The sequence below is a fragment of the Arthrobacter sp. ISL-69 genome, assembly GCF_018613775.1.
Classification (GTDB): Bacteria; Actinomycetota; Actinomycetes; order Actinomycetales; family Micrococcaceae; genus Arthrobacter.
On the sequence record NZ_JAGGPO010000009.1, the window covers coordinates 1 to 85,463 of the forward strand.

The 85,463-nt window shown below is 66.3% G+C and carries 80 protein-coding genes; 46 read left to right on the forward strand and 34 right to left on the reverse strand.

Translation table 11 applies throughout. The annotated features are described in order from the left end of the window. A partial coding sequence (locus J7I79_RS04975) for a transketolase-like TK C-terminal-containing protein (protein ID WP_396020167.1) occupies positions 1-1,658 on the forward strand: 1,658 nt, incomplete at its 5' end. Between the two features lie 84 nt (positions 1,659-1,742). Further along, a complete protein-coding gene (gene nboR / locus J7I79_RS04980) occupies positions 1,743-2,351 on the forward strand; it encodes a nicotine blue oxidoreductase (protein ID WP_214951012.1) in 609 nt (202 codons plus the stop codon). A 36-nt stretch (positions 2,352-2,387) separates the two neighbouring features. Here the strand turns inward: nboR and J7I79_RS04985 are convergent, their stop codons facing one another. From J7I79_RS04985 to J7I79_RS05015, 7 genes are all read right to left on the reverse strand, one after another. Next, positions 2,388-3,038, reverse strand: a complete 651-nt coding sequence (locus J7I79_RS04985) for a uracil-DNA glycosylase (RefSeq protein WP_214951014.1) — start codon at positions 3,036-3,038, stop codon at positions 2,388-2,390. A 93-nt stretch (positions 3,039-3,131) separates the two neighbouring features. Further along, entirely contained in the window at positions 3,132-4,115 is a 984-nt protein-coding gene (locus tag J7I79_RS04990) for an aldo/keto reductase (RefSeq protein WP_214951016.1), read from the reverse strand. 7 nt (positions 4,116-4,122) lie between these two features. Beyond that, on the reverse strand, positions 4,123-7,065 hold the full coding sequence (locus tag J7I79_RS04995; protein ID WP_214951018.1) for a molybdopterin cofactor-binding domain-containing protein: 2,943 nt from the start codon (positions 7,063-7,065) through the stop codon (positions 4,123-4,125). A gap of 2 nt (positions 7,066-7,067) precedes the next feature. Continuing rightward, positions 7,068-8,057 (reverse strand): xanthine dehydrogenase family protein subunit M, encoded by a 990-nt coding sequence (locus tag J7I79_RS05000; protein ID WP_214951020.1) that lies wholly within the window; start codon positions 8,055-8,057, stop codon positions 7,068-7,070. Continuing rightward, entirely contained in the window at positions 8,048-9,361 is a 1,314-nt protein-coding gene (locus J7I79_RS05005) for an XdhC family protein (protein WP_214951022.1), read from the reverse strand. The genes J7I79_RS05000 and J7I79_RS05005 overlap by 10 nt, the downstream gene beginning before the upstream one ends. A gap of 177 nt (positions 9,362-9,538) precedes the next feature. Further along, complete coding sequence (locus J7I79_RS05010; RefSeq protein WP_214951151.1) at positions 9,539-11,035, reverse strand: NCS2 family permease; 1,497 nt, start codon at positions 11,033-11,035, stop codon at positions 9,539-9,541. A gap of 14 nt (positions 11,036-11,049) precedes the next feature. Next, positions 11,050-11,544: a nucleoside deaminase gene (locus J7I79_RS05015; protein WP_214951024.1), complete on the reverse strand. Its 495-nt coding sequence runs from the start codon at positions 11,542-11,544 to the stop codon at positions 11,050-11,052. Positions 11,545-11,941: 397 nt separating this feature from the next. Here J7I79_RS05015 and J7I79_RS05020 point away from each other — a divergent pair, with 397 nt between their 5' ends. Together J7I79_RS05020 and ligD are read left to right on the forward strand one after the other, a co-directional pair. Further along, positions 11,942-13,315: an 8-oxoguanine deaminase gene (locus tag J7I79_RS05020; RefSeq protein ID WP_214951026.1), complete on the forward strand. Its 1,374-nt coding sequence runs from the start codon at positions 11,942-11,944 to the stop codon at positions 13,313-13,315. A gap of 94 nt (positions 13,316-13,409) precedes the next feature. Next, on the forward strand, positions 13,410-14,654 hold the full coding sequence (gene ligD, locus J7I79_RS05025; protein WP_214951027.1) for a non-homologous end-joining DNA ligase: 1,245 nt from the start codon (positions 13,410-13,412) through the stop codon (positions 14,652-14,654). Positions 14,655-14,707: 53 nt separating this feature from the next. On the opposite strand, the gene J7I79_RS05030 is transcribed toward ligD, so the two are convergent. Next, complete coding sequence (locus J7I79_RS05030; RefSeq protein ID WP_181038924.1) at positions 14,708-14,884, reverse strand: hypothetical protein; 177 nt, start codon at positions 14,882-14,884, stop codon at positions 14,708-14,710. A 379-nt stretch (positions 14,885-15,263) separates the two neighbouring features. Between J7I79_RS05030 and pucL the strand changes: the two genes are divergently transcribed. The 4 genes from pucL to J7I79_RS05050 all read left to right on the forward strand — a co-directional run bounded on the left by pucL (position 15,264) and on the right by J7I79_RS05050 (position 20,565). Then, complete coding sequence (pucL, locus tag J7I79_RS05035) at positions 15,264-16,172, forward strand: factor-independent urate hydroxylase (protein WP_214951028.1); 909 nt, start codon at positions 15,264-15,266, stop codon at positions 16,170-16,172. Positions 16,173-16,358: 186 nt separating this feature from the next. Beyond that, a complete protein-coding gene (locus tag J7I79_RS05040; RefSeq protein ID WP_214951030.1) occupies positions 16,359-17,861 on the forward strand; it encodes a nucleobase:cation symporter-2 family protein in 1,503 nt (500 codons plus the stop codon). A gap of 173 nt (positions 17,862-18,034) precedes the next feature. After that, positions 18,035-18,859: a MurR/RpiR family transcriptional regulator gene (locus J7I79_RS05045; protein ID WP_214951032.1), complete on the forward strand. Its 825-nt coding sequence runs from the start codon at positions 18,035-18,037 to the stop codon at positions 18,857-18,859. A 143-nt stretch (positions 18,860-19,002) separates the two neighbouring features. Further along, positions 19,003-20,565: an NCS1 family nucleobase:cation symporter-1 gene (locus tag J7I79_RS05050; protein ID WP_214951034.1), complete on the forward strand. Its 1,563-nt coding sequence runs from the start codon at positions 19,003-19,005 to the stop codon at positions 20,563-20,565. A gap of 168 nt (positions 20,566-20,733) precedes the next feature. On the opposite strand, the gene J7I79_RS05055 is transcribed toward J7I79_RS05050, so the two are convergent. Continuing rightward, positions 20,734-21,489, reverse strand: a complete 756-nt coding sequence (locus J7I79_RS05055; protein ID WP_214951036.1) for an IclR family transcriptional regulator — start codon at positions 21,487-21,489, stop codon at positions 20,734-20,736. A gap of 221 nt (positions 21,490-21,710) precedes the next feature. On the opposite strand from J7I79_RS05055, the gene J7I79_RS05060 reads away from it, so the two are divergent. From J7I79_RS05060 to J7I79_RS05085, 6 genes are all read left to right on the forward strand, one after another. Continuing rightward, a complete protein-coding gene (locus J7I79_RS05060) occupies positions 21,711-23,135 on the forward strand; it encodes an NAD-dependent malic enzyme (RefSeq protein WP_214951038.1) in 1,425 nt (474 codons plus the stop codon). A gap of 27 nt (positions 23,136-23,162) precedes the next feature. Further along, positions 23,163-24,761: a malate synthase A gene (aceB, locus tag J7I79_RS05065; RefSeq protein WP_214951040.1), complete on the forward strand. Its 1,599-nt coding sequence runs from the start codon at positions 23,163-23,165 to the stop codon at positions 24,759-24,761. 3 nt (positions 24,762-24,764) lie between these two features. Further along, the gene (locus J7I79_RS05070; protein WP_214951042.1) at positions 24,765-26,039 is read left to right on the forward strand and encodes a DUF6986 family protein; all 1,275 of its coding nucleotides are present in this window, start codon (positions 24,765-24,767) and stop codon (positions 26,037-26,039) included. 10 nt (positions 26,040-26,049) lie between these two features. Next, entirely contained in the window at positions 26,050-26,862 is an 813-nt protein-coding gene (locus J7I79_RS05075; protein WP_214951044.1) for a bifunctional allantoicase/(S)-ureidoglycine aminohydrolase, read from the forward strand. A gap of 153 nt (positions 26,863-27,015) precedes the next feature. Then, a complete protein-coding gene (locus tag J7I79_RS05080) occupies positions 27,016-28,176 on the forward strand; it encodes a serine hydrolase (protein ID WP_251042409.1) in 1,161 nt (386 codons plus the stop codon). A gap of 74 nt (positions 28,177-28,250) precedes the next feature. Then, a complete protein-coding gene (locus J7I79_RS05085; protein ID WP_214951048.1) occupies positions 28,251-29,150 on the forward strand; it encodes a CHAD domain-containing protein in 900 nt (299 codons plus the stop codon). A gap of 8 nt (positions 29,151-29,158) precedes the next feature. Here the strand turns inward: J7I79_RS05085 and J7I79_RS05090 are convergent, their stop codons facing one another. Then, positions 29,159-30,334 carry a zinc-dependent alcohol dehydrogenase gene (locus J7I79_RS05090; protein ID WP_214951050.1) on the reverse strand — a complete coding sequence of 392 codons (1,176 nt, stop codon included), beginning with the start codon at positions 30,332-30,334 and terminating at the stop codon, positions 29,159-29,161. A gap of 197 nt (positions 30,335-30,531) precedes the next feature. Here J7I79_RS05090 and J7I79_RS05095 point away from each other — a divergent pair, with 197 nt between their 5' ends. Continuing rightward, positions 30,532-30,750, forward strand: a complete 219-nt coding sequence (locus J7I79_RS05095) for a hypothetical protein (RefSeq protein WP_214951051.1) — start codon at positions 30,532-30,534, stop codon at positions 30,748-30,750. Here the strand turns inward: J7I79_RS05095 and J7I79_RS05100 are convergent. The 4 genes from J7I79_RS05100 to J7I79_RS05115 form a co-directional block, all read right to left on the reverse strand. Next, on the reverse strand, positions 30,747-31,448 hold the full coding sequence (locus J7I79_RS05100; protein ID WP_214951053.1) for an HAD family hydrolase: 702 nt from the start codon (positions 31,446-31,448) through the stop codon (positions 30,747-30,749). The two genes, J7I79_RS05095 and J7I79_RS05100, sit on opposite strands and share 4 nt — an antisense overlap. Positions 31,449-31,477: 29 nt before the next feature. Further along, positions 31,478-31,789 carry a DUF1508 domain-containing protein gene (locus tag J7I79_RS05105; RefSeq protein ID WP_214951054.1) on the reverse strand — a complete coding sequence of 104 codons (312 nt, stop codon included), beginning with the start codon at positions 31,787-31,789 and terminating at the stop codon, positions 31,478-31,480. A gap of 230 nt (positions 31,790-32,019) precedes the next feature. Next, positions 32,020-32,892, reverse strand: a complete 873-nt coding sequence (locus J7I79_RS05110) for a fumarylacetoacetate hydrolase family protein (RefSeq protein ID WP_214951056.1) — start codon at positions 32,890-32,892, stop codon at positions 32,020-32,022. Between the two features lie 113 nt (positions 32,893-33,005). Continuing rightward, complete coding sequence (locus tag J7I79_RS05115; protein WP_214951059.1) at positions 33,006-34,799, reverse strand: glycoside hydrolase family 15 protein; 1,794 nt, start codon at positions 34,797-34,799, stop codon at positions 33,006-33,008. Between the two features lie 47 nt (positions 34,800-34,846). Here J7I79_RS05115 and J7I79_RS05120 point away from each other — a divergent pair, with 47 nt between their 5' ends. Together J7I79_RS05120 and J7I79_RS05125 are read left to right on the forward strand one after the other, a co-directional pair. Further along, positions 34,847-35,578: a DUF72 domain-containing protein gene (locus tag J7I79_RS05120; RefSeq protein ID WP_214951061.1), complete on the forward strand. Its 732-nt coding sequence runs from the start codon at positions 34,847-34,849 to the stop codon at positions 35,576-35,578. A gap of 154 nt (positions 35,579-35,732) precedes the next feature. Then, positions 35,733-36,791, forward strand: coding sequence for an App1 family protein (locus J7I79_RS05125; RefSeq protein ID WP_214951063.1), 1,059 nt, complete (start codon positions 35,733-35,735; stop codon positions 36,789-36,791). Between the two features lie 36 nt (positions 36,792-36,827). Here the strand turns inward: J7I79_RS05125 and J7I79_RS05130 are convergent, their stop codons facing one another. Continuing rightward, complete coding sequence (locus tag J7I79_RS05130; protein WP_214951065.1) at positions 36,828-38,327, reverse strand: glycoside hydrolase family 1 protein; 1,500 nt, start codon at positions 38,325-38,327, stop codon at positions 36,828-36,830. A 166-nt stretch (positions 38,328-38,493) separates the two neighbouring features. On the opposite strand from J7I79_RS05130, the gene J7I79_RS05135 reads away from it, so the two are divergent. Next, positions 38,494-38,790, forward strand: a complete 297-nt coding sequence (locus J7I79_RS05135; protein WP_214951068.1) for a MerR family transcriptional regulator — start codon at positions 38,494-38,496, stop codon at positions 38,788-38,790. Between the two features lie 25 nt (positions 38,791-38,815). On the opposite strand, the gene J7I79_RS05140 is transcribed toward J7I79_RS05135, so the two are convergent. Both J7I79_RS05140 and J7I79_RS05145 read right to left on the reverse strand, forming a co-directional pair. Further along, positions 38,816-39,121 (reverse strand): MmcQ/YjbR family DNA-binding protein, encoded by a 306-nt coding sequence (locus J7I79_RS05140; protein ID WP_214951070.1) that lies wholly within the window; start codon positions 39,119-39,121, stop codon positions 38,816-38,818. 6 nt (positions 39,122-39,127) lie between these two features. Beyond that, positions 39,128-39,910: a phosphatase PAP2 family protein gene (locus J7I79_RS05145; protein ID WP_214951072.1), complete on the reverse strand. Its 783-nt coding sequence runs from the start codon at positions 39,908-39,910 to the stop codon at positions 39,128-39,130. 154 nt (positions 39,911-40,064) lie between these two features. On the opposite strand from J7I79_RS05145, the gene J7I79_RS05150 reads away from it, so the two are divergent. From J7I79_RS05150 to J7I79_RS05175, 6 genes are all read left to right on the forward strand, one after another. Then, on the forward strand, positions 40,065-41,171 hold the full coding sequence (locus J7I79_RS05150) for a DNA alkylation repair protein (protein ID WP_251042410.1): 1,107 nt from the start codon (positions 40,065-40,067) through the stop codon (positions 41,169-41,171). A gap of 315 nt (positions 41,172-41,486) precedes the next feature. After that, positions 41,487-42,611 (forward strand): multiple monosaccharide ABC transporter substrate-binding protein, encoded by a 1,125-nt coding sequence (gene chvE, locus J7I79_RS05155; protein WP_311380520.1) that lies wholly within the window; start codon positions 41,487-41,489, stop codon positions 42,609-42,611. Positions 42,612-42,711: 100 nt separating this feature from the next. Beyond that, complete coding sequence (mmsA, locus tag J7I79_RS05160) at positions 42,712-44,241, forward strand: multiple monosaccharide ABC transporter ATP-binding protein (RefSeq protein WP_214951076.1); 1,530 nt, start codon at positions 42,712-42,714, stop codon at positions 44,239-44,241. Positions 44,242-44,246: 5 nt separating this feature from the next. Next, a complete protein-coding gene (gene mmsB, locus J7I79_RS05165) occupies positions 44,247-45,560 on the forward strand; it encodes a multiple monosaccharide ABC transporter permease (RefSeq protein ID WP_214951078.1) in 1,314 nt (437 codons plus the stop codon). A 48-nt stretch (positions 45,561-45,608) separates the two neighbouring features. Next, positions 45,609-45,818 (forward strand): hypothetical protein, encoded by a 210-nt coding sequence (locus tag J7I79_RS05170; protein ID WP_214951080.1) that lies wholly within the window; start codon positions 45,609-45,611, stop codon positions 45,816-45,818. Positions 45,819-45,832: 14 nt separating this feature from the next. Then, entirely contained in the window at positions 45,833-46,030 is a 198-nt protein-coding gene (locus J7I79_RS05175; RefSeq protein WP_214951081.1) for a hypothetical protein, read from the forward strand. A gap of 125 nt (positions 46,031-46,155) precedes the next feature. Here the strand turns inward: J7I79_RS05175 and J7I79_RS05180 are convergent, their stop codons facing one another. From J7I79_RS05180 to J7I79_RS05190, 3 genes are all read right to left on the reverse strand, one after another. Further along, complete coding sequence (locus J7I79_RS05180; protein ID WP_214951083.1) at positions 46,156-47,187, reverse strand: aldo/keto reductase; 1,032 nt, start codon at positions 47,185-47,187, stop codon at positions 46,156-46,158. An 8-nt stretch (positions 47,188-47,195) separates the two neighbouring features. After that, a complete protein-coding gene (locus J7I79_RS05185) occupies positions 47,196-48,068 on the reverse strand; it encodes an NAD(P)-dependent oxidoreductase (RefSeq protein ID WP_214951085.1) in 873 nt (290 codons plus the stop codon). A 185-nt stretch (positions 48,069-48,253) separates the two neighbouring features. Next, the gene (locus tag J7I79_RS05190) at positions 48,254-48,571 is read right to left on the reverse strand and encodes a DUF3040 domain-containing protein (RefSeq protein WP_214951087.1); all 318 of its coding nucleotides are present in this window, start codon (positions 48,569-48,571) and stop codon (positions 48,254-48,256) included. Positions 48,572-48,772: 201 nt separating this feature from the next. On the opposite strand from J7I79_RS05190, the gene J7I79_RS05195 reads away from it, so the two are divergent. Both J7I79_RS05195 and J7I79_RS05200 read left to right on the forward strand, forming a co-directional pair. After that, complete coding sequence (locus J7I79_RS05195; protein WP_214951090.1) at positions 48,773-49,480, forward strand: hypothetical protein; 708 nt, start codon at positions 48,773-48,775, stop codon at positions 49,478-49,480. Beyond that, a complete protein-coding gene (locus tag J7I79_RS05200; protein ID WP_214951154.1) occupies positions 49,461-50,093 on the forward strand; it encodes a response regulator transcription factor in 633 nt (210 codons plus the stop codon). The genes J7I79_RS05195 and J7I79_RS05200 overlap by 20 nt, the downstream gene beginning before the upstream one ends. Before the next feature lie 52 nt (positions 50,094-50,145). Here J7I79_RS05200 and J7I79_RS05205 read toward each other — a convergent pair whose 3' ends face one another. Then, a complete protein-coding gene (locus tag J7I79_RS05205; RefSeq protein ID WP_214951092.1) occupies positions 50,146-51,816 on the reverse strand; it encodes a GAF domain-containing sensor histidine kinase in 1,671 nt (556 codons plus the stop codon). Between the two features lie 271 nt (positions 51,817-52,087). Between J7I79_RS05205 and J7I79_RS05210 the strand changes: the two genes are divergently transcribed. After that, positions 52,088-53,131, forward strand: coding sequence for a glycosyltransferase family 4 protein (locus tag J7I79_RS05210; RefSeq protein ID WP_214951095.1), 1,044 nt, complete (start codon positions 52,088-52,090; stop codon positions 53,129-53,131). 22 nt (positions 53,132-53,153) lie between these two features. On the opposite strand, the gene J7I79_RS05215 is transcribed toward J7I79_RS05210, so the two are convergent. Then, positions 53,154-54,479 (reverse strand): phosphoribosyltransferase, encoded by a 1,326-nt coding sequence (locus J7I79_RS05215; RefSeq protein WP_214951097.1) that lies wholly within the window; start codon positions 54,477-54,479, stop codon positions 53,154-53,156. A 383-nt stretch (positions 54,480-54,862) separates the two neighbouring features. Between J7I79_RS05215 and J7I79_RS05220 the strand changes: the two genes are divergently transcribed. The 8 genes from J7I79_RS05220 (at position 54,863) to J7I79_RS05250 (ending at position 62,039) form a co-directional block, all read left to right on the forward strand. Next, positions 54,863-55,606 (forward strand): GAF and ANTAR domain-containing protein, encoded by a 744-nt coding sequence (locus J7I79_RS05220; protein WP_214951099.1) that lies wholly within the window; start codon positions 54,863-54,865, stop codon positions 55,604-55,606. A gap of 182 nt (positions 55,607-55,788) precedes the next feature. Beyond that, the gene (locus J7I79_RS24735) at positions 55,789-55,878 is read left to right on the forward strand and encodes a LacI family DNA-binding transcriptional regulator (RefSeq protein WP_311380521.1); all 90 of its coding nucleotides are present in this window, start codon (positions 55,789-55,791) and stop codon (positions 55,876-55,878) included. A gap of 141 nt (positions 55,879-56,019) precedes the next feature. Further along, positions 56,020-56,811: a substrate-binding domain-containing protein gene (locus J7I79_RS05225; protein WP_251042413.1), complete on the forward strand. Its 792-nt coding sequence runs from the start codon at positions 56,020-56,022 to the stop codon at positions 56,809-56,811. A 104-nt stretch (positions 56,812-56,915) separates the two neighbouring features. Further along, entirely contained in the window at positions 56,916-58,151 is a 1,236-nt protein-coding gene (locus J7I79_RS05230; RefSeq protein ID WP_214951101.1) for an extracellular solute-binding protein, read from the forward strand. Between the two features lie 9 nt (positions 58,152-58,160). Then, a complete protein-coding gene (locus tag J7I79_RS05235; protein WP_214951103.1) occupies positions 58,161-59,192 on the forward strand; it encodes a carbohydrate ABC transporter permease in 1,032 nt (343 codons plus the stop codon). A gap of 7 nt (positions 59,193-59,199) precedes the next feature. After that, positions 59,200-60,060: a carbohydrate ABC transporter permease gene (locus tag J7I79_RS05240; RefSeq protein ID WP_214951105.1), complete on the forward strand. Its 861-nt coding sequence runs from the start codon at positions 59,200-59,202 to the stop codon at positions 60,058-60,060. A gap of 72 nt (positions 60,061-60,132) precedes the next feature. After that, the gene (locus J7I79_RS05245) at positions 60,133-60,921 is read left to right on the forward strand and encodes a ThuA domain-containing protein (protein WP_214951107.1); all 789 of its coding nucleotides are present in this window, start codon (positions 60,133-60,135) and stop codon (positions 60,919-60,921) included. Further along, positions 60,918-62,039: a Gfo/Idh/MocA family protein gene (locus tag J7I79_RS05250; RefSeq protein WP_214951109.1), complete on the forward strand. Its 1,122-nt coding sequence runs from the start codon at positions 60,918-60,920 to the stop codon at positions 62,037-62,039. The genes J7I79_RS05245 and J7I79_RS05250 overlap by 4 nt, the downstream gene beginning before the upstream one ends. Here J7I79_RS05250 and J7I79_RS05255 read toward each other — a convergent pair. Continuing rightward, positions 62,036-62,434 (reverse strand): hypothetical protein, encoded by a 399-nt coding sequence (locus J7I79_RS05255; protein ID WP_214951111.1) that lies wholly within the window; start codon positions 62,432-62,434, stop codon positions 62,036-62,038. The two genes, J7I79_RS05250 and J7I79_RS05255, sit on opposite strands and share 4 nt — an antisense overlap. A 238-nt stretch (positions 62,435-62,672) precedes the next feature. Here J7I79_RS05255 and J7I79_RS05260 point away from each other — a divergent pair, with 238 nt between their 5' ends. From J7I79_RS05260 to J7I79_RS05275, 4 genes are all read left to right on the forward strand, one after another. Then, the gene (locus tag J7I79_RS05260; RefSeq protein ID WP_104175021.1) at positions 62,673-62,849 is read left to right on the forward strand and encodes a CsbD family protein; all 177 of its coding nucleotides are present in this window, start codon (positions 62,673-62,675) and stop codon (positions 62,847-62,849) included. A 216-nt stretch (positions 62,850-63,065) separates the two neighbouring features. Then, positions 63,066-64,013: an ABC transporter ATP-binding protein gene (locus tag J7I79_RS05265; protein ID WP_214951113.1), complete on the forward strand. Its 948-nt coding sequence runs from the start codon at positions 63,066-63,068 to the stop codon at positions 64,011-64,013. A gap of 2 nt (positions 64,014-64,015) precedes the next feature. Next, positions 64,016-65,266, forward strand: coding sequence for an ABC transporter permease (locus J7I79_RS05270; RefSeq protein WP_214951115.1), 1,251 nt, complete (start codon positions 64,016-64,018; stop codon positions 65,264-65,266). Between the two features lie 27 nt (positions 65,267-65,293). Then, positions 65,294-66,277 (forward strand): CapA family protein, encoded by a 984-nt coding sequence (locus tag J7I79_RS05275; RefSeq protein ID WP_214951117.1) that lies wholly within the window; start codon positions 65,294-65,296, stop codon positions 66,275-66,277. Here the strand turns inward: J7I79_RS05275 and J7I79_RS05280 are convergent. From J7I79_RS05280 to J7I79_RS05325, 10 genes are all read right to left on the reverse strand, one after another. Then, positions 66,274-66,480: a hypothetical protein gene (locus J7I79_RS05280; RefSeq protein ID WP_214951118.1), complete on the reverse strand. Its 207-nt coding sequence runs from the start codon at positions 66,478-66,480 to the stop codon at positions 66,274-66,276. The two genes, J7I79_RS05275 and J7I79_RS05280, sit on opposite strands and share 4 nt — an antisense overlap. Before the next feature lie 138 nt (positions 66,481-66,618). Beyond that, a complete protein-coding gene (locus J7I79_RS05285) occupies positions 66,619-67,227 on the reverse strand; it encodes a hypothetical protein (protein ID WP_214951120.1) in 609 nt (202 codons plus the stop codon). Positions 67,228-67,257: 30 nt separating this feature from the next. After that, positions 67,258-69,351 carry a S8 family serine peptidase gene (locus tag J7I79_RS05290; RefSeq protein WP_214951122.1) on the reverse strand — a complete coding sequence of 698 codons (2,094 nt, stop codon included), beginning with the start codon at positions 69,349-69,351 and terminating at the stop codon, positions 67,258-67,260. A gap of 129 nt (positions 69,352-69,480) precedes the next feature. Continuing rightward, positions 69,481-71,316, reverse strand: a complete 1,836-nt coding sequence (locus tag J7I79_RS05295) for an FAD-dependent oxidoreductase (RefSeq protein WP_214951124.1) — start codon at positions 71,314-71,316, stop codon at positions 69,481-69,483. Between the two features lie 31 nt (positions 71,317-71,347). Then, positions 71,348-72,184, reverse strand: coding sequence for an aldo/keto reductase (locus tag J7I79_RS05300; RefSeq protein ID WP_311380522.1), 837 nt, complete (start codon positions 72,182-72,184; stop codon positions 71,348-71,350). Continuing rightward, complete coding sequence (locus J7I79_RS05305; RefSeq protein WP_214951126.1) at positions 72,181-73,017, reverse strand: sugar phosphate isomerase/epimerase; 837 nt, start codon at positions 73,015-73,017, stop codon at positions 72,181-72,183. Before J7I79_RS05305 ends, J7I79_RS05300 begins: the two co-directional genes overlap by 4 nt. Then, positions 73,014-75,125, reverse strand: a complete 2,112-nt coding sequence (locus tag J7I79_RS05310; protein ID WP_214951128.1) for an FAD-dependent oxidoreductase — start codon at positions 75,123-75,125, stop codon at positions 73,014-73,016. The genes J7I79_RS05305 and J7I79_RS05310 overlap by 4 nt, the downstream gene beginning before the upstream one ends. Positions 75,126-75,128: 3 nt before the next feature. Then, positions 75,129-76,253 (reverse strand): Gfo/Idh/MocA family oxidoreductase, encoded by a 1,125-nt coding sequence (locus tag J7I79_RS05315; protein ID WP_311380523.1) that lies wholly within the window; start codon positions 76,251-76,253, stop codon positions 75,129-75,131. A 78-nt stretch (positions 76,254-76,331) separates the two neighbouring features. Further along, positions 76,332-77,708, reverse strand: a complete 1,377-nt coding sequence (locus J7I79_RS05320) for an MFS transporter (RefSeq protein WP_214951134.1) — start codon at positions 77,706-77,708, stop codon at positions 76,332-76,334. Between the two features lie 156 nt (positions 77,709-77,864). Beyond that, complete coding sequence (locus tag J7I79_RS05325; protein ID WP_214951136.1) at positions 77,865-78,695, reverse strand: IclR family transcriptional regulator; 831 nt, start codon at positions 78,693-78,695, stop codon at positions 77,865-77,867. 88 nt (positions 78,696-78,783) lie between these two features. Between J7I79_RS05325 and J7I79_RS05330 the strand changes: the two genes are divergently transcribed. From J7I79_RS05330 to J7I79_RS05355, 6 genes are all read left to right on the forward strand, one after another. Beyond that, a complete protein-coding gene (locus J7I79_RS05330; protein WP_214951138.1) occupies positions 78,784-79,680 on the forward strand; it encodes a LysR family transcriptional regulator in 897 nt (298 codons plus the stop codon). Positions 79,681-79,845: 165 nt separating this feature from the next. Next, complete coding sequence (locus J7I79_RS05335; protein ID WP_214951140.1) at positions 79,846-80,166, forward strand: YciI family protein; 321 nt, start codon at positions 79,846-79,848, stop codon at positions 80,164-80,166. A gap of 12 nt (positions 80,167-80,178) precedes the next feature. Further along, the gene (locus J7I79_RS05340) at positions 80,179-81,285 is read left to right on the forward strand and encodes an alcohol dehydrogenase catalytic domain-containing protein (RefSeq protein ID WP_214951142.1); all 1,107 of its coding nucleotides are present in this window, start codon (positions 80,179-80,181) and stop codon (positions 81,283-81,285) included. After that, on the forward strand, positions 81,282-82,967 hold the full coding sequence (locus tag J7I79_RS05345; RefSeq protein ID WP_214951143.1) for an FAD-dependent oxidoreductase: 1,686 nt from the start codon (positions 81,282-81,284) through the stop codon (positions 82,965-82,967). The genes J7I79_RS05340 and J7I79_RS05345 overlap by 4 nt, the downstream gene beginning before the upstream one ends. Before the next feature lie 366 nt (positions 82,968-83,333). Next, positions 83,334-83,564, forward strand: coding sequence for a hypothetical protein (locus tag J7I79_RS05350; protein WP_104175039.1), 231 nt, complete (start codon positions 83,334-83,336; stop codon positions 83,562-83,564). Between the two features lie 131 nt (positions 83,565-83,695). Next, positions 83,696-83,935, forward strand: a complete 240-nt coding sequence (locus tag J7I79_RS05355) for a hypothetical protein (protein WP_214951145.1) — start codon at positions 83,696-83,698, stop codon at positions 83,933-83,935. 118 nt (positions 83,936-84,053) lie between these two features. On the opposite strand, the gene J7I79_RS05360 is transcribed toward J7I79_RS05355, so the two are convergent. After that, on the reverse strand, positions 84,054-84,620 hold the full coding sequence (locus tag J7I79_RS05360) for a type 1 glutamine amidotransferase domain-containing protein (RefSeq protein WP_214951147.1): 567 nt from the start codon (positions 84,618-84,620) through the stop codon (positions 84,054-84,056). A gap of 205 nt (positions 84,621-84,825) precedes the next feature. On the opposite strand from J7I79_RS05360, the gene J7I79_RS05365 reads away from it, so the two are divergent. Next, positions 84,826-85,314: a hypothetical protein gene (locus tag J7I79_RS05365; protein ID WP_251042414.1), complete on the forward strand. Its 489-nt coding sequence runs from the start codon at positions 84,826-84,828 to the stop codon at positions 85,312-85,314. Positions 85,315-85,463: the final 149 nt, after the last annotated feature.

The window sequence follows — 85,463 nt, forward strand, 5'->3', positions numbered from 1 at the left end:
ACCTCAAGCGCGGCGGCCACGACTACCGCAAGGTCTACGCCGCGTACAAGGCAGCAACCGAATTCAAGGGCAAACCCACCGTGATCCTGGCCAAAACGGTCAAGGGCTACGGACTCGGACCGCACTTCGAAGGCCGCAACGCCACCCACCAGATGAAAAAACTCACCCTCGACGACCTCAAGGAATTCCGGGATTACTTAAGGATTCCGATCTCCGACGCCCGGCTGGAGGAGGACCCTTACAGCCCTCCGTACTTCCACCCCGGCACGGACGCACCTGAGATCGCCTATCTCCTTGAGCGGCGCGCGGCGCTGGGAGGCTACGCGCCTGAGCGCCGTCCCAACCACGCGGCCATTGAACTGCCCGAAGCCAAGACGTTTGACGTCGCCAAGCGCGGCACCGGCAAGCAGCAGGCCGCCACCACCATGGCATTTGTCCGCCTGCTCAAGGACCTCCTCCGCGATAAGAAGTTCGGGCACCGGATCGTACCCATCGTGCCGGACGAATCCCGCACGTTCGGCATGGACGCGTTCTTCCCAACCGCGAAGATCTACAACCCGGGCGGACAGAACTACCTCTCCGTGGACCGGGACCTGGTCCTGGCCTACAAGGAATCCGCCCAGGGCCAGCTGATCCACCCCGGCATCAACGAAGCCGGCGCCGTCGCAGCCTTCACCGCCGCCGGCACCGCCTACGCCACCCACGGCGTACCGCTGATCCCGGTCTACGTGTTCTACTCCATGTTCGGCTTCCAGCGCACCGGCGACGCCTTCTGGGCCGCAGCGGACCAGATGACCCGCGGCTTCATCATCGGCGCCACCGCAGGCCGGACCACCCTCACCGGCGAAGGACTCCAGCACGCCGACGGCCACTCCCCCATCCTCGCCGCCACCAACCCGGCAGTGGTCACCTACGACCCCGCCTACGGCTACGAAATGGGCCACATCATGCGCGACGGCATCGAGCGCATGTACGGCCCGGAGGCCGCCGCAAGCGGCGAAGGAACCGGAGCTGCATCCGATAAAAACCTGATGTACTACATCACCGTCTACAACGAACCCATCACCCAGCCGAACGAGCCCGAGAACCTCGATGTCAACGGTGTGCTGAAAGGCATCTACCGGGTGTCGGCGTCGGGCGCAGAAGGTCCCAAGAGCCAGATTCTTGCATCGGGTGTTTCGGTGCCGTGGGCGCTCGAAGCCCAGCGGATCCTGGCCGAGGACTGGGGCGTCTCCGCGGACGTCTGGTCCGTCACGTCCTGGAACGAACTGCGCCGCGACGGTCTCGCCGCCGAGGAGGAAGCATTCCTGAACCCCGGCGAACCTGCCCGGATCCCGTTTGTGGCCCAGCAGATGGCCGATGCGCAGGGTCCCGTCGTGGCGGTCTCGGACTACATGAAGGCCGTCCCGGACCAGATCCGCCAGTTCCTCCCCCACCAGTTCGCCTCCCTCGGCGCGGACGGCTTCGGTTTCTCCGACACCCGGGCCGCGGCACGCCGCTTCTTCAAGAACGACACCCACTCCATCGTGGTGAAGACGTTGCAGCTGCTCGCGGCGAGGGGCGACGTGGAGGAGGGCGCGCCGTCGTACGCCATGGACCGCTACAAGCTTCTGGACGTCAACGCCGGCACCACCGGCGGAGCAGGCGGCGACGCCTGACAGGCCAATTTGTGCGACAGCTGACGGCGGTGTCCCCTTGGGGGCACCGCCGTCAGCCGTCCTTCGGGTGGATAGGCTGGGGCGATGGCTGACTCGACTGAACCGCGCACGACGGCGGTGCTGCTTGCCGCCGGGGCGGGCGCCCGGCTTGGGCGTGGACCCAAGGCGCTGTTGCCGTTCCGCGGCCGGACCCTGGTGGAAGTGCTGGCCGGCGCGCTGCTCGACGGCGGCTGCCGCGAGGTCGTCATCGTCCTCGGCTCCGGCGCGGCGAAGGTCCGCGATACCACGGACCTGGCCAAGTACACCGTCGTCGAAAACCCGGATTGGCAGTCGGGAATGGGCAGTTCGTTCCGGCGGGGAATTGCTGCGGCCGCAGGTGAGGACCATGTGCTGATGGCACTCGTGGACCAGCCTGGCCTGACACCGGAAACCGTGGCCCGCGTGCTGGCAGCGCACCGGCCCGGCCGGGTGACCGCCGCCGCGTACCGCGGGCCGGGAGGCACCCTCCGGCGCGGCCATCCGCTGCTGCTGGACGTCACCCTGCGTGCCGAAGCGGCAGAATCAGCAACGGGCGACGCCGGTGCCCGGCTCTTCCTGCGGGCCTGCCCGGAACTCATCGACTTGGTGGACTGCAGCGACCAGTCCGGCGGCGAAGACCTGGATACGCCGGACCAGCTGCGGCTGCTCGACTAGGCCACGGCCCGGGCCCGGACCCCCTGGGAGAACGCCCTACTGCCGCGTCCCCGTTGAGAGCAGCTCCTCCAGGCTCCGCTTGAACCAGGATCTGCCGCCATGGGCGGGGTGCCTGATTTTCGGCACGTCCAGCCCGCTCCGCTGCAGGCTGCGGTGGGCCACATTGCCCACGGCCACCACGGTTTCGATGGGAAACAGTTCCGTTAGCGCCTGCCAAAACTGCGTTCCCAGGGCTGTCTCGGCGGCCGTCGGCGTGCGGTTGGACAACGGCCGCCCGGGCACATGCGTGTGCCAGGGGCAGGCGCTCCACAGCAGGGGAAGGAAGTCCAGCTCGGCCAGCACCTGCCACATCACCGTTGCGGTCGGCTCGGACGCAACGCCCGCAGCTTCGGCCGGCAGCACGTAGCCCTTTCCCGGCCCGAACAGCCCGAAGCTGTTCGCGGGTCCTTCGAACATGGAGCGGTTGGTGAAGGGAACGCCGGTGATCCGCATTCCCCTGAAGCCGGGGGCCTCCCCCACGAGCAGCACCTTCGGGGCTCGGTCCAGCATCTCCTGCAGGTAGATTCCCAGGTTCCGGCGGCGCTGCGCATTGGCCGGCACGGCGTGATCGAAGAAGTTGGTGCACCCGGGCCCGGTTGCCACGGCCGCGAGCCGGTCCACAAAGCCGTCGATGGATGATGTGCTCAAGCAAGTCCCCTTCGAAGCGCGAACTTGCAGATAACGACGTCAAATGCCCGGTTTGAGGTCATTATCTGCAAGTTCGCGCGTAGGTGACGCCGCCTACCAGCGCGGGTGGATTGCTTCGCGGAAGTAGCTGTCGTAGATTTCGCGGACGCCGACGTCGAACGTTGCGTCGATGCCGGTGACATCCGCCGCGGCGGCGTTGGAGCGGGCCTGGTCCACGTTCCGCGCGCCCGGGATCACCGTGCTGACACCGTCCTGCGCCGCGATCCAGGCGATGGCCGCCTGGGCGGTGCTGACGCCGTCGGGCACCAATTCCTCGAACTCGGCCACCGCTTTGAGGCCCTGCCCGAAATCCACACCGGAGAAGGTCTCCCCGACGTCGAATGATGAGCCGTCGCGGTTGAAATTCCGGTGGTCGTCCTCCGCGAAGGACGTGTCCTCCGTGTACTTGCCGGACAGCAGCCCCGACGCGAGGGGAACCCGGGCGATGATGCCAACGCCGGCTGCCTCGGCCGCGGGCAGCACCACGTCCAGCGGTTTGAGCCGGAAGGCGTTGAGAATGATCTGCACCGTGGCCGTGCCCTCGTGCCGGATGGCTTCGAGGGCTTCGTCGGTCCGCTCCACGCTCACGCCGTAGTTCCGGATGGCACCCTCAGCTACGAGGGTATCCAGCGCGTCATAGACTTCGGCGCTGCTGTACACGGCGGTGGGCGGGCAGTGCAGCTGCACCAGGTCCAGCTGCTCCGTGCCCAGGTTGCGGCGGGACCGGTCCGTCCACTCGCGGAAATTGACGAGGCTGTAGTTCTCCGGCTGCTGCTCCATCCGGCGGCCCATCTTGGTGGCCACGGTGATGTCCAGGCCGGGGTTGTCCGCCAGGAATGCGCCGATGGCCTGCTCGCTGCGTCCGTCGCCATAGACGTCAGCGGTGTCGAAGAACGTGACACCGGCTTCCACGGACGCGGCGAGGATGTCCCGTGCCTGCGCGGGGTCCACGTTGCCCCAGTCCGCGCCAAGCTGCCAGGTCCCCAGGCCAACAATGGAGACGTTCCGTCCGGTCTTGCCCAACATGCGCTTTTCCATCATCCGACTATAGGCCGTTGGCCCCCTCCAACCGGGACGCCAGGCCTGCTTCCTTCAGTCCCAGGTAAATCTTGTCCCTCGCGATGGGCAGCTCGGCGAACCTCACGCCCGTGGCGTTCCGGATGGCATTCGCCAGCGCCGGAGCCACCGGATTGAACGGGCTCTCGCTCATTGACTTGGCCCCCAGCGGACCCATCTTGTCGCTGGTTTCGGCGAAGTACACCTCGCTGCGGGGCACGTCCGCGAAGGTGGGGATGTGGTACTGCCGCAGGATGTCCGTGGTGACCTTCCCGCCGTCGTCCACCCTGACTTCCTCATACAGCGCAGCGCCGAGAGCCTGGGCGATACCGCCTTCGATCTGGCCGCGGCACTGCCGCGGGTTGACCACCACGCCGGCGTCGGCGGCCTGGACGCTCTGCAGGATCTTCAGTTCCCCGGTTCCGGTGTGGACCGCCACCCGGAAGCCCTGGACGTTGAAGGCGACCGATCGGGGCGTCCCGCCCCAGTGCCCCTCGGTGGCAAGCTCGACGCCGGCCGCTTCGGCGGCGCCAAAGATTTCCGTCAGGGGCACCCGGGTTCCCTCGCAGACCACGGCGTCATCCTCCAGCACGCAGCCGGAGGACTGCACCTGCCGGATGCCGGCGGCAAACGCGCGGATACGGACCGCAAGCTCCTCGGCCGCGGCCAGCGTGGCCTTGCCGGCCACCACCGTTCCGGCCGAGCCGAAGGCGCCCGTATCGTGCTGCACCAGGTCCGTGTCCGACTGCCGCACGGTGACGCGCCCGGCCGTCGTGGACAGGGCAGTGGCCGCGAGCTGGGCGTGGACAGTGGTGGTGCCGTTGCCGAATTCGGCGGTCCCGACGTCGGCCGCGTACGTTCCGTCCGGAAGGAGCCGGACCTTGGAGTGGGCAAAGTGGCCGCGCGGCGGGACGGTGTCGATCATGGACAGCGCCGTCCCCTCCCCCGTGACCCAGTCCGGGCCCAGGTCATCCAGCCCGGCAGCCCGGTACCGTTCGAGCCCGCGGGCCAGTGCGTCCCGCACCAGCCGGGTGCACTGGTCCAGCCCGTAGCTGCCGTAGTGGACGTCCTCTTCCGGTTCGGAATGGGTGGAGAGCATGTCATCGCCCTCCAGGACCATGTTGTGGCGGCGGAACTCCAGCGGGTCCATCCCGATCCCGGTGGCGAGCTCGTCGATGCCGGACTCGATGGCGAAGATCATCTGGCTCAGGCCGTAGCCGCGGAACGCCCCGGAGGGAACCGTGTTCGTGTAGACGGCGTGGGCGTCCACCTTCTTGTTGGCGCACTTGTACACGCCCAGGGATTCGCCGCAGCCGTGGAACATCACGCCCGGGGCATGGTTGCCGTAGGCGCCGGTGTTGGTGAGCACGTCCAGCTGCAGCGCCGTGAGCCGGCCGTCCCTGCTGGCACCGGCTTTGAGGTGGATAGTGAACGGGTGCCGGGTGGTGGAGGCCGTGAACTGCTCCGTCCGGGTGAATTCGAGCTGCACCGGCCGCTTCAGCTTCAGCGCCGCCAGAGCGACGACGTCCTCGGTGAGCACTTCCTGTTTCCCGCCGAAGCCGCCGCCCACCCGGCCGGCCACCACACGGATCTGCTCTTCCGGCATGGCAAAGACCCGGGACAGGGTGCGGCGGACCAGGAACGGCACCTGGCTGGAGGTCCGGACCTGCAGCCTGCCGTCAGGGTCCACGGAGGCGATCGAGGCGTGCGTTTCCAACGCAGTGTGCTGCACGCGCTGGGTCCGGTACGTCTGTTCGTGGATGAAATCGGCCTCGGCAAACCCGGTGGCCACACTGCCGAGTTCCGAATGCAGCTCCGCTACGACGTTCTGTTCGGGCCGGCTGATGCGTGCGGTGCCCGCGTCCTTTTCGCCGTGGACGGCCGGTGCACCCGGCCGCATTGCCTCCTCGGGCGTGAAGACGGCGTCCAGCACTTGGTAGTCGGCCTTGAGGGCGCGCACGCCGGCTTCCGCCGCCGCCACAGAATCGGCGACGACGGCGGCAACCTTCTGCCCGATGAACCGGACCACGTCGTCCAGGACGCGCGTATCGTCCGGATCGTCGGTGTACAGCTCGTGCTGTGCCGTGGAGAACAGCTGTTCCGGGGCGTCCTCGTGGGTGAAGACGGCCACCACGCCGGGGATTTCCAGGGCCGCGGTTGAGTCGATGGAGAGCACCCGGGCGTGGGCGTGCGGTGAGCGCAGGAGCTTCAGGTGCAACAGCCCTTGCAGTTCCTCCGCGGGCACATCCAGGGTATAGCGCGCTTTGCCGGTGACAATGGCGAGGCTCGCGGGCGCGGGCACGTCGTCGCCGAGCTGGCCTGGCTTGGGCTCCGGCTGGCCTTCGCCGGCGATCCCCGAACCCGGGCCTTTGGGGTCCGGGTGCCCCTCATGGCCGCAGACGGCATCCTCGATGGCCCGGTACCCAGTGCAGCGGCAGAGATTGCCTTTGAGGTTGCGGGGCAGGTTTTCCTTCTGCTCCTCGTCGAACGTGGCGGCCGTCATCACCATGCCGGCAGTACAGAATCCGCACTGGAATCCCTGGCGGTCCAGGAATTGCTGCTGCATCGGGTGGAGGGCGGCGCCGGCGGCTCCTGCCGTCCCGGCGCTGTCCTTACCGGCGCTGTCCTTACCGGTGCCGTTCGTCCCGGTGCCGTTCGCGTCAGTCCCTCCGGACGATCCGCAGGTGCGGGCCAGCCCCTCGACGGTGGTGACGGCGTGCCCTTCGGCCCGCACGGCCGGGTAGATGCAGCTGTGCACGGGGGTGCCGTCCACATGGACCGTGCAGGCCCCGCAGTCACCGCCGTCGCAGCCCTTCTTGACGCCGAAGTTTCCCTGCTCCCGAAGGAACGTGCGCAGGCACTGGCCGGGGCGCGGTTCAGCCGAGGCCGGAACGCCGTTGATTTCGATGGTGCGGGTGGTGTCGGTGGCCATGCTCAGGCCCCTTCCTGCTGAGACGAAGGCGGCGATGAAGCCGTGCGCCGGGCGTTGTGCTGCGGCGATGAGTGCTGCGGAGGGGTCTGCGGCGGCGGCCAGAAATCCCCGGAGACACGGACGGGCGGAATCCCGGCCGGGGCCTCCAGCTCGGCCCGGATCTCCTCCGCGAGGCGGTAGGTCATGTCTTTCCGCCAGGCCGGCAGGCCGTGGATGTCGTTGTGGTACATCTCCGCCGGAATGGCGGCATCGAGTGCTTCGACGAGGGCAGCTGCCGACGTCGCGGCGCCGTGCGGCGCACCGAAGCGCAGTTGGACGGGGCGTTTGGTGGCGGCGGTGACGGTGAGGACCAGGGTGCCGTCGGCGTCGAGCCTTCCAATCAGCAGAACCCCGGACCGTCCCAGGTTGCTGAGCGACAGCCGGCGGAAGGCCACCCTGGCGGCAAGGGCCGACGCCGGAAGGTGGATGCTGCGCAGGAGTTCGCCGGGCGCCAGGCAGTTCTTGCCGTCCCCCGTGACGAAGTCGGCCACCGGCACGGTGCGGCGGGAACCGCCCGGTCCGAGCACGGTGGCCTCGCCGTCGAGCGCGGCGCACAGCGAGATCATGGGACCGGCGGGCAGCGACGTGCAGAGGTTGCCGCCCACGGTGGACATGTTCCACACCTTGAAGGAGGCCACGAAGGAGTCGCAACAGGGGCGGACGAGGCTTAGGGCGGGCCAGGCAGCTGTCCGCTCCCCCAAAACGTCGGAGGAAGGCAGCGCGTAGAGCTCCGCCACAGTGCACGTTGCCGCGAGCTCGATGCCCGTTTCAGTGACTGTGACGGCGGGCCAGCCGGCGGCGCCGAGGTCCAGCAGCCGGCGGAGCGGCTCCTTGCCGAAGGCGAGGCTCCCGTAGGAGAAGAGGACCGTTCCGCCTGCGAGCCAGGCATCCCCGTCGCGCCATTCGGCCGGGTCCTCGGTGCGGACCACGGCCTCGATGGTGTTCATGTCCATGGGGTCTCCTGGTGTTGCGTGGTGTTGACGTTGTGAATGGGGCCCGTGCCGTCCTTCAGCGACGATGCCCGCACTGATGCCCCGGCGGAGCGGCTGCGGCTGGCCACCAGCTCGGCGGTGATGGACACGGCCACCTCGGCCGGGGTCACGGCGCCCAGGTCCAGGCCGATGGGCGAATGCAGCCGGGACAGGGCCTCGGCCGGAACCCCGGCGGCAAGCAGCGAATCGACACGCTGCCGGTGGCTTCGCCGTGATCCCATGGCGCCCACGTAAGCAAGATCCAGGCTCAGCGCCGTTTGCAGCAGCGGGATGTCGAACTTCGGGTCGTGGGTCAGGACGCAGGCCACGGTCCGGGCGTCGATCCGCCCCGCCGCGGCTTCCTCCGCGAGGTAGCGGTGCGGCCAGGCCGTGACCACCTGGTCCGCGCCGGCGAACCGTGACTGGCCCGCGAAGGCAGGCCGGGCATCGCACAGCGTCACGTGGTAGCCCAGCAGCTGGGCAGCGGGCAGCAGGGCCGCGCCGAAGTCGTTGGCGCCGAAGATCAGCAGGCGGGCCGGTGGAAGCCGGCTCTCCACGAGCAGGGTGATGGGCTCCGGACCGGTGGCTGTGTTTGTGGCGTGGCCTTGTGGCACGAGTGTGCCGGAACCCGCGCCGGGAACTTCCCCGGCCATGGCAGCGGCCATGCCAGCCGGAAGGCAACCCTCCGGCGGGGCAAGCCGGACCAGGCCGGTCCGGCCGCCGCGCAACAGCGGTTCCAGCTGGGCAGCGGCCGCCAGCATCAGCCGGCCGGCAGCCGGTGCCCCTAGGGAGGCCAGGCCCAGCAGCGCCGCGAGTTCGGCGGAAGAGTCCACCCGGTACGTGGCCGGATCCGGGATCACGACGGCGCCGCCCCCGTGGGCGTCCACCCTCCTGATCAGCGCCAGGGCACTCGCGGGGCCGTGGCCGGTGAACGCCTGCAGGCTCTCCAGCCTGAGGCCCCCCGGGGCCGAGCCGAGCGGCTCGATGTGGATCTCCAGCTCCCCGCCGCAGGTGAGCCCGACGGCGAACGCGTCCTCGGCGCTGTAGCCGAAAAACTCGCGGCGGGTGCCGCCGTCGTGCAGTGCCGCCAGCGCCGCCTCCACGACGGCGCCCTCAACGCAGCCGCCGGACAGGCTGCCGAGGACGTCTCCCGCCTCGGACACGAGCATGGACGTGCCCAGCGGCCGCGGCACGGATCCGCCGGCGCCCACTACGGTGGCCACGGCGCAGCGCTGGCCGGTAGCGGCGGGCTGCCATTCCTTCAGTGAAGGCATCAGATCCAACATTGCCGCACTCCCTTTTCCTGTGCCGCGATGGTGTCCATATTCTCGTTCCTATCCTGCGCCGGGGGAAGCACCGGCAGTAGTGGCGCCCGCCGTAATTTCCTTGCAGTCAGCGATGTTGCAGTTTGGTGGACCGGGGCCGGCCCCATCTGCCTGCCCCGGTCCGGTCTAAGGGGGTCCCTATGCGCCCAGCAGGGCGTTGATGGGACCGCGGGCGAAGTACACCAGGAAGCCGGCCGTGACCACCCACATCAGCGGGTGGACCTTCCGGATCTTGCCGGAGCAGGCACTGATGACCGCCCAGGAGATGAAGCCCACGCCGATGCCGTTGGCGATGGAGTAGCTCAGCGGCATGGTGACGATGGTCAGGAACGCCGGGAGCGCCACGGAGAACTTGCTGAACTTGATCTCGCGGATCTGGGCCATCATCATGGCGCCAACCACCACCAGGGCTGCGGCGGCCACTTCCAGCGGCACCACTGACGTGAGCGGGGTCAGGAACATCGAACCCAGGAACAGCACGCCCGTGACCACGGAGGCCAGTCCGGTGCGGGCGCCTTCCCCGATGCCCGCGGCGGAATCGATGTACACCGTGTTGGATGAACCGGAGGTGGCACCGCCCGCGACGGCTCCCAGGCCTTCGACGATGAAGGCCGACTTCAGCCGCGGGAACGTACCGTCCTTGTGCGCCACGCCGGCGCTCTTGGCCAGGCCGGTCATGGTGCCCATGGCATCAAAGAAGTTGGTGAACACCAGCGTGAACACCAGCATGGTGGCGGCGAGTCCGCCGATCCGGCCGAAGGCACCGAACAGATCGAACTGCCCCACCAGGCCAAGGTCCGGGGCGGACACGAGCTGGCCGGAGAGAACAGGGGTGTTGAGGTGCCAGCCGCCGGGGTTGCTTTCGCTGCCGGGGCCGATCTTCATGAATGCTTCGACGACCGCGGCCAGCACAGTGGTGGCCACGATGCCGATCAGCAGGCCGCCCTGCACCTTGCGGGCCACGAGGACGCCCATGACCAGCAGCCCCACGATGAACACCAGGGTGGGAACCGAGGTGATGGAGCCGTTGTCACCCAGCTGGACCGGAGGGCCCGCCGTCGTGGCCCGGACAAAGCCCGAATCCACGAACCCGATGAAGGCGATGAACAGGCCGATGCCCACCGTGATGGCGGCCTTCAGCTCCTTGGGCACGGCCCGGAAGATGGCTGTCCGGGCGCCGGTGACGCCGAAGAGCACAATCAGGATGCCGTTGATGACCACCAGGCCCATGGCCTCGGCCCAGGTGACTTCCTGGATAACTGCCACTGCCAGGAAGGAGTTGATGCCCAGGCCTGCCGCGAGTCCGAAGGGGAGGTTGGCGACCAGTCCGAACAGGATGGTCATCACGCCGGCGGTCAGGCCGGTGACGGCACCGACCTGCGCTGCGGACAGCCAGCCCCCGGCAACGTCGGTGGGGGCATTGTCCGCGCTGAAGCCGCCAAGGATCAGCGGGTTCAGGATGACGATGTAGGCCATGGTGAAGAAGGTGACCAGTCCGCCGCGGACCTCGCGGGCCACGGTGGAGCCGCGCTTGGTGATCTCGAAGAAACGGTCCAGGAATGCGTTCGACGGCCGCGGGCGCTTGGGGGCGGCAGGTTGCTGCCGCACTTCGGAGGTGGTGTCCAGGATTGTCATGTCAGCCACCGGCCCTAGTAGTCAATCCTGGAGTCGAGCGTGTTCCAGGTGTTGAACGGTTGAAGGACCGGAGGCGCCTGGGGGTCCTCGAGCTCCAGCTTGGTCACCGGCATCAGCGCATCGCGCTGGTCGTTTTCGAAGTACTCGTAGAACACGGCGTCGTCGAAGCCGACGGAGGCTGCGTCGTGCCGGTCCGCCGCGAACACCACGCGCTCCACCCGGGCCCACAGCGCCGAAGCCAGGCACATGGGGCACGGCTCACAGCTGGTGTAGAGGGTGGCTCCGGTGAGGTCGAACGTGCCAAGTTCGCTGCACGCCCGGCGGATGGCGGTGACTTCGGCGTGGGCTGTGGGGTCGTTCGTGGCGGTGACGCGGTTGACGCCGTCGAACGTTTTTCCGTCTGCCGTGACAATGACGGCGCCAAACGGACCGCCGCTGTTCAGGACGTTGGCCGTGGCCAACTCAATGGATTTGGCCAGGAATTCCTGGGCCGTGACGGTGGTACTCATGATGCGACTCCCTTTGCTTGGAAGCCGGTACGCCGAGGTGGAACGAAAGGGCCAGATGCGACGGTTACCAGGCTTCAGCATGTGCTTTTGAAGGTTAAGTTGCGCCTGGTAGATAGCTTCCCCGTAGTCCCGGGGGCCCGCCTTTGGCAAAATCGAGACTAGCACCGGAACGTGAGCTGCGCCATAGTTTTTGGAAAGTTAATTTCGTGATGTGAAATTTGGATGTCCAAGTTGTCACATCGGGTTGGCTCCGTCCGGAGCGTTGACGCGCCCCATCCCGCCGTCCTACGCTGATGCCCAACCGGCGCTCGCCTTAGCCTGCGCCGGGAGCCTGGATCAGCAGACAGGCCTTCACTGAGCTGGCATTTCAACCGCACACTCAGACAGGAGCGCCCTCATGTCCACGCACCCCCCACACCCCAGGGAATCCCGGCTCTGGATCCGGAATCCGCTCGCAGCCTTCACCGCCAACGCCCTGGACGCCTCCGGCGGCATCGTGGTCAGTGGCGGAGTGATCACGGAGGTTCTGGCCGCCGGCCAGCTACCGTCCGTGCCCTGCCAGGAAACGTTCGACGCCGGCAGCCATGTCCTGCTGCCGGGCCTGATCAACACGCACCACCACTTCTACCAAACGCTTACACGGGCCTGGGGTCCGGTGGCCAACGCGCCGCTGTTCCCGTGGCTGCAGAACCTGTATCCGGTCTGGGCGCGGCTCAAGCCGCGGGACCTGGAGCTGGCCACCACCGTTGCGCTCGCGGAACTGCTGCTCTCCGGCTGCACCACTGCCGCGGACCACCACTACCTTTTCCCCGACGGCATGGAAGACGCCATCGACATTGAGGTCCGGGCAGTGCGCGAGCTGGGCATGCGGGCAACCCTCACCCGCGGTTCCATGACACTCGGGGAGGACGACGGCGGCCTGCCGCCGCAGTCGACTGTCCAGGCGCCGGAAGTGATACTGGCGGACAGCGAACGGCTCATCCGCGAGTACCACGAGCGGGGCGACGGCGCCGTCATCCAGATTGCACTGGCCCCGTGCTCGCCGTTTTCCGTGACGAAGGAGATCATGGCCGAAAGCGCTGCCCTGGCGGAACGGCACGACGTCCGCCTGCACACGCACCTGGCCGAAACCCTGGATGAGGAAGACTTTTGCCGGGAGATGTTCGGCCTGCGCACCGTGGAGTACCTGGAGAGCGTGGGATGGCTGGGCAGCCGGACCTGGCTGGGCCACGGCATCCACTTCAGCGACGCCGAGATCGCCGCGCTGGGGGCCGCGGGCACCGCCGTCGCGCACTGCCCCACCTCAAACATGCGGCTGGCCTCGGGCGCTGCCCGCGTGCTCGAGCTGGAAGACGCGGGAGTGCCCGTGGGGCTGGGAGTGGACGGCTCGGCGTCGAACGATGCCTCGAACATGATCCTCGAGGCGCGGCAGGCGCTGTACCTGCAGCGGCTGCGGTACGGGGCGCAGGTCCCGGTGGAACGGGCGCTGGGCTGGGCGACACGCGGGTCGGCGGCGGTGCTGGGCCGTCCCGACCTGGGGCAGTTGGCTCCGGGGATGCAGGCGGACGTGGCGCTGTTCCGGTTGGACGGCCTGCGCTTCTCCGGCAGCCACGACCCCCTCGCCGCACTCCTGCTCTGCGGGGCGGACCGGGCCGACCGCGTGATGGCGGGCGGGCAGTGGCGCGTGGTGGACGGGCAGATTCCCGGACTTGATGTTGCCGGGCTCATCGCCGAGCACTCGGCCGCAGCCCGGAAGCTGGTGAACGGCTAGGCCGTTCCGGGCCGCTTCCGCATGCCGCGCAGCTGCTCTAGCTGGGACAGCAGCTGCTCTAGCTGGGACATCCGATCGTTGCTAGCGTGACGGAATGAACCCGTCGAAGGCCCCGGCCGAGATCCTCAACATTGACGGCACCGAGGTTCGCATCTCGAGTCCGGACAAGGTGGTGTTCCCCGAGCCCGGGCTGACGAAGCTCGATCTGGTGCGCTACTACCTCGCCGTCGCGGATGGTGCGCTGCGCGGCGCCGGCGGCCGGCCAATGGTGCTCAAGCGCTTCCCGAAGGGCATCGACGCCGAGCCGTTCTTCCAGAAGCGCGTGCCCGAAAACCACCCCGACTTCATCGACACGACGACGCTGCACTACGCGTCGGGGACGTCGGCCGAGGAGGCCGTCATCCGGGATGCCGCGGGCCTGGCATGGGTGGTGAATCTTGGCTGCCTCGACCTCAACCCGCATCCCGTGCGGGCCGAGGACCTCGAGCACCCAGACGAGCTCCGGGTCGACCTCGATCCGATGCCGGGAGTCGGCTGGTCCCAGATCGTCGACGTCGCGTATGTGGCACGGGAGGTGCTCGGCGACATGGGACTCGTGGGGTGGCCGAAGACGAGCGGGTCGCGCGGACTCCACATCTTTGTGCGCATCGCGCCGCAGTGGTCGTACCGCGACGTGCGGCTCGCCGCGGAGACCCTCGCCCGCGAGGTGGAGAACCGCGCTCCCGGCCTCGCCACCGCGCGGTGGTGGAAGGAGGAGCGCGGCGAGAGCGTGTTCGTCGACTTCAACCAGAACGCGAAGGACCGCACTGTGGCATCCGCGTACTCGGTCCGGTCCCTGCCCGACGCCCGGGTGTCGACGCCGCTCACCTGGGATGAGGTCCGCTCCATCCGGCCGGAACAGTTCACGGTGCCCACGGTGCTCGAGCGCTTCGCAAAGGTGGGTGATCCCCACGCCGGCATTGACGACGCGGCGGGCACACTCGACGGTCTCCTCGCGCTGGCGGCCGAGCTCGGGCCCGCCGAGAAGGCGCCGCGCGGCGGCGACGGCTCGGGCCGCAGGCAGTCAGTGATGCCGCTCATCGAAGTGGCCCGCACCAAGACCAAGCCCGAGGCGCTAGCGGCGCTCGATGAGTGGAAGACCCGGCATGCGGTCCTCGTCCCAGCCCTGCATCCGGCCGATGTGCTCGTCGACGGAATGCGCGGGTCCAGCTCACTCTGGTACAGGGTGCGGGTCAACCTGCAGCACGTCCCCGAAGCGGAGCGTCCGGTGCAGGAGGAGCTCATCGCCGACTACGACCCATGGGCAGGCAAGGAGTGGCCGGGGCGCCCAGGGTCCTGACACCGGCGACGCGCAAAGTTCCTCATGACGCTTAGCGGATTGCGCGTCGCGAGCTACGGGCGCTGCCGGCCGAAAACCGGGAGCGCCCGCAGCCAGCGGGAGAATCCGCGGTCGGTGCGGTCGCAATCGGCCGGGATGTAGAAATCGGGATCCGTGGCACCGAACGGCAGGTACAGCTCCTGGCCGGGTGCCGGAAAGTCAGCGACGTTGTTCTTATCCTGCGAGTCCATCTGTTCCTCCTCGTTCTAGCCCTGCTCGAGTTCCGCAATTCGGAAACTATTTATTGTTATGTGGAAATTCTAGTTTGCCTGTCGCGGGGCGGGTCAAGACCAAGGGCGGACATCACCGGAGCGCCGGGCGAAGCCGAGTCGGTCACAATTTGATTTTTCGATTAGTGATGTACACCACGGCAAAGCTCGGCTACGCTTGGAGTCAACTCGTGGCGTAGGTCACGTAACCTGGGAGCAGCAGGCAGGGTCGTAATGAGCTGGCGTCATTGGATGCCGGCTCTTTTTTGTTGGGTCGGATCCATCAGAAACGCGTGTGAAACACGCGCTTAATTTCAATGATGGAACCTAGGTTCCACATCACGGAAGTTGGGAACAGACCATGAGCAGCAAAATCATCCTCGGCCAGAACCAGTACGGCAAGGCCGAAGTCCGGGTCGTCAAGATCACCAGGGACACCGACCGCCACGAGATTGAAGACCTGAACGTCACCTCGCAGCTCCGCGGTGACTTCGCCGCGGCCCACCTCGAGGGCGACAACGCCCACGTGGTGGCCACCGACACCCAGAAGAACACCATCTACGCCTTTGCCCGCGACGGCGTTGGCTCACCGGAAGCGTTCCTCCTGCGGCTGGGCGAGCACTTCACGTCCAGCTTCGACTGGGTTACCGGCGGCCGCTGGGAAGCCGAGTCCTACAGCTGGGACCGGATCCAGGCACACGGTGCGGAGCACGACCACTCGTTTGTCCGCAACGGCCAGGAAGTCCGCACCGCCGTGCTGGTCCGCGACGGAGCGGCAACGCACCTCATCTCGGGCCTCAAGGACCTCACGGTCCTCAAGTCCACGCAGTCCGGATTTGTGGGATACCCGAAGGACAAATACACCACCCTGCCGGAAACCACGGACCGCATCCTGGCCACGGACGTCTCCGCGCGCTGGCGGTTCAATGTCAACACCGACTTCAGCGCCCTCGATTTCAACAAGAGCTATGACGACGTCAAGAGCCTCCTGCTCGAAGGCTTCACCGAAAAGTACTCACACGCCCTGCAGCAGACCCTGTTCGACATGGGCGCCAAGGTCCTGGAAGCACACAGCGAGATCGACGAGATCAAGTTCTCGATGCCGAACAAGCACCACTTCCTCGTCGACCTCTCGCCGTTCGGCCTCGACAACCCCAACGAGGTCTTCTTTGCCGCAGACCGCCCGTACGGCCTGATCGAGGCCACGGTCCAGCGCGAAGACGCCGCTCCGGCGGACATCGCCTGGTCCGGCATCGCCGGCTTCTGCTAAACCCCTCCCGGTGGTTGAGCCCGTCGAATCATCCGGCTCAACCACCGGGCCTTAGGTCCCGACAGGCTCGACCACCGGCATCCGGTGTTAGAGCCGGGCCCGAAGTCCCTCCACTGATTCAAAACTGTTAGCCAGACACCGTTAGCCAGACAAAGACGTCTGCCATGAACACCAAGAAAGTCTGCCATGAACATTAAGAAGAAATCGGCTGCAGTAGCCGGCACCGGCCGCAAGCAGTCCGACCGCCCGGAGGACCAGCGGCTTCCCCTCGGAAGCACCTTCGCCTACGGCTTCCAGCACGTCCTCACCATGTACGGCGGCATCATCGCCCCGCCGCTGATCATCGGCGCAGCGGCCGGGATGTCTTCGCAGGACATCGGCCTGCTGATTGCCGCCTGCCTGTTCGTCGGCGGCCTGGCCACGATCCTCCAGACTGTCGGCATCCGGTTCTTCGGATCCCAGCTGCCACTGGTCCAGGGCGTCTCCTTTGCCGGCGTCTCCACCATGGTGGCGATCGTCCACGGCGGCGGGGGCATCCAGGCCGTCTTCGGCTCCGTCATCGCCGCTTCGCTGATCGGGCTGCTCGTCACGCCGCTGTTTTCCAAGATCATCCGCTTCTTCCCGCCGGTGGTCACGGGCACGGTAATCACCACCATCGGCCTGACGCTGATGCCGGTCGCGGCCAACTGGGCCATGGGCGGCAACAGCAAGGCGCCGAACTACGGCAGCGTGGCCAACATCGGCCTGGCTGCGGCAACCATGGCGATCGTCCTGTTGCTCAGCAAGGTGGGCAGCGCCGCGATCTCCAGGCTTTCCATCCTGCTGGCCATGGTGCTCGGCACGGTGATTGCCTTCGTCTTCGGAATGGCTGACTTCTCCAAGGTGGGCCAGGGAGACATCGTCGCGTTCCCCACCCCGTTCGCGTTCGGTCCGCCCACCTTCGAAATCGCCGCGATCATCTCCATGCTGATCGTCATCCTGGTGACGCTCACCGAGACCTCCGCGGACATCATTGCGGTCGGCGAGATCGTGGGCACCAAGGTTGACTCCAAGCGCATCGGCGACGGCCTGCGGGCGGACATGCTCTCCAGCGCCATCTCGCCCCTGTTCAACTCCTTCACCCAGAGCGCCTTCGCCCAGAACGTCGGCCTGGTTGCCATCACGGGCGTCAAGAGCCGCTTCGTGGTCAGTGCGGGCGGCCTGATCCTGGTGATCCTGGGCCTCCTGCCGGTTCTTGGCCGGGTGGTCGCTGCGGTGCCGACTCCCGTCCTGGGCGGCGCCGGCGTCGTACTCTTCGGAACGGTTGCCGCCAGCGGCATCCGGACACTTGCCAAAGTGGAGTACAAGAACAACATGAACCTGATCATCGTGGCGGCGTCCATCGGTTTCGGCATGATTCCGATTGCGGCTCCGGCGTTCTACGATCAGTTCCCGTCCTGGTTCGGCACCATCTTCCACTCCGGCATCAGCTCGGCCGCCATCATGGCCATCCTGCTGAACCTGCTGTTCAACCACCTCAAGGCCGGCAACTCGGAGAACCAGTCCGTGTTTGTGGCCGGCACGGGGCGCGTGGTCCGCGAAGAGGACCTCAAGTGCCTGGCCGACGGCGACCGTTACGAAGGCGGCAAGCTGATCGACTGCGACGGCAAGGAAGTCCCGGTGGAGTCGACGTCGAAGTCTGAGCACTAGCGCTCCCCCGGCAGCCATCCGCCACCAGCGCACCGCCACACAGCGCGAACGGACAGTTGCGGCCCCTCTCCCACGGGCCGCAACTGTCCGTTCGCGCTCCCCGTGGTGACACCCTTATGCCTCACGCCTGACACCGGATGCTGCGGAGGCTGCCGGCGTGAGACGGTTGTTTCATGAGGATCGACGAACGAATCCAACGGCACTATGCGGAGCTGAGCCCCCAGGAACAGAAGGCGGCAGACACGCTCCTGGACCGCCTCGGCGACCTTGCTACCTACAACGCCGCGGAACTCGCGAGGCTCAGCGGCGTCTCCAAGGCAACTATGAGCCGACTGTTCCGGCGGCTCGGCTTCGAGGATTTCAACGAGGTCAAGGAACACACCCGGTCCATCCGTTCCAGCGGAATGCCGCTGGGGCCGCAGTCGTTCGACGGCGGCCTGGCCGCCCACCTGGGGCAGGAACAGGAAAACCTGCGACGCCTGGCTGAATCCTTCGACGAGGACAAGCTGTCCGGGGCCAGCGCCACCCTCGCCAGCGCCGGAACCGTGCTGCTGCTCGGCTTCCGCAACAGCTATCCGGTGGCGCTGCATTTACGGCAACAACTGCTCCAGTGCCGAAAGGGCGTGTCAGTGGCCCCGCAGCCCGGGCAGAGCCTTGGCGAAGAGCTCGCCGGGGTAAGATCCGGCGACGCGGTGGTCCTTTTCGGCTTCCGACGGCGGCCCGCTGAGTTCCGCAAAGTCCTCCAGGCAGCTTCGGCCACCGGAGCCGCGACCATTCTGATCGGGGACCCGAGCGCACGCCGGCTGGCTGCCGACGCCACCCTTTGGCTCGAGTGCCCGGTGGACGGCGCCCATGCCTTTGACAGCTACGCTGCGGCGATGAGCCTGGTCAGCGTCCTGGCGAACGGCGTGCTCCTGGTGCTGGGACGTGCCGGCCGCGAGCGGGTGCGGGAGGTCACGGGCCTGTTCGACTCACTGGGCGAGATCGAGGCTCGCTGACGCCGACACGGCACGGCACGGCACGGCACGGCAGAAGTAAAGAGGATTTGTTCCAGCAGAAACAGCGTTGAAACATTGGTTCCATCTAATTGAAAGTGTGAAACGGCCGGACCGGCGGCTGTCCCAATCTTTTAGAGGAATCCATGACAGAATCCGCAGTGGCCGCAGCCCGGGTTGAAGCACCCGCCGGCACCGGCCAGCTCCCCGACTACGATCCGCAGCTCAGCAACGAGGACCTCGTACCGCTAAAGAACCAGCGCTGGACCAGCTACAACCTGTTCGCCTTCTGGATGTCGGACGTCCACAGCATCGGCGGCTACGTCACGGCAGGAAGCCTGTTCGCGCTGGGCCTGGCCAGCTGGCAGGTCCTCGTAGCCCTGCTGGTCGGCATCGTGATCGTCAATCTCTTCTGCAACCTCGTGGCCAAGCCCAGCCAGCTCACCGGCGTCCCGTACCCAGTCATCAACCGGGCGGTGTTCGGCGTCAAAGGCGCCAACATCCCGGCCATCATCCGCGGACTGATCGCAGTGGCCTGGTATGGCGTCCAGACCTTTCTGGCGTCCGAGGCACTGGTGATCGTCTTCCTGAAATTCTTCCCAGGGATGGCGCCGCTGTACGACGTCGAAGAGAACGGCTTCCTGGGGCTCTCCACCCTGGGCTGGATCTGCTACGGCATCCTCTGGGTGGCCCAGGCCGCGCTCTTCTGGAACGGTATGGAAAGCATCCGCAAGTTCATCGACTTCGCCGGCCCCGCCGTGTACGTGGTGATGCTGGTTCTGGCCATCTACCTGGTCTCCAAGGCGGGCATCGGCAACATCAGCCTGAACCTGTCCAGCGGCGAGCCCCTGGACTTCGCCGCGTCCATCCCCGTGATGATCTCCGCCATCGCCCTGGTGGTGTCCTACTTCTCCGGGCCGATGCTCAACTTCGGTGACTTCGCCCGCTACGGCAAGAGCTACAAGGCGGTCAAGAAGGGCAACTTCCTGGGCCTGCCGGTGAACTTCCTGTTCTTCTCGCTCCTGACCGTGATCACGGCGTCCGCCACCATCCCGGTGTTCGGCCGCCTCATCACGGACCCGGTCAAGACTGTTCAGGAAATCGACACCGTGTTCGCCGTGCTGCTGGGCGGACTCACCTTCGTCATCGCCACCGTGGGCATCAACATCGTGGCCAACTTCATCTCGCCGGCCTTCGATTTCTCCAACGTCAGCCCGCAGAAAATCAGCTGGCGGGCAGGCGGCATGATTGCCGCCGTCGGCTCCGTCATCCTGACCCCGTGGAACTGGTACTCCAACAACGACGCCATCCACTACACCCTGGGCGTCCTGGGCGCGTTGATCGGGCCGCTGTTCGGCATCCTGATCGCCGGGTACTACGTGGTCAGCCGCCAGAAGGTCTGGGTGGATGACATGTACACGCTGAAGACCACAGGCCGTTACTGGTTCCGGAACGGCTACAACCCGAACGCCGTCAAGGCCGTGGCCATCAGCGGTGCAATCTCCATCGCCTCCGTGCTGATCCCCAAGATCCTGCTCGACACGGGGGCCACATCAGTGAACGCCACCTGGATCGGAAACTACAGCTGGTTCCTCGGATGCGCACTTGGCTATGTCGTCTTCCGGGCGATGGAGCGCAAGTCCCCTATGATTTCGCTCGAACCCTCCGGCGAGGATGCCGGCACCGTCAGCGACGGCACGCTCGTTTAGTACCCGCCGCCGTCGAACTCCGAACTAGGCAACCGCTACTTAAGCGCGAACGGACACTTGAGGACCCATTCCGTCAGGAAATCGGGCCGCAAGTGTCCGTTCGCATTTAAAGGAGGGGGCCTAAGTGTCCGCTCGCGCTGGACGGCGGCAGGTCACACGACGACGGCGTCAGCTTTGGTTGAGCTCGTCCGAGATCGTCTGGGCTGCTTCGCGCAGCAGCGGCACAGCACGTTCCGCGAAGGACTGGTCCACGCGGGACACCGGTCCGGACACCGAGATGGCCGTAGGCGTCGGGGCGTTCGGGACGGCCATTGCGAAGCAGCGGACGCCGATCTCCTGCTCCTCCTCGTCGATGGAGTAGCCGCGTTCACGGATCAGCTTCAGGTCCAGGAGCAGGGTGTCAATGTCGCCGATGCTCTTAGGCGTCGGCGTGGGCATGCCGCTGCGCTGGATGATGCCGCGGACGGTGTCGTCGTCCAGCTGGGCCAGGATCGCCTTGCCGACGCCGGTGGCGTGGGTGTGCGCGCGGCGGCCCACCTCGGTGAACATGCGCATGGAATGCAGTGACGGCACCTGGGCCACGTAGATGACCATGTCCGAGTCCAGCACCGCCATGTTGGACGTCTCCCCGAGCCGGTCCACGAGGGATTTGAGCTGCGGCCGGGCCAGTGCTCCGAGCTGCTTGTTGGCGCCTTCGCCAAGCCGGATGAGCCGCGGGCCGAGGGCATAACGCCGGTTCGGCAGCTGGCGGATGTAGCCCAGGGTGACCAGGGTGCGCAGCAGGCGGTGGATGGTGGGGAGCGGCAGATCGGTGGAGGAAGAAAGCTCGCTGAGCGTGACGTCTCCGCCGGCGTCAGTAATCAGTTCCAAAAGTTCGAAGACGCGCTCAACGGACTGCACGCCTCCCGGGGCTTTTTCAGCCATAACCGTGGTCTCCTGCGGTATCGGTTCCGACAACTCTTATCCACATCGTGAAAAAAATTGCTTAGAAATCCCAAGATACAGCACGCTCCGGCCGTCGTCGATGCGCCCTCGGGGCTTGTGTTTCCACAAAGTAGATAATAATATCCATAATACGAAAACATTTGATTGAACACTAAGCCCTGATGTGCACCGCGTCCGGGCCCGACCAGGAGGAACATTCAATGGCGAACCCGAGCCCCGGAAATTCGATCACCCTGCGCGTGGAAGCACCGTCCAGCTTCACCGCCACGAGCGAGCTGGCCGCCGCCGTCGGAGCCGCCGGCGCAGCCATCACCGCCCTGGACGTCACCGAGTCCCACCACGAGACCCTGGTTGTGGACGTCACCTGCAACACCACCGATGACGAACACGCCGCCCGCGTCAAGGACGCCCTGAACGCGCTCGACGGCGTCACGGTCCAGCATGTCTCCGACCGCACCTTCCTGATGCACCTTGGCGGCAAGCTCGAGGTCGTCCCGAAGGTGGCCCTCCGCAACCGCGACGACCTCTCCCGCGCCTACACCCCCGGCGTCGCCCGCGTCTGTCTGGCCATCGCGGAGGACCCGTCAGCGGCCCGCAACCTGACGGTCAAGCGCAACACGATCGCCGTCCTTACCGACGGTTCAGCCGTCCTTGGCCTGGGCAACATTGGCCCGGCCGCGGCCCTGCCCGTCATGGAAGGCAAAGCCGCCCTTTTCAAGCAGTTCGCCAACGTTGACGCCTGGCCGGTCTGCCTGGACACCCAGGACACCGAGGAAATCATCATGATCGCCAAGGCCATGGCCCCCGTCTACGGCGGCATCAACCTCGAGGACATCGCGGCGCCGCGCTGCTTCGAGATCGAAAACCGCCTCCGCGAAGAACTGGACATCCCGGTCTTCCACGACGACCAGCACGGCACGGCAATCGTCACCCTGGCCGCACTGGTCAACGCCCTGCGCGTAGTGGACAAGAAGCTCTCCGAGGTCAAGATCGTTGTCTCCGGCGTCGGTGCCGCAGGCTCGGCCATCATCCAGCTCCTCAAGGCCCAGGGGGCGAAGCACATCGTCGCCGCCGGCCGCTCCGGCGCCATCCACTCCGGCCAGGAATACAGCGACGAACACCGCAGCTGGATCGCAGCCAACACCAACGAAGAAGGCTTCTCCGGGACCCTGCACGAGGCCATCGTAGGGGCGGATGTCTTCATCGGCGTCAGCGCCCCTCACGTGATCGGCGAGGAGCAGGTGGGCGCGATGGCTGAGAACGCCATCGTATTCGCCATGGCCAACCCCACACCGGAAATCGACCCGGTGGTAGCGTCGAAGCATGCGGCAGTGGTGGCTACGGGGCGCAGCGACTTCCCCAACCAGATCAACAACGTACTGGCATTCCCGGGGTTCTTCCGCGGGCTGCTGGATGCCGGGGCCTCGGACATCACGCCGGACATGCTGGTGGCCGCAGCGGAGGCGATTGCCAACCGCGTGGCGGACGATGAACTCAACGCCAGCTACATCATCCCCAGCGTCTTCGACCCCCACGTTGCCGCCGACGTCGCAGCTGCCGTGGCAAATGCAGCCAACGCAGCCAAAGCCGCCGCGCACGCAGCCCCAGAACCCGCCAACGCCTGATTCGCAAGCCTAGAAAGGACCCGGACAATGGCTCTCTCAGTCACAGACCCGCAGCCGATTGCACGAGCAGAGGAAATCCTCACCCCGAAGGCACTGGCCTTTGTGGAGGAGCTCCACAAGCGGTTTGCGGGCACCCGCGCCGAACTCCTCAAAGCCCGGGTGGCCAAGCGCGAGCAGGTAGCCCGGACCGGAAAGCTTGATTTCCTGCCGGAAACCAAGGATGTCCGCGAGGGCGACTGGAAGGTTGCGCCGGCGCCTGCCGCACTGCAGGACCGCCGAGTGGAAATGACCGGCCCCGCCTCACCGGCCAAGATGGCCATCAACGCACTCAACTCCGGCGCCAAGGTGTGGCTGGCCGACCTCGAGGACGCCAGCACGCCCACCTGGGCCAACGTCATCGACGCCATCCTTAACCTCCGCGATGCCGCCACCGGATCCCTGAGCTACACCTCCCCCGAGGGCAAGGAATACCGGCTCCGCACCGATGCCCCGCTCGCCGTGGTCGTGGCCCGTCCCCGAGGCTGGCACATGGACGAACGCCACCTCCTGCTCAACGACGAACACACCGTGGGCGCACTGGTGGACTTCGGCCTGCACTTCTTCCACGTGGCAAAGCAGCTGGTCCTTAACGGCCACGGTCCGTACTACTACCTGCCCAAGATGGAAAGCCACCTTGAGGCGAGGCTCTGGAACGAGGTGTTCGTCTTCGCGCAGGAATTCCTGGGCCTCCCGCAGGGCACCATCAAGGCCACCGTGCTGATCGAGACCATCCCCGCAGCGTTCGAGATGGACGAAATCCTGTACGAGCTCCGCGACCACGCCGCCGGTCTGAACGCCGGACGGTGGGACTACCTGTTCAGCATCATCAAGTACTTCCGCGATGCCGGAGCGGACTTTGTGCTGCCGGACCGCGCCACGGTTGCCATGACGGCACCCTTCATGCGCGCCTACACCGAGCTGCTGGTCAAGACGTGCCACCACCGCGGCGCCTTTGCCATGGGCGGCATGGCTGCCGTCATCCCCAACCGCCGCGAACCCGAGGTCACCGCCCAGGCGTTCGAGAAGGTCCGTGCGGACAAGACGCGCGAGGCCCACGACGGCTTTGACGGCTCCTGGGTTGCGCACCCGGACCTGGTGCCGGTATGCCAGGAAGTGTTCGATTCCGTCCTCGGGGAGCGCCCCAACCAGCTGGACAAGCAGCGCCCGGAGGTCAGCGTCACAGCAGACCAGCTGCTGGACATCGCCTCGGCTGACGGCACGGTCACGGAGGCCGGGCTGCGCCTGAACCTCTACGTCGCCGTCGCGTATACGGCCGTGTGGATTTCGGGCAACGGCGCGGTGGCCATCCACAACCTGATGGAGGATGCCGCCACGGCCGAGATCTCCCGCTCGCAGGTCTGGCAGCAGATCCGCAACGGCGTGGTGCTGGCCGACACCGGGAAGACTGTCACCCGTGAACTCGTCGGCGCCATCCTCGCCGAGGAAACCGCAAAGCTTCGCGGCGAAGTGGGAGAGGAAGCCTTCGCGAAGTACTACCTCCCCGCCAGCGGGCTGATCGCGGACATCTGCCTTTCCGAGGACTACACGGACTTCCTCACCACTCCGGCCTACGAACTGGTGGGCTGAGGCATGGCAGTACCCACAGGTTCCCTCAGCCCCAACGATCTCGCGCAGATCGACGCCCAGCTGGCCGCCACCGACCAGCTGCTGGAGCGCAACTACCCGGGCGACGATGGCACCCGCCAGCCGGTACATACCGTGTATGTACCGGCGGACCGTTTCACGCCGTCGTTCGCCGCTGAGTGGGGCGCCCAGGCGCTGGGGACGGCGGCCGCCCACGGCGGCCTCGGCCGTCTCGGCCACCTGCTGGGCCAGGACGCCGACCTCGCCGAGGCAGTGGCGTCCCGCGTCCAGGCGAAGCTGGAAAGCGAACCGATCGAGGACCTGCGCCTGGACTTCGAGGACGGGTTCGGGGACAGGGGCGACGACGCCGAGGACGCTGCCGCTGCAGCAGCGGCTTCCGCCGTGGCCGCCGCAGTTGCGGCCGGCACAGCACCCCCGTTCATCGGCATCCGCTTCAAATGCTTCGAGGCTGCCACCCGGGCCCGCGGCCTGCGTACGCTGGACCTGTTTGTTTCCGGCCTGGCCGCAGCGGGCGAACTCCCGCAGGGCCTGATCCTCACCCTGCCGAAGGTCACCACCGTGGCGCAGGTCAAGGCCATGGACTTCGCCGTCTCACGGCTGGAGGAAGCCCATGCGCTGCCCGCAGGCCGGCTGCGGTTCGAGGTGCAGGTGGAGACCCCGCAGCTCATCCTCGGCCCGGACGGTACCTCACCGGTGGCGCAGCTTCCGCACGCCGTTCCGGGCAGGATCAGCGGCCTGCACTACGGCACCTATGACTACTCCGCCTCCCTGCAGATCTCCGCCGAATACCAGTCCATGGAGCACCCGGTGGCTGACTACGCCAAGGAGGTCATGCAGCTGGCAGTGGCCGGAACGGGCATCCGACTGTCGGACGGTTCCACCAACATCATCCCGGTGGGCGACAACGTGGAGAATGCGTGGCGCCTGCACGGGCGGCTGGTGCGGCGTTCCCTGGAGCGCGGCTACTACCAGGGCTGGGACCTGCACCCGGCCCAGCTGCCCAGCCGGTTCGCGGCCACCTACGCGTTCTACCGCCAGGGGCTGCCCGCGGCGGCGGCCCGGCTGCGCACCTACGTGGAACGCACCGAAGGCGGTGTCATGGACGAGCCCGCCACCGCCCGGGCGCTGGCCGCTTTTGTGCTGCGCGGCGTGCAGTGCGGCGCCGTGGGTGCCGAAGACGTCCAGGCGCTTGCCGGCGTCGGCGTCCCCCAACTCACCGGACTGGCCCACCCACGGCTGGCACAGACCACTTCAAAGTAAGGATCCAAAGATGGGCAAGTACTATTCCCCTGAAGGCGGACTGCCGCCCCAAACGCACCTCACTACCGAGCGCGCGATCGTCAAAGAGGCCTACACCGTGATCCCCAAGGGCGTCATGACGGACATCGTGACGAGCAACCTGCCCGGCTTCTCGAACACCCGCTCCTGGATCATCGCCCGCCCGATCTCGGGGTTCGCCACCACGTTCTCGCAGCTGATCGTTGAGATCGGTCCTGGCGGAGGCGCGCCCAAGGCCGAATTCGAGGCTGGCGTCGAAGGCGTCGTCTTCGTCACCAAGGGGCAGGTCAATCTGACGCTCGACGGCGAGCTTCACCAGCTTGAGGAGGGCGGCTACGCCTACCTCGCAGCAGGTTCAACCTGGGGCCTGGAAAACGTCTCCTCCGACGTCGTGTCATTCCACTGGATCCGGAAGGCCTACGAGCGGCTTGAAGGGTACGAGGCCAAGTCCTTCGTCACGAGTGATGCTGAAGTGGAACCGCGCGAGATGCCGGACACCGACGGCGCGTGGAAGACCACCCGCTTCGCGGACCCCAACGACCTGGCCCACGACATGCACGTGAACATCGTGACCTTCCAGCCGGGCGGCGTGATCCCGTTCCCGGAGACCCACGTCATGGAGCATGGCCTTTACGTCCTCCAGGGCAAGGCCATGTACCTGCTCAACAACGACTGGGTGGAGGTGGAGGCCGGCGACTTTATGTGGCTCCGCGCGTTCTGCCCGCAGGCCTGCTACGCCGGCGGCCCGGGCGAATTCCGCTACCTGCTGTACAAGGACGTCAACCGCCAGATCCGCCTGACCTAGCACCCGCGCCCGGCGCCGGGAGCGTCCGCCGGGATCGCCGGATTCACCGGGATCGCCGGAAGCCTGCGGATTCGCCGTAGACTTCCGGCGATTTCGACGGATGCTGCGCCCGGCGCCCATCGTCTCTTGACGCGTCCGAACCCCCTGAGGAACATGAGTTCCGTGAGGTCGATTCGCGCCCTGCCGTTCCGGCTTGCGGCCGCAGCGGCGGCCGCGCTGGCAGCCCTGACGGGCGGCTGCACCGCGGTCCCGGATCCCCCGGAGAAGCCCTCTTCGATGGAGCGGCTGGGCGAGGCACTGGAAGAGTTTGGCAACGGAATGCTCGACGACGGCGCCCCCGCCGTCCTGATGCAGGCCAAAGTGCGTGGCGAGGAATGGTCCCGGGCTTCGGGAGTCAGGAGCCTGGAGAACCAGGAGCCGGTTGAGATTACGGATTCCCTGCACGTCGCCAGCGTGACCAAGAGCTTCGTGGCGGTGTCCGTACTCAAGCTGGCCGCAGAGGGAAAGCTGGGACTCGACGACCCCGTCAGCAAACATTTGCCGGAGTTTGACACCATCATGCACCCGCCCGGACCGGTCACCATCCGTCGGCTCCTGCAGCACAGGTCGGGCATGCCGGACTACATCATCCCGCTCTTTCAGCAGGGCAGCCTAAAGGAGGTGCTGGCTAGGAGCTGGAACGACCGGGAACTCCTTGCCCTGGCCGCGACATGGCGTTGGGAAGCGAGGCTGGCACAGGGGTTTGATTACTCGGACTCGAACTACGTCACGCTCGGCATGGTGGTCGAACGCATGCGCGGCCGGTCCATCGCGGACGTCCTGCGCTCCGACATCGTGGAACCGCTAGGACTGGAGGCGACCTGGCTGGCCGCACCGGGACCGGCCCCGGCGCCCATGGTCCACGGCTACGTCACCGTTTTCGGCGATCGCCTGGACGTGACGTATCCGGCACTCCATACCGGCTCGCCGGCCAGTGGCCTGGTGTCCGCCGTCGGCGACCTGAACACGTTCTACGCGGCCTTGCTGCAGGGCCGGCTGATCCCCCGGGCGATGCTTACGGAAATGCAGAGCCCGATCTACGCCCGGTACGGCCTGGGCATCCAGCGTTGGAACGACACCTGCACCAACAACTTCTACTACGGCCACGCCGGTGACACTCTCGGCTACGGCACCGTTTCGATGTCCAGCGCCGACGGCACGCGCCAGGCGTCGGTATCGCTCGCCTTCCCTCCGGCGCCATTCAGCGTCACCGGAGACGGCACTGTGGAGGACATGGTTGCCATGGTGGAGGAGGCGCTCAACGCCAGCTGTTAGGGCACGGGCCGGTCGGCCGCCGGGCATGACGTTCGGCCCTTCTGACGGTGCCGGCCCGCAACGTAGAGTGAGGCATGCCCACCACAGCCGGCGAGGTCCTGAGAAACTACTTGGCCACGCAGCTTGCCGAGCTCAGGCATCAGGAGCCCTTGGTGCGACAGGAAGAACCGGATTCGGTCCATCAAATGCGGATGTCCGTCCGCCGGCTTCGTTCTCTGCTGGCCACCGGGAAGAAGCTGCTTGACCGAGGCACCGTGACTGCGGTCCGGGCAGAACTCAAATGGCTGTCCGGGGTGCTCGGTGCCGCAAGGGATCCTGAAGTGATGCGCGAGCGGCTTGGCGAACTTCTGGCCGGGGAACCTGAAGCGTTGGTCTTCGGACCTGCCGCGCGGAGGATTGACGAGACCCTTGATGCCGCCTCCGCCGCCGGCCGAAAGGCGGCACTGGAGGCCCTCGACAGCGACCGTTACGCCGGCCTGGTCTCCCAACTGGCGGAGCTCGTGGCCGCCCCTCCCCTGACTGGGAAGGCATCTCGCACACCCCGCAAGACCATGCTGAAGCTCGTCTCCAAGGATGCGGCGAGAGTGCAGCGCCTGGTCGAAAAAGTGGAGCAAAAGTCCGACGCCGGCAACCCCGGGAGCAGCCCGGCGCACGAGAACTCCGCGCACGATGTGGGCCTGCACGAGGTGCGGAAGGCGGCCAAGCGGCTGCGGTACGCCGCCGAGGCTGCCCAGCCGGTAGCAGGCAAGAAGGCCGCCAAGATGGCCAAGCGTGCCCACAAAATTCAGAAGCTCCTTGGACTGCACCAGGACAGCGTCGTGGCCCGCGCCCAGCTGGCCGAACTTGGCGGCCGGGCATTTCGCAGCGGCGACAGCGGCTTCACATACGGACGGCTCCACGCCCGGGAGCAAGTTCTTGCCGGGAAGTCCGAGGCCAAATTCTGGAAGGCCTGGAGGAAGTTCCCCCGCAGCTGAGGCCGCGGCTAGGGCTGCAGCACCACCTTGATGCAGCCGTCCTCCTTCTTCTGGAATTTCTCGTACATCGCCGGGGCCTTATCCAGCCCCACGCGGTGGGTCACCAGGTCCATGACGCCCAGCGGATCGGCGTCGTCCTCCACCAGGGGCAGCAGCTGATCTGTCCAGTTCCGGACGTTGCACTGGCCCATCCGAAGCTGGACCTGCTTATCGAACATCGACAGCAGCGGCATCGGGCTCGCCTGACCGCCATATACGCCGCTGAGGGACACTGTGCCGCCGCGGCGTACCGCGTCGAGGGAAGTATGGAGTGCGGCCAGGCGGTCCACCCCCGCGGTTTCCATCGCCTTCTGCGCCAGCTTGTCCGGGAGCAGGCCCAAGGCGTTATGGGCGAAGGCCGCCACCGGCGAGCCATGTGCTTCCATGCCGACGGCGTCAATCACCGAGTCCGCGCCGCGGCCATCGGTGGTTTCGCGGATCTCGTCCGCGGCGGTCTTGCTGTAGTCGAGGGTTTCGACGCCGTGGCGTTCGGCCATCGCCCGGCGTTCGGGCACTGGATCAACGCCGATCACCCGCAGGCCGAAGTGTTTTCCGATGCGTGTGGCGAACTGGCCCACCGGTCCGAGGCCGAACACTGCCAGGGTGCCGCCTTCAGGAGTGTCAGCGTATTTCACTCCCTGCCACGCGGTGGGCAGGATGTCAGAAAGAAACAAGTAGCGTTCGTCCGGCAGCTCCGCGCCCACCTTGACGGGTCCATAGTCCGCATACGGAACCCGCAGGAACTCAGCTTGGCCGCCGGGTACAGACCCATACAACTCGGAGAATCCGAACAGCGCTGCCCCGGAGTTCTTTGCCTTGACCTGCGTGGTCTCGCACTGGGACTGCAGCCCTTGGGAGCACATAAAGCATTCGCCGCAGGAAATGTTGAAGGGAATTACGACGCGGTCCCCCTTGGAAAGCTTGGTTACCGCGCTTCCCACTTCCACCACGATGCCCATTGGCTCATGTCCCAGCACATCACCCTTGTTCAAATAAGGACCGAGGACCTCATAAAGATGGAGGTCCGAGCCGCAGATGGCGGAGGAAGTGATGCGGATGATCGCGTCCGTGGGCTCCTGGATTATCGGATCCGGAACGTTCTCCACGCTGACGGAGCGTTTTCCCTGCCAGGTAAGTGCCTTCATGGTGCGCCTTTCTGTCAAGTTGCGACGATCCCCGAACGGGCCTCTTCGACCGTAACGCCGATTGACGGCCACGTGAAGGTCAGCAAGCTTATTATTTTGCGGAACACTAAAACTAAGCAAACTGAGCAAATCTCTTGCCTGCGGACGCAGCGGATCATAGCGTTGGATCATCCCGAGCATCGAGGAAAGGCAGCGACATGACGCTTTACCAGCCAGAGCCGGTGGAGATTTCCACGCGGATGCGTCCCGGCGAGTGGACCGAATCCAGTCTTGAAGAACTGGTCACGTCCTACCGGGCCAAGCTCATGGGAATGGGGGCCGGACCGGCCGATGTCATCACCGAAGTCGAACGCGACGACGACGGCTCCGTCAGCGTCGCAGTGTCCTGGAACAAGGGCGACATCGCCGACGCCTAGGACCTTGCGGCGAGCCTGCCGATCGCACTGTCGCGCAGGTTCGCCAAGAGGTCCCGCGGATTCTCGTAAACTTCCACGGCACCCGCCTCCAGCAGCTCACCTGCGCTTGTGCCACCGCAGGTCAGGCCGATGGTAGGAATGCCCAGCCTGGCCGCGGCGTAGACGTCCCAGACGGCATCGCCGACGTACACCACGTCCTCGGCCAACACGCCGGCACCCTCCAAGGCGGCCACCAGGATGTCGGGGTCCGGCTTGCTCTCCTTGGCATCGTTGGCGCTGGTGGCGGTGTGGATGTACGAATCGGCGTGCAGGGTGGCGCGCAGCGCAGCGAGGTCCTCCTCCCGGGCTGACGATGCCAGCGCCACCGCGAAGCCGCCTTCGTAGCACTGGGCCAGGAGATCCCGCGCCCCGTCGAACGCCCGCAGTGCGGGCCAAAAGGTGGAAAACACCGCACCGTGGGCCGCCATGATTGAAGCGTCACGGGTTCTATCCCGGCCAGCCGGCAGAAGCCGGTCAACCAGCTTGTCCCCGCCCATGCCCACCGAGCGGTGGATGGAGGCCATAGGCACATCCAGCCCAAAGTGCCGGAAGGCCTGCCACCACGCAATGGTATGGAGGTACGAGGAATCCACGAGCGTTCCGTCGACGTCGAAAAGGACGCCGCGTTTTCGCCTGCCGCGGGTTCCGTTACTGGGCATGGCCGCCTTCGGTCTCAGGGCCTTCGGTATCAGAGATGAGTGCGGGCCCGCTTATGCCCAATGACCCCAGCCGGCCGGCCGGACCCGAGAACGCCGATGTTCTTCGGCGACGTGGCGTGCTGCCGCACGGGCGGCTGCTTGAGGGGGGCAGAATCCTGGCTTGCACTTATGTCCCGGATCAATCCGGTACCCGCGATCTCCCTTGCCCTGGTCACGCCGGCGGCGGCTGCCCGCTTGGTCGGAAAGGTGACTGAGATGGCCATGAGGTTTCCGCTTCCGTCGATTAGCCTGACGCGGTAACCGCCATCGGGGGCATCAACCAGCTCGAAATATCCAGCCATTGCAACTCCTCCGTTCGTCACCTCGAGATGAGGTATTAGTAAGTATACTTACCTATCCGAATTACGGAAGTCCCGAGATCATCACCCGCGAACCGGAAGGAAGCTGAACCTGAAGGGCTCCCATCCCGCCGTCGGAGACTTCCAGAACGCTCCTTGCACCTGGGAATCTTGCAGATACGGCCCAGACTGCCATAAGCCGGGACCCTTGGCGAGGGGACGCAGATTCCGGGCTAGAGTGCGGCGGTTTGCCGAAGAACCTGGCGCTGACGGCCCAGTCCTTCGACTTCCAGCTCCAGCACATCGCCGTCTTGGAGGTAGGGAAAGCGCCCGGAGAGGGCCACACCCTCCGGCGTACCGGTCAGGATGACGTCACCGGCTTCCAGGACCATGAACTGGCTCAGGTGGTGCACGATGGCGGGAACGTCGAAGATGAGGTCCGCCGTGGACGAGTCCTGGCGCAGCTCGTCATTTACCCAGGTACGCAGACGAAGATCTGAAGCGTCCAGGTCGGCGGCCGGAACGAACCACGGGCCAAGGGGTGTGGACGCCGGGAGCGACTTTCCCTTGACCCACTGGCCGGCCGCACCGGGCAGCTGGTAGTCCCGCTCCGAAAGGTCGTTGGCCAGCAGGTAACCGGCGATGCAGTCCGCGGCCTCGTCCGCCGACGTCAGGTACGAGGTGCGCCGCCCGATCACGACGGCCAGCTCGACTTCCCAGTCATACTTGTGGGACAGCGGCGGGATGGGGGCGTCGTCGAACGGGCCTGCCACGGTGTTGGTTGGCTTGAGGAACACCACCGGCACTTCCGGCACGGCGGCTCCTGACTCGGCCGCATGGCCGGCGTAGTTCAGGCCGATGCCCACCAGCGCGCCGGGCCGGGCCAGCGGGGCACCCGTGCGAAGCGCGCCTGCCTCGGTGATCTCGGGCAGGTTCCCGGCAGCGAGCGCGTCCCGGACCCGGTCAACGCCACCGCCTTCCAGGAACGTTCCGTCGATGTCCGCTGTGAGGCCAGCGAGGGAATACCATTTCCCGTTCGAGCCCGGCCCGCCGGGTTGAACGGCCGGCTGCTCCCTGCCTGGATCTCCGAGACGCGCAAATTTCACCGGTCAACACTCCTTCGTGCCTGCTCCGAATAGGTTCCGTGACTATGGAACCACGCAGCTGCCCCTGGCCCCCAGCTGAACGAAATGTGACCGCCGGGCCGCCGGCTCCACCGTCAGCTCCCGTGTACCGGCGTGTCGCTGCGGTGCACGCTGTCCTCGTGCAGTTCCAGCGCACTCATGATCAACGCGAAGTGGCTGAAGGCCTGCGGGGTGTTCCCCAGCTGGCGGCCGCTTTCGACTCCCCATTCCTCGCTCAGGAGACCCACGTCGTTGCGCAACGCCAGGAGCCGTTCGAACAGGTCCTTGGCTTCGCGGCGCCGCCCCACCCCAATGAGCGCTTCCACCAACCAGAAGGAGCAGGCGAGGAAGACACCTTCGTCCCCGGTAAGCCCGTCGTCGACTTCCTCCGTCCGGTAGCGCAACAGGAAACCGTCGTGCGTGAGTTCGCGCTGCACGGCTTCGATGGTGCCCACCACCCTGGGGTCGTCCGGCGGGAGAAAGCCGACGCGGGGCAGGAGCAGGAGGCTGGCGTCCAGCTCCGGCCGCCCATAGGACTGCACAAAGGTGTTCCGCTCCGCGTCGAAGCCGTTGGCCATGACATCTGCGTGGATGGTGTCCCGGAGCTCCTCCCAGCGGTCAGCCGGGCCCACCAGACCGAAATCCCGTACGCCTTTGACCATCCGGTCGGCCGCAACCCATGCCATCACCTTTGAGTGGGTGAAGTGGCGGCGGGGGCCGCGCATCTCCCACAGGCCGTTGTCGGGCCGCCGCCAGGCACCCTCAAGGTGTTCCATAAGGGCAACCTGGACGTCCCAGGCCTCGTCGCTGTGCTTCAGCAGGGAGTGCCTGGTCAGGGACAGGCAGTCCAGGACCTCGCCCCACACGTCCAGCTGGAGCTGGCCGGCGGCACCGTTGCCGATCCGCACCGGAGCGGACTTTTCGTAGCCCTGCAGCCACGGGAGCTCCATTTCCGGCAGCCTGCGCTCGCCGTGGATGCCGTACATGATCTGCAGGTCCGCCGGGTCGCCGGCCACTGCCCGCAGTAGCCAGTCGCGCCAGGAGGCTGCCTCTTCGGTATAGCCGGCGGCAAGCAGTGCCTGCAGCGTGAGCGTGGCGTCCCGGAGCCAGCAATAGCGGTAGTCCCAGTTGCGGGAACCACCCAGCTGCTCCGGCAGGGACGTGGTCACAGCAGCCACGATGCCGCCCGTTGGATCGTAGGTCAGTGCCTTGAGCGTGATCAGCGAGCGCTGGATGGCCTCACGGTAGGGACCGGTGATGGTGCATTTCGCGGACCAATCCAGCCAGAAAGCCTCCGTGGACGCCAGGACGGCCTCCGGATCGATGGACCGCGGGCGGTAAAGGTGGCTGGGCGTCCAGGTGAGCACGAAGGGCACTCTCTCCCCCGCCTCGACGGTGAAGTCGCTGACGGTCTTCAGGCGCTCGCCGCGCAGAGGTGCGTCACTGACCAGGTAGGCCGCATCGGGGCCGGCGACGGCGTGGATTCCGTACTCGTCGTGCCGGACCCAGGGGACGATGTGGCCGTAGTCGAACCTCAGTGACAGTTCGCCGCGCATCCTGACGCTTCCGCGGACGCCAACCACGATCCGCACAATGTCCGCCACGGCGTCACGGGGCGGCATGAAGTCGATGACCTTAACCGTTCCGCTTTCGGTTTCCCATTCGGTCTCCAGAATGAGCGTCCCCTTGCGGTAATGGCGCCGGGTGCAGTCTCCGCCGCCGGCAGGTGCCAGCAGCCACCGCCCCGACTTCGGTGTGTCCAGCAGCGCGTTGAAGCAGGCCGGCGAATCGAACCGCGGGAGGCACAGCCAGTCAATGGAACCCTCAGTGCTGATGAGTGCCGCCGTGTGCAGGTCGCCCACCACCGCGTAGTCCTCTATGCGTGCCATGGGACTTACAGTGCCACACGCCGCCCCGGCCGACTACTATCCATGGCATGGGGATCCACATCGGCACGTCCGGCTGGAGCTATGACCACTGGGAGAACGTGCTCTACCCGCCGGGGTTACCAGCACGGGACCGGCTGGCCCACTATGTGGCGCGCTTCAGTACCGTGGAGCTCAACGCGAGTTTCTACCGCTGGCCCCGGGAGTCCTCGTTCGCGAGCTGGCGCCGCCGCCTCCCCGAAGGGTTTGCCATGTCGGTCAAGGCCCCGCGCGGCCTGACTCATGGCAAGAAGCTGTACAGCCCCGAGGTTTGGGTGGAGCGGATCATCAGGTGCTGGCATGAACTGGGCGACAAACGCGCAGTGCTGCTGGTCCAGCTCCCGCCTGGTTTTGGCCGGGACGATGCCCGCCTTGGCTATTTCCTGGCGGCATTGCCGTGGTGGGTCCGCGTTGCAGTGGAGTTCCGGCACCCCAGCTGGGACCATCCTGACGTGTACGCCCTGCTGGAGCGCCACGAGGCTGCCTACTGCATCATGAGCGGCGCAAACCTCCCCTGCATCCTGCGGGCTACGGCGCCGTTCGTGTACGTCCGCCTGCACGGCCCGGACCACCAGCACCTGTACGGGGGCTCGTATTCGGATGACGACCTTCGGTGGTGGGCGGACCGCGTCAGGGAGTGGCAGGGCGCGGGCAAGGACGTGTTCGTCTATTTCAACAACGACGGCGGCGGCAACGCCGTGCGGAACGCCGACACGTTGCGGTGGCTGCTCGGAGAGGGCTGACTCACCTGTACCGGCCCCTTGATGGAGAGCTCCCGCGGCACCGCGGCGGGTTGTTACGGTGAAGCGCCTTTGTCGCCGACGGCGGTTGTTACGGTGAAGCGCCTTTGTCGCCGACGGCGGTTGCCGGAGGCCCCCTTTGTGGCAGAGTGGAGGCATGGAATTGGCGTCGCAGGAATCATCGTTGTCCGGAAGCCACGCGCTCCGGGCGGCACATAAGGTCTCGGATTCGGTCAACGGCGTCCGCATCCAACTGGCCCGACGCTGGAATTTTGTTCCGCAGACCGTTGCCTACCAGGGGTACGGCTCAACGTCCTGGGTGCGGGTCCTTGGCCGGGTAGTGCTGACCAGCAAGGTGAAACCGGGCAGCCGCGCCGAGCACGCCGCGAAGAACGGCAACCAAAACGTCCGCGGCTGGCGGGCGTTCACCAGCGTGCCCCTGCAGTTCACGGATGTGGACATCGAAATCGAGGGCGTGACCACCCGCGTCAAGGCGGACCGCGGCGGGCTGGTGGACACGGTGGTGAACGTTGAACTCTCGCCGGGCTGGCACACGGCAACACTGCGCGCCGAAGGAACCGAGGCTGTGAAGGCCAGCATCCTGGTCATTGGCCCGGGCACCAAATTCGGGATCGTGTCCGACATCGACGACACCGTGATGGTCACGGCGCTCCCCCGGCCCTTCCTGGCCCTCTGGAACACCTTTGTGCTGAGCGAGCGGGCGCGGATGGCCACCCCCGGCATGCCGGTGCTGATGGACAGGCTGGTGGTTGAACACCCCGACGCCCCGGTGATCTACCTTTCCACCGGACCGTGGAATGCCGCACCAACGCTGGCGCGGTTCCTCAGCCGCAACATGTACCCTTCCGGCCCTCTGCTGCTGACGGACTGGGGACTGACCCAGGACCGCTGGTTCCGCAGCGGCCAGGAGCACAAGAACGGAAACCTGGACCGGCTCGCCCGGGAATTCCCGGACGTGCGGTGGCTGCTGATCGGTGACAACGGCCAGCACGACGAACAGATCTACTCAAGGTTTGCCAGGGATAACGGCGACCGCGTTGCCGCCATTGCCATCCGCCAGCTATCCGTTGGCGAATCAGTACTGGCCGGCGGCCACTCTGAAGACGGGGACCACAGCGCCTCTTCCGTCCCATGGATCTACTCCCCCGACGGCGCTGGGATCACCAAGGGCCTAGCTGACCTGAAACTGGTCTGAACTACCGGCTGGCCGCCCAACGGCGCCGATACCGCGTCAGGCCACTGGATCCGGCTCTCCCGCAGCACGGGCGTCTACCGCAGCGGCAGCCGCGTCCTTGCGCGCGGCAAGCACTTCCTGGAGCCAGTAGTAGGACGCCTTGGGCGTCCTTGCCAGCGTGTCGAAGTCAACGTGCAGGAGGCCGAACGGCTGCTTGTAGCCGGCTGACCATTCAAAGTTATCCAGCAGCGACCACACGTAATAGCCACGCAGGTCAATCGACTCCGCCGCGCCTCCGGGTGCCGTGGCCTCGAGCGCTGTGGCGATGTGCTGGGCAAGGTAGCGCAGCCGCCGCTCATCGGGAATGATCATCCGGTCTGCGGCCTTGTCCCGGATCACAACGTCCTCAAAGCTTGCCCCGCCTTCGGTAATGAAGACCGGTGGCAGATCGGGGTAGCGTTCGGCCATTTCGCTGAGTGCCACCGCCATGTATTCGGGCTTGATGGGCCAACCGTATGCGGTCGTTTCGGCGTCCGGGAAGGCGGTGATGTGGAACGGGGCTCCAGGTGCGCTTCCGCTGAGGTCATCCCCCATGGCCTCCGCCATCCCTGGCGGAACTGCACCCTCGCCGGGCCCGCCGGCAACACTCGTGGGCATGTAGTAGTTCAGACCATAGAAATCCATGGGCTGGGAGATAAGCTGCATGTCTTCGCCGGAGGGGCTGAACGGGGTAAAGAACGTGGCGGCCCGGATGACGTCCGGGTACTTGCCGAGCAGGACGGGGTCCGCGAACAGCCTGTTCTGGAAGACGTCCATGAGCCCCGAGCTCAGCTTGTCCAATGGATTGCTCGAGGCGGGAACCATGGGCGAGTACACATTAGTCATGCCGATTTCGCCCGGGACTTTCGCTGCCCGCAGCGCCTGCATGGCCAGGCCGTGGGCAAGCAGTTGGTGATGGACGGTGGGGAGGGCCTGCAGGAGCTGCGATTCGCCCGGCGCATGAAGGCCCAGCGCGTAGCCGTTAGTGGTCACGGTGGCCGGTTCGTTAACGGTCACCCAGCGGGCCACCCTGTCTCCATAGGCCGCGGCCGCAATCGCGGCAAACTCACCCAGCCGGTAGGCCGTGTCCCGGTTCATCCAGCCGCCGGCCTCGTCCAAGGGAAGCGGCGTGTCCCAGTGGTAGAGGGTCACCATCGGCGAAATACCGCTCTCGAGCAACAGGTCCAGCAGCCTGTCGTAGAAATCGAGCCCCGGCCTGTTGACCGGGCCGCTGCCGCCCGGCTGGATCCGTGACCAGGACAGTGAGAACCGGTAGGAATCGATCCCCAGTTCCTTCATCAGCGCAACGTCTTCGGGCATGCGGTGGTAGTGGTCGCAGGCAACGACTGGGCTGTGGCCGTCGACAATCGCGCCGGGCTTCTTCGCAAACACATCCCAGCCGGACGGTCCCCGCCCGTCCTCGTCAAGGGCACCCTCGATCTGGAAGGCCGCCGTCGCAATCCCCAACGTGAAGGTCGGCGGGATCTTGGCAGCCAGGTCTTTGGCGTGGAAACTCATGTGCTCGACCCCTGAAGTAGTAAGTGTACTGATCTTAGTGCACGGCAGGCATTGTGGCCGCCGTCTCTCTGCTGGCCCGTCCTTATCTATGGTGGCGGGAATAGATTTTTTATAGCACCAGTGAGAAACTGTGGCAAGAGCAAAAAACGGGAATCCTGGGAGGACCATGACAGCGCGTGGTGCGGAGACAGGCGTGTATGCCATTTCGGTGGTGGCCCACCTAGTGGGCACAGGCCAACAGAACATCAGGCTCTACGAACGGAAGGGCCTCCTGACGCCCGACCGCACCTCCGGCGGGACCCGCCAATACAGCGACTCGGACCTCGCGGTACTGAAACGCATCGGCGAACTGCTGGACGAAGGGCTCAACCTTGCCGGCGTGGCGAAAGTGCTGGGACTTGAGGCTGACGTCGCCAGGCTCCGGACCGAGTTAAAAACGGCCCGCGCACGCCCGCGTGGCTGAGGGGAAGCAGTGGACCGAGCCGGGGTTACTTCCGGCCGCCGGCAAGCAGGTAGGACTCCTCGAGAAGTTCCCCCAGTTCCTGCACATCGATCCGGTCAAGCCGGACCAGGACAAGCTGCGGTGAACGCTCGTGGTGAGGGGTCCAGAAGTACGTGGCGGGGTCCGTCCCGGCGAGCGCCTCCCGCTCCCCGGTCTTGACGGTAAGGACGCCGTCCTCCCAGATCCTGGCCATGAGCGTCCGGGCAAACCACGCGGGCCGGTTCCAGCTGGGCCGTTCGGTGACGCCAGGCAGCGCCAGGCAGACGCGCCGGACGTCCTGTTCGCCGGCCATTTTCCGCTAGCTTTCCACCGTATCGGCCTTGGACAGTTCACCGGTGATCTGTTCTCCCGGGACGCGGGCAGTGCGCCAGGTGTCCACGGCGATGACCGCCCCCAGGACAACGAAGGAAATGAACAGCGAGGCCAGGGCGTCGCTGACCCAGTGGTAGCCAAGGTAGAGCCGGCTGATGGAGGCCAGGAAAATGCCGAAGGCGGCAGCGGCGAAGCCTGCCACTGCCGGCCACGAGCTTTCGCGTCGCGAGAAAATGAGGAATGTGGTGACCAGCAGGAAATCGCAGGCGCCGAGCACGTGCCCGGAAGGGAAGGAAAAGGTAACGTCCGGCCCGAACAGCATGAGGTCCAGGGGCGGCCGCTGTCGGCCCACCGAACGCCCGATAATCTGGGCCAGGGCTACCCCTGTGAGCATGGCCCCTGCAAGCAGCAGCGGGCGCCAGGCGTGCTTTGCCGCGATACCCCAGACCACCGTGACCACCAGGATGATGATCGGCAGCGCCACGGGTCCGAACACGATCGCGAGGAAGATCATGACGCCGGTCATCGACTCGGTCCGTTGACCGACCAGCCAGGACCTTGCGGGCTCATCCAATCCGATCAGGCCGTCCCTTCCGAGCACGTCCGTCAAGGTCAGCAGGAACAGTCCGGCGCCCAGAACCATCAGAATGACGGCAATGAGGTATAGGTTCTTCCGGGACCCCGCGTTCATGAACCGCTCTTCGACAACGAATTTGTCGTCGAAGATCCGCCACCAGTGCGGCGATTTCCGCGATCGATCTTCAGCCATTTGACGTCCGCCTCAGCATTTCCTAACGATGTTCTCCGCTGAGATTATCCCGGTTCCGCCGTTTTGGCTCGCGGTGGGCTGCCAACAGGCCGGGCCCTGACTGCCTGGGATCCGGTCCGTGTGGCTGCAGCGGTAGCCTGACTGGATGGGTGCCATGAACGAACTGATTGACCGGGCCGCCGTCGGCTCGCTGGTCCGGGTGCTGGCGGACGCGTCACCCGGCGCGTCCTGGACGAATGTGACGGCTGCCGGCGGCGCACTGGACCACCTCAGCCTCCGCGGACGCACGGACCATGTGAGCCGGGGACTCCTGGCGGACATCGCCGAGACGGCTGGTCCCCAGGGGGAATATACGACGGCGGCGCGCGTCTTCCGCCGCGCCCTCCAGGACGCCGACTTCACGGGCTGGACCCTCTGGCCCGTCACGGAAACGGCCGTGACGCTCGCCCTTCACTCAAAGGAGTCCGCCGATTTTGAAGACTGCCTGCACCTTCTCGCCGAACTGACTCCGCGGCTGACCGGTGAGTTCGCCATCCGGCGGCTGCTTGCCGCCGACCTGGACCGCGCACTCGCCGTCGTGCTGACCTGGACGGACCACCCCGATGAGCACGTCCGCCGCCTCGCCAGCGAGGGCACCCGGCCTTACCTTCCCTGGGCTGTCCGGATTCCCGGCCTGGTGGAGCGGCCTGAGGCCACGATTCCCATCCTTGACGCCCTCTGCCGGGACCCGCACGAGTATGTCCGGCGTTCGGTGGCAAACCACCTCAACGACCTGGCACGCCACTCCCCCGAAGCGGTGCTGGCCGCGGCTGCGGCCTGGGCCGCGGAACCGGACGCCAACACGCCCTGGGTGATCCGGCACGGACTGCGCACCTTGGTCAAGAAGGCCCACCCCGGCGCCCTGGCCCTGCAGGGGTTCGGACCGGCGTCGCTCACGGTAACCCCGCCGAGGCTGGACCGGAGCGTGGTGGCGCTGCCGGCGGACCTCGCCTTCGAATTCGAGATCTCAAACACGGGTTCCGATCCGGCCAGGCTCGCAGTGGACTACATCGTGCACTACATGAAGGCGAACGGCTCGCAGTCGGCAAAGGTCCTTAAATTAACGGCCCTGACCCTGCATCCCGGCGAAACCAGAACGGTGTCCAAGCGCCATGCCTTCCGGCAGATGACCACACGCGTGCACCATGCCGGCAGTCACGGCCTGGAACTTCAGATCAACGGTATCCGCTACGCGCATACGGGGTTTTTCGTTGAAATCTGACCCTACAGCCCCGGGACGCCCGGTCGGCGGGAGCCGGCCGGATCAACGACCGGTGACATAAATGTGATTTGACTCACAGGATAACGCCCGTTATGCTCAATTCATTGTTAGCGCTAACATATCATCATCTTGTGAAATCAAACCGCCGGAAACCTGCCCATGCGGCCGGATCTGGCACATAGTACTTGTGGTGACGGATCTCCGGATCTGCACCAATCGACCGGATCCCACCGGCCGGCCCCCGGCCGGGAAGCGCAGATGCCTCCCGGCTCAGTACAAATTCGCGGACTGAGTTGTCCGCGGAAGGAGATAAACGTGAGAATCAAGAAACTCCTGGGCGCACTCGCCGTCGTCCTCGCAGTCACAGTGGGGGCCACGGGGTGCGGCAGCCGGGGCGGAGCGGCCACTCCTTCGGGCAGCGCCGACACAGCGGGCTCACTCGTGGGCATTTCAATGCCCACCCAGACCTCCGAACGCTGGATCGCGGACGGCAAGAACGTCTCCGATTCGGTCACGAAGCTGGGCTACAAGACAGACCTGCAGTTCGCCAATGACGACATCCCCACGCAGGTCTCGCAGATCGAGAACATGCTGACCAAGGGCGCCAAGGCACTGATCATTGCGGCCATTGACGGCACCACGCTGACCGACGTCCTGGCCAAGGCGAAGGAACAGAACGTGAAGGTGATCGCTTACGACCGCCTGATCAACGGCACGCCGAACGTGGACTACTACACCACGTTCGACAACTACACCGTGGGCGTCCAGCAGGCCACGTCTCTGCTCACCGGTCTGGGTCTTCTTGACGCCAGCGGCAAGAAGGTGGAAGGCAAGGGCCCGTTCAATGTGGAGCTCTTCGCCGGCAGCCCGGATGACAACAACGCCAACTTCTTCTGGACCGGCGCCATGGACACGCTCAAGCCGTTCCTGGATGCCGGAACCCTCAAGGTCCCCAGCGGCCAGACCAAGTTCGAGCAGGCAGCCATCCTGCGCTGGCAGGCTCCCGTTGCCCAGAAGCGCATGGAGGATATCCTGACCGCGGCCTACAGCTCCGGTACCAAGCTTGACGGCGTCCTCTCTCCCTATGACGGCCTGTCCATCGGCATCATCTCCGCACTGACCAGCACCGGCGGCTACGCCAAGGGCAACCTTCCGATCGTGACCGGCCAGGACGCAGAGAAGGGCTCGGTCAAGTCCATCATCGCCGGCGAGCAGTACTCCACCATCTTCAAGGACACCCGCAAGCTCGGTGAGCAGGCAGTGAAAATGGTTGACGCCGTCCTGAAGGGCCAGCAGCCCGAGACCAACGACACCAAGACCTACAACAACAAGGTCAAGGTGGTCCCGGCCTTCCTGCTCCAGTCCGTCATTATCACCAAGGACAACTACAAGCCGGAGCTGGTTGATTCCGGCTACTACACGGAGGCAGACATCAAGTAGCCACCGTACCGGGTGCGGCCGGGCCGGGTCCCGGCCGCACCCCAACCGGGGACTCTGCATCCGCTGGAGTCCGGCTCTGACAAGTCATCGGGATATCACCATGAACGTACCTATTCTTCAAATGCGGGGAATCACCAAAACCTTTCCCGGGGTGAAAGCCCTCCAGGACGTCACCCTGGACGTGAACCGCGGCGAGGTGCATGCCATCTGCGGTGAAAACGGCGCAGGAAAATCCACCCTCATGAAAGTCCTCTCCGGTGTGTATGCGCACAACACCTTCGAGGGCGACATTCTCTTCGAGAACGAACCGTGTGACTTTTCCACCATCAGCGACAGCGAAAAGCGCGGCATCGTGATCATCCACCAGGAACTGGCGCTGAGCCCCTACCTTTCCATTGCCGAAAACATCTACCTCGGCAACGAGCTGGCCAAAAACGGCTGGGTGGACTGGCGCAGGACGAACCTGGAAGCCGCCAAACTGCTCGCGCGCGTCGGGCTGAGCGAAAACCCCGTGACCCCCATCCAGCACATCAGCGTCGGCAAGCAGCAGCTGGTCGAAATCGCCAAGGCGCTGTCGAAGGAAGTGAAGCTGCTCATTCTGGATGAGCCGACTGCGGCGCTCAACGACGAGGACTCCGACCACCTGCTGGACCTCATCCTGCATTTGAAGGGCCAAGGCGTCACCAGCATCATCATTAGCCACAAGCTCAATGAAATCCGGAAGGTCGCCGATGCCGTGACCATCATCCGCGACGGAAAATCGATTGAGACCCTGCGGCTTGACCAGGGACAGATCACCCAGGAACGCATTATCCGCGGCATGGTGGGCCGCGACCTGGAAAGCCTGTATCCGGACCGGACGCCCAGCATTGGCGAGGAAGTCCTCAGGATCGAAGACTGGACCGTGCAGCATCCCCAGGATCACAGCCGCACGGTGGTCCACAACGCCAGCCTGAACGTGCGAAAGGGTGAAGTCGTTGGGCTCGCCGGACTCATGGGCGCCGGCCGGACCGAACTGGCCATGAGCGTCTTCGGCCGGACCTACGGACGCGCCGTTTCCGGCAAGGTGTACAAGTACGGCAAGGAAATCAACACCGCCACCGTCTCCGATGCCATCCGGCACGGGCTCGCGTATGCCACCGAGGACCGCAAGCACTACGGCCTGAACCTGATCGAAGACATCAAGCGCAACATCTCGATGGCAGCCCTGCACAAGCTCTCCAAGCGCGGCTGGGTGGACAAGAACGAAGAAACCACCGTAGCCAACCGCTACCGGAAGAGCATGAACATCAAGGCGCCCTCCGTGGCAGCCATCACGGGAAAGCTCTCCGGCGGCAACCAGCAAAAAGTCGTGCTGAGCAAATGGATGTACTCAGACCCCGACGTGCTGATCCTCGATGAACCCACCCGCGGCATCGATGTCGGGGCGAAGTTCGAGATCTACACGATCATCGCCGAACTCGCAGCCGAGGGAAAGGCCGTGATCGTGATCTCCTCCGAACTTCCGGAGCTCCTGGGCATCTGCGACAGGATCTACACCCTGTCAGCAGGCCACGTCACCGGCGAGGTCCCCATCGCCGAGGCCACCCAGGAATCCCTCATGCACTTCATGACCCAAGAGAAGGAATAGCGAACATGTCCGCCCTACGAGAATCCCTTGGCTTCCTCACAAGCCGCCTCCGCCAGGTTGGCATCTTCGTCGCCCTGATCCTGATCGTCCTGCTCTTCCAGGTCCTGACCGACGGCATCCTGCTGCAACCGCAAAATGTCACCAACCTGGTGGTCCAGAACAGCTACATCCTGATCCTGGCCATCGGCATGGTCATGGTCATCATTGCCGGCCACATCGACCTCTCCGTGGGGTCCATCGCCGGTTTCATCGGCGCCGTATCGGGTGTGATGATCGTCCACTGGGGCTGGGCGTGGTGGATTGCCATCCCGGCATGCCTGCTGGTCGGTGCACTCGTGGGTGCCTGGCAGGGCTACTGGATCGCCTACGTAGGCATCCCAGCGTTCATCGTGACCCTCGCCGGTATGCTCATTTTCCGCGGACTGACCCTGATCACGCTCAAGAACCAGCAGATCACCCCGTTCCCTGCCGAACTGCGAGCCCTCGGCGGCGGCTTCCTCCCCGATATCTCCGGCGGCACCTCGGTCCTGGAATGGCTGACCGTCATCCTGGGCGTCGGAGGCACGGCGGCCATCCTCTTCCAGGCCATCAAGGAACGCCGCGTCCGCCGCAAGTTCAACCTCGAAAACGAACCCATGGCGTGGTTCGCCATCAAGACCGGATTCATCGCATTCCTGATGCTCACCATCACCTTCCTGCTCGCCAGCTACCGGGGAACGCCCATCGTGCTGATCGTGCTGGCTGTCCTGGTCATCGTCTACTCGGCACTGATGAACAACAGCATCTTCGGCCGCCACACCTACGCGATCGGCGGCAACCTCCACGCCGCCGAACTTTCAGGCATCAAGACCAAAGCAGTGACGTTCCGGCTGTTCGTGAACATGGGTGTCCTGGCCGCGCTGGCAGGCCTCGTGTTCACGGCACGCCTGAACTCCGCCCAGCCGGCCGGCGGCACGGGCTTCGAGCTGGACTCCATCGCTGCTGCCTTCATCGGCGGCGCTGCAGTACAGGGCGGCATCGGCACCGTGGCCGGAGCCATGGTGGGCGGCCTGATCATGGGCGTGCTCAACAACGGCATGTCGATCCTCGGCCTTGGCACCGACTACCAGCAGCTCATCAAGGGCCTCGTGCTCCTCCTTGCCGTCGGCTTCGACATCTTCAACAAGAACCGCAGCAGCGGAGGCGGATCCGCCATCGGAAAGCGGTTCAAGCTGAAGACCAAACCGCCGGCCGGTACAGAATCCAAGGAACCGGCCCAGGACCGCCCGGTGGCCGTGCCCGCCGGCACCCAGCAGGCAAGCACTGTCCGCAACCCCTGAGCCAGTCCCACCCCCGGAACCCCGACGCAGCCAGAACAGGAAAGCCCAATGTCCACCCTTATTGCACCGATCAACATCGAAGTGACCAGCCGGCACCTGCTGGACGAACGCCTCGAGGACGCCGTCCGCGACCTCCGCGAGGTGGCCATGCTCACCGGGAGCCACGGCATCCTCATCACGCGGAACGGTCCCGGGCACTACACCGCGGCCCTGTCCGACCAGGTTCCGTTCGGGATGACCCGCGAACTGATTCGCTAGAGGCGGCCAGCCCCATGCCCGACGCAACCGAGAACTGGCAGCAGCTCATCGGCAGCTGGGTGGAGCTGCGGCGCGAGGGCCGGGTTGTCCGCACCGGCGAAGTGGAAGACGCCACCACGGACTCGTCCGTCATGTGGCTGAAGTTCAACGGCAACCACGGACGCCAGCTGATCACCAAGAGTGACGGCTATGAGGTCCGTCCGCTCCGCTGACCAATACACAGCGCCGAACAAGAAACGGAACAAGAAAAGGAGGGTCGACGACGGCAGGTGACTGCCGCCGTCGGCCCTCCTTTCGCCGTTTTTAGGCCCTGGCTAGCTGTTGCTTCCGGGGCTGCTTAGCGGCCGCCCTCGATCTTCCGGGTGCGCTGCTCCTGTGCCATCGGACCGTACGGGTACACGCCCAGCTGCGGCTGGCTTACCTCGGTCAGGCGCCGGGTTTCGTCCTCCGACAGCCGCAGGTCCGCCGCGGCAAGGTTGTCCGCCAACTGCTCCGTGGTGCGGGCCCCGAGGATCACGGACGTCACCGCCGGGCGGTCCGCCAGCCAGGCCAGCGCAACCTGCGAGGCACTCACGCCGTGGTCCGCCGCGATCTTCTCCACGGTTCCGATAACCTCCCAGGTCCGCGGATTGTCATTTCGGGCCTGCCAGGCTTCCATGCCGCGTTTCGGATTCTCGCCGAGCCTGGTGGCACCGGCCGGCGCCTCGTCACGCTTGTACTTGCCGGAGAGCCAGCCGCCGCCAAGGGGCGACCACGGCAGCAGGCCGATGCCGGCGTCGAGGGTAGCGGGAACAATCTCCGATTCAATTTCGCGGACCAGAAGGCTGTATTGCGGCTGCAGGGTGACCGGTGCGCTCCAGCCGTTGGCCCTGGCGAGGTGCACCGCCTTGGTCAGCTGCCAGCCCAGGAAGTTGGAGAAGCCGTAGTAGGCAATCTTGCCGCTGCTGACGGAGTCGTGCAGGAAGCGCAGCGTCTCCTCCAGCGGCGTGATGGGATCCCACGCGTGCATCTGGTACAGGTCGATCTGTTCGACGCCGAGGCGCCGCAGCGAATCGTCGAGGGCACGCGTCAGGTGCCGGCGCGAGGTTCCGAGATCGTTTGGAGCCTTGCCCATGGGGAAGCGGCCCTTGGTGGCCACAACAGCGCGGTCCCGGACGTCGGGACGGGCCGCCAGCCAGCGGCCGATGATCTGCTCCGAGACCCCCTGGCTGTAGACGTCCGCGGTGTCGATGAAGTTGCCGCCGGCTGCAAAGTAGTCATCAAGGATGGCGAACGAGGTGTCCTCGATGGCTTCAGCACCGAATGTCATGGTGCCCAGCGCGTAGTTGGAAACGACGGCGCCGCTGTTGCCTAGTGTGCGGTATTCCATAGTGCTCCTCAGTCCTCGGTGGGGGTGGTGCGGTTCGGGTGGTAGCTGCGCCAGCTGTGCTCGGGGGCGTAGCCCAGGAGACGCTTGGCCTTGTCGATGGACAGCATGGTCTCGTGTTCGCCGAGTTCCCTGGTGACCTTGACGCCGGGAAAGACCTCCGCGGCCAGGCTGGCACTGGACCGGCTCATGACCGTGTCCTCGTTGGCAATGATGAACGCCTCGAACCCGGGTTTGCCGTTCTCCAGCGCCCGGGCCACTGCCTGGGCGCCGTCGCGGCCGTCGATGTAGCCCCACAGGTTCCACTTCCGCAGCGTGGCGTCGGAGTCAAAGGCCGGAAAGTCCTCGTAGTCCTCAGGGTCCATGACATTGGAGAACCGCAGTCCCACAATGCTCAGTTCCGGGTCCCAGCGGGTCAGCTGGATGGCCATCTGCTCCTCCAGGTGCTTGACCAGCGAGTAGGTGCTCTCCGGCCGGGCCGGATATTCCTCGTCCACCGGGATGTAGGGCGGCTCGACATCGAACGGCAGTCCCAGCACCGTCTCGCTGGAGGCGTAGACAATCCTTTTGATCCCGGCACGGCGCGCGGCCTGGAAGACGTTGTAGGTGGCCAGCATGTTGTTCTCGAAGGTGGCCGCGTCCGGTGCCAGGCCGGGCGCCGGAATGGCACCCAGGTGCACCACCGCGTCGAAGCCCTGGTGGCGGTCATCGAGGCCAAGGATGACGTCCAGCACCTGGCCGTAGTCTCGCAGGTCCACTTGGGTGAAGCCGCGGCCCCTCGCGCCCGAGCGGTCCAGGTTCAGGACGTTGTGCCCGTCCGCGGCGAGCCTGCGGACCACGCTTCTGCCCAGCTTCCCGCTTCCTCCGGTAACAGCAACTCTCATCAGGAACTCCTCTGGGTTGTTGGCGGCAGCAGTGCACCTGTGGTCTTCCGGCACCGCCGTCGTCATTCCACCCTAGGGGCGCTGCGGCACGCGCGCAGCCCTTTTGGCTGGCCCTCTGAGTCCTAGGAAGAAGCGGTCCTGCCTCTCGGAGCACCCGGCTCGGACGAAGCAGGCGTATGGGGTCCTTAGATATGCTGCGACTGGCCTGGCAGGCCGAGGCTCGGGCGTCCGAACGGCAGCCTGCTCGGACCGATGCCCAGGGAGGCGTAGTAGCCACCGGCCACCATCACCGCGAAGCCGGAGACGCCTAGATACAGCAGCTGCAGGACGGCACCTGCGATCACCATGAGGAATCCGAAGACCACGCACAACGCCCCGAGCACTACACGGCGCATCAGTAAACGGGGCCGGCCTTCCATACGCGCGGCGAATCGCGGATCATCCTCGAGAAGCGACTGTTCGATCTGCCTGAGGATGTCCCTTTCATGTTCAGAAAGCGGCATCGTTACCTCCGAACTGGATTGATATTAAGGATCGTCCAGTCTGGCGTTATGTCAATAGAGCCAAAAGACATGGACGAAAGCCGGTGGCTTCAGCCATCCGGTGTTCAGTGACTTTGTGCCCTAATCCCGCTTGGTGTCCAAGCCCTAACCTGAATTCATGAGCGCGGTGAGCACCGCGTGACACGTCCCGGGGGCATCGTCATGAAAGCAGCAACTGCGAGCATCATTGCAGGCGCAGTCCTGCTACTGGCGGGCGCCCTGCTGCTGCTGGGCTCGCTGGGAGTGCTGGACTCCGGAGCGCTGGTGTGGCCGTTTGCCTTTGGCACGGCCGGCGCCGCCTTCCTAGCGGTATTTTCCAGGAGCCGCGCCAACTGGTGGGCGGCCATTCCGGGGTTTGTCCTCTTGGGGCTGGCCGCAGTCATCGCCAGCACCGGGCTGTGGCCCGGACAAGCGGGCGACTGGCCGGGCTCGTTGTTCTTCCTCTTTATCGCCGCCGGCTTCGCGGCTGTGTACTTCCGTGAGCAGGCCAACTGGTGGGCGCTGATTCCCTGCGGCGTGTTGCTCACCCTGGCCCTGGTGGTGGCATTGCCGCCCGGACTCGACGGAACACCGGTGGCGGCAGTGCTGTTCCTGGGCCTCGCCGCCACCTTCGGCGCCCTGGCCCTCATTCCGGAACGGATGAAATGGCCCTTGATCCCGGCTGCGGTGCTTGCCGCCGTGGGGCTGTCGTTCGCCGTTCAGTCCACGGTGACCCTCGGCGCCATGGACTACCTCACTGCCCTGGTCCCGCTGGCGGCTGGCGTGTACCTGTTGTATTACGCCTTCCAGAGCCGCCGGCAACCGGCACACGGGCAGGGCGGTTACCGCTCCGATGAACCAGGACCGGGTGATGCTCACCGTGGCCACTGACCCAGCACACGGGGACAACGTTGTTGGGGGGACGCGGGTATACATCCTCGACAGCCATGCCCTCGTCCGGCTGGGGCTCCGGGAGCTGCTGGAAGAGGCGCACTTCGTGGTGGTGGGCGAGAGCGGTTCTGCCGCCGAGGCGAGCCAAAGGATCCCCGGGCTGAACCCGGATCTGGTGGTGATCGGGGCGCACTTGCCGGAGGGCACCGGCATCGAGGTGTGCCGGGAGATCCTCTCCGACAACGCGTCGCTCCGGTGCCTGCTGCTCAGCAGTTACGATGACGACCATGCCCTGGGCAGTGCGGTATTGGCCGGGGCGGCCGGCTATGTGCTCCGGCAACTGCCCGGAACCGCCCTCATCGAGGGAATCCGTAGGGTGGCCACCGGCGAATCGTTGCTGGCGCCAGGGGCCAAACGCAGAGTAATGGAGGGCTTGTACAAGGTCCAGGCGGACCGCAGCGGCCTGAGCTCGCACGAGCTTGAGGTCCTAGCCCTGATGGGGCAGGGGCTGACTAACCGCGAGATAAGCGAGGAAACACGCTTTGCCCGGGCCGCAGTGAAGATGCAGGTAGCCGGGATCCTGGTGAAGCTGGGCTTCGAGCTGCGCAGCTAGGTTCCAGTCGCCGCCCGCATTGTCCCGGGTCACCAGGAGGGGGTAGTCCCGGTCATCTGGAGGGGGCGCTCCAGGTCAGGCGGGTGCCGCGCCCCGGGCTGCTCTTGATGGAGCATTCCCCGCCCAAGGCCACGGCCCGGTGCTTCATGTTGGCAATTCCGCTGACGCGCAGGGGGTTTTCGAACCCGCAGCCGTTGTCCGCAATCCTGAGCTCCACACCGTCTGTCCCGGCAGTCAGGGTGATGTCGATTTCGTCAGCACCCGAGTGCCTTACCGCGTTGCTCAAGCCCTCGGACAGCACCGGCAGCAGCTGTTCGACGACGGCGTCGGGCACCGCTTCGTCCACCGGTCCCGTCAGCTGGACCTTGGGTGAAAATTCAGAGTTCCGGATCCCCTCGTGGATGGTCCGCATAATGAGGCCGGTGAGCGGCTCCTTCTGGCCATGGCCGGTCCGCATCGAGTAGATGGTGTCCCTGAGTTCGTGGATGGTGCTGTCCAGCTCCGCAGTAACCGCCGAGATGCGGTCCTGGGCCACAGGGTCCGGGATGTACCGCCGTAGGCTCTGCATGCTCAGCCCCGCCCCGAACAGCCGCTGGATCACAAGGTCGTGCAGGTCCCGGGCGATCCTGTCCCGGTCGGTGGACAGCAGCTGCTCTTCCCTGCGCTCCCTCGCCCGGACCAGCCCCAGGGCCAGCCCCACCCGGGAACCGAAGACGGCGCTCGACTGGATGTCGGCTTGGAGGTAGAGGGCCGCTCCTGCGGGCCGGGCGAGGATCAGGAGGCCGCATTCACTGCTCTTGCGCCCCAGTGCCGCCACCAGCAGCGGACCCAGTTTCCCGTCAGTTCCGGGCCCGAACACATCGCTGGGATCCCGGACCAGCGCCGACAATCCGGTGTCAATGACCTCGGCGACGATCTTCGACGCCGGCAGCTCCTGGCCGGCAGGGAGGGACTGGACGCCCACCATGGTCCGGCAGCGCTGGGTGCCGTCGGCATCGGGATAGGCCACCACGGCCAGGATCGAATCCGAAACGGTCAATGCCCGCTCAGCCACGAGGTCCAGGTTGTCCGTTTCACCGGGAAACAGCGCCGAACTCAGCTGGTCGCTGACCTCGAGCCCGGCTTCAAGCCACCGTTGGCGCCTCCGCGTATCCTCGTACAGCCGCGCATTCTCGATGGCTACTCCCGCGGCCGACGCCAGCGCCGAGGCCAGCTCCTGGTCCTCTGCGGTGAACGGCCCGCCGTCGAGCTTCTCTGTCAGGTAAAGGTTCCCGAACACCGCGCCCCGAACACGGACCGGCACGCCGAGGAAAGTTTTCATATCCGGATGGTTGGGCGGAAAGCCGCTGGCCATCTGGTGCGCCCCCAGGTCGTCCAGTCGCAGGGCTTCGGGCTGGTTGATCAGGTGCCCGAGGACGCCGCGTCCGGTGGGGAGCTCGCCGATCAGCCGGATGCCGTCGTCGTCGATTCCCACCGTGATGAAGTGTCCCAGTTGATGGTCGTCGTCGAGCACGCCAAGGGCGCCATAGCGCCCTCCCACCAGTTCGCACGCGGACTGCACCACGCGGTCCAGGACGGCTTCGAGGCTGAGGTCTTCGGTGAGCGAAACAACGGCGCCCAGCAGGCCCTGCATCTGGTCCTGGGCACGCACCAGCTCGTCCGCCCGGGCCACGAAGTCGCGGAGCAGGTCCTCGGTTCGCCGCCGGATGGGTTCACGCCACATGGCGCCATCGAACGCAGGCGGATAGGTGCGGGTTGAAAAACGGACGGTCCGGGCTCATGCGACTCCCCAAGGCAACGAGACTCACACGGCGGACTTCTTCACCGAGTTCCAATAAATCAACCCCAGACTGATGACAACACAGTACCAAGCCGGACAAGGCCGCTCAAGGGAGACCAGGCGGGACTAAAGGCACTGGGAACCCGCAAGCACGGGTGGGATTCTAAAACAGCGGAATATCGTGGCCCCCCCGGATGTGAGGAGGTGATCCGACGTGCGCATCGGACTGATCGCCCCGCCATGGTTGGTGGTGCCCCCACCACGTTATGGCGGCACCGAGGTGGTGGTGGACGGGCTGGCCCGCGGGCTGGTTGCGGCCGGTCACGACGTGCTGCTGGCCGCCCCGGCGGGAAGCACGTGCCCCGTTCCTCTCGTGCCGGACATGCCGAAGCCGAGTTTCGGCACGTCCGCCACCTGGTTCGCCGGTGCCGAGCTCTACCATGTGGCCCGCGCCTATGCCGCTTTGACTGATGTGGACCTGGTGCACGACCACACCGTGGCTGGCCCCTTTTTCCGCTACCGCCCGGCCGCCCTGCCCGTGGTCACCACCAACCACGGGCCGTTCAGTTCGCACCTTGGGGATCTCTACCGGCTGATGGGGCCCGATGTGTCCATGGTGGCGATCTCGCATCGGCAGGCCGCCGATGCCAAAGGCATCAGCGTCGCCCGGGTGATCCACCACGGCATCGACGTGGACGCCGTTCCGGTGGGCGACGGAAGCGGCGGCTACGCGGCGTTCCTCGGGCGGATGAGTCGGGACAAGGGCCCGAGGGAGGCCATCCTGGTCGCCCGGGAGGCGGGATTCAGGCTGCTGATGTCCGCCCGCATCCAAGGCGAGGAGGAAGTTGACTACTTCGACAGCCAGGTTGCCCCGCTTCTGGGGCCGGACGTGGAATTCCTCGGTGAACTTACCGCGGCGGAAAAGTACCAGCTGATGGGCGGCGCAGCGGCGCTCCTCAATCCGATCCAGTGGCCGGAACCCTTCGGACTGGTGATGATCGAAGCACTGGCAACCGGCACTCCCGTGGTGGGTACGGGTTCCGGTGCGGCCCCTGAAATCGTGGACGACGGCGTCACCGGCTACCTCCGCGGCACCATCCGGGAACTTGCCGAAGCACTCGTCCTGGCGTCGGCCCTGGAGCGGCGAGCCTGCAGGCAGTCGGCCGAGACGCGTTTCAGCATCGGGCGCATGGTGGCCGACCATGTCTCGCTGTACCGCGAAGTGTTGCAGGGCAGGCTGCCGCAGCACGGCGGCTAGGCTCCGGGCGCACCCGCGGCCGTTATCCCGGCCCTTCAATTCCGCCCGGCACGAGATAGCGGACGAACCAGTCCCTGGCCAGTGCCGCAGCCTCGGACAGCGTCCCGGGCTCCTCGAACAGGTGGGTGGCTCCCGGAACCACCGACAGCTGGTTGGGACACCGCATCAGGGCCTGGGCCCAATGGTTGAGCTCCAGCACCTCGCGGTCGGCACCGCCCACTATCAGGAGGGTGGGCGCGTGGACGGCGGAGAGCCTCTTGCCGGCGAGGTCCGGACGGCCCCCGCGCGAAACCACGGCCCCCACTCGCGCTCCGGGCTCCGCCGCCGCCCACAACGCGGCGCCGGCGCCCGTGCTTGCACCGAAGTACCCCACGCGGCTTCCGGCAGTGTCGGGCCGGCCGGCGAGCCATTCCGTTGCCCCCGCCAGCCGGCCCGCCAGCAGTTCAATGTCGAACACATTGGCACGGTTGAGTTCCTCGGCGGGGGTGAGCAGGTCAAGGAGCAGTGTCCCCAGCCCCGCCCGCTGAAGGATCGAGGCCACAAAACGGTTGCGGGGGCTGTGCCTGCCGCTGCCGCTTCCGTGCGCGAAAACCACCACGGCCGCCCCCGTCACCGGGAGGTAGAGGTGCCCCTGGAGCTGAACTGCGCCCACCTCAATCTGTACGTCCTCATCGACGCCGATCCCGTTGGCGGCGGCTTGGGCGCTGTGCAGCCGCTTGGCTGCGGCGTCGAGCAGAAGCACCACTTCGTCGTCGCCCGTGGGAGAAAAGTCGCGGTAGTGATAGCCGACGGCGGTGAAGTGGCGGGGCGTTAAGAGGCATACGATTTCGTCGGCTTCGCGGAGATCCGAGAGCGTGTCTGCCGGTGCCACCGGAACTGCGAGCAGCACCTTGGCAGCGCCCTGCTGCCGGGCAATCAGGCACGCCACGCGGGCCGTGGAACCGGTGGCGATGCCGTCGTCGACAATCACGGCGGTGCGGCCCCTCAGGTCAATGCGGGTCCGTCCCTTCCTGAACCGTTCCACCCGCGTCTCGAGCACCGCGCGCTCCCGTTCCTCAACCGCTCTGAGCTCGGCCTCTGCAACACGGACGCGCGAGATGATGTGCTTGTCCAGCACGCGTGCGCCGCCTTCACCGATGGCTCCCATCGCCAGCTCAGGCTGGAACGGCACACCCAGCTTCCGCACCACAATGACGTCCAGGGGCGCGTCCAGGGCCGCGGCGACTTCGAAGGCGACGGGAACACCGCCGCGGGGCAGTCCGAGGATCACGATGTTCTGGCCGCGAAGGTATTCGAGGCGTTGGCCAAGCCGCCGCCCCGCTTCAACCCTGTCCCCGAAAATACTCATCGCCAGCCGTTCGCAGTGTGACATTGGCCGCTGTCGGCGTCCGGGCAAACCATCGGTAGGCAGGGATGCGGGGAGGGGCTTCGGCGACCGCCCTTCTCCCACTATCCGGCAGGCGGGAGCCGGGAGCGAAGGGCCTTTCGGCCCGGATTCAGAGGACACAGCGGGCATCACTGCAGCCGCCCGCCGGGCCCCCGGTGCCCGTTGTCACACGCGACCGGAGTCCGGCAAGGGATGTATATACTTTCCCGGTACGGTTTAGCAGAGAGCCGTTGGATAGTTCTACGATCCGGCTTCTCTGCGTGCTTCCCCGCTAGTCAAATTTCGGGGTGGATGGCCGCGCTGCCGGTTCGTTTTGACCTGAACGAAACGGCAGCAAGAACATCGTGGCCAGCGAGTCGACCGGAAACAACGGAACGTCCATCAGCCAGCACCTGCACGAAATGGTGTTGAACAGCTCAGATGTAGAGGAATTCCTCCACGAACTCGCACGCGTGTCCGCGCGCAGCCTGTCCGAACCAGGGGACGCCGTCCTGTGCGGCATCACGCTGCTCCGGCACAAGAAGGCTGCGACGGTGGCCAGCAGCAGCCCGGAAGCGCAGGCCATGGACGAAATCCAGTACGCCTACGGTGACGGCCCGTGCATGACCGCCTCCCGCGACCAGGAGACTGTCCACATCAGGGACCTTGCGGACCACGACCGCTGGCCGAAGTACTCGGACACGGTCCTGGGCCACGGAGTCCGGTCCATCCTCGCCGTGCCGTTCCGGCTCGACGGCGACACCCGGGCGGCGCTGAACCTCTATTCGCACCGGCCCGGCCGGTTCGAGGGCAAGGTCCTGGAGCTCGCCGAGGACTTTGTCAGCCAGACGTCCCTGGCCCTCCGGCTGGCCGTAAGGTTCGCCCACTTCAGCGAGACGGCGGCAAACCTGAAGGCAACACTGGAGTCCCGCACCGCCATTGACGTTGCCATCGGCATCATCATGGCCCAGAACCGGTGCAGCCAGGAGGAGGCCTTCCAGCTGCTCAAGGCCGCCTCGAGCGCCCGGAACGTCAAGCTGCACGGCGTGGCCGCGGCCATCGTCGACTCCCTGGGCCACGGGCCCGCCAGGACGCACTTCGAGCTGTAACCGGACCCTGCCCGCCGCCCTCCGACCACCCACGCCAAAATAAACGTTGCACCCCGGGTGTGATGCGTGCCATACTTTTTCTCGATGCGCATCGACGATGCGTATCGACAGCGGGATCAACCAGACCGAAACCCAAATTGCCCGGCAGCCAGAAGGCCCGGACGCACAGGAGGTGGGAAAGCGTGCCAACCAGCAAAGACGTTGCAGAAGCGGCCGGCGTCGCCCAAAGCACCGTCTCCTACGTCCTGAGCGGCAAGCGGCCCATCTCGTAAAAGACCCGCAAAAAGGTCGAGGCTGCCATTGAGCAGCTGACCTACCAGCCCAACGCCGGGGCACGGGCGCTAGCCAGCCGCAAGACCCGCGTTATCGGCCTGGTCATCCCTTTCATCCCTGAGCTGGAGATGGCCTCGATCATGGAGTTCGTATCCGTGATTGCCTCCACCGCACGGCAGTACGACCACGACATCCTGCTGGTCACCGAGGACGAAGGGGCCGCCGGGCTCCGCCGCGTGGTCGGCCAGCAGATCTGCGACGGGCTGATCCTCATGCAGGTGGAAGACGAGGACGAACGGCTCCCGGTGGCCCGGACCCTCAACGTCCCGGTGCTGCTGATCGGCATTCCCCGCGATCCGTCCGGACTCGTCTGCATCGATGCGGACTTCGAAATGGCCGGCGAGCACTGTGTCCGGGACCTTGCCGCCGCCGGACACTCCGTCATCTCGATCATCGACTGGCAACCTGCCGTGGTGAACCGCCATGTGAATTATGTGGACCGGTTCATGGGCGGCGCCGACGCGGCTGCCGAGGCCCTGGGCGTATCCGTGCAGCACCTGCCGGGCGGCCCGGACCAGGCTACTATTGCCGATTCCGTGGACAAGGCCCTGGCCGCGACTCAGGGCGTGCCGGCGTTCATCGCGCCCGACCGCACCGTCCAGGACATCCTCCGCCGGGCCCTGGCCTCCCGGGGCCTCACTCCTGGGGTGAACGTCTCCATCATCGGAAGCGCCACACCCACGCTGGCCGAACTCCAGCCCATCCCGCTCTCCACCATCGACCTGCGCCCCGCGGAAGTCTCCCGCCGGGCCGTGAAAATCATCTGCCAGCTTCTCGAAGCCGACTCCCAGGGACCACACGAATCCCTGGAGTTGGTACCCACGGTCATAACGCACCGTTCCAGCACGCTACGTCCACCCCACGGCACCTAGCTACGCCCTCCCTGCCCGAACTTTTTATTTGACCATCGTCGATACGCATCGATGATCTGCTTTTCCGACAATTCGTAAAACCCAACAACACAAGGAAACAGACAATGAAGTCAGCACTTCGGAACAGCCGGCCCCTGGCCGTGGCAATGAGCGCCCTCGTGGGCCTGCCCATCCTGCTCTCAGGCTGCGGCAGCGCCGCTTCGTCCTCCTCGACGGAGCCGGTATCGGAGATCTCCGTCATGGACTACTACAACAACGAACCGGACAAAACCTTCATCGGCGACGCCCTGACTGCCTGCGGCACCAAGGCCGGCGTCACCATCAAGCGCGAGACGGTCCCGGGCAAATCCCTGATCTCCAAGGTCCTCCAGCAGTCCTCATCCAAGACGCTGCCCGACGTGTTGATGCTGGACAACCCTGACCTGCAGCAGATTGCGGCCACCGGGGCCTTGGCTCCCTTGGCTGACTTCGACATCAGCACCGCCGGCTTCGCCCCCGGCGTCCTCAGCGCGGGCACTTACAAGGACAAGGTGTACGGGCTGGCCCCCACTGTCAACACCATCGCCCTGTTCTACAACAAGGACATCCTGGCGAAGGCCGGCGTCACCCCGCCCGCCACATGGGACGAGCTGGAAGCGGCGGCCGCGAAGCTGACGTCGGGCGACCAGTACGGGCTGGCGTTCAACGCCAACCCCACCTATGAAGGCACCTGGCAGTTCCTGCCGGTCATGTGGTCCAACGGCGGCAACGAGAAGAACATCGACACCGAGGAAACGGCGCAGGCCCTGCAGCTCTGGACAGACCTGGTGAAGGACGGGTCCGTGTCCTCCTCCGCCCTGAACTGGACCCAGGCCGACGTCAAGGACCAGTTCTTGGCCGGCAAAGCCGCCATGATGATCAACGGACCCTGGCAGATCCCCTCCCTCGACAAACAGGCCTCGCTGCAGTACGGCGTGGTGAAGATCCCGGTCCGGGAAGCCGGCCAGACCGTGGTTGCCCCGCTCGGCGGCGAAGTCTGGACCGTTCCCCAGACCGGAAACAAGGCCCGCCAGGCCAAGGCCGCAGAGGTGGTCTCCTGCCTCAACAGCGACGAAAACCAGCTGGCCATGGCCAAGGTCCGGAACACCATCCCTTCCAAGACCACCCTGGCCGCCAAATTCGCCGAGGAGAACCCCAAACTCGCCACCTTCACCGAACTCGTGAAGACGGCCCGCGCCCGCACCGGCCAGCTCGGCGAGGAATGGCCCGCGCAGGCCACCAAGATCTACACTGCCATCCAGACCGCGCTCACCGGCAAGGCATCCCCGTCGGAAGCCCTGAAGCAAGCGCAGGGACAGTAGGCAGCGGCCATGTCACTGACAACTGATTTGTCGCAGGCCACTCCCCCGAACGGCAAGCCGGCCATGGGGAAGGCCGGAGCCCGCAGGCCGGGCTCCCGCCGGGCCGGATCCGGGGACGAGCCGGGCGGAAGTGCTCCGGCGCCCCGGCGACGCAGCCGCCAGCGCCGCGAACGCCTCTTCCAGTGGCTGTTCCTGGTCCCCGCCGTCGTCTACATGGCGCTGTTCTTCGGCTACCCCGTGGTCAAGAACGTCGTCATGAGCTTCCAGGACTACACCACCGCCACGTTCTTCACCGGCGAAGCCCCGTGGGTGGGGCTGGCCAACTACGCGACGGTCCTGTCGTCGTCGTTGTTCTCCACGTCCCTGCTCAACACTGCATTGTTCACGGTGGGGTCCATCCTGGGCCAGTTCGTGATCGGGCTGGCGCTGGCCGTCTTCTTCCAGCGGAAGTTCCCGCTCAACGGGATCCTCCGGAGCCTGCTTCTCCTGCCGTGGCTGCTGCCGCTGATTGTTTCGAGCGCCGTGTGGCGCTGGATCCTGGACAAGGACAGTGGTGCCCTGAACCGGTTCCTGGGCGACCTGAACATCGTGGACACCGGGGTGCCGTGGCTGACCAGCACGTCGCTGGCGCTGATCGCCGTCGTCGGCGTGAACATCTGGATCGGCATTCCGTTCAACCTGACCATCCTCTACGGCGGCCTGCAGGAAATCCCCGACGAGCTGTATGAGGCGGGCTCGCTGGACGGCGCCAAGGGCTGGAAGGCATTCCGGCACATCACGTGGCCCATGCTCCGGCCGGTGGTAAGCGTGGTCCTGGTGCTCGGCGTGGTGTACACGCTCAAGGTCCTGGACATCATCCTGGGCCTGACCAACGGCGGCCCCGCCAACTCCACCCAGACCATCGCGACGCAGTCGTACGGGCTCTCCTTCCAGGAGTTCAAGTTCGGCGAGGGCGCCGCGCTGGGCAACATCCTGGTGATGATTTCGCTGGTGTTCGCGGTCCTGTACCTCCGCGCCAGCCGGCGAGCCGTAGATGAGTGAGAAAACCATGACGACGACAACCACCTCCCGCCCGGTCATCACTCGTAGTTCCGGCCCCGCTCCGGACCGCAAGAACTGGGGGTCCACGGCGCTGGCCATCTTCTTCCTGGCCATCATGCTGTTCCCGGTCTACTGGATGGTCAACGCCTCGCTGCAGCCCAACGGCACCACCCTGGAAACCTCCTGGCTGCCGCTGAATCCGGACTTCACCGGCTACGCCACCGCCATCAGCGAGCAGGGCGGCAACCTGGGCACCAGCCTGGTCATTTCGCTGGGCAGCGTGGCGCTGAGCCTGGCCATCGCCGCTCCGGCAGCGTACGCCCTGGCCTACTTCAAGGTCCGCGGCGCGGGCATCGTGCTCTTCGCGATCCTGATCAGCCAGATGATCCCCGGCATCGTGGTGGCCAACGCCCTCTACACCGCCTACAACGACCTGGGCCTGCTCAACTCCATCCCCGGCCTGATCCTGGCGGACTCGGCGCACGGCATTCCGTTCGCGATCCTGATCATCCGGGCGTTCATGAACGGCATGCCAGCCTCGGTGATCGAGGCGGCCAGGGTGGACGGCGCCGGCCACATCCGCGCGTTCTGGTCCATCGTGCTGCCGCTGAGCCGGAACTCGCTGATCACTGCCGGGCTGTTCACCTTCCTGTTCGCCTGGAGCGACTTCCTGTTCGCCCTGACCCTGACCACCACCGAAGCCGTCCGGCCGGTGACGCTGGGCATCTTCCAGTACATCGGCGCCTACGTGAACGACTGGAGTTCGGTTATGGCGACGGCGGTGCTGGCCTCCATTCCGGCCATCATCCTGCTGGTGGCGGCCCAGAAGTACATCGCGGCGGGCACAACCGGCGGAGCCGTCAAATGACAGCGCCGTCAAGTAACGGAGCCGTCAAATAATTCAGTCTTTGAACCCTTCACTACTTTCCAAGGAGAAACCATGACCCCGCAAGCAACCCCGCAGGACGGCACCGTCCGCGTCACCGTCTGGAGCGAGAACCGGCACGAAAAGCGCGACGAGCTCGTCGCCCGTCTCTACCCCGACGGGATGCACGGCGCCGTCAAGGCCGGCATCGAGGAAAACCTCGGCGCCAAGGCCAGCGTCCGCACCGCGACGCTGGACGAACCCGAGCACGGCCTCACCGAGGAGGTCCTGGCCAACACCGACGTCCTGACCTGGTGGGGACACATGTCCCACGGCGACGTGGACGACGAGATTGTCGAACGCGTCCACCGCCACGTCCTCGCCGGAATGGGCCTGATCGTGCTCCACTCCGGGCACTGGTCCAAGATCTTCACCAAGCTCATGGGCACGTCCTGTACGCTGCGCTGGCGTTCCGAGCAGGACCGCGAACTTGTCTGGACCGTGGACCCCACGCACCCCATCGCCAAGGGCGTGCCGCACCCCATCGTGATCGACCAGCAGGAAATGTACGGCGAGTTCTTCGACATCCCCACCCCCGAAGAGCTCGTGTTCATCAGCTCCTTCAGCGGCGGCGAAGTGTTCCGTTCCGGCTGCACGTTCCGCCGCGGCCACGGCAAGATCTTCTTCTTCAGCCCGGGCGACCAGGACTACCCGGTGTACCACCACAAGGACGTCCGCCGCGTCATCGCGAACGCCGTCGAGTGGGCCGTCACCGACCGCCCCGAGCGCGCCTACCCCGAGCTGCTGCGCTACGAGACGAACGATTTCTTCAACGGCAAGAGCTACCAGGGGGCCACCGCGTGAGCACCCCGTTCGCCACCATTCCCGACGACGGAAGTCCCCTGCGCGTCGTCGTCGTCGGCGCCGGCGGCATGGGCCGCGCCTGGCTTCGGACCGTGGAAGAGTCACCGTTGGTGGAACTCGCCGGCATCGTGGACCTTGACCTTGGTGCCGCCCGTGCGGCGGCCGCCGCCGTCGGACGCCCGGACCTTCCGGTCGGGACCGGCACCGCAGCGCTGGCGGCCGACGTCGGAGCGCGGGCCGTCATCAACGTCACCGTCCCGGCCGCGCACCACCCGGTGACCACAGAAGCGCTGTCCGCCGGCCTGCCGGTCCTGGGCGAAAAGCCGGTTGCCTCCACCGTGGCGCAGGGCCTGTCCCTTGCCGCCGCCGCCGAAGTGTCCGGCCAGCTGTTCATGGTCAGCCAGTCCCGCCGCTACAACCGGCAGCTTTTCGAGGCGAAGCGCCTGGCCGCCTCGCTGGGCAGCGTCGGGATCGTTTCGGCCGAATTCTTCAAGGCCCCGCACTTCGGCGGCTTCCGCGATGCCATGGACCACCCGCTCCTGCTGGACATGGCCATCCACCAGTTCGACATGGCCCGGTTCCTGCTCGACGCCGACCCGGTCTCCGTCTTCTGCGAGGAGTACAACCCATCGTGGAGCTGGTACCGCGGAGATGCCGGGGCCAGCGCCATCTTCGAGATGACCGGCGGCGAACGCTTCGTTTTCACCGGCAGCTGGTGCAGCCCCGGACAGGAGACGTCGTGGAATGCTTCATGGCGGATCAGCGGCGAACACGGCACCGTGCTGTGGGACGGAGACAACGAGCCCACGGTGGAATCCACCGAAGCCGCAGGGCCGGCAGCCAGCCAGGATCCCGGTCAGGAAATCGCCGGCTCCCTGCGGGACTTCGTGGCGGCGCTCCGCACCGGGGGCACCCCGATGGGACAGGTCCACCGCAACATCATGAGCCTGGCGATGGTGGAGGCCGCCGTGCTCAGCGCCTCCACCGGCACCAGGATTTCCGTCGATGCCCTGCTGGAGGAGTCCTACCGGCAGGCCATCCTGGAAGAGCGCGATCCCGGCGCGCTGGAGGTCCTCAAGTCCTGGCCTTCTGCCTGGACGGCCCTGTCCGTGTCCTAGAACATCGGCAGCAGGAAGCCGGCAACCATGGCTGCCGCCCCGATGCCGGTCAGGATCCAGCCAAGGACACCGGCTGCCTCTCCGCGGGCCTCCGGGGCGGTGGTCCGCCAACTGGTGGGGGTCTTCACCGCGTAATGAATGGTGACGGCGTCCCCCGGGGCCATGTGCCGGATGTCGTGCGGAGACATCGGCGCGTTGTGGACCTGGTAGTGGTGGTCATACCAGCGGAAACCCACGCCGCTCTCGTCGGAGTAGACCACGCCCTCCGATTGGGTCCACTGATCCTCGAACCGCCTCATCGTCCCCACGGCCACCAGAAGTATCAGGCCGGCGGGCAGGCAAATCCAGGTCAGCACTTCCAGGATGGGGCCTGCAATGTCGAGAACTCCGGGCATGATCTTGATGGTACCGTTCCCGTGCGCCTGATGCGGTCTGTGTCCGGGGAACCGGATTCTGTCCGGCCGGAAGTGGCTGTGTGGCTGACATTCCGGGCCCGATCCGGCACCGGGGCTGAGGACTTACAAGGACCTGAAAAGTCGGATGGAAGAAAGCGCAGCCGGTTGCACCTAGGGTGGAGGGGCAACGGTCGGCATCCGCCCGCCTGCGACTGATCAACTGATTGAGGAAACAAACATGGGTTTGGGCGACAAGATCAAGAACGCGACCGAGAAAGCAATCGGCGAGGCCAAGGAAGCATTCGGCAAGCTGACCAACAACAGCAAGCTCGAGACCGAAGGCAAGATTGATCAGGGCACGGCCGACGCGAAGCACGCCGCCGAGGACGTCAAGGACACCATCAACGACAAGTAGTCGTTACCTGATGGCCGGGCCGCGGAGACTTCCGCGGCCCGGCCATTTTTGTGCCCCGCCGGAGGGAACGGCTCGAGTTTCCGTTCCAGCTTCTGGACACGGCCGGGACCTTCGCCCCTTCCGTTGGCGAGCATCCGCAGCCAGTCTGGTCACATGGCAGCCTGCCCCGGGGGAACAGACACCGGCGGGCAATGATCGGCACAGGCGGCGACGGCCATGGACGAGGCAGTGGTCCACATCAGCGGCTTCCGGATGGACTTCGCGGGCACCACCGTGGTCCGCGACCTGTCCTTCGACGTCCGTGCCGGCGAGACGTTCGGATTCCTGGGCAGCAACGGCTCAGGCAAGACCACCACCATCCGCGCACTCCTGGGCCTCTACGAGCCCACGGCAGGGATCCTGCACGTCAACGGGCGGCCCTTCAAACCGGAGCACGGCAGCCGGCTGGGCTACCTCCCGGAGGAACGCGGGCTCTACAAGAAGGAAAAGGTCATGGACGTCATGACCTACTTCGGCCGGCTCAAGGGCATGGCCCGGCACGCCGCGCGGCAGTGGTCCCTGGCCTACCTGGACCGCGTGGACCTGTCCGGCAAGGCCGACACCCAGGTGGACAAGCTCTCCAGCGGCGAGCAGCAGAAGGTCCAGCTCGGCGTAACTATCATGAACCGTCCCGAGCTCCTCATCCTGGACGAACCAACCAAGGGTTTCGATCCAGTGAACCGCCGGCTGCTGATGGACATCATCGCCGAGCAGAAGCACGACGGCGCCACGGTGGTGATGGTGACGCACCAGATGGAGGAAGTGGAGCGGCTCTGTGACCGCATCGTCCTCCTGAAGGACGGCACGTCCGAGGCCTACGGCACCATCGATGAGGTCCAGAACAGGTACGGCGGCAGGATTGTCCGAATCCGGCACTCAGGGCGCATTCCGGCCTCGCCCCACTATGCGGTGACGCTGGACGAAACCAACTATGCGGAACTGTCCATTTCGGACAACACCGATGAAGCGGCCATCCTGCGGGAACTCATAGACGCCGGGGTGGTGATCCGCAGTTTCACCACCACCAAGATCTCGCTGGAGGACATCTTCATCCGCGTGTACGGCGAGCAGAACACCCCGTCGTCGCCAGTCACCGCCGGCGTGGGCATGAGGGCGGGGGCCTAGCCGTGGCGCAGCACAATCTGGGCACCGTGATCAGGTTCGAGTTCGTCCGTACTGTCACCAAGCCGCGCTTCTGGATCGGCACACTGTCCGTGCCCGTCATCATGGCCATCGTGTTCGGGCTGATTTTCCTCAGCAACACCAGCAGCAGCACCGCCGCCGAGGCCCAGCGGAACGCCCAGTTCAGCATCTCCTACGTGGATGCCTCCGGCCTGATCACTCCCGCCGACGCCGCCGCGTTCGGCGCCACTGCGGCGGCTTCGTCCGAAGCCGGCATCCGCGACGTCCAGTCCGGTGCCGTCGAGGCCTCCTACGAGTTTCCGGCACATCCCGAGACCACAGCGGTGAAGGTGTTTGGGGCGGACAAGGGGGTGTTCGAGAACGGCAAGTACGCCGCCGTCGCCCAGGCCATGCTCGCCCGCGCCGTGGCCATGAGGATCGGCTCACCGCAGCTGTCCAACCTGGCGGCCGGGACTGTGCAGGTGGAAACCGTCACGTACCAGGGCTCCGAAGTGGCCGGGGGCATGAACTCCGTGATTCCGCCGCTTGCCTTCCTGGTGGTCTTTTACGGACTTGTGGTGCTCCTCGCCGGACAGATGCTGAATTCCACGCTGGAGGAAAAGGAGAACAGGGTCACCGAGATGATCCTGACCACGCTGAAGCCCACCACCCTCATCACCGGCAAGGTGCTGGCCCTGTTCATGGTGGGCGTTGTGCAGGTGGCCGTTTTCGCGTCCCCGGTCCTGATCGGCGCGCTCTTCTACCGTGACGCCCTGAGCATCCCCGAGTTCGAGGCGTCCCAGCTGGTCTTCGACCCCGCCCGGATGGGCGTTGGCTTCCTGATCCTCGTGGGCGGCTTTGCCCTGTTCACCACCACCCTGGTGGCCATTGGCGCCGTGATGCCCACAGCCAAGGAGGCCGGTAATTTCATGGGCGTCATGATCGCCCTGATCTTCATTCCCTTCTATTCAGTCAGCCTGGTGGTCTCCGAGCCGCACTCGCCCATCGTGCAGGTGTTCACCTACTTTCCGTTCTCCGCGCCGGTCACGGCGCTGCTGCGGAACGCCTTCGGCTCACTGGGCATCTTTGAGGCAGCGATGGTGATCGCCATCCTCTACGTCGGGGCCGCAGTGATGCTCCGTGTGGCCGTGCGGCTCTTCCAGTACGGCTCGATCTCCTACACCTCAAAGGTCCGCATCAGGACCGCCCTCAAAGCGGGGTCCCGGCACGCTGTGGCCGGCCCGGCGGAGCCGTAGGCGTACTTTCGGAGGACCGGAGGCGCAATGCGCTTGGTATTGCTGGGTGACGTGATGCTGGGCCGGCTGGTGAACCAGCGGCTCACATCGGCCACGCCTGCCTTCCCCTGGGGCGACACCCTTCCCGTCCTGGCGCAGGCGGATATCAGGTTCGCCAACCTCGAATGCGTCCTGGCCGACGGCGGGACGCCGCAGCCGGGAAAGGTGTTCCATTTCCGCTCGGACGCCCGGAACGTGGCCGTCCTGACGGCGGCCGGCATCAGCGTCGTATCCCTCGCCAACAACCACGTGCTGGACTACGGGGCGGACGCCTTGCGGGAGACCCTGCCAGCGCTGGACCGCAACGGAATCCTGCATGCCGGTGCCGGGACGGACCAGGCCACCGCCCGCCGGCCCGCGATCAGGCGCGTGGGCCAGACCGCCGTCGGGTTCATTGCCTTCACAGACAACCAGCCGGACTGGGAAGCCGGGCCGCGGCAGCCCGGGGTCTACTACGTACCTGTGGACGAACAAGCCCGGGACGACACCCGGGTCCGGGAGCTGCTCGCGTTGGTCCGACGCACCAAGGCCCGCGCGGACCTGCTGGTGGTTTCGGCGCACTGGGGTGGCAATTGGGGAGCCGATGTGCCGCCCGGGCACCGGCACCTGGGCAAATCCCTGGTCGACGCCGGGGCGGACGTGGTGTTCGGGCACTCAGCACATATCTTCCGCGGTATGGAGATCCACCGCGGCCGGCCCATCATCTACAGCGCCGGTGACTTCATTGACGACTATGCCGTGGATGCCGGGGAGCGCAACGACCAGTCCTTCATTTTCTGCGTGGAAACCGCCGGCGGCGTGCCCGTCCGGCTGCACCTCAATCCGACTGTCATCACCGGTTTCCAGGCGCGCCTGGCCGGGAAGAGCGCGCAACGGATCGCAACAGGGATGCAGGGGCTGTGCGCCAAGCTGGGAACACGGAGTGAGTGGTCGGCCGAAACGAACGTGCTGGAAATACCGGTGCGCAGTTAGTCCCGTTTGTCCCGCTCGCTGAATTCCTCATCGAGGTCGTAGTGCCTGAATTCCGTTTCGGGATTCGGTTCGCCCTCGGCCACATACTCGTAATCGAGTTGGCGCTGGACCTGGCTGTCGAGGACCTGGAGGTCCTTGTCCCCGACCGTGGAGAGATCCTCCGGAAACTCGTCTTCCGGAGTGAGATGCAACTTCTCTGACATGTGGGGCCTCTCTTAGCCAGGAACTGGGGTGCTGTTCTGGCAGCATCCTGACTCCTCCAGATTATCCGCACCTGCCAGTGGGCGGAAGCATAGCGCGCGGAAGCCTCCACACCTCGTTTCCTCCCTGCCGTTGGACGGCTAAGGGTTTGCGGGCCAGACCGGCCGGATACGCCGCCGGCGCAGGGCATGTCCGCTGCTGCCCTGGCCGGTGGTCGGGGACCTGACGGCGAGGTAGGCCGCGACCGCCGCGGTCAGCACCACCACCGCCGGGATGAACTGCCACCAGTCCACTGTGTCCATGCTTTGGGACGCATTCATCGACCCGTGCAGGAGGCCCAAAATCAGGATGCTTCCGCCTGTTGAGATGTAGGCCAGGCCCAGCAGGTAGCGCGCCACGAGGGCGAAGCCGAAGAGGACTCCCCACGAGAGCGCAACGTCCGCCCAAGGCGTGGCCGGGAACCCGCGCTCGGCGAAGGCCTGGGGCACGCGCCAGCGGACCACGCCGCTGAACAGGCGGCGAACCCCGGGGCGGCCGTCCGTTGCCGCCGTGACGTGGACCGCGGCCCCAAGCAGGACGAGCAGTTCCACCAGGAGCCCAGGAGTGACGTCCTGCAGCAACAGGATGGCGAGGCACTGAGCAAGCCATGCCAGCGGGATGGCAAGCAACAGGAACGCAGCGACGGGGTGCGCCGCGATCCGGGAACGAATGCTTCCGGCGGGTGCCGGTGCAGTGGATTCAACGCTCATGGGTGCCTCGGTTCAGGCTCTACAACAATGTTAGGACAGCCGCCACACATAGGCGTAGGGCTGCGGGAACTGGGTGATCCGGAAGGCCCGGACCACGATCCTGGCCTCCCCCGGCGGCATGCCCGTCCAGAGGACCTGTTCCACGTTGTTCCGGTGGTCGAAGCCGGCGGTGGTGCCGGAATTGCCGTGGCGTTCACTGCCGTCGGCCGCGAGCACAATGAGGTCCAGGTCGTTCTGCAACTGGGGGCCGGGCGGATCGGACCACACGAGCGTGATCTTCAGCGTCACCCCGGCGGCCGTGAGTTCCGGGTCCCCGGCCGGTCCCCGGTTCCGTCTCCCCTTGGCGGCAACCTTGGGGACCTCCTCGGGGATGTCGATGGTGAAGGAGTCCTCCTCCCCCTGCTCCAGCGGGCCACCTTCACCCAGGCCCGCATTGCCCGGCTGCCCGGGAAGGACCACGGACCGGGAGAGGTTCACCCGGCCCCAGCCGGAGTTGCCGTTGGGTGATTCCCCTGCTTCGCTGGGGTTGTACTGGCCGGGCAGCACGTCGGCGCCGTTGATCAGGAGGGCTTTGATCAGTGCAGCGCTGGGCGCGGCGAGGCCGTTCTTCACCAGGGTCTCCCGCAGCACGGCGGCGCAGCCGGCAACCAGCGGGGTTGCCATGGAGGTGCCGGAATCGAAAAAGAACAGCGGGTCCGTGGACGTGCCGAAGGTGTTGCCCATCGGGGCGTTCCGTGAGAGCGCGGACAGGATGCTGGTTCCCGGTGCCACAACGTCGGGCTTGATGCGGCCCTCCTTGGTAGGCCCGCGGCTGGAGAAGGCAACCATCCCGTCCGGGTTGTTCGCCTGTTTGTCCCGCTTGACGGGATTCGCGGGGAAGTCTCCAGGCCAGTAGGTGCCGTAGGACGGCGCGAACTCCTTGCGTAGGCTTTCGCTGGCGCCCACGGTGATGCAGTTCTTCGCCGCGGACTGGGAGCCGATGGAGTTCGAGTCCACCGTCCCGTCTCTGTTGCCGTCCACGCCGTCGTTCCCGGCCGCAAAGCAGATCACCTGGTCCGGATGGTTCCACACGAATTCGTCGATCTCCCGCGAGCTCGCGTCATACGGGAGGTTCAGTCCGGGAACGCCCCAGGAGTTCGTGTGCACGCGGGCGCCGTCGTCGTACGTCTTTTGGAAGAGGTCGTTGAGGTTGACCGGGATGCCGCCGAGGCCGCCGCTGGAGTCGAGGACGCTCTGCAGGATCAGCTGCGCCTCGGGCGCGGTTCCCTCAATGTCCCCGCCCATGGTGGCCGAGTTTCCACGGCCAAGTACGGAGCCTGCGACGTGGGTGCCGTGGCCGTGCGGATCGTCCGTCTTGTCCGGCGCTATCCGGCCCAGCGCGTAGAGCGCCTGGACCCGCCCGGTGAACGCCGGATGCGGATTGGCGGCGTCGCCGGTATCGAATCCCGTGTCCGCCACCGCCACCATCTCGCCGTCGCCGCGGTACGTGGTCCCGTTGAGCTGGACCTGGGCATTCAGGATTTCCCGTGCCACGTTGTTGAACAGCTGCCGCTCGCGCACCGGGTGGATCTCGCGGATCTCATCGATTCTCGCGAGGTCCGGGAGCTGGCCCACCGAGGTGGTGATCCGCAGCTTGCCCGGTGTCACCGCCACCGCGTCCGGCTCCACCCGGGCTGCCGCGGCAACCCGCGCGATCAGGTCCGGGGTGGCCTCGATGCCCGGGTGCAGGAGGAGGTCCACGCGCTCCAGCCGGCGGTCCGGATGCGGTTCGTGGTCCGCCAGCGACCGGACGCTGCCCGTGTCCGCGCTGCGCGGCAGCAGGGGCGGCGGGATCTTGAAGACGCGGGAGTAGACGTCCGCCCAGCTCACGAACGGCAAGGCACGCACGCGGTTCAGGTCTTCCGGCGGGAACGCGGCGAGGTAGGTGTTGTCCGAGACGTATTCCTGCATCTCGACGTCGATGCCCGCAAGTTCAGCACGCTGTTCCGCGGTCAGCGGCTCGGCGGTCTGGATGAGGATGTGGTCCGACTCGGACGCGTCCTCGGCGAGCAGCCCGGCGTCACGCAGGGCACGGTTCTGTTTGATCGGATCAATGGTGATGCCGTTGATGGTGATTTCAGACATGGAGTTGTGCCCCCTGCCAGCCGTCGGCAACTGCCTCGGCACCCGGCGGCCGGTTGCGCTCTAGAAGGAGACCCGGGCCCCCGCCGAGCGAGGGCCCCGGAAGGTGAGCGTCAGCATACGCTCGGCACCCTAGGCGGTCAATGGCGCCTGAAACGCTGACACCGCAGCGGGCCCAGCCTCCGGCAGATCGCCGTCGTCCTCGTAGGTGCTGGCTCCGGCGAGGTCGCGGCCGGCGATGTAGCCGAACGTGAGGGCGGGGCCCAGGTTGATGCCGCCGGCGGGGTAGTTTCCGCCCATCACGTTAGCCTGGTCGTTGCCTGCCACGTACAGCCCGCCGATCGGCCGGCCGTCGTTGTCCAGCACCCGTGAGCGGCCGTCGGCTTCCAGCCCGGCGAAGGTCCCGAAACTGCCAGGCACCACGCGGACCGCGTAGAACGGTCCCTTGTCGATCGGGCCGAGCGACGGGTTAGGCTGTGTCCCGCCGTCCCCGCCGTACCGGTTGAAGACCGTCTCACCGCGGCCGAAGTCCGGGTCCACGCCGTCGCGGGCGTTGCAGTTGAACTCCTCGACGGTGGCTTTGAGGCCGGCCGGGTCGATGCCGCACTTGGCGGCGAGCTCCTCGATGGTCCGGCCCTTCTTCAGGTAGCCCGACCGGACGTAGGGGAACAGCGGAACCGGCAGCGGCTTGGCCATGCCCAGCGGGAACTTGCGGACAAACCGGCTGTCCGCGATCTGCCAGGACTCTGCGGTGCCGCCCTCGGGGGTGGCCTCCAGCAGCGCGGCAACATAGTCGTAGTAGCCGTTGGCCTCATTGACGAAGCGCCTGCCGTTGGCGAGGACGCCGATGCTGCCAGGCTTGGCGCGGTCCATGATGTGCGGGAAGGTCCCGGTCCGGCCGTTGCGGTACGGCACCAGCGAAACCGGGCACCACGCGGCAGCAGACTTCACATCGGTCTTGAACCGGGCGCCCACGGCCTGGGCGAGGCTGATCCCGTCCCCGCTGGTTTCCTTAGGTGCCAGAGTCCAGTGTTCCCGGCCGGTGGGAGTGTGGGGAAAGAGCTCCTTCCGGCGCGGGATGTCGTTGGGGAAGCCACCTGCGGCGAGCACGACGCCGCGTGCTGCGTTGATCTGCAGCTCGCCTTCCGGGGAGCCGACGACGGCGCCCGTCACCTTGCCGGCAGCATCGGTAAGCAGCCGCCGCGCAGGGGTGGAAACCCGGATGTCCACGCCCAGGTCGTCGGCGGACTTCATCAGGCGCCCGGTCAGGGCCGTGCCGTTGACCAGCTGCATGTTCCGCCGGTGCGTCAGCAGGTCCAGGATGTGGCGGCCCATGCGCCAGCCGGCGTGGAGGATTCCTTTGGGATTTCCCTGTGAGGCGGAGAGGAACTTGGTGAGGTCCGGACCGGCCATGATGCCCATGCCCAGGAAGGACGTCTCGTAGAGCTGGTGGCGCATCTTGTCCCGGAGTTCCGGACGGATCCGGCGGGCATTGATCGGCTTCGGCCCCACCGAGCGGTTGCCGGTGCCCGCGCCCGGTACCTTGCCGTAGATGTCATTGATCCTGGCCCCCGGGACGAACTGCAGGGACGTCTTGTCCTGGAAGAACCCGACCATGTGCGGCACGGCCTCGAGGAAGGCATCCACCTTGTCCGCCTGGTACTGCTCCCCCAGGGTGTGGCGCAGATAGGTGCGGAAGGTTTCCTTGTCCTCGTTCACACCGGCCGCCCGGGCCAGCGGGTTGCCGGGGGTCCAGGCCCAGCCGCCGGACCAGGACGTGGCGCCGCCGCAGACATCCGCCTTCTCCACCACGATGACCCGGAGCCCGTGGTAGGCAGCGGTGACGGCTGCGGACAGCCCGCCGGCGCCGGATCCGACCACCAGGACATCGCAGTCCAGGGCGGGAAGCCGGCGGTCCTGTTCCGGTGTGGAGGCCGGCGCCTTGGTGGAGTTGGTGCTCGCGTTCATGGGGTTCTCCATTGGGGTTCTTCCGGTGTCTCTAGTGTCCGTAGGTGTCTGAATCGAGCCGCGGCGGGGCGCCGGTCTCCAGTGCACTGATGGCCGCCAGCTGGACCGGTGTCAGCTCGAAGCCGAAGACGTCCAGGTTCTGCCGCTGCCGGGCGTCGCTGGCGGATTTCGGCGTGGCGATGCGGCCCTGCTGTACATGCCATCGGAGCACGATCTGCCCGGGCGTCCTGCCCAGTTCCCTGGCCGGCCCGGTGATGGCCGGGCTCGCCATGAAGTCTCCGGTGCGGCCCAGCGGGCTGTACGCACCTGTGGTGATGCCGTGCTTCCGGTGGAACGCGAGCTGTTCGGGCTGGCCGTGGGCGGGGTCCACCTGCACCTGGTTCACCGGCACCGTCAGCCCGGCAGCCAGGACTTGGCGCAGGTGGGAAGGCTTGAAGTTTGAGACACCCCAGGCACGGATGGACCCGTCATCCGCCAGTTGCTTGAGGCCTTCGCAGGCTTCGACGAAGCGGCCCAGCGCGGGGTTGGGCCAGTGGACCAAGAACAGGTCCAGGTAGTCGACGCCCAGCCGCCCCGCGGAGCGCTCAAAGGCGGTGCGGACGCCGTCCCGGTTGTGCCAGTCCTTGTTGAACTTAGTCGTGATGAAGACGTCCTCCCGGGCAATCCCGCTGCGCCGGATGCCCTCGCCGACGGCGTCTTCGTTGCCGTAGTTTTCCGCGGTGTCAATGTGGCGGTAGCCGTTGGCGATGGCGCGGTCCACGGCGTCCGCGGCTTCCTCGCCCACCATCGGCCAGGTGCCCAGCCCGATCAGCGGGGCGCGGACCCCGTTGGTGAGCTCCGCCGTCGTGCTTTCCAGTACTTCGCTCACTTGGCTCCTACTTTCTGGAGGTTGTCCGCTGCCTGCAGCACAGCGTCGGCTGCGGTTTTGAGGGTCCGGGCCCAGCCCAGCTCGCTGAGTTCGGCGACTCGCCGGTCCGACGGCGTTTCCACGCTCACGGGGGTTCCGGCGGGGAAGGCCGCCACCAGTGCGGCGAGATCGAACTCGCCCTCGCCAGGGACGCCGCGCTCTGAGCGGGACTCGGCCACGAGGCCGTCGCGGCCTGCGGGCCGCAGGGCCGGGCCGTCGCACAGCTGCACCAGCGGGACGAGGTCCAAGCTGTCGGCCAGCTGGTCCTGGGTGCCGCCGAAGCGGTTGAAATGCAGCGCGTCCACCACCACCTGGCAGCCGGACCGGCGTGCGAGCGCGGCCGCAGCCGGGATGGAATTTATCGCTTGGTAGGAGATCGGTTCCAGCGTGGGAACAATGCCGAACCCCCGACCGTCTTCCGTCATCCGGGCGAGGGTGTCCGCCAATCGGGAGGCGTCCGCGTCGGCTCCGGCGACGGTCAGCGAACTGGCGCCCAGGGCCTGGCCTGCTGCCATCATCCGCAGCCAGGCCTCGCGCTGCTCGCTGCCGTCCAGGAGCAGGAACTCGATGTCCTTCACCGTCACCCCGGTATCCCTCATCCGCGCCAGCGTTTCCTTCAGCATGGGCGAACCCGGCTGCAGGTTGTAGGCGCGCTCGGCGCCGGTGACCGGCCGGACACGTGCACCGATGAAGTCGAAGCCCGATTCAGCGGCAATGGCCACGAGGTCCGGCGGTGCCGTCCCCACGAGGGAAAGCTGGGCCAGGCCCACCTGGCGGCGTGGGGAGGGTGTCATGAGGCTGCTCCGTTCATGGTGAGTTCGCGGTTTGCGCTGCGGCTGGAGTGGCTGCCGGCGGGCGCGTCGGCGGGCGCACGTTGAGCCAGGGCAGCGGCCACGCGCTGGGCGGCGTCGTAGCCGCTCTTCACGGCGTTGGAGGCTATGGCCGCGCTCTGGTCCACCACCGTTCCGGCGAGGGTCACGGGAACCCCGGCCGCGAGGCCGAGCCCGGCGTCGCGTTCACGGGCTGGCACGGAACCGTCCAGCGGAGCGACGGAACGGGAGACCAGCAGCTCACCGGGGGCGTCCAGCCACTCACCTCCGTCCCGCCCGTCGGGGCCGCCGGCCGAGCTGACGCGGACCCGGGCGCCGTCGTACTCCTCGATGGTGGCGCCGAGGCGGATCCGGACGCGCGGATTGGCTTGGAGCCGGGGCACGGCCAGGATCTTGGCGCGGCGCCCGGATTCGGGTGCGATGACTTCCTGCGGGCCCACCAGCAGCACAGCGGTGCCGCGGTCCGCCAGTGTGTCCGCCACTGTCATGGCCACGGAATCCGCGCCCCAGATGGTCACGGCCTCGGGGATGTCCGCACCGTCCAGAACGCCTGGGTGCGTGGCGAGCCAGTCACGCACGTCCAGGACATTCGGGGACTCATCGCCCGGGAAGCCGGCGGCGGGGCGGAGACCGCCGGTGGCGAGCACGACGGCGTCGGCGCCGGTTTCGCGGACCAGCGCACCGACGTCGCCGGTGTCCACGTGTATCCCCAGCCGGACGTCGATGCCGAGCCGTGCGTTCTCCTCCGCCGACCATTCAGCGAAGCGGTGGAAGTCCGGGGTGGACTTCATCCGCTCGGCCAGGGCGAACTGGCCGCCGGGGCGGGCACCGTCGTCGAGCACGGTCACTTTCGCGCCGGCTTCGGCGAGTTCGCGGGCGGCGGTGAGGCCGGCGGGACCCGCCCCGACCACCACCACACGGGAGCCTTCGCGCACGGCGGGTGTGGGGACGGAGACGCGGGAGCGGCCGACGGCCGGGTTGACGGTGCACGTGACCTGGCCGAGCCCCAGGTTGTCGATGCAGACGTTGCAGGCGATGCACGGGCGGTAGCGCTCGCCGTGCAGCACGCCTCCGATGAAGGCGGGGTCGGCGTGGATGGCGCGGGCCAGGCTGACGAAGTCACAGGTGCCGTCGCCGAGGACCTCTTCGATGATGGCCGGGGAGTTCAGCCGGCCAGCCATACCCAGCGGGAGCCCGAACCGGCGGTACGCCTTGGCATAGCCGGCCAGGATGCCCGGCTTCCATTCGCCGGACTGGACGATCCATTCGCCGGCCTCGTAGCTGCCGGCGGAGATGTCCAGGAAGTCGAGGTGTTCCAGGTGCGCCTTGGCGATGATCTCCAGCTGCTGCTCCGCCGTGATGCCGTCCGCCGGGCCTTCCACCACGGAAACACGCATGCCGATGATGGCATCCGGAGCTGCCCGGCGGACTTCGTCGATCACCAAGTTCATGAAGCGCTCCGGGGCGGCGAACTCGTCCTCGCGGTGGTTGGACAGCGGAGACATGAACTGATGGATGAGGTAGCCGTGGGCGCCGTGGATGTTGATGGCATCGAAGCCGGCGTCCACGGCGCGTCGGGCAGCATGGCCGTACGCCGCCGCAAGGTCCTGGCACTCCGCGGCGGTCAGTTCGCGCGGCACCTCGCCGCCGGCCACTTCACACGGCACCGGCGACGGCGCCAGGTTCTTGAACCCGGACACCGCGGCTTGGGCGGTGCGGCCGCCGTGGTTGAGCTCGACGGCGGCCAGCGCGCCTTCGGCGTGCAGCGCGTCGGTGAGTTTGCGCAGGCCCGGGATCATGACATCGGTGTGCAGGCCCAGCTGGTGGGTGCGGCCCTTGCCGTCAGCGCGGACGTAGGTGGCCTCGGTGGTCACCATGCCCAGGCCGGCCCTGGCCCGCGTGACGAGGTAGTCGATGTACTGCTCGGTGATGTGCCCGTCGGCGGTGCCGTAGTTTCGCTCCATCGGTGCGGAGGCCAGCCGGTTACGGAGGGTCCGCGGGGGGCGGCCGTTGCGGCCCAGGGTGAGGGGGCGGGTGGCGTAGCGGCGTTCCTGAATGCTGTCCTCAGCCATGCCTTAGCCTGCGACTTTCGCGGAGACCCCGGCAGGGACCTGAGCCTCGGCGAAGCGGACAGGCAGCCCGGTACGTGAGGATTCGTAGACCGCCAGAAGGATCCGAAGCGACTTGAGGGCGTCCCTACCGGTGATGGCCGGTTCGCCGTCGGTTTCCAGGGCCTGCACAAAATCCCGTACCTGGCTGGTGTGGTGGGGAATCAGCTGCCTGTTGATCGTTGCGAGATCAACATTCGGCTCCACGCCGTCAGGATGAACGGGGTCCACGACGATCTTTTCGCCGACTGCCCACAGGTCAAGCCGCCCGTCGCTTCCTTCCGGGAACTCCGTCAGTGAGGCCGAGGCGCCGGTTTCACCCGTGACCCGAAGCTGGATTCCCAGGTTGGGTGAGACTGCAGTTAGTGCTTCCAGGGTTGCCATCGCTCCCGAGGTGAAGGTGATGACGGCCGTGGCCGAATCTTCCACCTCTATGTAGTCCCCGTGCCGGTAGGTGTTGACCTTCCCGTAGACCTCGGCGACATCGCCGAGGTACCACTGCAGCAGATCGATCTGGTGGATGGCCTGCGTCATCAGCACGCCGCCGCCGTCGTTGTCCCAGGTGCCCCGCCACGCGTCGCGGGAGTAGTACTCCGGGGCGCGGTGCAGCATCACGGAACACTGGGCCATGATGGCCTGGCCCAGTGTTCCGTCGTCGATAGCGGAACGGATCCGCTGGGCCGCGGGCCAGAAACGCCGCTGGAAAAGCACGCCCAGCTGGACTCCTGCCTCCTCGCACGCGGCGACCATTCGTTCCGCCGCGTCCAGCCTGGTGGCTATCGGCTTTTCGCACAGCACGTGGACTCCGGCGGCCGCCGCCTGCAGCACCACCTCCTCGTGCGTTGGGTGCGGCGTGCAGACCGAAATTATGTCCACGCCGAGGTCCAGCAGCCCGGCCACGGTGTTCACAGCGTTCGGAACATCCCAGGATTCGGCAGTGGCACGGGCCCGGTCCAGGTCGATGTCGCAGACCCCGACGATCCGGACGTTGTCCAGGGCGCCGAAGGCCTCGAGGTGGTTGCGGGAGATGGCGCCGCAGCCGACGATGCCGACGCGGAAAATACGGGTGCTGGCGGATGCTGATGAGGTCACGGGAGGATCAACTTTCTGTGCGTGCATGCGTGCGTGGATGTGCGGGGCGCTAGGCGGGGTGGACGGCGTCGGCAGGCGCTACGCGGGAATACGGCGCTTGCGGGGCAGGCCGAGCTCTTCGAGTGGGGTCTGGTGGGTTTCCCGCGCCGTCGCGATGGCGATGGCGGAGACCGTCAGGCAGACCACCGTGAAGCTGGCCACCGGGATCCAGCCGCCGGGGCCGGGCTGTGCGAGCAGCGTGGCGATGACGGGGGCGAACCCGGTGAGGATAAGCCCCACCTGGCTGCCGATGGCCATCCCCGAGTAGCGGACCGCGGCGGGGAACATCTCGGGGAAGAAGACCGTCCAGACGCCGTTCCAGCAGGAGTAGAACACGGACATGTTCAGGAACCCGAAGACGAAGATCAGCGGCACGTTGTGCTCGCTGATGGCCCAGAAGTAGCCGAACGACGTGACAGCGCAGCCGAGGGCACCCACCAGGAGCACCTTCTTGCGGCCGAACTTGTCAGAAATGATGCCGGCTAGCGGGATCGTGAACATGGACAGGCCGATGGTGATGGCGTTGACACTGAGCATCAGCGTCCGGTCCAGCCCGATGGAGGTTCCCGTGGCGTAGGCCAGGGCGTAGACGGTGAAGGTGGTCTGCATGACGGAGAACAGCATGACGAGGGCGACGCGCAGCACGTCGCGCCACTGGGTTTTCAGCACCTCGGCCGCCGGGATGCCCTTAGGCTTCTTCGATTCCACGGCCTCTTCGAAGACCGGCGGTTCCTCCAGTCGGGTACGGATCCAGTAGGCGACGCCGAGGACCACCACGGAGAGCCAGAACGGGATGCGCCAGCCCCAGCTGAGCAGCTGGTCTTCCGGGAGGGCGGCCAGCGGGATGAAGACGACCGTGGAGAGCACCATGCCGGAGGCGTAGCCGGTCATCACGAAGCTGGTGAAGAACCCACGCCGCCCTTCCGGGGAGTGCTCCATGGTGAGGGTGGACGCACCGGCGGCCTCGGCGCCGGCGGAGAATCCCTGCGCCAGCCGGCCCACCATCAGCAACGCGGTGGCCCAGTAGCCGATCTGGCCGTACGTAGGCAGGAAGCCGATGCCGATGGAGGCGACGCCCATGATCACGAGAGTGATCATCAGGGCCTGTTTGCGTCCGATCTTGTCCCCGAAGTGGCTCATCACGATGCCGCCAAGCGGCCGGGCCAGGTAGCCGACGCCGAACGTGGCCATGGCACCGAGCAGGGCCACGACCGGGTCGCCGCCGGGGAAGAAGATCTTGGGGAAGACCAGGGCCGCGGCTGTTCCGTAGATGAAGAAGTCGTAGTACTCCAGGGTGGAACCCAGGAAGGAGGCCAGGGCTGCCTTCTTGGGCATTTTGGCGGGAAGGGTTTTCGTCCCGTCCAGGACGGCGGCTTGCTGGGTAGCTGCCGTCGGGGGCTGCATTAGCTGTCCCATAGTGTCTCCTCATTGAGTGTCACGGGTTGAATGGTGGTGGCCGGCGCCAGCTCGGAATGGCGTTCCGGTGGGAAGTTTCGAAGCCGCGGCTCTGAAGAAAAACTGTATGAGCGGCGTCACGAACTGCGGCGCAGAATCCCATTCAACGGGATGCAACTAGTTCGCCGTGTCCCGGGTTTTGATGTCCTGGCGGTCCGGCTCCAGCCACGGCCGGGTGCCGTAGGGGCGGCGTTCCGCGCCCATGGTGCGGGACAGGCCGCGGCCGGCCGCTACCAGGACAGGAAGGATGACATGGGGGTTCTCATGCGCCGTGGGAAGCACGACGGCCATGGCACCGATCACACGGTTTCCCTCACCGAAGACCGGCACCGCGTAGGCCGTGTTCTCCGGTACCAGGACCCCGGCCATCCGGACATAGCCCCGCTCCCTGATAAGCGCCAGATGCGCCCGGACCTTGACGGGGTCCGTTTCCGTGTTCGGCGTGGTCTTCTCCAGCGGGCCGGCGAGGAAGCGCTCCTGCACGTGGCGGGGCATGTGCGCCAGCATGGCCATGCCGGATGTCGTGTTGTGGATGTCCAGCCTGCCCGCCACCGCTGCCAGGTTGGTTGCCGTGCCGTGCTGGTCCAGCTGTTCCAGGTACAGCACGCTCCGGGACTCGACATCCGGGATGGACAGGGACACCTGTTCCCGGACGGCGGCGTGGACGCCTTCCAGGAAGGGAAGGCCCCGGCGCCGGAACTCCTCCAAGGGGTTGCTGCGGGAGGCGAGTTCCCACATCTTCATGCCTACGCCGTAGTCCCCGGCCTCGCCTCGGTTCAGGAGCCCGCTGTCCACGAGATCGTTGGCCAGGCGGTGGGCCGTGCTGCTGGACATCCCGGTAATGTGTACCAACTCACGGAGCGTCAGCCTTGGATGGCCCTTGGAGAAGGCGTCCAGGATCTTCACGACGCGCTGGATGACGGACTCCCCCGATGCGGAGTTCGCCATGGTTCCTCCCGGGTTGCCGTCTGCGCCGCTCCTGCCAATATAGCCTTGGCGTGACACACCTGAGCAAGGAACCAGCGGGAGGAACGGCGTGGAGCTGCGGCAGATCGAGGCCTTCCTGGCAGTGGCCGAGGAATTGCACTTTGGCCGCGCCGCCCACCGGCTCCGCATGGCTCAGTCGCCGCTGAGCCAGACCATCAAGAAGCTGGAGAAGAGCCTCGGCACCGCGCTCTTCGAACGCAACACCAGGGCCGTCTCGCTGACCACCGCCGGATTCGCCTTCCTGCCGCACGCCCGGAAGATCCTCGAGGAGTTCGACCTGGCACGGCGGGCTGCCACGGCGGACAGCGGGGAGGTTTATGGCCGGCTCAGCATCGGTTTCTCCGGGGCCCTGAACCACAAGACCCTTCCGCCGCTGACCAGGGCATTGCGCAACCGTTACCCCCGCCTGGAGCTGACTCTCACCGGCGGACTGCTCACCCAGGATGCCCTCGACCAACTGCGCAACGGCTCCCTCGACCTGTCCTTCATCGGGCTTCCGGTGGACGCGCCCTCACTGGCGACCCGGAGCATCGCAGTGGAGCCGCTGGGTGCCATCTTGCCTGAAGACCACCCGCTCGCAGGCCGGGCCGCCATCAGCCTTGCCGAACTGGCAGTGGACGGGTTCATCACCATGCCGGCCGCGCAGGGATCCACCCTGCGGGAGGCCATCTTTTCGGCCTGCACGGCGGCCGGCTTCCGGCCCCGCGTGGTTCAGGAAGTCTCCGACCCCTACACCGCACTGTCCCTCGTGGCCGGCGGCGTGGGGGTCAGCCTCATGCCCGACTCAGTTGCCGGCATCATGCCGGGCGGCACGGTGTTCCTCCCGCTCTCGGGTGCGGCACCGCTGCTGGATTCGGGCATCGCGTGGAACCCCGCCCTCATCTCGCCGGCCTTGAAGCTGGCCCTTGAACTCGCCGACACCGTCCTCCCGACGCCCGGGCGCTGACCCCGCACCCACCCTGCAGACTATGTGCCATTCGCACATAGTCGTTGACCAAGTAAGTATTGGACTTGTCTCAATTCAAATTCCACCATGGGAGTGACATCAAACGTGTGACCGGCCTGCAAGAGGGCCGCCGCATCACCGCTCAATGAAGAGGAAACGTTCCCCATGGCAACTTTCGCCGTCACCTACACTTATGCCGACGCCACCGCCGCCGGCCGCGACGAGCGCCGTCCGCGGCACGTTGAGTTCCTGAAGTCCCAGTACGACGGCGGTCGGTTGATCACGAGCGGTCCGTTCGGCCCCGGCGAAACCCCCGGCGCCCTGCTGATCGTCAAGGGCGATTCCAAAACCGACGTCGAGGCCCTGATGAACCAGGACCCGTTCTTCATCAACAAGCTCGTCGCAGTGCGGAACATCCGGCAATGGAACATCGTCTTTGGCGCGGAACCAGCCGGCGCGGACGTGGCCAACGCCGTCCGGAACTAAGGCGGCCGCACCATGTTGACCGCACGGACCGTCGCCAAGGAAACCATCCGCTACGAGGAGGTGGCCGAACCCGGCCTGGACGCGGGGCGCGCCCTGGTCCGCGTCCACAACGTCACCCTTTGCGGCACCGACCTGCACATCTGGGAGGACGACTACCCGGCCGGACTCCCGGTGGTCCAGGGCCACGAGTTCTCCGGCGTGGTCGAAGCCATCGGCAACAACGTGTCCGGCGTCCGCGCCGGGGACAGGGTTGCCGTCAGCCCCATGACCTATTGCGGGGCGTGCCAGCCGTGCCGCTCTGGCCGGTTCAACGTCTGCCGGAACATCAGCTGCATTGGCTGCTATTCCGACGGCGCCCTGGTGGAACTGCTCAGTGTCCCGGTGGACAAACTGTGCCTGGTTCCCGATGGCCTGGCCCTGGACCTCGCCGCCATGGCCGAACCGGCATCGATCGCCATGCAGGCCGTCAACCGGGGCCGCCCTGCGGCAGGTGAAACCGCCCTGGTCCTGGGCAGCGGCCCTATCGGACTGCTCGCAACGCTCTACCTGACCGACCTGGGCGTGAACGTGGTCTGCGCAGACACCGAAGCTGACCGGCTCGAACTGGCAACGGCTTTCGGCGCAGTGGACACGCTGCTGGTTGAACCTGCCGCCGGCTTCCCGGACGCTGAACAGGCAGCGCGGCTGGATCAGCTCACCGAGGGTTACGGCCCCGGCCTTGTGCTCGAGGCCACCGGCGCACCGTCCTCGCTTGAGAACGCCATCCGGCTCGTGGCCAGCGCAGGCCGCATCGTCCAAGTGGGGATCTCGGCACGCTCGGCCACCGTGTCCATGAAGGACATTCCGTTCAAGGAACTGGACCTGATGGGCAGCCGCAACAGCCTCAACCTCATCCCGGACGGGCTGGCACTCCTGGCCCGCAATCCGGACCAGGCCCGCGCCCTCCTGACCCACCGCTTCGCCTTCGAGGAGCTGCAGCAGGCGTACGGGCTGATGCGCAACCGCACGGAGAAGGTGGGCAAGATCCTCATCGAAATGCCGGCCGCCCGGGCCCGCGCCCGCGAGGGATCAATCAGCGAATCTGCCGTCGGATCAGCGCTTTCCGGAGCCTCGGCATGAGCAACGGCCCGAACGCGCACAGAGTCCTCACGCCGGTGGCGCAGCTGGCCGCGGCATATGACGTGGTGGTGGTAGGCAGCGGCGCCGCCGGCCTGGTGGCGGCAGTGCGTGCGGCGGACGCCGGGCTGAGCGTCCTGGTGGCCGAGAAAGCCGCCCAGCTGGGCGGCACCACCGCCGCCGGCGGCGGGGTGATGTGGGCTCCGAACAACCATCTGGCCGGTGGGGCCGGTTTCAGCGACAGCCACGACCGCGCCGTCGCTTACCTCACGGAGGCAGCCGGGCACGTCCTGTCAGCGGAGGAAATCGACTGGTACGTCCGCACCGCGCCGCGCGCCGTCGAATACCTGACCGGCAAAACCCGGGTGTCCATGACCCCGATCGCCCGCCCGGATTACCACCTGGAGTGGACCGGAGCAGCCGACGGCGGACGCGGCCTGGACAACAACGCCTTTGATCCGTCGGACTACCCGGGCCTGGCGGAGGCCATCCGGCCGTCGTCGTACTTTCCGCTCCTGACCATGACCGAACGGGACGGGCTCAACGGCCGTGCCGCCGATCCTGAACTGCTCGCCCGCAGGGCAGCCACCGGCGTCCGGACGATGGGCGGGGCCCTGGTGGGCCGGCTGCTCGCGAGCGCCCTGGACCGGGGCGTCCACATCGCTGCCGAAGCACCTGCGGAGGACCTGGTCCGCACCGATAGCGGCTGGACGGTGATTCTGGGAGGAGAGCCGACGCCGGGAGGTGCGCAGGACGGCGAGGGAACCAGACGCCCGACCCCCGCCGGCAGGAAAGTGGAGGCGGCCGCCGTCGTACTGGCCTCCGGCGGGTTCGAATGGAATCCCCGCTTGTGCACGGCGTTCCTTGCGTTTCCCGTGACGCCCATCAGTGCCCCGTCCAACGAAGGCGACGGGCTGGAACTGGGTCTCAAGAACGGGGCGGCGGTGGCGGATATGACGGCCATCTGGGGCGTCCCGGTGATCTCCGCGCCCGGGCAACAGTACGACGGACGGCAGTCCGGCCGGATGGGCAACGTGGAGATGACCCTGCCGGGTTCCATCCTGGTGAACGCCGCCGGTAGGCGGTTCGTCAACGAGGCACTGAATTACCACGACGCCTGCCGCGTGTTCGCGTCCGTGGACCCGCACACCGGGCGGCAGCAGAACAACCCGGCATGGCTGGTGTTCGACGCCGCCTACCTGTCCAAGTACCCCGTGGCCGGCTCAACTCCCGGGTCACCGGCGGAATGGATGACCTCCGCCGGGACCGTGGAGGAACTTGCCGGAAAGCTCGGGATCAGCCCGGCCGGGCTCAGTGAAACCGTGGCGAGGTTCAACACAGATGCTGCTGCGGGCGTCGATACCGAGTTCCACCGCGGGGCAACTCCCCAGGACCGCTTCCTGGGCGATTCGGGCAACACCCCCAACCCCTGCTTGGCTCCCCTCGCCATCGGGCCGTTCTACGCTGCGCCGGTTTCGGCAGGGGTCCTTGGCACCTCAGGTGGCCTTGAAACCGACTTCGACGGACGGGTCCTGGACCGCCACCGGCGGCCGATCCCCGGGCTGTACGCCGCGGGTAACGTCTCGGCCAGCGTGTTCCGTAACAACTACCCCGGCGGCGGCGCCACGCTGGGCTCGGCCATCACACGCGCCTTCGCTGTGGGCGAGCACCTGGCGAAGCGCTAGGCGCACCGGACAACACCAGGGCAAGGGGCCGACAGCGGGAAATGACCGCCGTCGGCCCCTTGCTTTTAACTCCAGACCGGCCCGGGGGTGTGATGCAGCACACACGGCAAATTCCACCGAAATGATTGCCATGCGGCCAGGCGGTCCGCCACACTAAGGGTGGATCCGCAGGAACGGCAAACGTTCCCGGTCCCTCCGCCGGACGCATCGCGCCGGCCCCGCCCCATCACGGAATGCCGGGCACCTTCGAATCACTTCCAGCCGTCGCCGGCATTTCTTTGCCCCACCCGATTTCCCTTCCGGAAACAGCCCTCACCAAAATCACCCCAGACGCCCCTGCCCCTTCACCGCGAAAGAGAGCACCCCATGATCAAGCACCACTCCGACATCCTCCTCGAGATCATTGCCCATGATCCCGCCACCATCGAAAACGACCTCAACAGTGCCGTGGACATCGCCCTCCGGCACGCCATGCAGGAGCGCCGTCACGGCGTGCTGGTCACCCAGACCGGCTTCAGCACCTACACCGTGGCCGTGAGCCGCGACGTCCCCTACGGCGAAACCCGGGAAATGCGGCAATGGGCGTCCATGGCGTAGGGACACGCCGCAGGCCTGCACCTATACGCACCTGCGGCCCGGCTGTAGCGTGGAGCGGTAAGGCCGCCTAGAACGGTCCGGCGCTTGGAGCAGGCCGGACAGATCCGACACCGCAAGATCAGGAGCAGTCCATGAGCACGGAACACAACGAGCCCGAAGACATCGTGAGCGACGGAGTCGAGGACAAAACAAGCCCGCTGCCGAAGGACAAACCGGCGGACCGGGCCCCCGGCCGCCACGCCGCCTCCGGACCCGCTGATGGCGGCCCCGCCGGGGCGGGCGGCACCAAACCCCCGGGACCGGCCGAGGAGCAGAACAGCGAAACCGGAGACAACCGGGGCCTCACCACGGACCCCAGCTCCAGCGACTGAACAGGAACCCAGGAACTTAAGCAAAGGAGAGGGGCCCGACGGCGGCAAATGCCGCCGTCGGGCCCCTCTCCTTTTGCGTGCTCCGGTTTTGTGGGCCCCGGCTTGTGGGTGGCGCGGCTTAGGCCGTTTGGCCCGCGTGCTCGCCTTCCTCGATCTCTTCGAGCAGTTTGTCGTTGAAGGCCTTGAGGTCGCCGGGGTGCCTGCTGGTCACGAAGCCCTGGTCCACCACCACTTCCTCGTCACGCCAGTCCGCGCCTGCGTTCTTCAGGTCGGTCTGGAGCGTGTGGTACGAGGTCAGCTTGCGGCCGCGGACCACACCGGCGTCGATGAGGAGCCACGGCCCGTGGCAGATGGAGGCCACCGGCTTGTGCTGTTCAAAGAAGCTGCGGGCGAAGGCTTGGGCGTCCTTGTCCACGCGCAGGTGGTCGGCGTTGACCACACCGCCGGGGATCACCAGTGCATGGAAATCGGAGGCGTTGGCCTCAGCCACGGTGATGTCGACCTCGAACTTCTCGCCCTTTTCGGTGCCGTCGTAGCCCTGCAGCTTCCCGGCCTTGGGCGCCACCAGGGTGGGCTCGCCGCCGGCTTCCTTCACGGCGTTCCAGGGGCTGGTCAGCTCCACCTGCTCCACGCCGTCGGTCAGCAGGAACGCCACCTTCTTGCCTGCGATATTGTGCGCTGACATATGTCCTCCTCGTGCCGGGTGCCTTACGGGTTTAACACTAGGAACCCTGGAAATAATAAGCAAGCTGATAATCCTGCTGCCCCGGACAAACCGTGCTAGCACGGAAGTCACGGGCACGACGCCGCGCGCACCATGGAAACACCGGACCAGGAGAGCACTCCGGTACCGGAAACACCCACCCCAATAGGAGCAAGAAGTCATGTCCATGACCGCAGGAACAAAGAAGTCCCGTCCTTCCCGCGCGAAGATCGCGCTCGTCTCAGCAATGACGCTGGGACTTGCCGCGGGTGGCGTCGCCCTGGCCGCACCGGCCCAGGCCGCCGCCACCAACTATGCCTGCACCGTGGTGCCGCTGAAGCCCATCTTTGCAGGCTTCAACTCGTCCGGCACAAAACTGGTGGACTACCGGATCAACGTCTACTGCGCAGCCAACCGTTCCGTCTACATCGAGCAGCAGCGCTGGGAGAGCGACGACTGGCCCAACGGTGACGACCATCTCGGCAACTCGTCCTTCAGCCGCTATCTCGGCCCCACCAACGGCTGGCAGACCATCCACAATGTCCGCACCCTGACCAACACTGAAATCGGCAACGAGGAGGTTTACCACAAGGTCCGCCACCAGGAAGGTGCCAGCGGTGTCTGGTCGCCGTTCACCGGCTGGACCGGCAGCGGCACGACCTCAATGTCCAACTAGCAGGATGTCCGGCTAGGAGACTGCTGAAATAATCGCTGGGTTAGGCGCGTCGGCTGGACTGGTGGGGCTGGTGGTTAAGACTGGTCTTATGCAGGGACGCGAGGACGCTCAACGCGGGTATTTGGATGTGGAGGCGCTGGCCGGGGATA

Excerpts from the sequence above, each read along its gene's own strand:
- J7I79_RS05015 (WP_214951024.1), bottom strand. The coding sequence starts at position 11,544 with ATGAGTACCACCGTCACGGCCCAGGAATTCCTGGCCAAATCCATTGAG.
- J7I79_RS05010 (WP_214951151.1), bottom strand. The coding sequence starts at position 11,035 with ATGACAATCCTGGACACCACCTCCGAAGTGCGGCAGCAACCTGCCGCC.
- J7I79_RS05130 (WP_214951065.1), bottom strand. The coding sequence starts at position 38,327 with ATGAGTTTCCACGCCAAAGACCTGGCTGCCAAGATCCCGCCGACCTTC.
- J7I79_RS05175 (WP_214951081.1), top strand. The coding sequence starts at position 45,833 with ATGCCCGACGCAACCGAGAACTGGCAGCAGCTCATCGGCAGCTGGGTG.
- J7I79_RS05030 (WP_181038924.1), bottom strand. The coding sequence starts at position 14,884 with ATGGACTCGCAGGATAAGAACAACGTCGCTGACTTTCCGGCACCCGGC.
- J7I79_RS05200 (WP_214951154.1), top strand. The coding sequence starts at position 49,461 with ATGCTCACCGTGGCCACTGACCCAGCACACGGGGACAACGTTGTTGGG.
- J7I79_RS05205 (WP_214951092.1), bottom strand. The coding sequence starts at position 51,816 with ATGTGGCGTGAACCCATCCGGCGGCGAACCGAGGACCTGCTCCGCGAC.
- J7I79_RS05115 (WP_214951059.1), bottom strand. The coding sequence starts at position 34,799 with ATGGCACGCATAGAGGACTACGCGGTGGTGGGCGACCTGCACACGGCG.
- J7I79_RS05180 (WP_214951083.1), bottom strand. The coding sequence starts at position 47,187 with ATGGAATACCGCACACTAGGCAACAGCGGCGCCGTCGTTTCCAACTAC.
- J7I79_RS04995 (WP_214951018.1), bottom strand. The coding sequence starts at position 7,065 with ATGGCCACCGACACCACCCGCACCATCGAAATCAACGGCGTTCCGGCC.
- mmsA (WP_214951076.1), top strand. The coding sequence starts at position 42,712 with ATGAACGTACCTATTCTTCAAATGCGGGGAATCACCAAAACCTTTCCC.
- pucL (WP_214951028.1), top strand. The coding sequence starts at position 15,264 with ATGAGCAGCAAAATCATCCTCGGCCAGAACCAGTACGGCAAGGCCGAA.
- J7I79_RS05090 (WP_214951050.1), bottom strand. The coding sequence starts at position 30,334 with ATGAAGGCACTTACCTGGCAGGGAAAACGCTCCGTCAGCGTGGAGAAC.
- J7I79_RS05150 (WP_251042410.1), top strand. The coding sequence starts at position 40,065 with ATGAACGAACTGATTGACCGGGCCGCCGTCGGCTCGCTGGTCCGGGTG.
- J7I79_RS05105 (WP_214951054.1), bottom strand. The coding sequence starts at position 31,789 with ATGGCTGGATATTTCGAGCTGGTTGATGCCCCCGATGGCGGTTACCGC.
- J7I79_RS05275 (WP_214951117.1), top strand. The coding sequence starts at position 65,294 with ATGCGCTTGGTATTGCTGGGTGACGTGATGCTGGGCCGGCTGGTGAAC.
- J7I79_RS05260 (WP_104175021.1), top strand. The coding sequence starts at position 62,673 with ATGGGTTTGGGCGACAAGATCAAGAACGCGACCGAGAAAGCAATCGGC.
- J7I79_RS05290 (WP_214951122.1), bottom strand. The coding sequence starts at position 69,351 with ATGTCTGAAATCACCATCAACGGCATCACCATTGATCCGATCAAACAG.
- J7I79_RS05125 (WP_214951063.1), top strand. The coding sequence starts at position 35,733 with ATGGAATTGGCGTCGCAGGAATCATCGTTGTCCGGAAGCCACGCGCTC.
- J7I79_RS05075 (WP_214951044.1), top strand. The coding sequence starts at position 26,050 with ATGGGCAAGTACTATTCCCCTGAAGGCGGACTGCCGCCCCAAACGCAC.
- J7I79_RS05235 (WP_214951103.1), top strand. The coding sequence starts at position 58,161 with ATGTCACTGACAACTGATTTGTCGCAGGCCACTCCCCCGAACGGCAAG.
- J7I79_RS05325 (WP_214951136.1), bottom strand. The coding sequence starts at position 78,695 with ATGGCGAACTCCGCATCGGGGGAGTCCGTCATCCAGCGCGTCGTGAAG.
- J7I79_RS05240 (WP_214951105.1), top strand. The coding sequence starts at position 59,200 with ATGACGACGACAACCACCTCCCGCCCGGTCATCACTCGTAGTTCCGGC.
- J7I79_RS05345 (WP_214951143.1), top strand. The coding sequence starts at position 81,282 with ATGAGCAACGGCCCGAACGCGCACAGAGTCCTCACGCCGGTGGCGCAG.
- J7I79_RS05355 (WP_214951145.1), top strand. The coding sequence starts at position 83,696 with ATGAGCACGGAACACAACGAGCCCGAAGACATCGTGAGCGACGGAGTC.
- J7I79_RS05070 (WP_214951042.1), top strand. The coding sequence starts at position 24,765 with ATGGCAGTACCCACAGGTTCCCTCAGCCCCAACGATCTCGCGCAGATC.
- J7I79_RS05085 (WP_214951048.1), top strand. The coding sequence starts at position 28,251 with ATGCCCACCACAGCCGGCGAGGTCCTGAGAAACTACTTGGCCACGCAG.
- J7I79_RS05305 (WP_214951126.1), bottom strand. The coding sequence starts at position 73,017 with ATGACACCCTCCCCACGCCGCCAGGTGGGCCTGGCCCAGCTTTCCCTC.
- J7I79_RS05170 (WP_214951080.1), top strand. The coding sequence starts at position 45,609 with ATGTCCACCCTTATTGCACCGATCAACATCGAAGTGACCAGCCGGCAC.
- J7I79_RS05100 (WP_214951053.1), bottom strand. The coding sequence starts at position 31,448 with ATGCCCAGTAACGGAACCCGCGGCAGGCGAAAACGCGGCGTCCTTTTC.
- J7I79_RS05005 (WP_214951022.1), bottom strand. The coding sequence starts at position 9,361 with ATGTTGGATCTGATGCCTTCACTGAAGGAATGGCAGCCCGCCGCTACC.
- J7I79_RS05000 (WP_214951020.1), bottom strand. The coding sequence starts at position 8,057 with ATGGACATGAACACCATCGAGGCCGTGGTCCGCACCGAGGACCCGGCC.
- J7I79_RS05195 (WP_214951090.1), top strand. The coding sequence starts at position 48,773 with ATGAAAGCAGCAACTGCGAGCATCATTGCAGGCGCAGTCCTGCTACTG.
- J7I79_RS05245 (WP_214951107.1), top strand. The coding sequence starts at position 60,133 with ATGACCCCGCAAGCAACCCCGCAGGACGGCACCGTCCGCGTCACCGTC.
- nboR (WP_214951012.1), top strand. The coding sequence starts at position 1,743 with ATGGCTGACTCGACTGAACCGCGCACGACGGCGGTGCTGCTTGCCGCC.
- J7I79_RS05140 (WP_214951070.1), bottom strand. The coding sequence starts at position 39,121 with ATGGCCGGCGAACAGGACGTCCGGCGCGTCTGCCTGGCGCTGCCTGGC.
- J7I79_RS05295 (WP_214951124.1), bottom strand. The coding sequence starts at position 71,316 with ATGAACGCGAGCACCAACTCCACCAAGGCGCCGGCCTCCACACCGGAA.
- J7I79_RS05285 (WP_214951120.1), bottom strand. The coding sequence starts at position 67,227 with ATGAGCGTTGAATCCACTGCACCGGCACCCGCCGGAAGCATTCGTTCC.
- J7I79_RS05225 (WP_251042413.1), top strand. The coding sequence starts at position 56,020 with ATGGAGTTCGTATCCGTGATTGCCTCCACCGCACGGCAGTACGACCAC.
- J7I79_RS05265 (WP_214951113.1), top strand. The coding sequence starts at position 63,066 with ATGGACGAGGCAGTGGTCCACATCAGCGGCTTCCGGATGGACTTCGCG.
- J7I79_RS05310 (WP_214951128.1), bottom strand. The coding sequence starts at position 75,125 with ATGGCTGAGGACAGCATTCAGGAACGCCGCTACGCCACCCGCCCCCTC.
- J7I79_RS05185 (WP_214951085.1), bottom strand. The coding sequence starts at position 48,068 with ATGAGAGTTGCTGTTACCGGAGGAAGCGGGAAGCTGGGCAGAAGCGTG.
- J7I79_RS05040 (WP_214951030.1), top strand. The coding sequence starts at position 16,359 with ATGAACATTAAGAAGAAATCGGCTGCAGTAGCCGGCACCGGCCGCAAG.
- aceB (WP_214951040.1), top strand. The coding sequence starts at position 23,163 with ATGGCTCTCTCAGTCACAGACCCGCAGCCGATTGCACGAGCAGAGGAA.
- J7I79_RS05215 (WP_214951097.1), bottom strand. The coding sequence starts at position 54,479 with ATGAGTATTTTCGGGGACAGGGTTGAAGCGGGGCGGCGGCTTGGCCAA.
- J7I79_RS05190 (WP_214951087.1), bottom strand. The coding sequence starts at position 48,571 with ATGCCGCTTTCTGAACATGAAAGGGACATCCTCAGGCAGATCGAACAG.
- J7I79_RS05060 (WP_214951038.1), top strand. The coding sequence starts at position 21,711 with ATGGCGAACCCGAGCCCCGGAAATTCGATCACCCTGCGCGTGGAAGCA.
- J7I79_RS05320 (WP_214951134.1), bottom strand. The coding sequence starts at position 77,708 with ATGGGACAGCTAATGCAGCCCCCGACGGCAGCTACCCAGCAAGCCGCC.
- J7I79_RS05360 (WP_214951147.1), bottom strand. The coding sequence starts at position 84,620 with ATGTCAGCGCACAATATCGCAGGCAAGAAGGTGGCGTTCCTGCTGACC.
- J7I79_RS05020 (WP_214951026.1), top strand. The coding sequence starts at position 11,942 with ATGTCCACGCACCCCCCACACCCCAGGGAATCCCGGCTCTGGATCCGG.
- J7I79_RS05120 (WP_214951061.1), top strand. The coding sequence starts at position 34,847 with ATGGGGATCCACATCGGCACGTCCGGCTGGAGCTATGACCACTGGGAG.
- J7I79_RS05365 (WP_251042414.1), top strand. The coding sequence starts at position 84,826 with ATGACCGCAGGAACAAAGAAGTCCCGTCCTTCCCGCGCGAAGATCGCG.
- J7I79_RS05045 (WP_214951032.1), top strand. The coding sequence starts at position 18,035 with ATGAGGATCGACGAACGAATCCAACGGCACTATGCGGAGCTGAGCCCC.
- J7I79_RS04990 (WP_214951016.1), bottom strand. The coding sequence starts at position 4,115 with ATGGAAAAGCGCATGTTGGGCAAGACCGGACGGAACGTCTCCATTGTT.
- J7I79_RS05135 (WP_214951068.1), top strand. The coding sequence starts at position 38,494 with ATGACAGCGCGTGGTGCGGAGACAGGCGTGTATGCCATTTCGGTGGTG.
- J7I79_RS05340 (WP_214951142.1), top strand. The coding sequence starts at position 80,179 with ATGTTGACCGCACGGACCGTCGCCAAGGAAACCATCCGCTACGAGGAG.
- mmsB (WP_214951078.1), top strand. The coding sequence starts at position 44,247 with ATGTCCGCCCTACGAGAATCCCTTGGCTTCCTCACAAGCCGCCTCCGC.
- J7I79_RS05055 (WP_214951036.1), bottom strand. The coding sequence starts at position 21,489 with ATGGCTGAAAAAGCCCCGGGAGGCGTGCAGTCCGTTGAGCGCGTCTTC.
- J7I79_RS05335 (WP_214951140.1), top strand. The coding sequence starts at position 79,846 with ATGGCAACTTTCGCCGTCACCTACACTTATGCCGACGCCACCGCCGCC.
- J7I79_RS05095 (WP_214951051.1), top strand. The coding sequence starts at position 30,532 with ATGACGCTTTACCAGCCAGAGCCGGTGGAGATTTCCACGCGGATGCGT.
- J7I79_RS05255 (WP_214951111.1), bottom strand. The coding sequence starts at position 62,434 with ATGCCCGGAGTTCTCGACATTGCAGGCCCCATCCTGGAAGTGCTGACC.
- ligD (WP_214951027.1), top strand. The coding sequence starts at position 13,410 with ATGAACCCGTCGAAGGCCCCGGCCGAGATCCTCAACATTGACGGCACC.
- J7I79_RS05050 (WP_214951034.1), top strand. The coding sequence starts at position 19,003 with ATGACAGAATCCGCAGTGGCCGCAGCCCGGGTTGAAGCACCCGCCGGC.
- J7I79_RS05230 (WP_214951101.1), top strand. The coding sequence starts at position 56,916 with ATGAAGTCAGCACTTCGGAACAGCCGGCCCCTGGCCGTGGCAATGAGC.
- J7I79_RS05145 (WP_214951072.1), bottom strand. The coding sequence starts at position 39,910 with ATGGCTGAAGATCGATCGCGGAAATCGCCGCACTGGTGGCGGATCTTC.
- J7I79_RS05350 (WP_104175039.1), top strand. The coding sequence starts at position 83,334 with ATGATCAAGCACCACTCCGACATCCTCCTCGAGATCATTGCCCATGAT.
- J7I79_RS05080 (WP_251042409.1), top strand. The coding sequence starts at position 27,016 with ATGAGTTCCGTGAGGTCGATTCGCGCCCTGCCGTTCCGGCTTGCGGCC.
- J7I79_RS05280 (WP_214951118.1), bottom strand. The coding sequence starts at position 66,480 with ATGTCAGAGAAGTTGCATCTCACTCCGGAAGACGAGTTTCCGGAGGAT.